General features: G+C 70.1%; 75 protein-coding genes, 3 rRNA genes and 2 pseudogenes (2 of these 80 only partly in view). 46 read left to right on the forward strand and 34 right to left on the reverse strand.

Annotated features, from left to right (window positions below; all coding sequences use genetic code 11):
• Together K2224_RS35200 and K2224_RS35205 are read left to right on the forward strand one after the other, a co-directional pair.
• A protein-coding gene (locus K2224_RS35200; protein WP_221911177.1) for an APC family permease crosses the window boundary here: on the forward strand, window positions 1-1,721 show its 3' portion. 331 nt of this gene lie to the left of the window's left edge; only the last 1,721 of its 2,052 coding nucleotides appear in the window; its start codon lies beyond the left edge, outside the window; the stop codon is at window positions 1,719-1,721.
• 122 nt (window positions 1,722-1,843) lie between these two features.
• A complete protein-coding gene (locus K2224_RS35205) occupies window positions 1,844-3,184 on the forward strand; it encodes a class I SAM-dependent RNA methyltransferase (protein WP_221911178.1) in 1,341 nt (446 codons plus the stop codon).
• 290 nt (window positions 3,185-3,474) lie between these two features.
• Here K2224_RS35205 and K2224_RS35210 read toward each other — a convergent pair whose 3' ends face one another.
• Window positions 3,475-4,677 carry an IS110 family transposase gene (locus tag K2224_RS35210; RefSeq protein ID WP_221909414.1) on the reverse strand — a complete coding sequence of 401 codons (1,203 nt, stop codon included), beginning with the start codon at window positions 4,675-4,677 and terminating at the stop codon, window positions 3,475-3,477.
• Between the two features lie 551 nt (window positions 4,678-5,228).
• A complete protein-coding gene (locus K2224_RS35215; RefSeq protein ID WP_221911179.1) occupies window positions 5,229-6,899 on the reverse strand; it encodes a TIGR04141 family sporadically distributed protein in 1,671 nt (556 codons plus the stop codon).
• A gap of 140 nt (window positions 6,900-7,039) precedes the next feature.
• Between K2224_RS35215 and K2224_RS35220 the strand changes: the two genes are divergently transcribed.
• Window positions 7,040-8,704, forward strand: coding sequence for an N-6 DNA methylase (locus tag K2224_RS35220; protein WP_221911180.1), 1,665 nt, complete (start codon window positions 7,040-7,042; stop codon window positions 8,702-8,704).
• A 152-nt stretch (window positions 8,705-8,856) separates the two neighbouring features.
• Here the strand turns inward: K2224_RS35220 and K2224_RS35225 are convergent, their stop codons facing one another.
• From K2224_RS35225 to K2224_RS35260, 8 genes are all read right to left on the reverse strand, one after another.
• Entirely contained in the window at window positions 8,857-10,986 is a 2,130-nt protein-coding gene (locus K2224_RS35225; RefSeq protein ID WP_221911181.1) for a UvrD-helicase domain-containing protein, read from the reverse strand.
• 27 nt (window positions 10,987-11,013) lie between these two features.
• On the reverse strand, window positions 11,014-12,195 hold the full coding sequence (locus K2224_RS35230; protein ID WP_221912150.1) for an McrC family protein: 1,182 nt from the start codon (window positions 12,193-12,195) through the stop codon (window positions 11,014-11,016).
• Between the two features lie 140 nt (window positions 12,196-12,335).
• Window positions 12,336-14,135, reverse strand: coding sequence for an AAA family ATPase (locus tag K2224_RS35235; RefSeq protein WP_221911182.1), 1,800 nt, complete (start codon window positions 14,133-14,135; stop codon window positions 12,336-12,338).
• A 112-nt stretch (window positions 14,136-14,247) separates the two neighbouring features.
• The gene (locus tag K2224_RS35240; RefSeq protein ID WP_221911183.1) at window positions 14,248-16,758 is read right to left on the reverse strand and encodes an Hsp70 family protein; all 2,511 of its coding nucleotides are present in this window, start codon (window positions 16,756-16,758) and stop codon (window positions 14,248-14,250) included.
• 49 nt (window positions 16,759-16,807) lie between these two features.
• Complete coding sequence (gene grpE / locus K2224_RS35245; RefSeq protein ID WP_221911184.1) at window positions 16,808-17,395, reverse strand: nucleotide exchange factor GrpE; 588 nt, start codon at window positions 17,393-17,395, stop codon at window positions 16,808-16,810.
• Entirely contained in the window at window positions 17,392-17,664 is a 273-nt protein-coding gene (locus K2224_RS35250) for a hypothetical protein (protein WP_221911185.1), read from the reverse strand. The genes grpE and K2224_RS35250 overlap by 4 nt, the downstream gene beginning before the upstream one ends.
• Complete coding sequence (locus K2224_RS35255; RefSeq protein ID WP_221911186.1) at window positions 17,661-19,856, reverse strand: hypothetical protein; 2,196 nt, start codon at window positions 19,854-19,856, stop codon at window positions 17,661-17,663. The genes K2224_RS35250 and K2224_RS35255 overlap by 4 nt, the downstream gene beginning before the upstream one ends.
• Window positions 19,857-19,926: 70 nt before the next feature.
• Complete coding sequence (locus tag K2224_RS35260) at window positions 19,927-20,373, reverse strand: ATP-binding protein (RefSeq protein WP_221911187.1); 447 nt, start codon at window positions 20,371-20,373, stop codon at window positions 19,927-19,929.
• 145 nt (window positions 20,374-20,518) lie between these two features.
• Between K2224_RS35260 and K2224_RS35265 the strand changes: the two genes are divergently transcribed.
• Window positions 20,519-21,364 carry a helix-turn-helix transcriptional regulator gene (locus K2224_RS35265; protein WP_221911188.1) on the forward strand — a complete coding sequence of 282 codons (846 nt, stop codon included), beginning with the start codon at window positions 20,519-20,521 and terminating at the stop codon, window positions 21,362-21,364.
• Entirely contained in the window at window positions 21,361-21,552 is a 192-nt protein-coding gene (locus K2224_RS35270; protein WP_221911189.1) for a DUF397 domain-containing protein, read from the forward strand. Before K2224_RS35265 ends, K2224_RS35270 begins: the two co-directional genes overlap by 4 nt.
• A gap of 58 nt (window positions 21,553-21,610) precedes the next feature.
• Here K2224_RS35270 and K2224_RS35275 read toward each other — a convergent pair whose 3' ends face one another.
• The 3 genes from K2224_RS35275 to K2224_RS35285 all read right to left on the reverse strand — a co-directional run bounded on the left by K2224_RS35275 (window position 21,611) and on the right by K2224_RS35285 (window position 35,117).
• Window positions 21,611-25,738 carry an Eco57I restriction-modification methylase domain-containing protein gene (locus K2224_RS35275; RefSeq protein WP_221911190.1) on the reverse strand — a complete coding sequence of 1,376 codons (4,128 nt, stop codon included), beginning with the start codon at window positions 25,736-25,738 and terminating at the stop codon, window positions 21,611-21,613.
• On the reverse strand, window positions 25,738-28,698 hold the full coding sequence (locus tag K2224_RS35280) for a DEAD/DEAH box helicase (RefSeq protein WP_221911191.1): 2,961 nt from the start codon (window positions 28,696-28,698) through the stop codon (window positions 25,738-25,740). Before K2224_RS35280 ends, K2224_RS35275 begins: the two co-directional genes overlap by 1 nt.
• A 92-nt stretch (window positions 28,699-28,790) precedes the next feature.
• Window positions 28,791-35,117: a protein kinase domain-containing protein gene (locus K2224_RS35285; protein WP_260693916.1), complete on the reverse strand. Its 6,327-nt coding sequence runs from the start codon at window positions 35,115-35,117 to the stop codon at window positions 28,791-28,793.
• Between the two features lie 689 nt (window positions 35,118-35,806).
• On the opposite strand from K2224_RS35285, the gene K2224_RS35290 reads away from it, so the two are divergent.
• The 6 genes from K2224_RS35290 (at window position 35,807) to rrf (ending at window position 43,167) form a co-directional block, all read left to right on the forward strand.
• A complete protein-coding gene (locus tag K2224_RS35290) occupies window positions 35,807-36,046 on the forward strand; it encodes a transposase (RefSeq protein WP_221911193.1) in 240 nt (79 codons plus the stop codon).
• Between the two features lie 160 nt (window positions 36,047-36,206).
• Window positions 36,207-36,488: a hypothetical protein gene (locus K2224_RS35295; RefSeq protein WP_221911194.1), complete on the forward strand. Its 282-nt coding sequence runs from the start codon at window positions 36,207-36,209 to the stop codon at window positions 36,486-36,488.
• A gap of 3 nt (window positions 36,489-36,491) precedes the next feature.
• Window positions 36,492-36,704, forward strand: a complete 213-nt coding sequence (locus K2224_RS35300; protein ID WP_313904837.1) for a site-specific integrase — start codon at window positions 36,492-36,494, stop codon at window positions 36,702-36,704.
• A 1,323-nt stretch (window positions 36,705-38,027) separates the two neighbouring features.
• Window positions 38,028-39,556, forward strand: a 16S ribosomal RNA gene (locus K2224_RS35305).
• A gap of 301 nt (window positions 39,557-39,857) precedes the next feature.
• Window positions 39,858-42,979: ribosomal RNA gene (locus K2224_RS35310) — 23S ribosomal RNA — on the forward strand.
• 71 nt (window positions 42,980-43,050) lie between these two features.
• Window positions 43,051-43,167: ribosomal RNA gene (gene rrf / locus K2224_RS35315) — 5S ribosomal RNA — on the forward strand.
• The 16S, 23S and 5S rRNA genes sit together here, the layout of an rRNA operon.
• A gap of 109 nt (window positions 43,168-43,276) precedes the next feature.
• On the opposite strand, the gene K2224_RS41125 is transcribed toward rrf, so the two are convergent.
• The 7 genes from K2224_RS41125 to K2224_RS35350 all read right to left on the reverse strand — a co-directional run bounded on the left by K2224_RS41125 (window position 43,277) and on the right by K2224_RS35350 (window position 53,115).
• Window positions 43,277-44,347: a hypothetical protein gene (locus tag K2224_RS41125; RefSeq protein WP_260693663.1), complete on the reverse strand. Its 1,071-nt coding sequence runs from the start codon at window positions 44,345-44,347 to the stop codon at window positions 43,277-43,279.
• A complete protein-coding gene (locus K2224_RS35325) occupies window positions 44,344-46,332 on the reverse strand; it encodes a hypothetical protein (RefSeq protein WP_221911195.1) in 1,989 nt (662 codons plus the stop codon). The genes K2224_RS41125 and K2224_RS35325 overlap by 4 nt, the downstream gene beginning before the upstream one ends.
• A complete protein-coding gene (locus tag K2224_RS35330) occupies window positions 46,329-47,084 on the reverse strand; it encodes a toll/interleukin-1 receptor domain-containing protein (protein WP_221911196.1) in 756 nt (251 codons plus the stop codon). The genes K2224_RS35325 and K2224_RS35330 overlap by 4 nt, the downstream gene beginning before the upstream one ends.
• Window positions 47,085-47,096: 12 nt before the next feature.
• The gene (locus K2224_RS35335; protein WP_221911197.1) at window positions 47,097-48,386 is read right to left on the reverse strand and encodes a helix-turn-helix domain-containing protein; all 1,290 of its coding nucleotides are present in this window, start codon (window positions 48,384-48,386) and stop codon (window positions 47,097-47,099) included.
• A 458-nt stretch (window positions 48,387-48,844) separates the two neighbouring features.
• Entirely contained in the window at window positions 48,845-49,897 is a 1,053-nt protein-coding gene (locus K2224_RS35340; protein WP_221911198.1) for a type III polyketide synthase, read from the reverse strand.
• 262 nt (window positions 49,898-50,159) lie between these two features.
• The gene (locus tag K2224_RS35345) at window positions 50,160-51,371 is read right to left on the reverse strand and encodes a cytochrome P450 (RefSeq protein ID WP_221911199.1); all 1,212 of its coding nucleotides are present in this window, start codon (window positions 51,369-51,371) and stop codon (window positions 50,160-50,162) included.
• A gap of 1,210 nt (window positions 51,372-52,581) precedes the next feature.
• A complete protein-coding gene (locus K2224_RS35350; RefSeq protein ID WP_221911200.1) occupies window positions 52,582-53,115 on the reverse strand; it encodes a hypothetical protein in 534 nt (177 codons plus the stop codon).
• Window positions 53,116-53,546: 431 nt separating this feature from the next.
• Between K2224_RS35350 and K2224_RS35355 the strand changes: the two genes are divergently transcribed.
• Window positions 53,547-53,750: a hypothetical protein gene (locus tag K2224_RS35355; RefSeq protein ID WP_221911201.1), complete on the forward strand. Its 204-nt coding sequence runs from the start codon at window positions 53,547-53,549 to the stop codon at window positions 53,748-53,750.
• 39 nt (window positions 53,751-53,789) lie between these two features.
• Here the strand turns inward: K2224_RS35355 and K2224_RS35360 are convergent, their stop codons facing one another.
• Window positions 53,790-54,416: a TetR/AcrR family transcriptional regulator gene (locus K2224_RS35360; protein ID WP_221911202.1), complete on the reverse strand. Its 627-nt coding sequence runs from the start codon at window positions 54,414-54,416 to the stop codon at window positions 53,790-53,792.
• A 152-nt stretch (window positions 54,417-54,568) separates the two neighbouring features.
• Between K2224_RS35360 and K2224_RS35365 the strand changes: the two genes are divergently transcribed.
• From K2224_RS35365 to K2224_RS35410, 10 genes and pseudogenes are all read left to right on the forward strand, one after another.
• The gene (locus tag K2224_RS35365; protein WP_221911203.1) at window positions 54,569-55,024 is read left to right on the forward strand and encodes a MarR family winged helix-turn-helix transcriptional regulator; all 456 of its coding nucleotides are present in this window, start codon (window positions 54,569-54,571) and stop codon (window positions 55,022-55,024) included.
• A complete protein-coding gene (locus tag K2224_RS35370) occupies window positions 55,021-56,040 on the forward strand; it encodes an ATP-binding cassette domain-containing protein (protein WP_221911204.1) in 1,020 nt (339 codons plus the stop codon). The genes K2224_RS35365 and K2224_RS35370 overlap by 4 nt, the downstream gene beginning before the upstream one ends.
• Window positions 56,000-56,863 (forward strand): ABC transporter permease, encoded by an 864-nt coding sequence (locus tag K2224_RS35375; protein WP_221911205.1) that lies wholly within the window; start codon window positions 56,000-56,002, stop codon window positions 56,861-56,863. Before K2224_RS35370 ends, K2224_RS35375 begins: the two co-directional genes overlap by 41 nt.
• A 737-nt stretch (window positions 56,864-57,600) precedes the next feature.
• Window positions 57,601-57,990, forward strand: a complete 390-nt coding sequence (locus K2224_RS35380; RefSeq protein ID WP_221911206.1) for a cell division protein SepF — start codon at window positions 57,601-57,603, stop codon at window positions 57,988-57,990.
• 55 nt (window positions 57,991-58,045) lie between these two features.
• Window positions 58,046-59,485 carry a biotin transporter BioY gene (locus K2224_RS35385; RefSeq protein ID WP_221911207.1) on the forward strand — a complete coding sequence of 480 codons (1,440 nt, stop codon included), beginning with the start codon at window positions 58,046-58,048 and terminating at the stop codon, window positions 59,483-59,485.
• Entirely contained in the window at window positions 59,482-59,838 is a 357-nt protein-coding gene (locus K2224_RS35390) for a nucleotide pyrophosphohydrolase (RefSeq protein ID WP_221911208.1), read from the forward strand. Before K2224_RS35385 ends, K2224_RS35390 begins: the two co-directional genes overlap by 4 nt.
• A gap of 546 nt (window positions 59,839-60,384) precedes the next feature.
• Window positions 60,385-60,840 (forward strand): DUF6099 family protein, encoded by a 456-nt coding sequence (locus tag K2224_RS35395; protein WP_221912152.1) that lies wholly within the window; start codon window positions 60,385-60,387, stop codon window positions 60,838-60,840.
• 581 nt (window positions 60,841-61,421) lie between these two features.
• On the forward strand, window positions 61,422-62,345 hold the full coding sequence (locus K2224_RS35400) for an LLM class F420-dependent oxidoreductase (RefSeq protein WP_221911209.1): 924 nt from the start codon (window positions 61,422-61,424) through the stop codon (window positions 62,343-62,345).
• A 426-nt stretch (window positions 62,346-62,771) separates the two neighbouring features.
• A pseudogene (locus K2224_RS35405) lies at window positions 62,772-64,033 on the forward strand (3' terminal RNA ribose 2'-O-methyltransferase Hen1); the annotation flags it as partial.
• A 77-nt stretch (window positions 64,034-64,110) separates the two neighbouring features.
• A pseudogene (locus K2224_RS35410) lies at window positions 64,111-66,773 on the forward strand (polynucleotide kinase-phosphatase).
• A gap of 272 nt (window positions 66,774-67,045) precedes the next feature.
• On the opposite strand, the gene K2224_RS35415 reads toward K2224_RS35410, so the two are convergent.
• A complete protein-coding gene (locus K2224_RS35415) occupies window positions 67,046-68,011 on the reverse strand; it encodes a GlxA family transcriptional regulator (protein ID WP_221911210.1) in 966 nt (321 codons plus the stop codon).
• 95 nt (window positions 68,012-68,106) lie between these two features.
• On the opposite strand from K2224_RS35415, the gene K2224_RS35420 reads away from it, so the two are divergent.
• From K2224_RS35420 to K2224_RS35445, 6 genes are all read left to right on the forward strand, one after another.
• On the forward strand, window positions 68,107-69,654 hold the full coding sequence (locus K2224_RS35420) for an MFS transporter (protein WP_260693664.1): 1,548 nt from the start codon (window positions 68,107-68,109) through the stop codon (window positions 69,652-69,654).
• Between the two features lie 76 nt (window positions 69,655-69,730).
• Window positions 69,731-70,966 (forward strand): arginine deiminase, encoded by a 1,236-nt coding sequence (locus tag K2224_RS35425; RefSeq protein WP_221911212.1) that lies wholly within the window; start codon window positions 69,731-69,733, stop codon window positions 70,964-70,966.
• A 253-nt stretch (window positions 70,967-71,219) separates the two neighbouring features.
• Window positions 71,220-72,224 carry an ornithine carbamoyltransferase gene (gene argF / locus K2224_RS35430; protein WP_221911213.1) on the forward strand — a complete coding sequence of 335 codons (1,005 nt, stop codon included), beginning with the start codon at window positions 71,220-71,222 and terminating at the stop codon, window positions 72,222-72,224.
• A 122-nt stretch (window positions 72,225-72,346) separates the two neighbouring features.
• Window positions 72,347-73,891 carry an amino acid permease gene (locus tag K2224_RS35435; protein WP_260693665.1) on the forward strand — a complete coding sequence of 515 codons (1,545 nt, stop codon included), beginning with the start codon at window positions 72,347-72,349 and terminating at the stop codon, window positions 73,889-73,891.
• Window positions 73,892-74,086: 195 nt separating this feature from the next.
• Window positions 74,087-74,914 (forward strand): enoyl-CoA hydratase family protein, encoded by an 828-nt coding sequence (locus K2224_RS35440; protein ID WP_221911214.1) that lies wholly within the window; start codon window positions 74,087-74,089, stop codon window positions 74,912-74,914.
• Window positions 74,911-77,256: a bifunctional salicylyl-CoA 5-hydroxylase/oxidoreductase gene (locus K2224_RS35445; RefSeq protein WP_260693666.1), complete on the forward strand. Its 2,346-nt coding sequence runs from the start codon at window positions 74,911-74,913 to the stop codon at window positions 77,254-77,256. The genes K2224_RS35440 and K2224_RS35445 overlap by 4 nt, the downstream gene beginning before the upstream one ends.
• A 430-nt stretch (window positions 77,257-77,686) precedes the next feature.
• Here the strand turns inward: K2224_RS35445 and K2224_RS35450 are convergent, their stop codons facing one another.
• Window positions 77,687-78,340, reverse strand: a complete 654-nt coding sequence (locus tag K2224_RS35450; RefSeq protein WP_221911215.1) for a TetR/AcrR family transcriptional regulator — start codon at window positions 78,338-78,340, stop codon at window positions 77,687-77,689.
• A 483-nt stretch (window positions 78,341-78,823) separates the two neighbouring features.
• On the opposite strand from K2224_RS35450, the gene K2224_RS35455 reads away from it, so the two are divergent.
• On the forward strand, window positions 78,824-79,606 hold the full coding sequence (locus K2224_RS35455) for an HAD family hydrolase (protein ID WP_260693667.1): 783 nt from the start codon (window positions 78,824-78,826) through the stop codon (window positions 79,604-79,606).
• A 122-nt stretch (window positions 79,607-79,728) separates the two neighbouring features.
• Here K2224_RS35455 and K2224_RS35460 read toward each other — a convergent pair whose 3' ends face one another.
• Entirely contained in the window at window positions 79,729-80,601 is an 873-nt protein-coding gene (locus tag K2224_RS35460) for a PaaX family transcriptional regulator C-terminal domain-containing protein (RefSeq protein WP_221911216.1), read from the reverse strand.
• Window positions 80,602-80,605: 4 nt separating this feature from the next.
• The gene (locus K2224_RS35465) at window positions 80,606-82,213 is read right to left on the reverse strand and encodes an AMP-binding protein (protein ID WP_221911217.1); all 1,608 of its coding nucleotides are present in this window, start codon (window positions 82,211-82,213) and stop codon (window positions 80,606-80,608) included.
• Between the two features lie 192 nt (window positions 82,214-82,405).
• Here K2224_RS35465 and K2224_RS35470 point away from each other — a divergent pair, with 192 nt between their 5' ends.
• Complete coding sequence (locus K2224_RS35470; RefSeq protein WP_221911218.1) at window positions 82,406-83,563, forward strand: acyl-CoA dehydrogenase family protein; 1,158 nt, start codon at window positions 82,406-82,408, stop codon at window positions 83,561-83,563.
• Between the two features lie 39 nt (window positions 83,564-83,602).
• On the opposite strand, the gene K2224_RS35475 is transcribed toward K2224_RS35470, so the two are convergent.
• Window positions 83,603-84,340 carry a metalloregulator ArsR/SmtB family transcription factor gene (locus K2224_RS35475; protein ID WP_221911219.1) on the reverse strand — a complete coding sequence of 246 codons (738 nt, stop codon included), beginning with the start codon at window positions 84,338-84,340 and terminating at the stop codon, window positions 83,603-83,605.
• A 307-nt stretch (window positions 84,341-84,647) separates the two neighbouring features.
• Here K2224_RS35475 and K2224_RS35480 point away from each other — a divergent pair, with 307 nt between their 5' ends.
• The gene (locus K2224_RS35480) at window positions 84,648-85,196 is read left to right on the forward strand and encodes a DoxX family protein (RefSeq protein ID WP_221911220.1); all 549 of its coding nucleotides are present in this window, start codon (window positions 84,648-84,650) and stop codon (window positions 85,194-85,196) included.
• An 81-nt stretch (window positions 85,197-85,277) separates the two neighbouring features.
• Here the strand turns inward: K2224_RS35480 and K2224_RS35485 are convergent, their stop codons facing one another.
• A complete protein-coding gene (locus K2224_RS35485) occupies window positions 85,278-86,807 on the reverse strand; it encodes a UDP-N-acetylglucosamine 1-carboxyvinyltransferase (RefSeq protein ID WP_221911221.1) in 1,530 nt (509 codons plus the stop codon).
• A 100-nt stretch (window positions 86,808-86,907) separates the two neighbouring features.
• Here K2224_RS35485 and K2224_RS35490 point away from each other — a divergent pair, with 100 nt between their 5' ends.
• The 4 genes from K2224_RS35490 (at window position 86,908) to K2224_RS41510 (ending at window position 89,139) form a co-directional block, all read left to right on the forward strand.
• The gene (locus K2224_RS35490; protein ID WP_260693668.1) at window positions 86,908-87,903 is read left to right on the forward strand and encodes a DUF1648 domain-containing protein; all 996 of its coding nucleotides are present in this window, start codon (window positions 86,908-86,910) and stop codon (window positions 87,901-87,903) included.
• 1 nt (window position 87,904) lies between these two features.
• Window positions 87,905-88,264: a GntR family transcriptional regulator gene (locus tag K2224_RS35495; protein ID WP_221911223.1), complete on the forward strand. Its 360-nt coding sequence runs from the start codon at window positions 87,905-87,907 to the stop codon at window positions 88,262-88,264.
• A 34-nt stretch (window positions 88,265-88,298) separates the two neighbouring features.
• The gene (locus K2224_RS41505) at window positions 88,299-88,805 is read left to right on the forward strand and encodes a hypothetical protein (RefSeq protein WP_313904822.1); all 507 of its coding nucleotides are present in this window, start codon (window positions 88,299-88,301) and stop codon (window positions 88,803-88,805) included.
• Window positions 88,806-88,938: 133 nt separating this feature from the next.
• Window positions 88,939-89,139 (forward strand): hypothetical protein, encoded by a 201-nt coding sequence (locus K2224_RS41510; RefSeq protein WP_313904823.1) that lies wholly within the window; start codon window positions 88,939-88,941, stop codon window positions 89,137-89,139.
• Between the two features lie 261 nt (window positions 89,140-89,400).
• On the opposite strand, the gene K2224_RS35505 is transcribed toward K2224_RS41510, so the two are convergent.
• A complete protein-coding gene (locus K2224_RS35505) occupies window positions 89,401-89,844 on the reverse strand; it encodes a hypothetical protein (RefSeq protein WP_221911224.1) in 444 nt (147 codons plus the stop codon).
• A 278-nt stretch (window positions 89,845-90,122) separates the two neighbouring features.
• Between K2224_RS35505 and acnA the strand changes: the two genes are divergently transcribed.
• A complete protein-coding gene (gene acnA, locus K2224_RS35510; protein WP_221911225.1) occupies window positions 90,123-92,837 on the forward strand; it encodes an aconitate hydratase AcnA in 2,715 nt (904 codons plus the stop codon).
• Between the two features lie 82 nt (window positions 92,838-92,919).
• On the opposite strand, the gene K2224_RS35515 is transcribed toward acnA, so the two are convergent.
• The 3 genes from K2224_RS35515 to K2224_RS35525 form a co-directional block, all read right to left on the reverse strand.
• A complete protein-coding gene (locus tag K2224_RS35515) occupies window positions 92,920-93,228 on the reverse strand; it encodes a hypothetical protein (protein ID WP_221911226.1) in 309 nt (102 codons plus the stop codon).
• Window positions 93,229-93,460: 232 nt separating this feature from the next.
• Entirely contained in the window at window positions 93,461-94,414 is a 954-nt protein-coding gene (locus K2224_RS35520) for a VCBS repeat-containing protein (protein ID WP_221911227.1), read from the reverse strand.
• Window positions 94,415-94,529: 115 nt separating this feature from the next.
• On the reverse strand, window positions 94,530-97,967 hold the full coding sequence (locus tag K2224_RS35525) for a GH92 family glycosyl hydrolase (RefSeq protein WP_221911228.1): 3,438 nt from the start codon (window positions 97,965-97,967) through the stop codon (window positions 94,530-94,532).
• 501 nt (window positions 97,968-98,468) lie between these two features.
• On the opposite strand from K2224_RS35525, the gene ngcE reads away from it, so the two are divergent.
• From ngcE to K2224_RS35570, 9 genes are all read left to right on the forward strand, one after another.
• On the forward strand, window positions 98,469-99,902 hold the full coding sequence (ngcE, locus tag K2224_RS35530; protein WP_221911229.1) for an N-acetylglucosamine/diacetylchitobiose ABC transporter substrate-binding protein: 1,434 nt from the start codon (window positions 98,469-98,471) through the stop codon (window positions 99,900-99,902).
• Between the two features lie 62 nt (window positions 99,903-99,964).
• Entirely contained in the window at window positions 99,965-100,888 is a 924-nt protein-coding gene (locus K2224_RS35535; protein ID WP_221911230.1) for a carbohydrate ABC transporter permease, read from the forward strand.
• An 11-nt stretch (window positions 100,889-100,899) separates the two neighbouring features.
• Entirely contained in the window at window positions 100,900-101,775 is an 876-nt protein-coding gene (locus tag K2224_RS35540) for a carbohydrate ABC transporter permease (protein ID WP_221911231.1), read from the forward strand.
• A gap of 246 nt (window positions 101,776-102,021) precedes the next feature.
• The gene (locus K2224_RS35545; RefSeq protein ID WP_221911232.1) at window positions 102,022-103,221 is read left to right on the forward strand and encodes an ROK family transcriptional regulator; all 1,200 of its coding nucleotides are present in this window, start codon (window positions 102,022-102,024) and stop codon (window positions 103,219-103,221) included.
• A gap of 205 nt (window positions 103,222-103,426) precedes the next feature.
• A complete protein-coding gene (locus K2224_RS35550; protein WP_221912155.1) occupies window positions 103,427-104,470 on the forward strand; it encodes a substrate-binding domain-containing protein in 1,044 nt (347 codons plus the stop codon).
• Between the two features lie 121 nt (window positions 104,471-104,591).
• Complete coding sequence (locus K2224_RS35555; protein ID WP_221912156.1) at window positions 104,592-105,395, forward strand: ATP-binding cassette domain-containing protein; 804 nt, start codon at window positions 104,592-104,594, stop codon at window positions 105,393-105,395.
• Window positions 105,388-106,674, forward strand: a complete 1,287-nt coding sequence (locus K2224_RS35560; protein ID WP_221911233.1) for a sugar ABC transporter permease — start codon at window positions 105,388-105,390, stop codon at window positions 106,672-106,674. Before K2224_RS35555 ends, K2224_RS35560 begins: the two co-directional genes overlap by 8 nt.
• A 386-nt stretch (window positions 106,675-107,060) precedes the next feature.
• The gene (gene dxs, locus K2224_RS35565; protein WP_221911234.1) at window positions 107,061-108,974 is read left to right on the forward strand and encodes a 1-deoxy-D-xylulose-5-phosphate synthase; all 1,914 of its coding nucleotides are present in this window, start codon (window positions 107,061-107,063) and stop codon (window positions 108,972-108,974) included.
• A gap of 201 nt (window positions 108,975-109,175) precedes the next feature.
• The gene (locus K2224_RS35570; RefSeq protein WP_260693669.1) at window positions 109,176-110,756 is read left to right on the forward strand and encodes an amino acid permease; all 1,581 of its coding nucleotides are present in this window, start codon (window positions 109,176-109,178) and stop codon (window positions 110,754-110,756) included.
• A gap of 39 nt (window positions 110,757-110,795) precedes the next feature.
• Here the strand turns inward: K2224_RS35570 and K2224_RS35575 are convergent, their stop codons facing one another.
• The 3 genes from K2224_RS35575 to K2224_RS35585 all read right to left on the reverse strand — a co-directional run bounded on the left by K2224_RS35575 (window position 110,796) and on the right by K2224_RS35585 (window position 114,666).
• A complete protein-coding gene (locus K2224_RS35575) occupies window positions 110,796-111,194 on the reverse strand; it encodes an NTP pyrophosphohydrolase (protein ID WP_221911235.1) in 399 nt (132 codons plus the stop codon).
• 125 nt (window positions 111,195-111,319) lie between these two features.
• Window positions 111,320-113,449, reverse strand: coding sequence for a 3-hydroxyacyl-CoA dehydrogenase NAD-binding domain-containing protein (locus tag K2224_RS35580; protein ID WP_221911236.1), 2,130 nt, complete (start codon window positions 113,447-113,449; stop codon window positions 111,320-111,322).
• A complete protein-coding gene (locus K2224_RS35585; protein ID WP_221911237.1) occupies window positions 113,446-114,666 on the reverse strand; it encodes an acetyl-CoA C-acyltransferase in 1,221 nt (406 codons plus the stop codon). Before K2224_RS35585 ends, K2224_RS35580 begins: the two co-directional genes overlap by 4 nt.
• Before the next feature lie 257 nt (window positions 114,667-114,923).
• Between K2224_RS35585 and K2224_RS35590 the strand changes: the two genes are divergently transcribed.
• On the forward strand, window positions 114,924-115,343 hold the 5' portion of the coding sequence (locus tag K2224_RS35590) for a PepSY domain-containing protein (protein ID WP_260693670.1). It continues 228 nt past the right edge of the window; 420 of the gene's 648 nt are visible here — the first part of the coding sequence; its start codon is at window positions 114,924-114,926; the stop codon falls past the right edge of the window.

Below are 115,343 nucleotides of genomic sequence, written 5' to 3' on the forward strand. Positions count from 1 at the left end.
TGACCGTCGCCAGCGCCCTGCTGGTCGACTACGTCCTGACCGTCGCGGTCTCCATCTCCTCCGGCGTGGAGAACCTCGGCTCCGCGATCCCCTTCGTCGTCGAGCACAAGACGCTCTGCGCCATCGTCATCATCGTGCTGCTGACGCTGATGAACCTGCGCGGCGTCAAGGAGTCCGGCAAGCTCTTCGCGATCCCCACCTACGTCTTCGTGGCCGGGGTCTTCATCATGATCCTGTGGGGCGCGGTCCGCGGCCTGGTCCTCGGCGACACCATGAAGGCCCCCACCGCCGGCTACACCATCCACGCCGAACAGGGCGGCCTCGCCGGCTTCGCCCTGATCTTCCTGCTGCTGCGCGCCTTCTCCTCCGGATGCGCCGCGCTCACCGGCGTCGAGGCGATCTCCAACGGCGTGCCCGCCTTCCGCAAGCCGAAGTCGAAGAACGCCGCGACCACCCTCGCCCTCATGGGCGGGCTGGCCGTCACGATGTTCTGCGGCATCATCGCGCTGGCCATGACCACCCACGTCCGGATGGCCGAGAACCCGGCCACCGACCTCCTGAACAACGGCAAGCCGCTGGGCTCCGGATACACCCAGAACCCGGTCATCTCGCAGGTCGCCGAGGCGGTCTTCGGCAAGGGCAGCTTCCTGTTCGTGGTGCTGGCCGCGGCCACCGCGCTGGTCCTCTTCCTCGCCGCCAACACCGCCTACAACGGCTTCCCGCTGCTCGGCTCGATCCTCGCCCAGGACCGCTACCTGCCGCGCCAACTGCACACCCGCGGCGACCGGCTGGCCTTCTCCAACGGCATCGTCCTGCTGGCCGGCACCGCCACCGTCCTGGTCTACCTCTACGGCGCGGACTCCACCCGCCTGATCCAGCTCTACATCGTCGGCGTCTTCGTCTCCTTCACCCTCAGCCAGATCGGCATGGTCCGGCACTGGAACCGCCATCTGCTCGCCGAGAAGGACCCGGCCAAGCGCCGCCGGATGTACCGCTCGCGCGCCATCAACGCCTTCGGTGGCTTCTTCACCGGCCTGGTCCTCGTCGTCGTCCTCCTGACGAAGTTCACCCACGGCGCCTGGGTGGCGCTCCTCGGCATGGTCATCTTCTTCGTGACCATGACCGCGATCCGCCGCCACTACGACCGGGTCGCCGACGAGATCGCCGCCCCCGACACCCCCGACGACGACGTGGTCCGCCCCTCCCGCGTCCACGCCATCGTCCTGGTCTCCAAGCTGCACAAGCCCACCCTGCGCGCCCTGAACTACGCCAAGCTGATGCGCTCGGGCACCCTCGAAGCGGTCAGCGTCGACGTCGACCAGGCCGACACCCGGGCCCTGCGCGAGGAGTGGGAGCGGCGCGGCATCGAGGTCCCGCTGAAGGTCCTCGCCTCCCCGTACCGCGAGATCACCCGGCCGATCATCGACTACGTCAAGTCGCTGCGCCGGGAGAGCCCCCGCGACGCGGTCTCCGTCTACATCCCCGAGTACGTCGTCGGCCACTGGTACGAGCACCTGCTCCACAACCAGTCCGCGCTGCGCCTCAAGGGACGACTCCTGTTCACCCCCGGCGTCATGGTCACCTCGGTGCCCTGGCAGCTGGACTCCTCCGAGGCCGCCAAGAAGCGCGCCCGCAAGCGCGCCGAGTGGAACGCCCCGGGCTCGGTCCGGCGCGGCCCGGTCGCCGCTGCGAAGAAGGAGTCCGCGGCCACCAGGAAGTGACCGCGGCCGCCGCTCGCCGCGCGGACCCGCGCACTGCGCCGCACCCCGTAAAGTGGACAGTCGGCCTTCTCCCGAAGGCCGGCCGCCACGGCCTTTCCCCCTCTACCCAGGAGCTCCCCGCCATGCAGCCGGACACGCCGCCGGAATCCAGGAAGTCGCTGGTCGGCGAGGAGTACGAGGTCGAGGTCGGCCCGGTCGCGCACGGCGGCCACTGCATCGCCCGCACCGAGGCCGGCCAGGTCCTCTTCGTCCGGCACGCGCTGCCCGGCGAACGGGTCCGCGCCCGCGTCACCGACGGCGAGGAGGGCGCCCGCTTCCTGCGCGCCGACGCCGTCGAGATCCTGGTGGCCTCGAAGGACCGGGTCGAGGCGCCCTGCCCGTTCTCCGGCCCCGGCCGGTGCGGCGGCTGCGACTGGCAGCACGCCGCGCCCGGCGCCCAGCGCCGCCTCAAGGCCGCCGTCGTCACCGAGCAGCTCTCCCGGCTGGCCGGCCTGACCCCCGACGAGGCCGGCTGGGACGGCACCGTCGAACCGGCTCCCGGCGACAAGGTCGCCAAGGGCGAGGTCCCGGCCTGGCGCACCCGCGTCCAGTACGCCGTGGACGCCGAGGGCCGCGCCGGCCTGCGCAGGCACCGCTCGCACGAGGTCGAGCCGGTCACCCACTGCATGATCGCCGCCCCCGGCATCTCCGAACTCGGCATCGAGCGGCGCACCTGGCCGCAGATCGCCACCGTCGAGGCGATCGCCGCCACCGGCTCCCACGACCGCCAGGTCGTCCTCACCCCCCGCCCCGGCGGCCGCCTACCGATCGTCGAACTCGACAAGCCGGTCTCCGTCCTCCGCATCGGCGAGAAGGACAAGGCCGTCCACCGCGTCCACGGCCGCCCCTTCGTCCGCGAACGCGCCGCCGGCCGCACCTGGCGGGTCGGCAACGGCGGCTTCTGGCAGGTCCACCCCAAGGCCGCCGACCTCCTCGTCGAGGCCGTCATGCAGGGCCTGATGCCGAAGAAGGGCGACATGGCCCTCGACCTCTACTGCGGCGTCGGCCTCTTCGCCGGCGCCCTCGCCGAGCGCGTCGGCGACAAGGGCGCCGTCCTCGGCATCGAGTCCGGCAAGCGCGCCGTCGAGGACGCCCGCCACAACCTCGACGACCTCGACCGCGTCCGCATCGAACACGGCAAGGTCGAGGCCGTCCTCCCCCGCACCGGCATCACCGACGTCGACCTCGTCGTCCTCGACCCGCCCCGCGCCGGCGCCGGCAAGGCCACCGTCCACCACCTCGCCACCCTCACCCCCCGCCGCATCGCCTACGTCGCCTGCGACCCGGCCGCCCTCGCCCGCGACCTCGCCTACTTCCGCGACGCCGGCTACACCCCCCGCCGCATGCGCGCCTTCGACCTCTTCCCGATGACCTCACACGTAGAGTGCGTGGCAATTCTTGAACCGGTCGCAAAGGGCACCTGACCTGCAGTTTCTTCGATATCTCGTAGGCTTCTAGTGGGTCGGTCGACCTGTTCTTCGAAGTGCACCATGTGGAGCGACTCACGGGCCTCGAAGTGCTCGTGGAGGGTGCCTGACCTGCTAGTTCGAGAGAAGCGCCTTTCGGGTGGTGTGGTCGTTACACGCGATATCGCCTTGCCGAAATGATGTCCTGTCGCGAATGGTGACGCTCGCTTCGCACATTCTGACGTGCTGTCAGATCGGTGGTCGCAGCGGGACTGACGTGATCGTGGGGGGTGCCCCTATGGGTTTCGTCAACCCGTGGGGGCTGGTTGGGGTTGGTAGAAGGTGCCGTCGCGGAGCATGGCGAAGAGCACGTCGGCTCGTCGTCTGGCGAGGCAGAGGAGGGCTTGGGTGTGGTGTTTTCCCTGGGCGATCTTCTTGTCGTAGTAGGCCCTGGAGACGGGGTCGGCCAGGGCGGCGAACGCGGAGAGGAAGAAGGCGCGTTTGAGCTGTTTGTTTCCTCTGCGCGATGGCTGTTCGCCGCGGATGGAGGACCCGGAACTGCGGGTTGCCGGGGCGAGGCCGGCGTAGGCGGCGAGGTGGGCGGCGCTGGGGAAGCTGCTGGCGTCGCCGATGTCGATGAGGATGCGTGCTCCGGTCCTGACGCCGATCCCCGGCATGGACGTCAGGACCTTGGAAAGAGGGTGAGCCTCCAGCAGTTCCTCGATCCTTGTGGCGAGGAGTTTGCGCTGGTCAAGTACCGACTGGAGCGAGCTGGCGAGGCTGGGGACGATCAATGCGGCCGCGGCCGTGCCTGGCACGACCACTGTCTGCTCGTCCAGGGCGGTGAAGATGTCATCGACGAGCCGTTCCGCCATCCGTGGTGCCTTTGGGCGGATCAGGTTCACCAGCCGACGCCGTCCGGCCTTGCGGACCTGGGCCGGCGAACCGCACTGGTCGAGCAGCTTGAGCACGGCTGGGTGCTGCATTCGCGGTCCCAGTACCCGTTCCAGCGACGGGTGGATCTGTGTCAGCAGTCCCCGCAGTCTGTTGCTGATGCGGGTGGCTTCGCCGGCCAGGTCGTCGTCGAAACCCACGATCATTTCCAGCTCGGCTACTGCCTCGTCGGCAAGCTCGACGGCCCGCAGAGTGTGCGGCATCGACCGGGCCGCGTCCGCGATGATGAAGGCGTCGCGGGCGTCGGTTTTGGCTTCACCGGGGTAGAGGTCGGCGATCCGCCGCATCGTCAGGCCCGGCAGGTAAGCCACGGGGCAGTCCATGTCGCGGGCCACGGCCAGCGGCAGGGCGCCGATGGAGGCGGGCTGGTCGACGACCACGAGCACGGTGCCGTGCTTGGCTTTCAGCTTGGCGAACACGTCGCGGAGCTTGGGTTCGCTGTTGGGCAGCCGCTTGTCGAAGGCCTTCCTTCCGGCCGGAGTGACGGCGGTGGCGTGGTGTTCGCTCTTGCCGACGTCCAGGCCGAGGAAGGCGCCGATCTCACTGACGTCGATCACGTGCGTCCTCTGGTCGTTCCCGCCCGGCCGTCCCACGGCACCGATCGCCACATCCACATTACGAAGAGCCTCCCGACCTGCGGACAAGCCGGTGGTCATGCCCCTAATCAGCGGTCTGTCGATGCCTCCGGAGCCGGTGACACCACCCCCCAGGCCATACGTTCGACAGGGGGAGAAAGTCATGCCAACTCCGAAGGCCGGGCGCCCCATTGCGGGGCCACCAAGAAGGTAATGGGGGGTACGGCTGAGAATGGCAGCTTGGCGGATGCAGGACTGTGGCATCGGTACTGGCTGAGATCAACAGGCAGTAAGGGCTCGCGAGTCGTGCGGCGCAGGAAGGTGCCAGGCGGGTCTGCCGCACAATCGGGTGTCATCTGAACTGGCCTGCGGGCGGGTGGGAAGGGTGTCGCTGTGCCCAAGCCTTACCCGGAAGAGTTCTGTCAGGTCGTCGTGCGGGTTGCGAGAAACCGCGATTCTGGGGTGACCGTCGAGCAGATTCGGCACAGTGCACGCCTGCCCTGGCAGACATCGGTGGACAAAAGGCGGGGACGTTATGCCGCAGTGGTCCGAGCGATGCTGGCTGCCGTCGGTACGGGAACGACCTCGATGCTCACCCCGCGTGTGGTCAGCTCCTGTGTTGTCCGGTGGAGCGTGATCTGGGAGAAGGCGAAGAGCGAGTCGGGTGTGAAGGTTGCTCCGGACTTGTGTCGGACCGCGAGGACTAGCCGACGAGGCGTGAAGTCTTCGGGCAGCCTGATTCGCCCGCCACTGTCCTGTGCGACCCGGCGTACGAACTGGCAGCGTGCCTCGGGTGAGTTGACGAGGAGCTCGACGGCGACCTGTGCCTGCCCGAGGAGGTGGCTGAAGGAGCCGGAGGAACCGGCTTGCTTGACCAGGATCAGGGTGCCGTCGGGAGTCAGCAGGTCGCAGATTTCGACCCGATCGGTGCGCTTGAGGGGGTTGTTGATGAACTCGCCGTCGAGGAACAACCATTCAGGCTGGACCTTTGCGACCGCTCGGTTGTAGGCGCGTTCGTTCACGGCTTCAGGCCAGTGCGGCAGGCCGTACACGGCGGCATCAGTGAACAACCGTCGCAGGTCGTCTCGGACGGAGTCGATGTAGCCGGCTCCGAGCTCGTACCAGTCGCCGTCCAGAAGGCAGTACGTCCGTGACCCGAGGGACAAGTCGGCCTGGATCCAGTCCAGTGTGCGGGTGGTCGCCAACGGTACGGAGGATCTGGGCGAAGGGCCGCGGTGGAGGGCCACCGTGCCGTCGCGCAGGGCGGCGAGACGGCTGCCGGGTCGGTTGATTCGGGCGCGGGTCAGGACGTAGGCAAGGTCGAAGTCGTCGGACAGATAGGCCTCGGTGGTGCCGATGCGGGTCCTGTAGACGGTGGCCTCTGCATATGTGTCGTGCAGTTCGAGGGGAACGGAGAAGGAGATACGTCCGTCAGGGGGAGCGCCGAGATTGCGGTCGAGGGAGGCGTCGAGTGCGGCGCGGGTGATGGCGTCGGTGACCGGGACGATGTGGTCGACGAACTCCAGGTCGGGGTGCGGGATGTCGTCCTGGCAGACCTGGGTGATCGTGCGCAGGTCTTCGACCAGATCTGCCGGTTCGATGCCGAGGGGAAGGCGGAGGCCGACACCACCCTGGGCGCTGTAGGCCCGGCCGGTGGCATGGCGGCTGCGGGTGAGCGGGACGTCGTCGAGATGGCCGCCGAGGTGGCGGACCACCCGTGCCTGGTCGCGGATGCCGAGCGCCGGGACCGAGGTGCCGGCGGCTACCAGGGAGATGTCAGTGCGCGGCCGGCCGAGCGCTTTGGTGACGGCGCCGCTGATGTGCCGGGGGTCGATCATGCGGATGGCGAAGGAGAGGCCGAACCGCTTGTCCTTGAGGGCGTCGGGAACCAGGCGGTAGCCGTTTCCGCAGGTCACGGCGTAGACCTGGCCGTCGACGGCCAGGAGCAGCAGGGCTCCGGTGCGGCGGACGGGTTCGAACACCGGGATTCCGGTGGTGCGGGCGTTGGGGGCGCACCAGGTGTCGGCGGCCTCCTCCTTGCCGTAGGTGAGGTAGACCGCGGGTACGCCGAGGACGTCGGGGTGGTGCAGTTCGGCTCCCAGCCGGTCGAGTTGTTCGTGGTCGAGTGCCTCGAACATCGCCTCAGGGGTCGGGGAGAGGGTGGAGAGCCGATAGACGGTGCGGACTGCTGTGTGGGTGGCCATGGGAAGTTCTCCGAGCGTCTGTGGGGCAAGAAGGCTGACGAAGCCTCGCCTGTATACGAAGAACAGTGACAGTTATCTGTGTACGTTGTCAACGCATTGCTAATATTCCCTCGCCGTACCACTGCGTGTACGGTGGGCGTATGTCGGACCAAGCTGCCCCCGCCACCGGCCCCCTCGTCACCGGATCAGAGATCGCGAGGCTGGCCGGCGTCACCCGCGCCGCCGTGTCCAACTGGCGGCGCCGCTACGGCGACTTCCCCGCCCCCTCGGGAGGCGGGGCGAGCAGCCCGCTGTTCGCGCTGGCCGAAATCCAGGCGTGGCTGGAGAAGCAGCGGAAGGGGCAAGAGGTCTCGGTCGAGGTCCAGCTCTGGCAGGAGCTGCGGGCCGCCTATGGAGAGGACATGGTCGCCGGACTCGCCGATGTGGCCGAGCTGCTATCCGAGGGGCACGGTCGAGGGCTGTCGGGGTTGCGCCTGCCGCGCGAAGCCGTGGCGCGCGTCCGTACACTTGCCGAATCCGAGCGGCCCGTTGACGTCGTGAACGCACTCACCGAACGGTTCACCGACGCCGTACGCCGCGCCGGGTCGGATCAGGTGACGTCGACCCGCCTGGCCCTCGCGGTACGCCACTTCGCGCCGCCGCTGCCCTCCGGGGCGACGGTCTTCGATCCTGCTTGTGGCATCGGTCTGCTGCTCTCCTCCGTCGCTGGGCAAACCGGGGCGCTCTGCCGCGGGCAGGAGGCCGATGCCGACTCCGCGCGGCTCGCCAGGCTCCGTGCCGCCCTGTCCTCGCTGCCCGACACCCGGATCGAGACAGGCGACTCGCTCCGCGACGACCGGTGGCCCGACCTCCGGGCCGAACTCGTGGTCTGTGATCCTCCGGTAGGCGTCACAGGATGGGGTCGCGAGGAACTCCTTCTCGATCCACGCTGGGAACTCGGTACCCCGTCCAAGGCGGAGGGCGAACTCGCCTGGCTGCAGCACGCCTACGCACACACCGTGCCGGGCGGGCACGTTGTGATCGTGCTGCCCGCCTCGGTCGCCTACCGCAAGGCCGGGCGAAGGATCAGGGCCGAGATGGTCCGCAGGGGCATCCTCACTCAGGTTGTCGCCTTGCCGCCGGGTACGGCCTCCTCGCACGCCCTCCCCGTTCACCTCTGGACTCTGCGTCGTCCCGGGCCGGCCGACGTCCCCCCGGCCACGGTGCGGATGGTGGACCTCACCGCCAACGACCCCGACGGCAGCCTCGCCCCCCGCCCCGAGCAGATCGTGGATGTCCCTCCGATCAGTCTCCTCGACGACACGGTTGACCTCACCCCGGGCAGCCACCTCCAGGCCGTGCACCGCGACTACTCCGGTGAGTTCACGGCCCTCCGTGGCGATCTGGAGGAGCAGCTGCGCCGGCTGGCCGCACTGCTGCCTCAGCTACGGCCCGGTACGGGGGCAGGCTCGCTCGACGGTGCCACGACGGGCGTCGCCGAACTCCTCCGGGCAGGCCTCGTGACCTTCGAAGGCCCGGAACCGGTCTCCATCAGCGACCAGCTCGACACCGATTACCTCCAGGGCTTCCTGCGCAGCCCGGCCAACACCCGCCGTGCCACCAGTGCCTCCGGCACCTACCGGCTGGAGGCCAAGGGCGCCAGGATTCCGCAGCTGGCCATCGAGGAACAGCGCCGATACGGTGCGGCCTTCCGGGACCTCACCGAATTCGAGGCGACGATGCGGGCTGTGTCCGAGCTCAGTCGCCGGCTCGCCGAGCTGACCCGCGACGGACTCTCCACCGGCGCTCTGGCCCCGGAGGACTGAGGACATCCGGCGGGGCGGCTCCAGGGGCGGAGCCGCCGTGGTCCCGGTGCCGGGGCAGATCTGGTGCTGCTGCAGTTCGTGGACCGGTGCTGCGGCAGCTCTCATGCCGCCGCAGTGCCGGGGCCCGCAGTCATAGAGTCACCCGTTCACACCTAGGTCGGCAGGAACTCGCTCGGACTTCCGGTCCAGCTCACGCTCAGTGCCTCGCGCGCCCTGGTGCAGGCGACGAAGAGCAGGCAGCGCTCGCGCAGGAGGTCGGCTTCGTGCTGCGGTGCGTCCGTCTCCAGCGGGGTGATCTCGCGGGCGAAGGGCACCGTTCCCTTCGTGACCCCGAGCACGGAGACCGCCCTGAACTCCAACCCCTTCATGGCGTGCATAGTGGCCAGCCGGACTCCTGGCGTCTCCGCGGCGACCTGCCCCTTCACCCGCACCACCGGAATCCCGGCTTCCTTCAGCCGGGACTCCGCCGCGTCCAGTGCCAGGTTGAACCGGGCGCACACCCCGATCTCGTGCGGTGCGAGCCCTTCGCCGATCCATGCCCGCACCCGGTCCACGAGCGCGGCGTACTCCTCCGGCTGGGTGGCGTACCAGCCGGCCTCAGGTCGGCGGCCGCGCAGCAGCGAGCGGTAGCCGGCCAGGGAGTCGGTTCCTTCGCCTTCCAGGGCGTTCACGCTGACCGGTGCGAGCAGGCGCGCCGACCAGACCAGGATCTCCTCGGTGGAGCGGTAGTTGAGACGCAGCCGGAAGCTGCGGCCGGCGGTGGCGATCCCCAGCGAGCCGAGCGACACCCGGGAGTCGTAGATCCGCTGGTGCGGGTCGCCGGTGAGGAACAGATCGTCGGGGCCGGGGGCGACGGCGGCCCGGAGCACCCGCCACTGCGCGGGGTGCAGGTCCTGCGCCTCGTCCACCACGACATGGTCGTACGGGGCCGGACCGGAGGCGAGCAGATCGGCCGCCCGGGCACAGACCCGCAGGTGAGTGGTGGCACCGCGCTCCAGCAGCAGCTTCTCGAACCGCTCGACGCCGTTCCACACGAGCCCGCGCCTGGCCGCTCCGAGGCCGGTGCCGCGTCCGCGCCGGCTCGCCGCGAGATAGCCGTCCAGATCACGGATGTCCTGGCCGAGCACCACGTGACGGTACTCCTGTGCCAGGAAGCGGGCCTGGAACGGCAGATCCAGCTGCTTGACCGCCTTCTCCCAGAGCTGCCGCTGGTCGCGGTCGCCCACTGGCTTCGGGGTGACGCCGGTGTGCTGCCGCACCACGCCGTTGGCATAGGCGTCGACGGTCGTGACATCGACCCGGGAGAGCAGGAGTTCGTCGTCTTCGAGGAGTAGACCGAGCATGCCGCGCAGTCCGGCGGCCAGCGCGTTGGTGTACGTCGTCAGCAGGACCCGGCTGTCCGGCGACCGCCTCAGCAGGTGCCGGACCCGGTGCAGCGCGGCTACCGTCTTCCCCGTCCCCGGGCCGCCGGTGACCTGCACCGGACCGCCGTACGAGGTGCGCTGGGCGACCCGCCGCTGGGAGGGGTGCAGGAAGACCCGCCAGGCCGCGAACGGTTTCGCCAGGATCTCCTCCAGCTCCTGCGGGCCGGTGACGAGACGGATCCGGGCGGTGGTGTTGCTGATGACGGTGGCCAGGTCCTCGTCCGGCTCGGGCGGTGCGTCCACCGGGCGGCGTACGGCCACCACGTCCCGGTAGACCTCCTCCGGCGAGAATCCTTCCGCGAGGTACTGGAGGACCTCCAGCTGGTCCTCGGGCAGCAGCGTCGCGAATGCCTCCAGCTGCGCCTTGTCCGCCATCGAGCGCGCCGCACGCAACACCTGGGCGTCGATGCCCAGTTCGCGAAGGACTCCGTCCGAGACGCCGGAGAACAGCAGCTTCGGCGCCTTGCGGGACGCCGTCTCGTACAGCGGTGTCAGCTCGTCCAGTGCGACCGCGTCACGTACCTCCAGGCCGCGGGTGGCGCTGTTCGTGCTGTACAGGCGTTTCGCCGCCCAGGTGTACGCGTCGTCGTGCGGTAGTACATGGACGAGGAGGAAGAGATCGCTGCCGTCGTCCGGCGCGAGGACCACACCGCGCCAGAACTCGGTGATCCGTATGGTGCGCATCCGCCGGTCACGGGCGTTCTCGACGGATTCCAGATGCAGGCCTTTGTCAGCGTTGAGCTCGGCCACGGTCAGGGCCTGGAACTTCGTCATGGCCTTGCGGACGCCGGCTCTGACCGGCTTCTCCAGGGTGTCGAATCCGTCCCAGAAGCTCTGGGCGAAGGCGAGTCGGGGCATGGGCCGCGGGCCCCCTTTCCGTGGGTGTCAGGCGGTGGGCCCGGCCAGGCGGGAGGCGAGTTCCCGGAAGGTCCGCAGCAGCGTCGCGGGTTCCGAGGTGAGGTCGAGGCTGTGCTGGAACAGCCGCAGGCCGCCGGTGCCGCGGACCTCGGTCGTCCGCTCGGGCAGGCGGCCCGCCGCGTACACCAGATGCGCCTCGCGCAGGCCGAGCACGGTGGCGTAGGCGAGCGCCTGGTACAGGTCGGCGTTCGGGTATCCGTGGGCCCGGTGGGTCTTCTCGGTCTTGTACTTGGCGTCGACGACGGCGACAGGTGTACGACCGTCTGCGCCGTACACCACCAGATCTGGCTTCATCCGGACCTGGCCGCCCGGGTCAAGAGCGTGTACGTCCTGCAGCCGCGCCGTCAGGCCGTACTCCCGGAGGGCCTCGCGCAGTGCGACCGTCACGAAGTCCTCGAAGAGCTGGTTCATGTCGAGCAGGAAGCCGTCCAGGGCGAGCGGGCCGGCCCGGTGCTCGGGCGAGGTGGAGGACAGTACGGCCTCGGCGAGCCGCAGGGCGGGCTGGTAGCGGGAGTTGAGACGGGACGGCTGCCAGTGCGGCAGGTCCTGGCCGCGGACCAGCGGACGGGCGTCCGCGAGGCGGATTCGCTGGTGGGCGAGACGGCGCCGTACTGGTCCAGGGACGGACGGCAGCCGCAGCAGCCGTTCCGCCGCGGCGCGCAGGATGCGGTTCTCGGCGGTGTCGGCGGTGTACGCGTCGTAGACGATCTCGGCGGGCGGCATGCGGCCGAAGTGGAGCCGGATCTGCTCGGCCTCCCGCAGTCGGCCCCTGACCACCAGGGCGGACTCCGCCGTCTCCCGGTAGCCCTGGAGCACCCCTTGCCGCAGCGCCGCGTCGATCTGCCGCTCCACCGCGTACGCGAGCGCGGGTACCACCTCGTCGTGCGCGCCGGTGCCGACCGTGCCCTCACGGCTGTCGCGCCAGGCGCCACCCGGGTCGAGGCTGAAGCCGAGCAGGAAGAACAGCCGCTCCACGGGTGTCTTGGGCGCGATCCGCAGGACCGTCCCGCCCGGGAGCCGGACCGCGCCGACCTGGTGGCCCGCCCGCAGCCTCCAGTGTCCGGGCCGCTCGGGGTCCGGCGCGGCGGCGTCGAGGAACCGCGCCGCGACGAGGGCCCGCCCGGTGGCCGCGTCCAGCGGTACGGACATGGCGGCGCCGTACTCCCGCAGGGTGATCTCGACCGGGACGTCGCCGCATGCTGGGCCCGCGCCGTCTGCCGCGTTGCCGTCGGTGGTCGCGGCCGGGATGTCACTGTGCGCCGGGGCGGCGCCGCCCGCGGCGTTCCCGCTCATGACCGCCGGGTCCGCTCGCGCAGCGCGTCCAGGCCGTAGCGGGCGGCGAAGTCGATGCCCTCGCCGTAGTGGTGCTCCTCAAGAAGGGGGAGGATCTTGGTGCGCCAGGTCCGGTCGAGGCCGCCCTCGCGGTAGACGCCGGGCTTCATCAGGTAGGACGGGCCGATGGCGAAGTCCGGGTCGTCGATCGCCGTGTTGAGCGCGTCGAGCAGGCGGGCCGGCTCGGGATCCTTGCCCTCGCGCTCCAGCCAGCGGGTGAGGAGGCCGGCGGTGGGCTCCACCCGGGGGGAGAGCTCCACGAAGGCGAAGCGGCGCCGCATCGCCGCGTCCACCAGTGCGATCGACCGGTCCGCGGTGTTCATGGTGCCGATCACGTACAGGTTCGGCGGCAGCCCGAAGTCGTCCCCGGAGTAAGTCAGTCGCACCGAGCGCTTGCGGTACTCCAGAAGGAAGTACAGCTCGCCGAAGACCTTCGCCAGATTGGCCCGGTTGATCTCGTCGATGATCAGGAAGTGCGGCACATGCCGGTTGCCCTCCCGGGAGGCGGTGTCGGCGAGCTCTCGCAGCGGTCCCGCCGTCAGCCGGAATGCGACCTCCCGTGTCTCGGGGTCCTCGACCGGTCGGAACCCCTCGAAGAAGTCCTCGTACGCGTACGACGGATGGAACTGGACGATCTTGACCTGCTCCGGGCCGCCGCCGAAGTACTCGGCCAGCTTCAGCGCCAGATACGTCTTTCCGGTGCCGGGCGGCCCGTAGAGGACCATCTGCCGCTCGTCGAGAAGGAGTTCACGCAGTTCGTCGAGGAAGGACCGGTCGTGGACGAGGAGCTTCCGGGCGAACTCGTCGGTGACCTCGGGGAAGGTCAGGACGCGCTGCTCGGAGGATTCCAGGAACTGCCCGGCCTGCTCCGGCGCTGTCCCCGGGCCGCCGGTGAGCGCGGTGAGCTGTTCCAGGACGGGTGTCAGGTCGACCACGTCGTGCTGGGTGGAGAGCTTCTGCTGTACCTCTTCCGGCAGCTCCTCGTACGGATGGGCGGTCTCTTGCCAGGCCACCGGGCGCCGGAGGTTCGAGAGCCCACTTGGGGAGCCAGACTGCACCAGGTCGCCGGTGATCCGCCCGAGGTGGAGCAGGCCGTCGCTGAGTGTGGCGACGGTGTCGCCGATCCGCATCTGGGTGAAGAAGGCGTGCAGTTCGTCGACGAGACCGCGCTTCTGGTGGTACGTCGCCGAGCCCTCGTATCCCTCCTCGACGAAGCGGCGCAGCACGCTCTTGGTCGGGTCGGGCTCGTCCACTTGCGGTAGGTGGGGTGCGTCGAGCGAGACGAGCCCCTCCTTCAGCCAGAGCCGGCGGACCAGGTTGTGCCCGGAGACGTTGTTCCCCCGCACCAGCCAGGCCTTCTGCGGGGCCCGCCAGCTCTGCGGCAGGAAGTCGCCCAGGCGGTGCCCGTCCTCGGCGCTGCGCCAGGTGCCGGGGCCGGTGGCTCCGTAGCCGAGGACCAGGGAGGCCGCGGCGGACGGTGAGTTGCACACGATGTCGCGGGACGCGGTCCAGGCGCCGGGGCGGGGGCCGTCGGCCAGCGTCCCGTTCTCCCGCAGTCCGGAACGGAGTCGGCGAGCGGAGTCGCTCAGCCCCGGCCAGTCCTCCGCCGACACCGCCGACCCCGCGCTCACCAGGAACTTGTGCGAGCCGTTGTCGCCGGGCTCGGTGAGCAGGAAGCCGCGGGCCTCCCCGGCGTCCTTGGGCAGGGTGATCCGGAAATCCGGGAAGCCGGGAAGACGGTCGGGGAGCTGGGGCATGGGGACCTTCCGGGGCGCGGGTGGTTCATGTGGCACGAAGTGCGTCTAGCCTATGTGTTGACGATGTCAATCGGTATGTTCGGTGTGCTGGACGCTCACGACGCCCGTTCGGCTACCGGCGCTCGGGGAACACCTGGGCGCTGTCCCGCTGCTTGCGCGCCGCCGCGGTGGGTGCCTGCGAGTGACCGGCGAGCTCGTTCAGTTTGATGTGCAGCGCGTCCTGGGCGGCGTAGTCCCCGCGAGAGGCCGCGGCGCGCAGGTCGTCCCAGGCGGCCAGGACGGGACGGCGTACGGACTCCGGGAAGCGGCCCAGCTCGGCGTCGTGGGCGGCGAGCATGGACCGCCAGACGGTGGTGTCGAGCTGCCGCCACAGGCTGCGGGCGTGCTCCGTCGCTGCCCGCATCGCGGGCAGATCCAGCCGCTCGCGTGCCGCATCCAGGGCGCGCCGTGCGTCGGCCAGCTCTTCGGCCGGCGCGCCGAGGCCCAGCTCCCGGCCCCGGCGCGCGGCGACGGACGCGTTGGCCGACCAGCCGCGGGCGTCCCGGCATGTCTCCACCATGTCGCGAGCCTCGTCGAGGAATCCGTCGAAGGACCGGCCGAGGGGTTCACCGCGGACGATCGCGGTGAGCTGTTCTGTCAGTTCGGCGAAGCGGTCGTGCTCCGTCTCTGTCAGCTCGCCGCCGAAATGGGCGACATGGGTACGGATCTCGTCGAGGAGTCGAGATGCATCGCGGCCGATGCCGTCGGCGACGGCGCTGCGGCGCAGCCGCGCGCCCAGCTCCTCGCCGTCGCCGATGCGGTAGGCGAGGTTCACGGTGCGGTTCTCGTCCAGCTGTACCCGGAGTGTGAGCCGCTCGACGCTGCCGGTGCCCCTGTCGAAGACATGCGTGTGCTCTCCGCAGAACTCGTTGCGGGCATGGGACTTCTCGTGCGGTCCTTCGACGATCCGGAAGGTCAGCGCGGTGGTGCCGTCCGGCCGGATCTGAAGGTTCTCGATGTTCCGCCAGTCGGTCGGGTACGTCGTTCCGGCGGTGAAGAGGACCGCGACGGTGCCGTCGCCGAGTGCCAGTCCCAGGTTCTGGGCGGTGACCTGCTCCGGCTGGTCGGTCTGGAACAGCGTGTCACAAGCCGAACACGCCGTCAGGCCGGTGGTGTTGACCATCTGACACCCGGGGCACTTCAGGCCGCCCGCGTCAAGCGGCTGGTCGCAGTCCTGGCACAGGGTGGCCGAGGTGGAGTTCTCCGGGCAGCCGCAGTGCGGGCACGCGGCGCGAGACGCGACGGGGGCGGCCGCCCGCAGCCCCGAGAGGCTGACAGTGCAGACCGGACAGCTCGTGGTCCCCTCGGCGGCCGGCACATGACAGCCGGGGCAGTCGACCGTCGCCGTGCCGAGCAGAGAGGTGCCGCAGTCGGGGCAGGTGCTCTCGGTGAGCGGGATTCCGGTGGTCAGGCACGGCTCGGAGGGGCAGGCGAGAGCGGACGCGAGCCCGGCCTCGATGCCGGCGCCCAGCGCGACGGCGGACATGGGGTCGATTCCGCTGTGCACCTTCTCCTCGCCGAACAGTTCGGCCAGGCGGCGGCGGACCAGCGGGATACGGGTCGAGCCGCCGACGAGCAGGACCTTGTCGACGTCCTCGGTCGTCCTGGACGCGTCGCGCAACACGCCGCGGGTGAGCTCCAGGGTGCGGTCGATCTCGGCGCCGATCAGCTCCTCGAAGTCGTCGCGGGTGACCCTTCCCGTCCAGGAGCCGCCGTTCTTTCCGAGCGGCGCGAGGATGATCTCCGCTGCGGTGACGTCCGAGAGTTCGATCTTGGTGCGTTCGGCGGCGGCGCGGATCCGTGCCGCGTCGCCGGTCCCGGAGAGGTCGCGGCCGCCGAGTCGTTTCTCGGTGAGCATCCGGCACAGCGCGGAGTCGAAGTCGGCCCCGCCGAGCGACTTGTCCCCGCCGAGCTTGTACACCCGGAAGTACCCCGACCCGATGATCAGCAGGGACACGTCGAAGGTGCCGCCGCCGAGGTCGTACACGAGCACCGAGCACATGTCGTCTTCATCCTCGACGAGGCGTTCCACCCCGAAGGCGTGGGCCGCCGCAGTCGGTTCGGGCAGGATTCGTGCGACGGCGAATCCCGCAAGCTCCCCGGCTTCCCGCACCGCCGCGTACTGCGGTTCCGTGAAGTACGCCGGGACGGTGATCACGGCTCGCGGGAAGGGTTCGCCAGCGGTGTTCTCGGCGTCCGTGCGCAGCCGCCGCAGCAGGATCGCCGAGATCTGTACGGGCGTCAGCCAGTGGGGGCCGAGCCGGATCTCGATCCCGCCGTCCGTGGACTCCCGTACCGGCGGTGCGTCCGCGGGCCGCTCGTCGAGCAGCCGCTGTACGTCGGCGTCGGCGTGACGGCGGCCGATCAGCCGCTTCACCTCGGTGATCACGGAGCCGGGTAGCTGGTCGCGCACGCCGAGCGCCTCGCTGCCCACCAGGAGGGATCCGTCGGCGCCGGTACCGACGGCGGACACCGTGGCCTGCTCACCGTGGCGGTTGGGGAGGACCACCGGAACGCCGCCGTCCATCCAGACGGTCACGGAGTTGGTGGTGCCGAGATCGATTCCGAGTGTGCGGTACGGCATGACGTGGCCTTCGGGTGGCAGGGACGGGAGGGGGCGGTGTGGAGCGGGTTCAGCGGCGGCGCTTGGAAGGTTTGCGAGGCAGCGGCTGCCGGCGCTGGGCGCGGCTGGTGCGGTGCGGCTGGTTGCGGCGCTCCCGCGTGGCCCCGCCGTCGGAGCGGCCAGCGGGTGCCGCCTGTTCAGCGGCGGGCGCGGGCCCGGGTACGGCCAGGACGACATCGGCACGGCGCAGGCAGTCGGTCCCGTGGCGGAAGCCGGTGACGGTCTCCCGCAGGACGGTTCCCTCGGGGGCGGTCGGATGCGGTTCGACGCCCGTCGCCCGTGCCTCCACCGGGTCGGGGATCTTCCCGACGAGGTCCATGGGATGTACGCCGTGGCGCGCGAGTTCGGCCCGGAGCATCCGGTGGGCGGCGTCCGTCTGCTGTTGCACGGCGGCTGCGATCTGTCCGGTTCGTCTTGCTCCGGAGCGGCCGAACTGCTCGGACCGGTGTGCCGTGTCGGCGAGGAGATCGTCGAGTGGCAGCAACGCGGTGAGGAGGTCCATCAGTTGGGCCACGGCCTCTTCGCGTTTACGGGAGAGGGCGGCGACGCGAACGCGCAGCTTGCGCAGCTCGTCGGTGCCGGGCGGGGGAGTGGTCACTTGGATGCGGGACCTTTCGGAGCGGCGGACGCCGGGAGGGGAGGAGTGAGCAGCTCGCTGACGAGGGTGTCGCCCGGGGTGCGGGCCGCGTCGTGGGCGGTCTTCAGGGCGCGCTCGCGGTCCGTGTCCCGGGCGCGGCGGGCCCGGGAGGCCGCCACGGCCACCTGCTTCGCGAGGTCCCCCTGGCCGATGCCCGGCCTGGCACGCGGAAGGAGCTCGAACAGGGTGGGGCCGAAGGAGGGCATCGGTGTGTGGGAGTGCGCGGTCACAGGGTCTCCTGGATGTACGGCGGGTCGTCCGGGTCCGGTGCTCCAGGTGAGTCGAAGAGGCCGGGGAACATCATCGGTTCGAGTGGGAGGGAGGTCTGCCAGCCGGTCTCCAACCCCAGCGCGGACGCGGTGCGTTCGTCGCGTACGGCACCGGCTCGGTCGCCGTCGGCACGGCGGGCGCGGGCGCGCCGGTGGTACGCGACGGCGACGAGCTGGTCGTACTCCGCGGAGCGGCCCGGGGTGATCAGCAGCCTGCCCTGGAGGTCGATCAGTTCGGACCAGCGTCCGGTGTCGACCAGTTCCCCGGCGAACGGTACGACGGTCTCCAGTGCCTTCCACTCCGTCTCGGCCCCGGTGAGCTGTGCGAAGGACGCGGCGGCGGAGAGCAGCAGAGGGACCTGCCGGGTGTAGTCGCCGGACTGTGCTCCGAGCTGCCGGACAGCCGTGTTGTACAGGAGGCGGGCGATGCCACAGTCGTCGCTCTGTTCTCCCCACTCGTCCTCGGAGGAGCGGACCTCCCGCAGTTGCCGCAGGACCCGACGGGCCTCGCTCTTCTTCCCGTCGAGCGTCTTCCGCACGGCCCGTTCGATCATCCGGTCGCGGTACCAGGAGTACACCTCGTGCAGATCCTCGGCCGCGTTCCCCGCACGGAACCCGCGGTGCAGAAGTTCCCCGACCCGTTGCAGGCCGGGCTGTTTGCCCCGCCTGTTTCCCGTGACCAAGGAAGCGATGTCGGCGAGATCCAGCGCGTCCAGCGCGTCCTGTGCCGCCGGATCGCCGGGGCGTACGCACACTGCCCGCTGGAAGCGGGCACGGCCCTGATTCCTGTCCTTCGTCCCCAGCGCTTCGGTGCCGCGCCGGACCAGGGCGGCTGCCAGCTCCTTGGCGAGGGCGGCGTCATCGGGAGCGAGCGCGTGCGCGGACTCCAGCCAGACGATGCGCTGGACGAGCGTGGCCCGCTGGTAGCCGTTGCCGTTCCGACCGGCGCTCAGTCCGGCTTTGCGGGCCATCTCGTGGTGGTGTCGGTCGAGTACGAAGCCGAGGCGGGCGGCCGAGGTGAGGTCGGTGAGGGTGTCCTGCCACGCGCCCTTCTCGAACTGCTCGCCGGCCCTGGCGGCCAGGGCGTCGGCGAGGTACGGCGCGCAGGCCTGGTGGGCGTCGGAGTCCGCCTGCCAGGTGGAGGGTTCGCCGTGACGGCGGGTGTACGCGGTGAGTAGGGCGCGGTGTTCACCGTATGCCTCCAGTTGCTCGGCGGCGGTGTCCACGGTGACGGGGGAGCCGGTCCAGGGCCGGCCGCCGAGCAGCAGCCCCAGGCACGGGGGAGCGGTGTCGGGGGTGGGTGATTGCCAGGTATCGGCGTCGCACCGGCAGTCGAAGCCGTCTCCGCAGCTGCCGAAGCACTCCTCCATCCGCAGGTAGGCGCGTTCACCCCGGACGAGCTCGCCGCTGTACTCGTACTCCTCGACGTTCCAGACGGTGTCCCAGCCGTCGAGGGCGTCATGGCCGTCGCGTTCGTCGACGGACCGAAACGCCGTGCGGATCCGGTCCGTCAGCGTGTCGCACGCGGAACGCCAGTCCTCGGTGCCGAGGGGAGAGCCGCGCCGGGCAGTCACCATGTCTTCGAAACCGAGCGGGTCCTCGTCGTCGAGCAGCAGGCGCCAGAGGGCGATGGCGAAGACCGCGTGAGCCGGATCGACCTTGTCGCTCCGGGCGAGCGACCGCAGCGTCCCGACCGCGAGCGCGTGCACCAGGGCGGTGCGGCGGTTCCCGGACGGGTCGGGGACGGCGTCGAGGACCTCGCCGATCGCGCCCTGGCGGGCCGCCTGCCACACCAGGCGCCACAGCGCGTGTGCCGGGCAGCAGAGGCAAGGCGTCTTGCTGGACGTGGCGTCCGGAGCGTCGAGTACGGTGCGGACGTCGCAGCCGCAGCCGAGGTCGCAGGGTTGGTCCTCGCCGCTCGCGGGCGGAGTGGTGCCGAACACCGCGAGCCAGCGATGGACCGCCTCGGGCCAGTTACCTGCGCGTTCGGCGAGCAGGGCGCGCAGTGCGTCGTAGGAGGCGCGGCCGTCCTCGGGGAGGCCGGGACGGTCTGTGGAGATCCGGTCCAGCAGGTTGAGCGTGCGCGCGAAATCACCCGTGCCGTAGGCATGTTCGGCTCGACGGAGCATGCGGGTGGCGTCGGTGGTTTTCAAGCAGGTCCCCCATGTGCACGTGGTGCACGGTTGACCTTATGTGGCGTCTGTTGGCTCGGTCAACGGGCCGTCAGATACCAGACTGGGTGGCCAGTTTCGCTCGTACGGTCTTGCCTCCCGGCAGGCGTGGCACGGTCTCCCAGTGGTCGGCGAGGAGGGCGACGAGGGCCAGGCCCCGGCTGCCGGTGGAGAGGTCGGGGTCCTCGCCGACGGTTCGGGGGAGGCGGTCGCCGCGGGCGTCGGAGACCTCGATCAGGAGGCGGCCGGGGCGGGGTAGCGGGGTGTAGGTCAGGGCGAGTTCGAAGTCGCGGCCGGGGACGCGGCCGTGCAGGACGGCGTTCGCGGCGAGTTCGGCGACGACGTGTTCGGCACGTTCTGTGATGTCCGGCGGGACGCCCCAGGTGTGGAGTTCGGTGACGGTGAAGAGTCGGGCGAGACGTGCGCCGCGACGAGTGGAGGACAGCTGTTGCCTGAACGTCCTGGTGGAAGGCGCGGGTTGGGGTGCGGTGTGGTTCATGGGGCCAGCGTGGCCCGCGCGAGGGTGGCGCGGCGAGAGGTGCACCTCGTACGGGAGGTCACCGTACGGGCACGCAGGGTGGACGGTACGAGGCGTACGCCGTCACTGTGGGTGCGTGTGATCGTGCGGGAGGAAGGGGCGGCGGATGGCCAATGTCGGAGATGGGGCCGGTGCGTTCTCGGAGGGGGAGCGGGAACCGCATCCGTCGGACAGTCTGCGGACGTTCGGGGCGGTCGTGCAGGCGCTGCGCGAACATGCGGGGCTGAGCAGGGTGGAGTTCGGGGAGCGGGTGCGGTTCTCGAAGCACACCGTTGAGTCGGTGGAGCTGGGGCGGCGGATGCCGGACGAGCTGTTCGTGGAGCGCGGGGAGGAGGCGACGGGGAACACGGGGGCGTTGCGGAGGGCGGCGCCGTATCTGTCGCGGGGGGAGGTGGGGTTGGCGGCGTGGTTCCGGGAGTGGGCGCGGCTGGAGCGGACTGCGGTGAGTCTGTGTACGTATGAGTGCAGGCTGGTGCCGGGGTTGTTGCAGTCGGAGGCGTATGCGCGGGCGGTGTTCGAGGGCACGATTCCGGTGGTGACGGACGAGCGGCTGGATGCGCTGCTGGCGGCGCGGGCGGAACGGCAGCGGATGCTGGTGGAGCGGCCGACGACGTTGTTCAGCTTCATTGTTGAGGAGCATGTGTTCCGGCGGCGGTTCGGGGATGCGGAAGCTATGTGGGGGATGCTCGATCACGTGCTGGAGCTGACGTCCCGGCGCAACGTCACGTTGCAGGTGGTTCCCTTGGACTCGGCGCTGCACGCGTGCCTGGATGGACCGGTACGACTGCTGGAGACGCCGGAGCGGCGGCGGGTCGGATACGCCGAAGGGCAGCAGAGCGGCCGACTCATCACTGACGCGAATGAGGTGAGCCTCCTCCACACACTGCGCTCGCAGGCCCTCAATCCACAGGAAACCAGGGCCCTCTTGGAGAGACTGCGAGGAGAGCGATGACGAGCGGTACGGCGGAACTGTTCTGGTTCAAGTCCAGCTACAGCGGCAGTCAGGGCGATGACTGTGTCGAGATCGCAATCGCCGAACAGGCCGTCCACATAAGGGACTCCAAGGACGTGGCGCGTCCGGCCTTCGCCGTCGGTCGCGACGGGTGGGGCCGGTTCGTGCGGTTCGCTTCAGAGCGCTGATACGTCGAGGGGCGCCGCCCGCTGCTTAGCGAGCGGCGCCCCTCGCGTTGTCCGAACGTCAGTCGTCCTGGCGGGCCGGGTGGCGTGGTCCCTGCCCCGGGGGCGGGGTGAGCGTGGACTTATACGTGCCGGATTCGCTCTCATCGAGCGGGGTCTCCAAGGTGAGGCCGGCGGCGGCCATGCGGTCGTACTCGGCGAGGATCAGGTCCTTGGTGCGGTAGGTGCCGTGTGCCGCTTCGTCCTTGCGCTTCACGATGGGGAAGGTGTCGAGGATGTACGACACATCATCACGATTGATGCCATAGAGGTGGAAGAAGAGGGCGTCGAGCTCAGCTCGGATGATGGCGCGACGGGATTCGTTCCAGCGGAAAGGGGCGCCGGTGTCGCCGAGATCCCGAGCGAAGGGGGTCATGTCCTTTGCGGTGTAGGTGAGTTCGAGCACGCGAGGGGTGACGGTAACCGAGTGGCGGGCGACCGCTTCTGGCGGGAGGGCCGGCAACTGCTTCCAGATGAAGAAGTTCATGGAGGTGCCGCCGACTTTCTGCCGACTCGCGAAGTCGTACACAAAAGAGGACAGGCAAGCGATCAACCCCGCCAGCTCTGAGGGGGAGCGGTCAGCGGTCATAAGCGGCACTTTGTTTCCGGCACTGGCTTTAGGGAAGGCAAATGAAATCGCGGTGCGTTCGTCCGTGGCGCGGCAGATATCACGCCATCCGAGGAGCCAGTCGCGAGTCCAACCGCGATTCGCCAGCCGCTGGCATACCCCATCTGCTTTGAGCTCGGCTCCGTGTTTGTCGACGGCGCCGGTTGGAATGCTCTGCTCACTGGTCCAGTATCGGGGAAGCGCCACAGTGTCAGGGGCTTGCTTCTCAGCAATCGAGAAGTCGCGAGTATCCCCCTCGTCCGTGTACGTCGCCCACCGATGGTCGTAGTGGTGCAGCATTTTCGCTTCGTACAACGGCAGCAATCGCTCCTCCCCCCGCACCAGCACATTCCCGTCGAGGCGCCAGCCGTCCGCGAGCATGGACTCCAGGGTTTCCCCGCTGGAGGTGGAGGGGCGGAAGAGGTGGGAGTCGTGGGACATGTCGAACATGCGCAGGAACGACACACCCCACGGGTTGCCGTTCGCCTTGTCCGACTCCTTGAGGAAGACCGGCACCCGGCGGTACATGCCGAGGGTGATCTCGGCGTCTCGGCGGGTACGGAAGACCGGGCAGGTTCCGGTGTTGGGGTTGAGGAGGGTGATCTCCTCGGGGGTGAGGGTGAAGACCTTATCGAGGGACTCCAGCTCCGCCGGGTCATGGGCAAAGAAGGCGAATCGGGCGGCCGGTTCACGCAGCGAACGGCCTGCGAGGGACAGCACGCAGAACTTCATACGAGAGTCGACCGCCGGGAAGAGCCCGCTGCGGTTCTCGAAGTCGAACAGTGCCGCCAATGACCCCGCCGACACCAGGTCCTTGAAGAAGTACTGCGTCCGCGCGTCCGTCGCGATCCCCGTCGGTACGATGACACCGGTACGCCCCCGACCACCGGTCAGGATGCGGTCGGCCTCGGCGAACAGCGCATATAGATTTAGGTTGCCCTGCCCCGTCAGGGGATAGCGGCCGGAGATGCGCAGGAAGTGGCTCTCGCCGTACACGCGGCGCTTGGCGGCCTCGTATTCGTTGAACAGCCCGACGGTGTCGAGGTCGTCCCCGAGTGCCTGGATCTTCTTCTTCCGGGCCGCTGTGTTGTTGGTCGCCGCGATGTCCGGCGCGCGTACCGCGAAGAACTCCGTCTCGGGGAAGTTGATGCTGTCCCACGGCGGATTCCCCACCACCGCGTCGAACCCGCCGGCCCACCCCGTCGCCGGATCGACGCCCGCTCCCGACTCCGGGACGGCGAAGACCTCCGGGAACTCCAGATGCCAGTGGAAGAACCGGTACCGCTCGCTCAGCGCGAGCACTTCCGTCAGCGTCGCATCGTTCACCCCCGCCGTGTCCCCGGCGAGCAGGCTCCGCACGACGTCGTGGGTCGGCGCCTCCGGCGCGCCCGTCTGCTTCGGCCAGACGAAGGCGGCGCACCACGCGTCCGCCGTCTCACGGTCGCGCGTGTACGCGGCGGAGTTCACGTACGCCTTGTACGCCGCCTCCTGGGCGTTGACCTCACTGAGGTCGTCGGACGGAGCGTTGGTGATGTCGCTGAGCTGGGCCGCGAGACGTGTGTTGCTCGGGACCTTGACCTCGGACTCGGCGAACAGGTCGCCCTGCCCTCCGCGTTGGGCCTTGTTGCGCTTCTTGAGCGCGGCCGCGTACTTCTTGTCGTCGCCCTCGATCGCGTCGAACGCCTCGTCAGGGACGCCGCCCGCGAGGAGCGAGGGCGTCGTGCCGAGCAGCGCGTTGCCGTGCCGGACATGCGCGTCCAGGAACCCCAGCGCCTTCCCCGGCTCCATCGCCTCCAGCCACAGCGACACCTTCGCCAGCTCGACCGCCATCTCGTTGAGGTCGACGCCGTAGATGCACCGCGCCACGACCTCCCTCAGCGCGTGCCGAACCGCGTCCACCGTCGGCTCCGGGTTGTGCTCACGCACCGCCGCGACCCGCTTGGCGATCCGCCGGGCCGAGGCGACCAGGAAGTGTCCGGAACCGCACGCCGGGTCGCACACCGTCAGACCGAGCAGTTCCGCGACGATGTCGTCCGCCGGGTCGGGGTGTCCGCCGGCCGAGGCCCGTTGCTCGCCGCGCTTGACCGCGTCGTCGATGACCGGGTCGAGGGTGGTGTCGAGGAGGCACTCGATCAGCGACGACGGGGTGTAGTAACTACCCGTCGTCTTACGGCTGTTGCCCGCCACTTCGACCAGCTCGAACGTCCGGTCCGTCGCCGAGTGCTTCGGCTCCAGTTCGAGGAGCGACTCGTACACCGAGCCGAGCTCCTCCGCGTCCAGGTGCCGGTAGTCGACGGCCCGCCAGCGCCGTGCCCCCGGGTCGTGGACCTGCGCCAGGTGGCCGACGGCCTTGAGCAGCGACTCGTTGGAGAGCTTCAACCCCTCCAGCGGTGCGTCCGCCTCCGTACGCGAGAAGAGCCCGCCGAGGCCGGGCAGACCCAGTTCGGGCCGGCCGCCCTCGGTGCCGAGCGCGTCGAGGACCAGGCGCAGCGCCTCGTACTGGTCACCGTGCGCGGTTCCCTGGCGCCGCCGGGCCCGCCTGCGCAGCCGGTCCGAGGAGAAGTACCGGGCGTACGCGTTCTTGGCGGCCTCGTCCGCCGCCGGGTCGAGCAGCGCGTCACGGTCCTCGGCGACGAAGACGAAGAGGAGCCGGTAGACGAGCCGGAGAAGCGCCTTCTGCAGCGCCTTCGGGTCGGTGGCCTCGCGCAGCCGCACGTTGTCCGGATGCCGCAGGAACCCCGTACCGAGCACGGTCAGTGCCTGCTGGACACCGAGCCGCAGCTGGTCCAAGGCGCGGGCGCCGGAGGTGACGGCCTCGGTCCGCCACTTCTCCAACCAGCACCCGGACGGCGCCGCCCCCTCCGCCACCTCGAACCGCGACGCGTGCAGCACGCAGTACAACAGCACGAACTCGCTGAACAGTTCACCGTCGAAGATCGCCTCCAGGTCGAACTCGACGTACGCGGCCGTCGCGAACGACGACGAGTCGCGAAGGAGCCGCAGCGTCCGACCGTTGGTGAGGACCGCCCACAGATGGGCCTCGGTCCGGTTGAGGCAGTCCTGGACGAGGGACTGCGGCGGCACCTGCCCGGCCGTCGGCCGCTTGTCCGGTTCCTGGTTCCAGGGGATCAGGTGGAGCAGCGCGGGCCCGTGCCGGTGCGAGATGCGGAACCGGGTGTCCGGATCGGAATCGGCGGGGATGCCCTCCGGGCCGACCTCCGTCAGCGCCCCGAAGTCCAGCTTGCGGAAGAGCTGGGAGAGCCAGTCGGAGGAGGCCCGGCCGGTCGGGTCGGCGGCGGGCGCACCGGTCTTCGGATCGGCGGGCAGCGCTGCGCGCAGTTCGCGCCAGAGCGGCTTGAGGTATTCCCAGGCGCGCTCGGCCTCGTCGCGGACGGCGACCGAGCCCGGCAGCCCGTAGTCCGCGGACTTGGTGCCCGGCAGGTTCCGTGCCTCGGCGATGCGGACGAGCATGTCGCCGGGGAGCAGTCCGCCGACGGTGGTGACGGCGGCGAAGACCGGTGCGGTGCGGGTGGCGGCGGACATCAGGCTTCGGCTCCGGTCACGAGAGGGGCGGATACGGCGGCGGGCTGCTGCGGCAGATACACGTACACACCGAGGACGTCGGCGGGCTCCTGCGGGACGACCTTCAGACCGCGGACGATCTCGGCACGGTCGCTGGTGTCGGCCTTCCGTACCCGCCGGTGCGAGGCGTCGAGGTCGGCGGCGAGCGCGACACCGTACTCGGCGATGTGGCCGGTCAGTTCGGGCAGTCCGTCCAGGGTGCGGGTGATCTGGTTGCGGGCCAGCTGCTCATGGGTGTTCGTGGCGGCCCGAGCCCCGAGGAGCGCCGCTGTCGCGTCGTCGTCGAGCCAGCGGGCCCGGGACGGCAGGCCCTCGAAGGCGAGCAGCCGGGCGTCCTCGGCGACGATCTGCCGCTCCCCGGTACGGGACGGCAGCGTCAGGTGGAAGCGGTAGCGGACCAGGAGCAGGGTGGTGCGGATGGTGACCGCGTCCGTGGTGACGACGCCGCAGCGGCGGGCTGGGCGCGGGCCCGGAGTGTTCGCGTCGAGGGCCGAGTCGAGGACGTACGAGGCGAGCGCGCCGACCGCCGGGTCGGTGCGGACCAGGGCCGCCTCGCCGCGACCGATCGCCGGGGAGGTGCGGAACGGGATCTCCCGGTCCTCCTCCACGATCCGTCCGCCGAGGACCGCCGCGAGACCGTCGCGCACACCGGCCGGCGTGCCACCGATCTGCGCGGCGAAGTCGCCGGAGCCGTCGCGGGGGTCGCGGATCTGGGCGTCAAGGTCGCGCAGCGCCTCCAGGACGAAGTCGCGGACCTCCTCGGAGCCGCCGAGCGCGGCCCGTACGGCGGTGACCTCGCGGGCCACCTCCTCCGGGTGGATAGCGCGCTGCGCGTACTTCGAACGGGAGGTCCGCTCGCGCTCGGCGGCCGAGTTCCACTCCCGTTCCATCAGGTCCAGGGACTCCTGGTGGCCGTCGAGGTCGAAGAGCCCTTCCTGGGTGCCCTGCCTGCCGTGCAGGAGCAGCCATTCGACCACCGCGTCGGTGACGCCCGAGGCCGTCTCGTCCGGGACGGAGACCGAGATGCCGAGGTCCTTCTTGATCTGCCGGTGCTTGGCGAAGAGGACTTCGAGGACCTTGCCGTCGATGCCGTTGTCCTCGCCGAACATGGTGATCACGCGGACCTGGTCGCGCTTCTGCCCGTACCGGTCGACGCGGCCCTCCCGCTGGTCGTGCCGGGTCGGGTTCCACGCCAGGTCGTAGTGGATCACCGCGTCGAAGGCGTGCTGGAGGTTGACGCCCTCGGAGAGGCAGTCGGTGGCGATCAGGACCCGGCGGACGGCCGGGTCGCCGCTGTCCTCGGCGGCCAGCTTCTCGATGCGCTCCAGGCGCTGCTGCGGGGAGAGCGTGCCGGTGACGGCGGCGATCCGCGTCTTCGGCCCCAGCTTCTTCTCCAGGTGGGTCGCCAGGTACTCGGCGGTGGGGATGTAGCGGCAGAAGACGATCGGGCTGTACCCGTCCGCGATCAGCGACTTGAGATGCGCGGTCAGCGCCTTGAGCTTGGCGTCGGGCGCCGGGCCGTACAATTCGGCCGCACGCGCCGCGAGTTCACGCAGCCGCGGGTCGCCCTGCTCGCTCTCCGCCGCGCCCGGCGCGACGTCCATGCCCTCCAGCCGGTCGCTGTCCGAGGAGTCACGGGTCAGCGGCGCACCGAGGGCGTCCGCCTCGACGGCGGTCCGGGCGGCGGCGGACTCGGAACGGGTCTCCAGGGTGCGGGCCGCGGCGGCGGGCGAGGACACCATCGACCGGAGCAGTGCGATCACCGACCACCAGGCGATGCGGGCCTCCCGCTTGCCCTGGCGACCGGCGGTCTCCACCCGGTCCGCGGCGTAGGCGATCGCGTCGTCGAGCAGTGTTCGGTAGGCGGGGGTCAGCTTGTACGGCTCGTCCTTGGTCCACCGGTCGGAGGGGAACGCGGTCCGCTCGACGAGGGAGTCGTCGGCGAGACCGTCCTCCTTGGTGAGGTACTGGCGCACGTCGGCCCGCTTACGGGCGACGAAGTGCTCGGCGAGACGGGCCCGGCCCGCCGGGCTCTCCAGGTCGACCGTGGCCAGGTCCGGCCGGACGAGACCGAGCAGGTTGCGGAACGCGGACTCCTTGCCGGAGTGCGGGGTGGCCGTGAGCAGCAGCAGATGCCGGTCCTCGTCCGCGGCTACACGCCGCAGCAGTTCGTAGCGGAGCTGACTGGTGGACGAGGAGGCCGGGCCCTGCGCGTCGTCGGCCGCGACGCACGTGTGCGCCTCGTCCACCACCACCAGGTCCGGGCAGTGCCGTACGAAGTCCTCGCGGTGCCGGGTCGACTTGATGAAGTCTGTCGAGATGATCGTGAATGGGTGCCGGTCGAAGAGCGACTGCCCCAGCTCCAGGCCGCGCTCCAGACGCGACACGGTGGAGGCGAGGACCAGCTCGGCGTCGATACCGAACTTCTCCCGCAACTCCCCCTGCCACTGCTCGGCGAGCGAGGGAGAGCAGAGCACCGCGAGGCGGCTCGCCTCGCCCTGCGCGAGGAGCTCCTTGACGATCAGGCCGGCCTCGACGGTCTTGCCGATGCCGACGTCGTCCGAGATCAGCAGCCGTACGGTGCGCTGCCGCAGCGCCATGAGCAGCGGCACCAGCTGGTAGGCGCGCGGCTCCACGGCGATCGACGCCAGCGCGCGGAAGGGCCCGGCCCCGGAACGGAAACCGATCCGCAGCGCGGTCCGCAGCAGGCCGGCCGCCCGCTGGTCACCCAGGTCGGACGGGCTCGGCGCCGCGAACTGGGCGGGCCGTACCTCCTCGAAGGCGGGAAAGACCGCCGCGACGTCGTCCTCGCCACCGCCCAGCGGGCGCAGCACCAGCATGCCGGAGGCGCTCTCGGGGAGCACGACCCATTCCCGGCCGCGGGCGTTCACCAGCGAACCGGCCGTGTACGTGGGGCTCATGGGTCTCTCGGTTCCTTCGGGGTCGGCGGGGTGGAGTGGTCGGGGTGCGACCGGGGCGGTGAGCGTAAGGATCGACGGAGAGAACGTAACGGTCAACGGGTCTGGAAATACGTCGCGTTGTCGTCCGCCACGGCGTCCCAGTCGGATCCCGCCCGGAAACGCAGCACGTCCCAGCCGGCCTCCTCCAGGCGGTAGCCGGCCTCGCGGTCCCGGGTGGAATCGGCGCCGTGGTCGGAAAGGTCGACGAAGACCGCGAGACGGGCACCGTCCATACGGAACACCAGATCCGGCTTGGCGGCGGCCTCCGGAACCAGGACGTCGACCTCGTCCGGCAGCCGGTAGCCCTTGGCCTTCAGCCAGCCGAGGAGATCACCCGAGGCGATCAGGGCTTCGAGGTCGGCCTCCAGCGGAGTGGGCGCGGCGGGGCCATCGCTGCCGTTCCGGGCGGGGCCGCCGGACCCGGCTGCGGCGGGTGCCGCCAGCCGGTGGAACTGCTCGCTCCGGGATTCGCCACGGCCCTCGCGTTCGGTCTGCGAGCTTGCGAGGAGGAGCAGCAGCGGGCGGGCCGCGTGGCGGCTCAGCAGGCGGTGGTGGGTCTGGTTGCCGTACGTCAGGAGACAGGCGTAGCAGCCGCGGGCGCACTCCTCGCCGCCCTCGGGACCGCCCAAGTCCTCGCCGGTGTCCGGGTCGAAGTGGCAGATCTCCAGGGCGGCGCGGGCCGCCTTCGCCAGCGCCCCTCGCTCCTGTCGCAGCCGGCGCAGCACACCGGCTCCGCCCTCTGCTGCCTCGGTGAAGAGCAGCCGGCGACGCGGCCCCTCGGGCGGCGGCAGGAGTTCGGCCGTCAGCTCGGAGTCCTCCAGCTCGAAGGCGGCCTCGATGCCCCGCTCCAGGGCGTACAGGACGGAGAACGCGACCGGCTCCGGCAGTGGCTCGTCCAGCGTCGCCACCAGGATGTTCCGCCGGTCCTCCACGTACGGCAGGACCCGCTTCCGGCGGCGCTTCTCGTTGCCGTCCTCGTCGACCACCGGCATCCCGGTGCCCTCCACGGCGTCCGCCGCGGCCCGGTCATTGAGCCAGCGGCCGTCGCCCAGGTCCAGCCAGTAGCCGTCCTGCACGTCCTCCTTGTCGCGGACCCGGCCCAGGTTGGTGATGCGGACCGTGGCCGAATCGCCGTAGTCGAGAGCGAGGACGGCGGCACCTTCTCCGTCCGTCACCTGTGAGGTGAGACGGCCCTTGCGGACCCCGTGGTCCTGGAAGGCGTACGAGGTCTCCAGCCGGAAACCGGCCCGGCGCCGCTCCTCCTCGTCGGAGGAGATCCGCTCGCGGGGGGTGGTGTACACGGTGTGGAGATGGATCAGGCCGGTGCGCTTTCCGGTCAGCTCCGTACGGCACATCGCGCAGCGGTCGAGGCCCGGACGGACCGGGTGGTGGTAACCGCAGGTGTCGCAGCGGCGTGCCTCCGCCGTCGCCAGATCGCCGGAGGCGTCCGGCGGCAGCTGGATCCGGGTCACCTGGTAGCGGGCGCCCTCGTGGTAGATCAGCGCACCCGGACCGAACTCGCGGATCGCCAGGAAACGCGGCCGCTGGAGATAGTCGCCGTCGGCGTTGCGCCGGTTGCCCGAACGCGGGATGTACGCGGCCAGCGGCAGGCGCGGGAAGCTGTAGCCGGGGAGGAAGCCCTCGGAGGCCAGATAGCGGTAGGGGTTGAAGTCGCTCATCACCGACTTGTTGTCGGTGGAGCGGTTGAGCAGCAGATTGGTCTGCGTCTCGGCCTGCCGGCGGCGGGTGCGGGCGCGGCCCTGCTCGCCCTGGCTGAGCGTGTGGTCCACCACCCGCTTGTTCTGCTCGTACTGGTCGAGCACGGCGGCTCGGAACAGCTCACGCCACCGGTCGAAAGACTCGTCGAACCTGTCCGCGGCCCGCTCGACACGGTCCTCGATCCACTCGTCGTACCACCAGGTCGTGTCCTGGAAGTCCGAGATCAGCGGCGCGAGCACGTTGTGCGCGGCGGCGACCGCGCGGCGCCGGGCGCCCTCGTCGAGCGACCTGTCACGGATGTGCGTGTGCAGCGGCAGCACCATCCGGGGATCGGGCCGGTCCCCGCTCTCCGGGTCGTACGCCACGTCGACGACGTCAGGTACGGCCGTACCGAGCTTCATCTCGGTCTCCGCCAGCCAGATGCTCTGGACGTGCGAGCGGACCAGGTCCTCGTTGGCGAGATCGAGGCGGGGCGGTGCGACCTGGCCGGAGACCATCGCCTCCGAGCGGCGGAAGTAGTACTGGTCGTGGCTGTTGCCCGTCGCGCAGTACGTGGTCACCAGCGCCGGCTGCCCCGAACGGCCCGCACGGCCGGAACGCTGGGCGTAGTTGGCCGGGGTCGGCGGCACGTTGCGCATCATCACCGCGTTGAGCGAGGAGATGTCGACGCCCAGCTCCATCGTCGGCGAGCAGTAGAGCAGCGGCAGTTCGGCCGTGCGGAACTCCTCCTCGCGCAGCAGCCGGTCCTCCGGCGGCACCTGTGCGGTGTGCTCGCGGGCGTAGAGCCCCGCCAGCTCGGTTGCGGCGTCGCGGTACAGATCGCGGAAGAAGGGGTTGACGCGCGGCCCCTCGCCGTGGCTGTAGGTGCGGGTCAGCGGGTCGATCGCCCCCGTCTCCCCATTTCCGGCCCGCCACACGATCGCGGCGGCCGACACCCGGTACCCGGTGCGCTTCTCCGCCACACGCCGACGGAACGCCGGCCCCGAACGCTCCGGTGCTGCCTCCACCTCGCGCACCAGGTCGGCGTCGCGGAGCACGGTGAGCAGGGTCTCGATCACCCCCTGCACATCGTCCTGCGGTGCCTCGCGCAGCGCGGGTACGTTCCGGCGCAGGTACTTGCCGAACTTCCCGCGCGGCGAGAGGAACAGAGCGGTGCGCTCCATACCGGGCTTGGAACCGTACGGGTAGGCCGTGCCGACATTCGGCTTGTCGCTTTCACTGAGGACCCAGGGGCCGGTCAGCCGCTCCTCGCTGGCGCCCTTCAGCGCGTCGAAGTCGTCCCGGAAGTACTGCACATCGATGGCCAAGCCCCGGCGCAGGAAGTCCAGGAGGGTGCGGGCGATCTCGGCACGGAGCTCCGCGTCGATCTCGCGGAGCACCGGGTGCGCCGATTCCCAGCGCTCGGCGCGGGCGGCCACCCACTCCAGGTCCTCGTAGTCGATGCGCAGCAGGCCCGTCTGCTCCAGGTTGGGCATGGTGATCCGCCAGCCGCGCTCCAGGTCGCGGTAGAGGCGGTAGCCGACGACGTCCCGGAAGGTCTTCGTCGCCCGGCGTTCCATGGACGGCGGCTGGTCGGCGACACCGGTGTACTCGCGTGGCGCGAGGCCCATCACCTCCGTCACCGCCAGAGTCAGGTCGTCGTGGCGTACCCCCTCCTCACCGGAGCGCACGACCGCCGCGTACAGCGCCCCGCGCAACTGGGTGACCTGCGCGAAGTCGTTGAAGTGGCCGGCCTGCAGCGAGGCGTCCTGACGGTTGTCGACGAAGGTGAGGAGCTTGCGGGCCTCCTTGTCCAGGCTCTTCTCGGGCACCGCGCGCAGTGACTTGAGGATGGAGGCCGAGATCAGGGAGGTGGCGGAGGAGCGGCCCTCCTGGTCGAGCGTCGCCAGCTTGGCGAAGTCACGGCCGCGGGTCTGCTCGTACGACACCTGGCAGTGCACACAGAACAGGAATGGCGCCGGGACGAACGCGGCCTCCAGGCCCTGGCCGCCCTCCACGCCTGCCGCGCTCTCCGTGCCGAGGGAGTCGACGACGATGCGCCTGGGCACCCGCTCCCGGTAGGACTTCTTCACCACCGTCAGACCGTTCGCGTCCTGCTCCAGCCAGGACTCCGGGAGCCGCCGGTCGTCCACGGCCCGCTGCGGATCGGCGGGCCAGGCGTAGTCCTCGCCCGGCACCCCGACATACAGACAGCCCTCGCCCTCGCGGCCACCGGAAGCCGAGGTGCCACGCCGTGGCTCGTAACGGAAGACGCCGTCACGGCCTTCCGTGCGCCACACCGTGAGGTACTCCTGACCGCACTCCCGGCAGAACGACAACGGGTACAGCGGCATGCCGCCGCTGCCCGGCTGCTCCAGCTGGAAGGTGCGGGTCAGCGGGCGGGTGAGCGGGTTCTCCAGGGTCGTGTACACGGTGTCGCCCTTGGAGAGGAACTGGTGCAGGCGGAAGGCGAAGAGGGGACGTTCGGTCACCGGGTGCTTGGCCTGGGAACCGGCCTCCAGGGTGGCGCGGATCGCCTCCCGGACCTGGTCGGCGGGGACCCCGGAGCCGGTGGACAGTTCCTCGGCGGCCGATTCGATGGTCTGCGGCGCGCAGCGGCGCAGCCGCCCGGTATCCGGCTCCTCCTCAAGGCCGAACTGGGACTCCACCCAGCGGGCGAGGGGGTCCCGGGTGAGTGCCTCGTACGCGCGGGGCGCCGCGGGCATCCGCAGCCGCTCGGGGGGAACGGCCGCCGGTGGCTGATCGGTGGCCCGGACCAGCGTCTCGCCGATCACCCGGGTGGGCAGCACCGTGGTGCCGAAAAGGCGGCCCGCGACCCGGGCGACCTCCCGCCGCTGGTCCTCCCAGGTGCCCTCGGTGGACATGGTCGCAGAGGTGCCGATGCACTGCAGGTTCTGTCCCGCACGGCATGCCTCGCGGACCCGGCGGATCAGCAGCGCGACGTCCGCTCCCTGCCGTCCCCGGTAGGTGTGCAGCTCGTCAAAGACGAGGAACTGCAGGCCTTCGGCGTTACGGATCAGACCGTCGCGGTCGTCCGGCCGGGTGAGCATCAGCTCCAGCATCACGTAGTTGGTGAGCAGGATGTCCGGCGGATTCCGGCGCAGCTCCTTGCGCCGCTCCTCGTCCTCCTGGCCCGTGTACCGGGCGAAGGTGACCGGCTCGCGGCCCTCCCCGAAGCCGTGCCGCAGGTACTTCTCCAACTCCTTGAGCTGGGAGTTGGCCAGCGCGTTCATCGGGTAGACGACGATCGCCCTTACCCGTCGCGGAGTTCCCGGAGCGGCCGCGTCCCGCTCCCTCAGCACCTGGTTCACGATCGGCACGATGTAGGAGAGCGACTTACCGGAACCCGTGCCGGTGGTGAGCACGTACGAGCCGCCTTCCTGGGCCGCCTCGATTGCCTCGCGCTGATGGCGGTGGAAGGTGAGCGGCCGGCCGTCCGGACGGCGGGCGTCCTCCTTCTTGCCGGTCTGGAAGATCTCGGCACAGCGGGGATGCAGCAGCCCGTCCCTGACCAGATCGGTGACCTGGCCGCCGTCGGCGAAGAACGGATTCAGCGAGAGCCAGGGGTCGGGCCACTGCGACTTCGAGGCCAGGTCGTCCTCGACGAAGTTCTCGATTCGGGCGTCACGGATGACGGTGGCGCTCCGTGTGAAGCTCTCGTACTCCTGGATCAGATTCTTGTGGATGCCGAAGACGTCCATGGTCTCCGGCAGGCGGGGCGAACGGCGCGGTACCGGGGCCGGCTTCACGGCGGCGGGCTGCGGCAGGTCGGCGCGGAGCCGGGCCACCGGGTCCATCGCCGTCCACTCCGGGGCGAGCAGGCCGACCGTCGCGTCGGGGGCGAGCGCGTGCGGGATCAGGGCCTCGCGGACCAGGGTGGCGTTCTCCGGCCGGTTCTCCGGCTCCTTCTCCAGGAGCCGGGAGATCAGGCGCACCAGGGCCTGCGGCAGATCGGGCCGGACGATGGTCAGCCGCGGCGGCGGGTCGTACTGATGCTGCACGGACAGCTCGTAGGCGGTCCGGGCGGAGAACGGGGGGCGGCCGATCAGCATCTCGTAGAGGACGCAGCCGAGCGCGTAGAGATCGGCCGCGGCGGAGACCGGCTCGGCGCGGAACTGCTCGGGCGCCATGTACCGGGCCGTGCCGACGCTCACCCCGGTGCTGGTCAGCCGTGTCTGGTCGGGGTCGTCGACGATGGAGCCCATGCCGAAGTCGAGGATCTTCACGGTGCCGTCGCGCAGCAGCATCGCGTTGGCCGGCTTCAGGTCGCGGTGGACGACGCCAGCTGTGTGCGCGGCGGCGAGGCCGGAAGCGATCTGCGCGCCGATCGCGGCGACCCAGGAAACCGGGAGCTGCGGCTCTTCGTCCATCAGCAGGCCCAGGGTGTGGCCGTCGAGCAACTCCATTGCCAGGTAGGGAAGACCGCTGCCGCCCGGTGCGTCGTCGACCCCGCCAGCGATCAGATGGGTGAGGTTGGGGTGCCCCTGGGAGAGCATGCGCATGATCTTCACCTCACGGTGGAAGCGCTGTGTCTCCTTGTTCCCCTCCGCGGCCTCGACCAGTAGGCCTGTGCGGTTGCGCAGCACCGTCTTCAGCGCCACCTCGTACTGCGTCGAACCGGGTGCGGCTTCCAGGTCCACGGCCCGGTGCACCTCTCCCATGTTTCCGCGACCCAGGTCACCGGTGATCCGGAAACGTCCACCGACCTGCTCCAGCGCCACTGCTGCTCCCCGTCACTCGCGTCGTGGTGGAAGGTAAGTATCTCGCGGGGAGTGTACACCAGGAGTAAGAGTATGGGCTGTGAAGTGCTGTTGACAATGTAAACGTGCTCTGAATGTCGACTGTGGCGATGACATAGGGGGCGGTGGTGGCGTTTCGGTCCATGACCGGCGAGGGCGCGCCAGATGGCCTGCGGGCCGTGGCGACGCTTCTGGTCGGCCTGTGGCATGCGCCGGTAGGTGGAGGGGTGCCCGAGGTGGCCCCGGGTATAGGTGGTACGACAGGCGATGGTGCATACCGAAGTCGACCCTTCAGCCTCGAAAAAGTTGCACGGCCTCATGAGGGAATGAGCGACTCTGTCTGGGGATCTTGGGGTCTCCGCTGGTGACGCGTGTTCACCGGGCACTCTTGAAGTGTTCTGCTTGTCGCTGTTCTCGTCGAGGTGCTCGATGTCCGTACGTCCCTGTTCTGCAGCGCAGATTGCGCCGATGACCGTGCGGGTGGCGCAAGCAGCCACCCCCGAGGTACGACAGCTATGTGGGTGCGCGACCGGCTTGATGGCCTGTGGCGCGATGAGGACTTCGCCGCCTGGTGTCCCCGCGGCGGGCGACCAGGGCTACCGCCCGAACAGTTGGCCACCGTCTGCGTGCTGGCGTTCCCACTGTCCGACCGGCAGGCCGCCGAGGCGGTGCGCTGCCGCCTCGACTTCAAGTACGCCCTGGCTCTGGAGCTAGACGATCCGGGCTTCCACCACAGTGTGCTGGGCGACGGCCGCGATCGGCTCGCTCAGGACGGCCATGCCGACCAGATGCTCGACCTTGCTCTGGGACGCCTGGCGGGGGCCGAGCTGGTCAAGCAGCGGGGGCGGTAGCGCACCGACTTCACCCATGTCCTGGTCGCTGACCGGGAACTGACACGCCTGGAACTGGTGCTGGAAGCGGTCCGGGCTGTATTAGGAACTCGCCGTGACTGTCACTGAGTTGCTCGAGCCGTTGGTTACGGCCGAGTGGGCCGAACCTTACGGGCGCCCGGTGAGCCTGTGTTCCCAACCCCGTCATCCGGTCTCCCGGCTCACCCAGGCCGGCGGCGACGCGCGGGCTCTGCTCGCCACGGTCGCCACCGACGCGCCCAACCGGATCGCAGTACCCGCGCTTGAGGCGCTGCGGCAGATCCTGGTGCAGCAGTTGACCGTCGCCGTCCGCGGCAGGTTGCGGCCACGCACCGGCAAGGACGGCTTCCCGCCCGGCTCTTTACAGATCCGCTCGCCCTACGACCTGGACACCTGTGCCACCTTCGATGACATGGAAGGGTAGCGACTGCTCGTTCCGCACTACACGCCGCACTCCATGCGTCACACGTGTGCTTCGTGGCTTGTCCAGAAGGGGGTGTCGCTCTACGAGGTCCAGCACCTCCTGGGCCACGAGAGCTTTCAGACCACGCAGCGCTACGCACACCGTCAGCCGGACGCGCGCAAAGCCGTCCTCGACGCCTGGCAGCGCATGGAGACCCTCTTGGCCATTGCTTCGTAGCGGAGACGCCGGCTTCGTCATGGTTGGGGGTGACGTACTGGCCGCGGTCACAGCGCTCCGTGGCCTTGATCCTTCGGCCGTCGGAGAGGGCAATGCGTGACGCTCATTTGACGCTCACGCCCCGAGAATCCACCGCTCAGATGCCAAAGAAGCCTCCTGACCTGCGGTTTCTAGACCGGCATGGATTCGTACATGTTTCCGATGACCCATCACGTGGAGTGCGTGGTGATCCTGGAGCGGGCGACAAAGAACTCCTGAACTGCGAGTTCTCTGGATTGCGGTGGTGCGGCCGGCGTGCTCGACCCGTTTCCCGGACTTCACCACGTGGAGCGAGTCGCAGGCTCACATAACGCTCGCTCGCTCGGCCGGCCGTCGAGCCCACGTCGTCGAAGCTCCTGGCCGGCGCCCGCTGTCCCGATCTCGGTGGTTGCCCATGCACGGTTGCGGCGCACGGAGGGCCGGATCGTGCTGGAGGGCGGCCATGCGGATCACGCCCAAGGCGCCGATGACGTAGAAGGCATCCGCCCGCCCGCCCGCTGGACCGAAAGACGACCCGTCGTTGGTGTGTCCGGTGGCGCCCTCGTGTGCACCGCCGTTGCGGCGGCGACGGCCTGGCGGTCCGGGTTGGCTCAGACCACCGCGGACGTGCCCCCAATTCGTGCCGCACCCATAGGATCGTGTAAGTTCTACGAGTTGCCCCGGAGCCGACAGGCCCCACGGCAGCCATCCCGCCACTTCGTGGCACGCCACTACTGCACGACCCTCACCGGGAACAATTTCGGCATGCCGAAATTCGGACCGGGACTCGATTATGAGTCACCGAGGAATTGAGCTAAAGTGGTGACCCCGACAGGGAATCAGAATCGAATTCGAATCGGAAACGGATCGAAATCGGACCTGATAGAGTCGGAAAGGCCGAAAAGCGAAAGCGAAACGGTCGCCCCGCTCCGGCAGGGGGCCAGAGACGGAAACGGATCTGGTAAGGTCGGAACCGCGAGAAAGCCGAAAGGCCGGATCGCACCGGCGGAAATCAGGGCCGAAAGGGTCTGATAGAGTCGGAGACGCAAGACCGAAGGGAAGCGCCCGGAGGAAGCCCGCGAGGGCAGGCCGAAGGAAGCGTCCGTTCCTTGAGAACTCAACAGCGTGCCAAAAGTCAACGCCAGATATGTTGATACCCCGTCTCCAACATCATGTTGGGGCGAGGTTCCTTTGAAAGTCCTTCCAAAGCTTTGGGAGGCGCACAGCGAGGACGCTGTGAACCGCGGGGATTATTCCTCCTTGTGGTTCCGCTCTCGTGGTGTTCGCCCCGATTACGGGGAAGCATTCACGGAGAGTTTGATCCTGGCTCAGGACGAACGCTGGCGGCGTGCTTAACACATGCAAGTCGAACGATGAACCGGCTTCGGTCGGGGATTAGTGGCGAACGGGTGAGTAACACGTGGGCAATCTGCCCTTCACTCTGGGACAAGCCCTGGAAACGGGGTCTAATACCGGATATGACACACGGAGGCATCTTCTGTGTGTGGAAAGCTCCGGCGGTGAAGGATGAGCCCGCGGCCTATCAGCTTGTTGGTGAGGTAATGGCTCACCAAGGCGACGACGGGTAGCCGGCCTGAGAGGGCGACCGGCCACACTGGGACTGAGACACGGCCCAGACTCCTACGGGAGGCAGCAGTGGGGAATATTGCACAATGGGCGAAAGCCTGATGCAGCGACGCCGCGTGAGGGATGACGGCCTTCGGGTTGTAAACCTCTTTCAGCAGGGAAGAAGCGAGAGTGACGGTACCTGCAGAAGAAGCGCCGGCTAACTACGTGCCAGCAGCCGCGGTAATACGTAGGGCGCGAGCGTTGTCCGGAATTATTGGGCGTAAAGAGCTCGTAGGCGGCTTGTCGCGTCGGATGTGAAAGCCCGGGGCTTAACTCCGGGTCTGCATTCGATACGGGCAGGCTAGAGTTCGGTAGGGGAGATCGGAATTCCTGGTGTAGCGGTGAAATGCGCAGATATCAGGAGGAACACCGGTGGCGAAGGCGGATCTCTGGGCCGATACTGACGCTGAGGAGCGAAAGCGTGGGGAGCGAACAGGATTAGATACCCTGGTAGTCCACGCCGTAAACGTTGGGAACTAGGTGTGGGCGACATTCCACGTCGTCCGTGCCGCAGCTAACGCATTAAGTTCCCCGCCTGGGGAGTACGGCCGCAAGGCTAAAACTCAAAGGAATTGACGGGGGCCCGCACAAGCAGCGGAGCATGTGGCTTAATTCGACGCAACGCGAAGAACCTTACCAAGGCTTGACATACACCGGAAAACTCTGGAGACAGGGTCCCCCTTGTGGTCGGTGTACAGGTGGTGCATGGCTGTCGTCAGCTCGTGTCGTGAGATGTTGGGTTAAGTCCCGCAACGAGCGCAACCCTTGTTCTGTGTTGCCAGCATGCCTTTCGGGGTGATGGGGACTCACAGGAGACTGCCGGGGTCAACTCGGAGGAAGGTGGGGACGACGTCAAGTCATCATGCCCCTTATGTCTTGGGCTGCACACGTGCTACAATGGCCGGTACAATGAGCTGCGATACCGTGAGGTGGAGCGAATCTCAAAAAGCCGGTCTCAGTTCGGATTGGGGTCTGCAACTCGACCCCATGAAGTCGGAGTTGCTAGTAATCGCAGATCAGCATTGCTGCGGTGAATACGTTCCCGGGCCTTGTACACACCGCCCGTCACGTCACGAAAGTCGGTAACACCCGAAGCCGGTGGCCCAACCCCTTGTGGGAGGGAATCGTCGAAGGTGGGACTGGCGATTGGGACGAAGTCGTAACAAGGTAGCCGTACCGGAAGGTGCGGCTGGATCACCTCCTTTCTAAGGAGCATCTAGGCAGTCGCAAGATTGTCCAGAGCCACTACGTCGGCGAATGTTCGACGGTGGTTAGCTCATGGGTGGAACGTTGACTATTCGGCCTGTTCAGGTCATGGCTCGTTAGTACTGCTTCGGCGTGGAACACGGGACTGTGGTTTGGGTTGGTCGGGCGCGCTGTTGGGTGTCTGAGGGTGCGAGCGTTGCTTGCCCTTCGAACGCCGGCCCCAGTGAACTCAGCCTTCGGGTTGGGGTGGTGGGTGGCTGGTCGTTGCTTGAGAACTGCACAGTGGACGCGAGCATCTGTGGCCAAGTTTTTAAGGGCGCACGGTGGATGCCTTGGCACCAGGAACCGATGAAGGACGTGGGAGGCCGCGATAGGCCCCGGGGAGCTGTCAACCGAGCTTTGATCCGGGGGTGTCCGAATGGGGAAACCCGGCAGTCGTCATGGGCTGTCACCCGCTGCTGAACACATAGGCAGTGTGGAGGGAACGCGGGGAAGTGAAACATCTCAGTACCCGCAGGAAGAGAAAACAACCGTGATTCCGGGAGTAGTGGCGAGCGAAACTGGATGAGGCCAAACCGTATTGGTGTGATACCCGGCAGGGGTTGCCAGTGCGGGGTTGTGGGATCTCTTTTCTGCAGTCTGCCGGCTGTGGGACGAGTCAGAAACCGTTGATGTAGGCGAAGGACATGCGAAAGGTCCGGCGCAGAGGGTAAGACCCCCGTAGCTGAAACATCAGCGGCTCGTTTGAGAGACACCCAAGTAGCACGGGGCCCGAGAAATCCCGTGTGAATCTGGCGGGACCACCCGTTAAGCCTAAATATTCCCTGGTGACCGATAGCGGATAGTACCGTGAGGGAATGGTGAAAAGTACCGCGGGAGCGGAGTGAAATAGTACCTGAAACCGTGTGCCTACAAGCCGTGGGAGCGTCGCTGGTGAGTTTTCTCATCAGTCGTGACTGCGTGCCTTTTGAAGAATGAGCCTGCGAGTTAGCGGTGTGTAGCGAGGTTAACCCGTGTGGGGAAGCCGTAGCGAAAGCGAGTCCGAAGAGGGCGTTTGAGTTGCACGCTCTAGACCCGAAGCGGAGTGATCTAGCCATGGGCAGGTTGAAGCGGAGGTAAGACTTCGTGGAGGACCGAACCCACCAGGGTTGAAAACCTGGGGGATGACCTGTGGTTAGGGGTGAAAGGCCAATCAAACTCCGTGATAGCTGGTTCTCCCCGAAATGCATTTAGGTGCAGCGTCGTGTGTTTCTTGCCGGAGGTAGAGCACTGGATAGGCGATGGGCCCTACCGGGTTACTGACCTTAGCCAAACTCCGAATGCCGGTAAGTGAGAGCGCGGCAGTGAGACTGTGGGGGATAAGCTCCATGGTCGAGAGGGAAACAGCCCAGAGCATCGACTAAGGCCCCTAAGCGTGTGCTAAGTGGGAAAGGATGTGGAGTCGCAGAGACAACCAGGAGGTTGGCTTAGAAGCAGCCACCCTTGAAAGAGTGCGTAATAGCTCACTGGTCAAGTGATTCCGCGCCGACAATGTAGCGGGGCTCAAGTACACCGCCGAAGTCGTGTCATTGCAGCATGAGGGCTAACGCCTGTTGTGATGGGTAGGGGAGCGTCGTGTGCCGGGTGAAGCAGCCGTGGAAGCGAGTTGTGGACGGTTCACGAGTGAGAATGCAGGCATGAGTAGCGATACAAGAGTGGGAAACTCTTGCGCCGATTGACTAAGGGTTCCTGGGTCAAGCTGATCTGCCCAGGGTAAGTCGGGACCTAAGGCGAGGCCGACAGGCGTAGTCGATGGACAACCGGTTGATATTCCGGTACCCGCTTTGAAGCGCCCAGTACTGAATCAGGCGATGCTAAGTCCGTGAAGCCGCCCTGATCTCTTCGGAGTTGAGGGGAGTGGTGGAGCCGACGGACCAGACTTGTAGTAGGTAAGCGATGGGGTGACGCAGGAAGGTAGTCCAGCCCGGGCGGTGGTTGTCCCGGGGTAAGGGTGTAGGCCGTGTGATAGGCAAATCCGTCGCACGTTAAGGCTGAGACCTGATGCCGAGCCGATTGTGGTGAAGTGGATGATCCTATGCTGTCGAGAAAAGCCTCTAGTGAGTTTCAAGGCGGCCCGTACCCTAAACCGACTCAGGTGGTCAGGTAGAGAATACCGAGGCGTTCGGGTGAACTATGGTTAAGGAACTCGGCAAAATGCCCCCGTAACTTCGGGAGAAGGGGGGCCATTTCTGGTGAGGGAACTTGCTTCCTGAGCTGGGGGTGGCCGCAGAGACCAGCGAGAAGCGACTGTTTACTAAAAACACAGGTCCGTGCGAAGCCGTAAGGCGATGTATACGGACTGACGCCTGCCCGGTGCTGGAACGTTAAGGGGACCGGTTAGTCAATCTTCGGGTTGGCGAAGCTGAGAACTTAAGCGCCAGTAAACGGCGGTGGTAACTATAACCATCCTAAGGTAGCGAAATTCCTTGTCGGGTAAGTTCCGACCTGCACGAATGGCGTAACGACTTCTCGACTGTCTCAACCATAGGCCCGGTGAAATTGCATTACGAGTAAAGATGCTCGTTTCGCGCAGCAGGACGGAAAGACCCCGGGACCTTTACTATAGCTTGATATTGGTGTTCGGTTCGGCTTGTGTAGGATAGGTGGGAGACTGTGAAGCGCCAACGCCAGTTGGTGTGGAGTCGTTGTTGAAATACCACTCTGGTCGTGCTGGATGTCTAACCTGGGTCCGTGATCCGGATCAGGGACAGTGTCTGGTGGGTAGTTTAACTGGGGCGGTTGCCTCCTAAAGGGTAACGGAGGCGCCCAAAGGTTCCCTCAGCCTGGTTGGTAATCAGGTGTTGAGTGTAAGTGCACAAGGGAGCTTGACTGTGAGACTGACGGGTCGAGCAGGTACGAAAGTAGGGACTAGTGATCCGGCGGTGGCTTGTGGAAGCGCCGTCGCTCAACGGATAAAAGGTACCCCGGGGATAACAGGCTGATCTTCCCCAAGAGTCCATATCGACGGGATGGTTTGGCACCTCGATGTCGGCTCGTCGCATCCTGGGGCTGGAGTCGGTCCCAAGGGTTGGGCTGTTCGCCCATTAAAGCGGTACGCGAGCTGGGTTTAGAACGTCGTGAGACAGTTCGGTCCCTATCCGCTGTGCGCGTAGGAGTCTTGAGAAGGGCTGTCCCTAGTACGAGAGGACCGGGACGGACGGACCTCTGGTGTGCCAGTTGTTCTGCCAAGGGCATGGCTGGTTGGCTACGTTCGGAAAGGATAACCGCTGAAAGCATCTAAGCGGGAAGCCTGCTTCGAGATGAGGGCTCCCTCCCACTTGATGGGGTAAGGCTCCCAGTAGACGACTGGGTTGATAGGCCAGATATGGAAGCATCGTAAGGTGTGGAGTTGACTGGTACTAATAGGCCGAGGGCTTGTCCTCAGTTGCTCGCGTCCACTGTGTTGGTTCTGAAGCCACGAACAGACCAACGGTTGTTCTGAGTTTCATAGTGTTTCGGTGGTTTTAGCGTTAGGGAAACGCCCGGTTACATTCCGAACCCGGAAGCTAAGCCTTTCAGCGCCGATGGTACTGCAGGGGGGACCCTGTGGGAGAGTAGGACGCCGCCGAACAAGTTTTGATTAAGCCTCGTTCCCCGAGTTTCGACTCGGGGAACGAGGCTTTTTTGCGTTGTGCTTCCGTGTGCTGGTACGGGCCGGAGCACCTGGCCCCCCGGGAGAACTAAGGCTCATCGGGCGCGTCGGTGGCGGGGTCGGGGCCCTCGCCATTGTCCGGAGTGAAGGTCGCCGGCGGATCGAATCGATGCAGCAGGTCTTCGGCCGTCTCATGGCGGTTCTGCTGCTTGATGACGTCGGAGATCTGTTTCGCCAGCATCGTCCGCCGAACGTCTCCCTCGGCGAAGCCCATGGCGTCGAAGAAGCCGGAGAGGTGATCTGCGGCCGTCTGCGGTCGAGGGGCGGGCATGGGGCCCTCCTCCAGGAATTCCGCGGCGGCGGGTTCGGCGGGTTGCAGCACGAGGTTCTGCAGACGCTCAGGAATGTCGGTGTCGTTGGCCGCGGATGCGAGCTGCGCCAGCAGCGCGAGGTCCGCAACCGTCTTTTCCACCTGCTCGTCGTTCTTGGCGAGCCACCAGACCACGGCGCTGCCGGTGTCCTTCAGCACGTCCTCTCCCAAGTACTGGCGCCTGCTCTGCTCGTACTTGCGCTGGTGCTCCCAGACCGCCTTTTCCTTCCGCACCTTGGCGAGTCTGTCCAAACGCTCCTGGTCCTGCTCGAGCAGGGTGAGGCTGACGTTTTCCGCCATCGCCTGGAGATGTCCCGTCGGCTCTGGCCGCATATGGCTGAGGACACCGCTGAGTTCATGCTGGACGAACGACGCCCGGCCCGGTTCCCGTTTCTCGGTGAGGGCGCGGGCGCGGTTCAGGATTGCTTCGACGGCGAGTCCCGCCGGATTGAGGACGGCGGCGTTATCGGGCGATTCGACGAGGTACCACCGGACGGTCGCCGAGAAGACGAAGTTGTAGTCGTCCCAGAGGCTGGGTAACGCCACCTGGCGGACGCGGTGTTCGGTGCGTTCCACGGGGGAGGCCGTGAGCTGTTCGGTGAAGCTGACCGGCACGGAGCCGCGGCGCAGCGAGGCGATCCGGAAGGCCGCCGCGGGAACGGCGAGCAGGCACACCGCCAGTACCGGCCACGACCATACGGGCCAGCGCTGGGCGATGCCGAGGATGGCCAGCAGCAGGCCACCCAGGACGGTGAGGAAGACGGTCGTCGTCTTTCGTGCGGTCGTCACGGTCGAGTCCCCCTGTCCGAGGCGGTCGATGGGCCGGCCGGGCCGAGGCCCTGGGCCGCGCAGATCTTGTCGAGGAGCAGTTCGGTGGTTTCGGCGGAGCGCGTGGCGTCTCCCGGAGCAGTGCGCTCGGCTGCGCGGGCGCTCGCGTACAAGGCGGCGAATACCGCGCCTCTCTCCTCGCACCGCTCGGCGGCGCCGACCAGAAGATCGAGCAGAAGCTCACCGCGGTGTCCGGTCTCGTCGGCCGCCCGGTGGAGCCAACGTTCCACGCCGGGCTGCCACGTCGCCCGCGGCAGCTCGGCCAGGACCGCATGCCAGCACGCGGTCAGGGCGAGCTGCACGCCGGATTCCTCCACCAGCGCGCGTGCGGCGTCGGTGGAGTCGGTCAGCAGCACCGGATCGCAGACGCGCAGGAAGATGCCGAGGACGGGCGGCGCGAGGTCGGATCGTGCGAGGCGGTCGAGCAGCCTCCGGTGCAGCCGGCGGCTGCCGGCCACCAGGTCGCGGAGCGCTTGCCCGGCGCGTGTGGTGTGGCGCTCGCGCCGGGCCAGATGGTACAGCCTGAGCAGGGCCTGGTCGGGATGGCTGACCGCGAGGACGTCGACGCAGACCTGGACGAGTACCTGCGCGAACTCTCCCCTGAGGCGCCGGTAGGCGCACCACTGGTAGATCCGCTCGCGGAAGAGTCGGCCGTGATCCGGATCGTTGAGACCACAGGTGAGCGCCTGGACAGCGGCCTCGAGCCGCGCCCGGCTCGCCGTCGCGGTACTCCACCCTTCGGCGAGTGACGCCAGGCCGTCCCCGCTCCCGGTGCGCAGGTATTGGCCGGCTATGCGCGTCACCAGTTCGTCGCGGACGACAGGGGTGAGGTGCGGGTCGGGCACGTCCACCACGCTCGTGGCCCAGGTGCCGAGGTGGGCTCGTAGATCAGGCATGTGGTCCCAGAAATGTGCGCGGACTGCGGAGTCGTGGTCCAGCTCCGTGAACCGCACGTGCCCGCCCGGCCCGGCCTCGGCGGAGATTTCCGCGAGGCGCTGGGCGAGGTCCTTGTGCTCGAGCAGCGGCGGGCCTTCCGGCGGAGAGCCGAGCGTGCGCAACAGGAGCCGGGTCGCGCAGTGGATGACGTCGGCGTGGGCACCATGGAGCATGGCGAGGGTGACCAGCAGTGCCCGCTGGGGAGCCCCGGGCAGGTCGGCGACTTGCGTTGCGACCTCCTTCCGCCGGTCGTTGCGTGCTTTTCGGGCCCTCGCGCACCACTGCGCGAACCCTTCGTCCGGTGGAGCCGCCTCGCGGGCGCGGCGCACGAGGTCGGCGAAGCCCGCGATCTCCCGCATCGGCCTTTCCGAGTCCAGGAATTCGGTGACGGTGACGTCGCGTTGCATGTGGTGCTCGTACGGAATGCCGTGGACGCGGAGGTGCCGCCAGAAGACGCGTTTGCCCGAGGGGCGCTGGATTTCGACGCGGTAGTGCTCGAGGTCGGCGTCGAGGGGGCCGTGGTGCGGCATGACCACCACTAGGTGCGCGTGCTGTTCATGGACGGCCTTGCGGAGAGTGGAGAGGCCCGTCCGTGCCGCGGACCACCGGGCGTCGTCGGCAGCGGAGAGATCGAGGAGCAGCTGGTCACCGTGCTCGACCAGAGCCGGCTCCCGAAGGGGCAGCTCGTCCTCCTCGTCCGGCAGCAGCTCGTGGAAGGCTCCGTGGTCCTGGTGGTACTCGTACAGGAGCACGCGGGCCGCGGCTGTTCGACCGCTGCCCGGGGGGCCGTCCAGAATGACGGTACCGGTGTCGGCGAGAACGGAGCGGGCCCTGCCCATGTTGGAAGGTGCGACCAACATGCGTCGCAACCAGTTGAGTTGGTCCTCGGCGATGCGGCGGAAGGACGGCTTGTCCGAGTCCTGTAACTGGGCGCCGATGTAGATGTGGCCGGAGCCTGTGTGGGTGAACCCCTGTGGGTTCTCGACGCGTGTGCTGCTGTACTGGTTCACCGGCCGCCGTCCTCGCGGGGATCCGGCGCACGGAACTGATGCTGGACGCCGCCGTGGTTGTCTCCCTCGAAGTACGTCATCCCGTGGCCCGAGAAGTGCCGGCCGCCCGAGTCATGACGGGAGTTCTGGTAGATGTCGCCGTGTCCGGTGTGGACGGGCCCGTGGGAGTCCTTGACCACGGTGCCGCCGACGTCTCCGGTGAAGTCGCGGCCCTGTACGACTGTTCCGCCGACGTCCCCGATCGAGTTCGTCACGGCTTCCGACTCGGGCGACGCGCCATCGGTCCGGGTCAGGTCGCGCAGGCCGGGGACCATCTCGGCCACCAGATCGCCGATGCGCCGGAGACCCGTCTCGACGTCGTGGGTGTCGAAGGGAACGGATTGGAGGTCGGCGAGCAGAGCAATTTCGGGCGGTAGGTCCGCCCGGCTCAGCCGGTTCGTCTTCCGGCCGTCCAATACGGGAACGACCGGAAGCCCACAGGCGAACGCCTCCTCGATCTCCTTGCGCACCCAGTCCTCCGGGTCATGCAGCCGGTGCTGGAAGTTCGTCCAGTCCGGCCCCACGACGGCCAGGAAGAGGGAGCTGCGTCGAAGTGCGGTCAGCAGGCTCTCGGGGTAGGCCGCCCCAGGGGCGATGGACTTCGACGCACGGAAGATGGATTTCCGACCGAAGCGACGTGACAACTCCTGATCGATCAGCGCGGCGGTCTTCTCCCCGTCGCCGGTGCGGTAGTTGAGGAAAACCTCGTCCATGGGAACTCTCCCTCAGGAAGTGGGCAAGCGTGACAACGTGCCGAGCCGTGGGCCGAGGCGGCGCACCGCCGGGTGGTCCGCGTGGCGGGCCAGAACCCTGGCCAGGCGTCGGAGGTCGGTTGTGACGGTGGCTGAACGCACCGCGGCCACGCCGTCGAGCAGCGAAGCCGTCAGCACACAGGCATGGTCGATCTCGCCGGCGGTGGCATGGGCGAGCGCACGGCGCACGCCGTACCGCACCCGCGTGCGCACGGCGTCCGGGGCGACCAGGCCGAGTTGCCGGTCCAACTCCTCGCTCGCCCGCTGTGGTCGGCCGAGATCGACCAGGCACCAGCCGGTGACCATGCCGACCGAGTCCGGGAGGTGCATGGTGCCTATCACCGGTTCGCCGGAACCGTCCTCTTGACGGGCGAGGAGGTCACGAGCGCGGTCCAGAGCGCGCAGACAGGCATCGAGGTCGCCCGCGAGCGCATGGCCCTGAGCCTCGCGTTGCGCGGCCAGTCCGCGGATCCGCGGTGGCAGCGAGCCGTTCTGAGCGCGACGGGCCAGCGCCACCGTCTGCCCGGCGTCCTCCCGGTAGAGCGTGACCAGGGCTCGGCGGACCAGCGCGTAGCCGGCCAGTGCCTGGTCGCCGCCGGCTGCCGCGAGATCCACCGCGCGCTGCGTCCACCACAGTGCCGCCCGGTCGTCCCCGGTCTCCTGTACCAGCCAGCCGACGTACTCGGCATACCGGGAACCGAGTGCCAGGAGCTGCCGACGGGTGCCGGTGTCGGCCTGGGCCGACAGTTCCCGCAGGGTGTGTGTCTGGGCGATCAGGACGGGCAGGAGCAGACCCGGTTCCACGGTCTGGCCGAGTCTCCGATAGTGCGCGAACAGCGAGCGGGACGCTTCGAGCATGCCGGCTCCCGCAGCCGGGGCAACGGGTCCCGTGCCGTTCGACCGCCATGTCATCAGCGAAGCGAGGCCGGCACCCATCACCTCCCGCCGCCCGATGGGCTGGAACCGGTTCGGGCCGTCCGGCGACAACTGCATGATCCATTCCTCCTCTCCGAGTTGCCCCGGCCCGGGCCGGGCAGGTGCGTCGGCAGGGGCCTTCACGGCCAGCGCGATCAGTGCCCCGTCGGCACCGAGGACGGCATCGCACAGCCGGACGAGGTCGCCGCTGGGCGACTTGATACCTCGCTCGACTTTGCTCAACTGCGCTTTGCTGTAATGCACGGCGCCGGACAGGGCCGTGAGGCTCAGCCCCGCTTCCAGACGCCGTTTTCTCAGTTCCTCGCCGAACTCGACGGACGACGGCACAAAAACCCCCAAAGCTCGTCTGCCCGGGCGAGTTGACGCCGCACCAAGAGAGTGCGGCACCCCGCCCCGAACGGACAAGGCGATCGATGCTGTTTCCCGTTTCCTTCTCCGGCGCCGCGGCACGGCATTCGCGGAGGCCGGAAAGTGCACCGGCCACAGCCCCGGACAAGCCGTGCCGTATGGGCGATTCTTTGCAACTGCGGACTGCTGGGCGAAGGTCGCCATCGGTCGGGTGCGGCAGCCTTCGGCGGCTGCGGCGCGTCAGCCCGGTCGCTCGATCGCCGTTCTCGGGTCGGCATGGCCGGCTTGCCTGCCCGGCGGCCCGATCGGCCGGTTCCGGCGCTTTGTCCGGGGCGGTGGCGCGACGTCCCGCTTCATGCGCAGTTGCATGTGCGCGCACGCCTGACGGGCCGTCCGGAGACGGCCCGTCAGGTACTGCTGCTCCCGCTCCTCCTCCGTCAGTTGGCCGACGACCACGTCCCCAGTGCCATTTCGGCGGTGATGCCGGGGCCGAAGCCGGCCAGCAGGCCGCGCTGTCCTTCCTCGGCCGACGCCTCGTCGAACATGCGGGCCAGGGCGTCGAGCACCACCGCGCTGGCGATGTTGCCGTACTCGGTCAGCGTCGCCCGGCTGAACCGGAACGCCTCGTGAGGTACGCCCAGGAAGCGACTGAGGTCGTCGAGGATGCGCGGGCCGCCCGCGTGGACGATGTAGAAGTCCAGGTTGCCGGCGTCCCATTGGTGCTCTTCCGCGAGGGAGCGGAGCGCCGGTGCGAGCGGCTCCATCGTGCCCGGGACCCGCTTGTCGAGCTGGAAGTGGAATCCCGTGGAACGCACCGCGTAGGAGATCCAGTCCTCCGTGTGCGGTATCAGGTACGAGGCGTTGCGCTCCAGATGGACGCCCCTGCCGCCCTTGCCGCGCATCACGGCCGCCGCCACCGCGTCCCCGAACAGGCCGTTGGACAGCAGCGATCCGACTCCCACGTCCTCGGGCTGGTAGCACAGCGAGCAGAACTCGCAGGCGACGATGAGGACGTTGGCGTCCGGGTATGCCTGGCAGAAGTCATGCGCGCGATTGATCGCGGCACCGCCCGCGGCGCACCCGAGTTGGGCTATCGGAACCTGCCGGGTGTCCGACCGGAACCCCATGTGGTTGATGAGCCACGCCGTCAGCGACGGCATCATGAAGCCGGTGCACGACACGTAGATGATCAGGTCGATCTCGCGTGGCTCCAGCTCCGCCTCGTCGAGGGCCTTGCGCACCACGTCGGGGACGCGTGCCTTGGACTCCTCTTCGTAGATAGCGCTGCGGGCGTCGAACCCCGGGTGTTCCAGCACCTTGTCGATCGGCTGGATCAGATGCCGTCGTACGACGCCCGTATGCTCGATCAGTCGCAGCACGAGATTCAGCTGTGCGTGGTCGGCGTGCAGCTGTCGTGCCAGTTCGAGGGTGTCGTCCCTGGTGATGATGTATTCAGGGACCGCGATTGCCGGCTTGCACAAAACGGCCATCGATGCACTCCTTGCAGACTGTGGTCCGCTCAGTGCTGAATTCGCTCTGCATTTCGCGTCGTTGCTCTTCCGTTGTCGACCGGTGGAATCTCCGGCGATTCCGTCGGTCTGATGACACACAGACCCTGGAAGGACGCGAGCGGGCCATCCGTCGAAGAATGAACTCTCCCCGTGCAGATGGGTCGTTATTAGACCGTACGCCAGGGGAGTGAGTTCCGCATTCCGCCGGTCGGGGCCGCGGATTCACCGCGGCCCCGCGGACTCACCACACCACCGGCAGAGCCACCGGGTAACGCCAGATCGCTGTCGTGTTCCAACGAACTTCCTCGGCCGGCTTCGCCAGCCTCAGTTCGGGGAACCGCTTGAGCAGGGTGCTGAGCGCCACCTGCATCTCCGTGAGGGCCAGAGGTGCGCCCAGGCAGTGGTGCGCGCCCCAGCCGAACGTCATGTGGCCCGTGGGCTCACGCGTGAGGTCCAGCTCGTCCGGCCGCTCGAACTTCCGGCTGTCCCGGTTGGCCGTCAGATACGAGACGTGCACGATGTCACCGGCTCGGATCGTCACCCCGCTCAGCTCGACGTCCTCCAGCGCGACGCGTGGGATGCCGACTCCCTTGCGGAACGGGATGAACCGCAGCATCTCCTCCATCGCCTGTGGCAGCGCCTCGGGGTTCTCGCGCAGCATCGCCAGGTCCTTGGGCCGGGTCAGCAGCGTGTACGAGAGGTTGCCGATCTCGTAGGTGGTGGTGTCCTGGCCGGTGATGAGGAGCACCATCGCCATGACGGTCAACTCCTTCGCGTCCAGGACCTCGTCCCCGACGCGGGCCGTGGCCAGCGCGCTGATCAGGTCGTCGCCCGGGTCCCGCCGGCGCCGTGCGGTCAGCTCTGCGAAGTACTCCCGCATCTCGGCCTTGGCGCGGATGGCGTTTTCCTTGTTGTCGAGGCTGACGTTCATCATCGTCCGGGCGTGGCCGCGCAGCTGCGCGCGCTCGTCCTCCGGGATGTCCAGCACCTCGCAGATGGTCGTGAGCGGTAGCGGCGACGCGAGGTTCTCCATGAGGTCGCCGGGCGCCCCGTCCTCCAGCATCCGGTCCAGCAACTCGTCCACGACGTGCTGCGTACGGGCCCGCATGCGCTCGACCTGCTTCGGGGCGAACGCCTTGGACACCAGGCTCCGCAGCCGGCTGCTCGCGGGCGGGTCCATGACGTTGATCGCCTCGTCCTGAACGATCGGTTCCGGCGTCATCCGCGGAAAGTCCCGCCCGACGATCGCGTGCCGGCTGAACCGCCGGTCGGTCGTCACCGTTCGCACGTCGTCGTACCGCGTGACCAGCCACGCCCAGCCCTCTCCATAGGGCAGCCGAATACGTGCGACCGGTTCTTCGGTCATGATTTGCCTGAGCGTCGGATCGAACTCCAGCGCCTCGGCGTAATCGAATGGGCAGTTCCAGACGGTGCTGTCGGTTTCCTGTGCCATTCCGAACTCCCGGAGTGAGAAGGACGGGGTGGGTGGGGGTGGGGGATGGGTGGGGGTGTTTTTCGTTGGAGAGTTGAATTGCTGCGAGCGCTGAGCGAATTGCCGCCCGCGGACGCGGGCGGCCGGTAGACACGCATGCCCTCGCTATTCGGCCAGAAAGGCGCTATTCATCCCGGTTATCGTACGCAGCCGATTGCCGCAGCGCGCTCACCATCCGCGTTCGGAACCGGCGACTGCGATCCTCCTCGGCCCTGCTTTGCCGGTTACTTACCGGGCGCTGTACGGCCGGCTGGCGGCGAGAGGGTCGCTACGCCGAATGGGTGAGGGATGGGGGTTGGTTCGTCGTGGGTGGGCTGTGGGTGGAGTGCCGAACGGTGCTGTCCCGATCTGTGGAGCACTCGAATTTCTGGAGTTCTCGCCTGGTCGTTGTCTGAATAAGGTGACCCGCCCGGGCCGGGCTCGCTCCGGAGACGGAGTGGAGCGCGATGACCCGGTCGCGGAGCGTTTCCGGTGGCTGGCGACCTCCGGGGTGGCGGTTGAGCGTGATGAGCCGGCCGGGCTCACGGGAGGTGCGCGGGAGGGGCGATTCACGATGGCTTGGTCGGCGACCGCCGGATGCGGCCTGTAGTCCGCGCCGGCGTCGGCCTCGGCCTCGGGCTCGTCCAGGATCTACTCAACGCTGTCACCGCGGGCGCCCCTCCGTTGCCCGGATCTGCTGGCAGGGCTCGCCGATGCGCACGCATGGGGGCCGACAAGGTGACGGCGGCAGTGGCGGACGGTCACCGGACATCCGGCGTCTCAGGTGTTGCCGGGCGCCGATGGTCGAGCGCCTTTGGGCCGCCCGCCGCTGGGCCGTCCGCCTGGAGGAGCTGCGGCCCGTCCGCGGCGATATTCAGGAGCAGACGGCCGAGTCACGAGAGGTCGCGGCGCCCAAGCTGGTAGCCATTGCACCCGTACTGCACTCGATCTCCGCCGTGCTCCGACTGGGTGCGGACGGTTCCGTGCGTCGGGAGCCGCCGAGCACAGGGTGGCGGCGCCTCGCATCACTGGCGCTCGCCGCCGCGTTCGAGGACCAACAGGCCAAGACCCGGCCGCGCCGGCGCTGCCTCAAGACCTATGCGTGCGTACCGGGCACGCGGGCGGGCCCAGAGCGCCTGACCTCAGGCAGGGACGGGATACGTGCAAGTCCCGTGGTCCGCCCGTATAACGCTCACTCCATCTGGTGTGCGTCCCGGGCCGTGTCCACGAACTGCTCCAGCCTCTTCCAGAAAGTGTTGTAGGCGGCGTTGAACTGCTCCTGGCAGTCCGTGCCATCGGCCAGGCCCGCCCTCAGGGCCTCGTAGAAGGGGCCAGTCGCCTTCTGCAGGGCGAGCGCCGAGGCTGCGGCTGAGGGTGGGCCTTCCAACTCCACGACCCGCGCGCAGCGGCGGATCTTCGCGTACTCCGCCACCTCTCGGTCGAGCAGCCCATCGAGCCTGGCGGTCCGTGTGTCCGACGCCGACTCCCGTAGCTCTGCGGAGATCTCCCAGTACAACTCCCCAATGCGGTGGGTCTGTTCGATCAGATCGAGATAGGCGGCGCGCCTGCTCTCCCGCAGCCGTTCCGCGCGTTGCGACCGTGCTGCCGTCTCGGCCTGGATCTTGGCGGCCTGCGTACTGCCTCGACTGGTCACCCAGCTGGCCAGTACCGCCGTGCCACCGGTCAGCGCCGCGATTGCCAGAGTCCACACCGTACTGTCGCCCACGCGGCGCCACGATACCCATCGCGTGCCCCACGGTCGGCCGCGCCGGCGACCTCGGCACCGCCCCGTACACCATCAGGTCCCCCGTCATCGTGCGTCCCCCCATCTCCTCGGTTTCTGGTGCCTGTATGTGCGCTTCTGCTTGCCCGGCTCCTCGGACTGCCGTTACCGGCCCCTTGGGCCTCCTTCTCTTCTTGTTTTCCCTGCCTGGCCGCCGCCTTTCGCTTCCTGACTGAACTGTCCCCGCGTCCGCCCGCGTCCACCCCCTCACCAACCCTGATCCGTCCCTGAGTCGCCCCTGCCTCGAACCCGAACGTCATCCCCGACGACGCCCCCGACCCGTACCCGACGCCATCCCGTGTCCCCCAGGCACTCACCCGAACTCCCAGCCAGAGAACGGTGTGTGGCGCCCGGACAGTCCGTGGAGTCCCGCCATGGCAGCGCTGAGCGATGTGGCAACCGGCGCCACCACCGGCACCTACGCCGCAGAGATGATCGAGAACATGGTGGAGAACCGCCCGTATCTCGTGATCGCTTCCGGCGTTGCCTTCGCCCGTTCTTCGCTCGCTGTGATCGGGGCCGCGGTGGACTGGCCGGAACGGGATAGGCGGGGCTCCTGTGACGTCAGTCGACGGTGAGGCTGCCGCCGGCCGCAGCTTGAGTGCCTCCAGCGCCTGCTACGTCGGCAGCGCAGTCTCCGGCCCTCGTGGCCGGCCCATCGGCCCCTTGCGGAAGACGCTCAGCGCCTGGTCCACGGCCTCGGTCAGGTACTCCCGGTCCGCCGCCTTCTCCATCACCCGCAAACCCTGGGTGAAGGTGACGAGAAACCGCGCCACACGCTTCACATCCGTGCCGGGTGCGAGCTCCCCGTTGGCGCGGGCCTGCAGCAGCAGGGCGGAGTAGGCGTCCTCCATCCCCCGGAGCGCGGCGCGCAGCCGCGTGGTGGCCTCGGGGTCGCCGGGAACGCGTTCCATCAGCCCATGGGTGACCAGGCAGCCGTTGCGCTCCGAATCCGTCAGCGCGGCGTCCACATAAGACAGCAGGAAGGCTCGAAGCGCGGGCAGCGCCGGACCGCCACCGGCCAGCTCGGTCTCCGCCTTGGCCCTCTCGTCCGCGCCGTAGCGCTCCAGGGCCTTCAAATAGAGGTCGTGCTTGGAGCCAAAAGCAGCGTACATACTGGAGCGGTTGATCCCCAGCGCGTCCACGAGGTCCTGTACGGACGTGCCCTCGTACCCCCGGCGACGGAACGTCTCCATCGCCGCCCGGAGCGCCGTCTCCGGATCGAACTCCTTGGGCCTGGCCATGGAGCGCCATGCTACCCGCCCGTCTGCGCAGCACTCCGTGGCCGGACTGTCGGCCCGGCCGTGGGTCCGTCCCTCGGAGCCGCCCGATTCCTCACCCTGCCTTTACCTTTCGCCGCCCTGCCATGCCTCTCACTCAGAGCTAAAGTCGATATATGGCCAATCGGGACTTCCCCGACGAGCTGGCCGACGTACTAGCCGGTATCCAGCGGCTGATTCGCCGGCGGCTCCGCCCCGGCCTGCCGTCCCCTCGCCTGCGCGGTGCGGAGGTCGAACTGCTGCGGCTGGTCGCCGCGCGGCCCGGCATCCGTGTCTCCGCCGCCGCGCGAGAGCTCTACCTGGCGGGCAACTCGGTCTCCACCCTGGTCAACCGGCTCAGCCGGGCCGGTTACCTGTCCCGGGAGATCGACCCCGCCGACCGACGTTCCGCCCAGCTCTTCCCCACTCAGGAGGCCCGGACCCGGCTGCACCACTGGGAGACGCGCCGCAGCGCCCTCGTACGCCAAGAGGTCGCATGCCTCTCGGAGGCCGAACGGACAGCCTTGGAAGCCGCCCTTCCGGCGCTGCGCCGGCTCGCCCACAACCTGCACCAGCAGACGGAGGGACCATGACCAGCGAAGACCCAGGCCGACCGGTACCGGTGACCACCCCCGGTGAGTCCCTGCATGCCGCTGCCGCACCGACCAACGGCACGGTGGACCCGGCACCGGAGCGAGCCCCTGCACCGGGCGGCCCGCCGGCTTCCGGCCCGACTCCAGGGTCTGATGCCCTCACCTGCCATGCCCTTCGCTACGCCTTCGGCGACACCCGGGCGGTCGACGGAGTGGACCTGGCCGTCCGCCCCGGCGAGGTCTTCGGCCTGCTCGGGCCCAACGGCGCGGGCAAGACCACCGCCATCCGCTGCATCACCACCCTCCTGCCCGTCCCCACGGGCATGGTCCGAGTCTTCGGCCATGACGCTGCGCGAGAACAGATGGCCGTCCGGCGACTCCTCGGCTATGTGCCGCAGCAACTGTCCGCCGACGCCGGCCTGACCGGCCGGGAGAACGTCGCGCTCTTCGCCAGGGTCTTCGACGTCCCCCGCCGCGAGCGCGCCGCCCGCGTCACCCAGGCACTGCAGGCCGTCGGCCTCACGGATGCCGCCAACCGACTCGCCAACACGTACTCCGGCGGCATGATCCGCCGCCTCGAACTCGCCCAGGCCCTGGTCAGCGCGCCCCGCCTGCTGATGCTCGACGAACCGACCATCGGCCTCGACCCGATTGCCCGCACCACGGTCTGGGAGCACATCAACACCGTCCGCGCCGCCACCGGCATGACCGTCCTCGTCACCACCCACTACATGGACGAGGCGGAGCAGTACTGCGACCGCGTCGCCCTGATGCACCGCGGCCGGATACGCGCGCTCGGTACGCCCGGCGAACTTCGCTCGGCCCTGCGCGCCCGTCGCGCACACGCCGCGCGCACCACGACGACCGCGTCCACGGCCCTCACTTCTCCGTCGCCCGACACGGAGCCGACGCTGGAGGACGTCTTCCGGGACGTCGCCGGCACCGGCCTCGACGAGCAGTCAGGAGGCTTCCGCGATGTCCGAAGCACCCGCCGCACCGCAGCCCGGGTCGGTTGAGAACGCCGCTGCCGCCCACCACTTGGACCTGCTGCTCAGCCCACCGCGCGCCCGCACCGGCTGGCGGGTGCTGCCCGCCAGAGTCGTCGCGATGTGCGTGGTCGAGCTGCAGAAACTCCGCCATGACCGCACCGAGCTCTACACCCGCGCCGTCCAACCCGCCCTCTGGCTGGTGGTCTTCGGTGAGACCTTCACCCGTATCAAGGCCATTCCCACTGGTGGTACCCCCTATATCGACTATCTGGCGCCCGGAATCATCGCCCAGTCCGCCATGTTCATCGCGATCTTCTACGGCATCATGATCATCTGGGAGCGGGACGCCGGGATCCTCACCAAACTGCTGGTCACCCCAACCCCACGGTCCGCCCTGATCGCCGGCAAGGCGTTCGCGGCCGGCGTCAAGGCGCTGCTCCAAGCCGTGGTGGTGATCGTCATCGCCGCCCTGCTCGGTGTGGCCATGACCTGGAATCCATTGCGCCTGCTGGGCGTGGCCGTCGCCGTGGTCCTCGGCTCCGCTTTCTTCTCCTGTCTGTCGATCTCGATCGCCGGCATCGTGCTGACCCGTGACCGCCTCATGGGCATCGGCCAGGCCATCACCATGCCGCTCTTCTTCGCCTCCAACGCCCTCTACCCCGTGGCCGTGATGCCCGGCTGGCTACAGGCCATCAGCAAGATCAACCCCCTCAGCTATCAAGTCGACGCCCTCCGCGGACTGCTCCTGGGCACCGCCTCACACCTGGCCCTCGACTTCCTCGTCCTCACCGCCGCCGCGGTCGCCGGTATCACCGTCGCCTCCTCACTCCTCGGTCGACTGGCCCGCTGAACCCGCCGACCGCAACGCCCCTTCGAACGATCTGACACACCGCGCGCGGACGACCTGACGCACCTCGCGCCCGGCGGATCCGAGTTCGCCTGCAGCCACCCTCGACGGGCACTCTCCGCACTCATGCACCCACCGTACGAGACCGCACTGACAATGCCTCCGACCAGCGGAAACGCCTGAACTGCCGCCTCGGTCGCGGTGTTCACGCCGAGCGAGGGGCGGTATCGAGGGCTGCTGCGTCGGCCCGTCGACGCGATGGTGGGACGGGTGCGTGCGCCACGCGCCTCATGCCCGCGCCGGCGCACGGGACTTGCCGCTTCTCGGGTGGGCGGGGCGTGGGCCTCCCGGCTCTGCCGTCCCTCGGCGCAGCCCGCGGCCGTGACAAACGCCACGTCATCCGTCATGACAGTGCGCGCTGCGTATCCGTCCGTGGGCCAGGAGCAGCTCACGAGCGGACGGCGTCGCCGGCTCGCCCGAAGGTGAACCCCCGTCAGGCAGTTGGCCATAGCGGCCCGGGAGTCCGGTCGCGCCTTCGCCGCAAGAGAGGATGAACAGGCATACAGAAACTCGACCGGGTGGATCTGTCCAGGTGTCTGCACTGGTCAGAGCTATGAGGCAGGATGGGAGCGGCTGCGGCGCCGCGGGTGTCGCAGTCGGCGAGGTTTGTGGGTTTATCTCTAGAATCGTGCGATGCATATACCGCAGAAAGCCAGCGCTCCTCTGGGTGAGGTGATTCGGTGAACGGCCCCGATGCCACCGACGAGCAGTGGGAAGGGCTCGCCGAAGTAGTACCGCTACGCGGCGGCAGAGAATGGCCCTCCTGGCCCGACCACCGCGCGCTCCCCGACGACGAACCGACGGAGGAGACACGGCGGTTCATCGTCATCCGCGTCCAAACTTTCGGGGACGCCCGGGAAGTGGCCGAGTACCTCATGGCGCAGCTGCCGGTCCTGCTGGACCTCAGTAGCGCGGACACCGATGTCGCCAAGCGCATCCTGGACTTCGCCAGCGGCGTCGTCTTCGGCCTCGGCAGCGGCATGCATCGCGTGGACACCAATGTGTTCCTGCTGGCGCCGGTCGGCACCGAGGTTGCGGAGCCGGCGGCGGGCGCCGTCCCCCGTTCGTAGGAAGAGCGGTTGGGCGTAACGGTTCTCCGTGTGCGCGACTGCATAGCGTCCCCACATGGATACCGGCAGTGTGCGTCCGGCCGTCATCGAATTACGGCTGTCCGCCTTCAAGACCCATCGCGGCGTCAACTTGCCGCTCGGCCCGTTGACGCTGCTCAGCGGTGACAGCGGAAGCGGCAAGTCCAGTGTGTTGCAGGCGTACGAGATCCTTGCCCGGCTCGGCAGCGGGGACTCTCTGGAGCGAGCCGTGGGGGTGGTGGCGGGTGGGGCCTCCGCCTGCGTACCGGCCGATGCGCGCCCGGATGAGCAGGGGCGGCGCGGCTTCCGCATCGGCTGTACGGTCGACGGCCCGGTTGGTCCCGTCGACCTCGATCTCGCAGTACAGGCCGAACCCGAACTCCGCATCGTCGGTGAGCGGTTGACGGGATGCGGGGAGACGCTGCTCACCACCGCTCTCACCGATCCCACCCGATCCGCTGTCCAGGCCGCCTGGCACACCGCGGGAGCCACCCCGGTGACCCGTGCGCCACTGCCCGACGACCGGTTGGCCACCTCCCTCCTCCCGTTGCGGGTCGCGGGCAAGACGGAGGGGCAGCGCCTTGTCCTGGCCGCCGCGGAACAAGTCGTGGTCGCGCTGCGTTCAGCCTTTGTGTGCGATCCCCGGCCGGAGGTCATGCGGGGACAGGCGGCGGGTGGCGCCGGGGGCGACGACAGCACGGCGGGCGGCGCGTCCGGTGGAGGCGCGGGGCGTGGCAACGGTGCGCGTGGTGGCGGCCGAGGCGGCGGTTCGGGCCGCTCGGGGAAGGGCGGGGGAGCTGCGGGGGCCGGCAGGGCGACCGGTACGCGCGGACGCAAGAGCGTCCGGAACGGGGGTGAGGCCAGCGGTTGGGGCCAGGACGACGAACGCGACGAGGGGCGACTGAGGTCGTCCTGCGACAACCTTTCCGCTGTGCTGGAGCGCACCAGCCGCGAATGCTCCCGACGGCACGCCGTCCTGGTGGCAGCCGTCCGGGAGGCGTGCGCCGGGCCTGTCGAGGGTCTGCGTGCGGTTCCCCGGCAGCCGGATGCGGCGACAGCAGGGGAGGCCATGGACGGAGGCGGAGGCGGAGGCGTCGGTGGCGCGGTGCCGGACGGTCGGGCGACGTCGGGCCCGCAGGCCCCGCGAACGGTTCTCGACCGCGGCTCCATGGGCGAGATGCCCGTCGAACTGCTCGGCGACGGTGAGCTGCGGTTCCTCGCGCTGGCGCTGGTGCTCCTGACCGGGCCCGGTGTGCTCGCCATGGACCCGGCCGGGGAGATTCCGTCGGCGTTGCAGCAGATGACGGTGATGGCGGACGGCATGGACCGCTGTATGGACGGCCGTCAGGCCCGGGAACTGGTCTCGCTGGCCGTACGGATGGCCGAACGCGGACATGTCCGGCTGCTGGGCACCGTGCGGGACCCGTCGGTCGCCGAGGGGCTGCCCGACGTACAGGTGCTACACCTAGGGGTATGAGTGAGGATCTTCATGCCCTGCAGCGACGCCTGGCCGACTTCGCGGCTGCCCGCGACTGGCAGCAGTACCACACCCCCAAGAACCTGGCCGCGGCGCTGAGTGTCGAGGCCGCGGAACTGGTCGAGATCTTCCAGTGGTTGACCCCGGAGGAGTCGGCCAAGGTGATGGCCGACCCCAAGTCGGCCGGCCGGGTGGAGGACGAGGTCGCGGACGTTCTGGCGTATCTGCTCCAGTTCTGCCAGGCACTGGGGATCGACCCGCTCGGCGCGCTCGCCGCGAAGATCGAGCGCAACGAGTCGAGGTTCCCGGCGGTCCGGCAGGCGCCGCCGGACCGGCCGCGGGACGGCGAGTGACGGTCGGGCAGGGAGCGCCGGGCGTCGTCCGGGGGACTGAAGCCGGTGGGGCGGAGGTGGGAGCCTTCGCCCCACCGGCCTTTTCGTGTCGGGCCGAGGGGGCGCGTTCCGGTGGCTGCTGTGCGCCGGCTCGGGCGTCGACTCGGCCATGGCTGTGGCTGTCGTTGTCGGCGCCGTTCTCGATGTCACTGTCACCGCCGTTGCGCGGGGGGCGGAGTGGTGCATGCGGCTTGAGCGGTGTGCCGAATGACGGGGATCGCAGTGATTGGTGTGTCGAAAGAGCCTTGAGCGCCGTATGTGGTGCCATTCATGCTAGGTGGCGGCTGGGGGTGCAGTGACGCATGAGGGAACCATGAGGGCCGGAAGTGCTGCCGCGACCGTTCCGAATCCGCCTCTTGTCACTCTGTGGAGTCATGGATCTTTCCACAGCGCCTTGGTTGTCCACAGATTTGCGAATTCCTCTGGCGTTTTTGGCTGTTGACCCTCACTCTGGGTAGTGGAAGGAGAGCGGGGTGAGCGCGTATGACGAAGGAAGGAGGGATACAGATGGACGCGGTGCGGATCATCGTGGACGGTCGGCGCGGTCTGGCGCAGGCGAACACGGTTCACGACGTGCTCGTCGAGGCGTGGCAGGCGCAGGCCCTGGCGGAGGCGATAGGCAGTCATCTCGCGATATTCGGTCCGTACGAAGTGCGGTCCAGAGCCCGAGGGTTGGGCGACACGAGCGGGCGGTTCAGCGGGGGACTGCTGTGCTCGACAGCGACCACCGGCGGACTGCGGGCGGCTCAACTGACCGAGATACGTGATGTCAAGGCGGCTTTAATCGGCCTGTGCCAGCTGCTCCGAGATGTGTGTGAGGCACTGGTGGGAGTGGTGATCTCGGCCGAAGAGGAGGGGATGTACTGGACCTGCGTGGAGGCGATGGACACCGCGGACGAGTCCAGGGACCACGTCGTCGGAATACTGGAGAAACTGGAGGTACGCGACCGGCACCTTGCCTGACGGAGGGCGGGCCGCCACCCGACCTGCCCTCTGTCACCCTCGTCGGCCCGGCTGCCACCCCATGCCGGCCGATCATCTCAACCGGCTTGCTCGGGCAGAGGCACGCCACCACTTGTGCCCCTGGCCCGTCATGCTCAGGGCTGGTACCCGTCTGTGCCGCTTCCGCCCGTAGTTCCTCTTCTTCCTTCCTCGCTTCGTTCGTCTTCGGCACCGTTTCCTCGGCTCGCCGGTGAGCGGTTGACGTGTGTCCCCGCAGTCGTCCACACGCGAGAAGCCTGGCCGCCAGGCCCCGGTCGGCGCCATGGGCTCAGCCACTTGCCTGCTCTGGCCGAGCGCACGCGCTCGCTTCCCCCGCCCCCTGACGGCGCCCCGCCGCTCCGACTACACACCTCCCGTACGAGAGGCACTGCCAGCACGATGCAGTCCGAGCGTGACGTCCCCCAGCGCTACGCACCCAGCACCACGCATCCCGCGGCGACATGGTTCGCGCGCAACGTACGACGCATATGCCGGAACGAGAACGCCCCGTGTGGCGGCAGGCCCCGGCGATTGATTCGCCCGGGGCCGTGCAGGATGGAGGTATGGATCTACGCATCTTCACCGAGCCCCAGCAAGGGGCTTCCTACGACACCCTTCTGAAGGTCGCCAAGGCCACCGAGGATCTCAGGTTCGACGCCTTCTTCCGCTCCGATCACTACCTGCGGATGGGGAACGCCGACGGGCTGCCCGGACCGACGGATGCCTGGATCACGCTGGCCGGCCTGGCCCGCGAGACCGAGCGCATCCGCCTCGGCACCCTCATGACGGCCGGCACCTTCCGTCTGCCGGGCGTGCTGGCCATCCAGGTCGCCCAGGTAGACCAGATGTCCGGCGGGCGGGTCGAACTCGGCCTCGGCGCAGGGTGGTTCGAGGAGGAGCACAAGGCGTACGGCATTCCGTTCCCCAAGGAGAAGTTCGCGCGCCTGGAGGAGCAGCTGGCGATCGTCACCGGCCTGTGGGCCACGGAGGTGGGAAAGGAGTTCTCATACGACGGGAGGTACTACCAGCTGGAGAAGTCGCCCGCACTGCCCAAGCCCGCCCAGGGCAAGGTTCCGGTGCTGATCGGGGGACACGGTGCGACGCGCACTCCGCAGCTGGCGGCGCGGTACGCCGATGAGTTCAACATTCCCTTCGCCTCGCTCGAAGACAGTGAGCGCCAGTTCGGACGGGTGCGGGCGGCCGCCGAAGCCGCTGGGCGCAAGGGTGGCGACCTGGTGTACTCCAACGCGTTGGTCGCCTGTGTGGGCAGGACCGATGCCGAGGTGGCGCGGCGGGCCGCGGCCATCGGTCGCGAGGTGGACGAACTCAAGGCCAACGGCCTGGCGGGCTCGCCGGCGGAGGTCGTGGACAAGCTCGGCCGGTACTCCGCCATCGGCTCGTCCCGGGCCTACCTGCAGATTCTGGATCTCGAAGATCTGGATCACCTGGAGTTGATCTCGGCACAGGTCCAGTCGCAGCTGGGTTGAGTTGTTCCCAGCGGGGCTGCGATTGGCTGAGCTGGGCTAAGCCAGGTTGAGCCGGGTCGAACCAGGTTGGGCCAGATCGAGCTGGGCTGGCTGGGCCGGGATTGCGGGGGAGTTGGCGGGTGAGGCCGTCCTCGGCGTCGGGGTTGTTGCGGCGTCGGGGGCCCGTGATCCGTCCGGCCGGGGCCCGGTGCGGGGAGTGGGCCCAGGCCGTGGACGAGGGAGGGGGTGCGGGGCGCCTCTCCGGGTTGTGCTGTCGGGGTGTCGGGGGCGCGGGGCTCGGGGTGCGCCGGGCCCTGGGGCGGGGTGCTTCGGGTTCCGGAGTAGGGGGCGCCCCGGCGCCCGCGGGGCGCGGCGCTGGGCTCCCGGGGTGGGGTGCATCGGGATTCTGCGTTGGGTGTAGCGGGATTCCGGGCTGGAGCCGGGTGGGGTGGTGCGGGGCTGGTGGAGCGGCTGTTCGGGACGTTGGGCTGGTCGGTGCCGGCGGAGCCGCTGCCGTTGGACGAGACCTTTCCCGAGTGGGGCGACTCGCGTCATGTGCGGCTCGTCCTGGAGGGGGAGTGCGAACTCTCCCGCGCGCTACGGCACTTGTATGTGCTGCTGCCGGTCCTGGACGACGCCAGGCACTACTGGGTGACGCCCGACGAGGTCGACAAGCTGTTGCGCGCCGGCGAGGGCTGGTCGGAGCATCCCCCCGAGCAGCGGCTCATCGTCGGCCGCTGTCTCGCCCGCCGCTGGTCGCCCGCCCGTGAGGCGATGGCGCGGCCGGAACTGGAGCGGCTCGCCGACGTGGACGACGCGATCGTCGAGGAGATCGACAACGCGGTGGACGAGGAGGCCGGCACCGAGGAGAGGCCGCTCCCGCTCGCCGTGCGGCGGCGCGAGGCGATTCCCGACGTGCTGCGCTCGTCCGGAGCCGCCACGGTCCTCGATCTGGGCTGTGGAAAGGGGGAGTTGGTCGGCGCGCTCCTTGAGGAGGGGCAGTTCACGGAGTCCGTCGGTATGGACGTGTCGATGCGGACGCTCCATGAGGCCGGGAGCCGGCTGCGCCTCGACCGGATGCCCGAGCGCCAGTCGCGGCGCGTACGGCTCGTCCAGGGTCGCTGGCGTACACGGACGACCGGCTCAAGGGGCTCGACGCGGCGGCGCTCAGCGAGGTCGTCGGGCATGTCGATCCGGAGCGGTTGCCGGCGCTGGAGTAAGCGGTGTTCGGGGCGGCCAGGCCGCGGACGGTCGTGGTGACCACCCCGAACGTCGAGTACCACGTGCGCCGGAAATCGTTGCCCGCCGGGCGGGTGCGGCACCCGGACCATCGGTTCGAGTGGACGCGGGAGGAGTTCCGGCGCTGGGCGGCGGAGGCCGCGGCGCGGTACGGCTATGCGGTGTGGTTCGGCCCGGTGGGGCCGGAGGACCCGGAGGTCGGGCCGCCCACCCAGCTCGCGTGCTTCACCCGGGAGGGGAGTGGCGACGGTGATGACAGTGGCGGTGGACGTGGTGGTGATGCCGGCCGCGGTGCCGATGGCGGTACCGGTGCCCGTAGTGCCGATGGTGCCAGGGGCGGAGAGCGAGAGAAGGGTGTAAACGGTAATAAAGGTGTGAGCGGTGGTAGTGGTGCGAGGGTGAGCGCGAGTGGCAGTGGAGGGCCCGGGAGCGGCCGGGCGCGCGGCAGGAGGGGGAGGCGGCATGAGTGACGTGAGCAGTGGGCCTCCGTCCCGGCCCGAGGGGCTGTCTGGCCAGGGGTGTCCGGTGAGCGGGTGTCTGGCGAGGGGTGTCCTCCGTGGCCCGCCGGACGGAGTGTTCGCTGGCTGTGCCCGATCTGTCGCTGGTGGTACTGATCCGAGCGACCGGTTCCGGTAAGTCGACGTTCGCCGCCCGGCATTTCAAGCCGACCGAAGTGATCTCGTCGGACTTCTGCCGGGGGCTGGTCGGTGACGACGAGAACGATCAGTCCGCCAGCGGGGACGCGTTCGAGGGCTGCCGCGCCGCGTCATCCAGCGGCACCGGCGCGAACTGCGGCGTTCGCTGGGCTGGTTGGAGCGCGAGGGCTTCCGCAAGGTGCACGTCCTGTGCGGTGAGCGGGAGATCGAGGCCGCGGAGATCGTCCGGGAGCGGCGGGCCGACGACCTGCGGCACCTCGCCGGGCCGTTCGACATCATCGGCGACATCCACGGGTGCCGCTCCGAGCTGGAGACGCTGCTCGGCCGGCTCGGCTACGAGTTGACACGCGACGGGCAGGGGCGGGCCGTGGACGCGGAGCACCCCGCGGGCCGTACGGCGGTGTTCGTCGGCGACCTCGTCGACCGGGGGCCGGACAGCCCCGGTGTGCTGCGGTTGGTGACGGGAATGGTGGCATCCGGTCACGGATTGTGTGTGTCCGGGAATCATGAGAGCAAGCTCGGACGTTATCTCGATGGTCGGGCTGTTCGGCACACGCACGGACTCGCCGAGACCGTCGAGCAGTTGGGGAGGGAGGACGAGACGTTCCGCGCTGAGGTCGCGGAGTTCATTCGGGGACTGGCCGGTCACTACGTCCTGGACGGGGGTGGATTGGTGGTGTGTCATGCCGGGCTGCCGGAGAAGTACCACGGCCGTACGTCGGGCCGGGTGCGGTCGTTCGCGCTGTACGGCGACACGACGGGCGAGACCGACGAGTTCGGCCTGCCCGTGCGGTATCCGTGGGCGGAGGAGTACCGCGGCCGCGCCGCCGTCGTCTACGGCCACACGCCCACCCCGCGTGCCGGCTGGCTCAACAACACCATCTGCCTGGACACCGGATGTGTCTTCGGCGGGAAGCTGACCGCGCTGCGCTGGCCGGAGCGCGAGCTGGTGGACGTTGCGTCGGAGCGCGTCTGGTACGAGCCCGCCAGGCCGCTGGCCGCGGAGGCGCCGGGCGGGGCGGCCGGCCGGCCGCTGGATCTGGGCGATGTGGCCGGCCGGCGGGCCGTGGAGACCCGCCACATGGGCCGCCTCGCCGTCGGGGAGGAGAACGCCGCGGCCGCTCTGGAGGCGATGAGCCGCTTCGCGACGGACCCGCGGCTGCTGCCATATCTGCCACCGACCATGGCGCCCTGCCCGACCGCTCCGGAGGGCGAGGCCGACGCTCGCGGCGAGGGCTTCCTGGAGCATCCGCGGGAGGCGTTCGCCGAGTACCGTGCGGCCGGCGTCCGGGAAGTGGTGTGCGAGGAGAAGCACATGGGTTCCCGGGCGGTGGTGCTGGTCTGCCGGGACGAGGCGGTGGCCCGGGAGCGGTTCGGGGTGGCGGACGCGGGGGTGTCGGGTGCCCTGTACACCCGCACCGGACGGCCGTTCTTCGACGATCGGGAGACGACGGAGCGGATACTGCGGCGGGTCCGTGACTGTGTGGGCCGGGCCGGGCTCTGGGCGGAGCTGGACACCGGCTGGCTGTTGCTGGACGCCGAGTTGATGCCGTGGTCGCTCAGGGCGACGGAGTTGCTGCGTACGCGGTACGCGGCGGTCGGTGCGGCGTCCCGGGCGGTGTTCCCGGGGATGCTGGGCGCGCTGGAGGCGGCGGCCGCCCGCGGGGTGGAGGTGGCCGAACTGCTCGAACGGCAGCTGGGCCGGGCGGCCGACGCCGCGGCGTTCACCGAGGCGTATCGGCGCTGCTGCCGGCGGATGGGGGAGCCGGTGCCGTCCGAGGAGCCGGTGTCGTCCGGGGACGTCGGTCCGGATGGCCGACCTGGTGACCGTCCGGGTGAGACGTCCTGGTCCGGGCGTGGTGGGTTGGCCGGGATGCGGCTCGCGCCGTTCCAGATACTCGCCGTCGAGGGCCGTAGCCTGGCCGGTCTGCCGCATACCGAGCAACTGGCCCTGATCGACCGGCTGATAGCGGCCGAGCAGGTGCCCGCGGTGGTGGAGGGCGGGGCGGCGGATCGCCGTGCTGCCGAGGTATCGGAAGCGTCTGGGACGTCCACGGTGGCCGAGGCGCCCGAGGCGAAAGCCGACTCCGCGGGTGGGGTGTCCGCGGCCGTGCCTGTCGTGTCTGCTGCCGAGCGAATACGGTTGCTGGCGCCGACGCGGCGGCTGGTCGTCGACACCGGGGACGAGGCTTCGGTTGCGGCCGGTGCGGCGTGGTGGCTGGATCTCACCGCCGACGGTGGTGAGGGCATGGTCGTCAAGCCGCTCCGGGCACTGGTCCGGCAGCCGGACGGTCGGCTCGTCCAGCCGGGCCTCAAGTGCCGTGGCCGGGAGTACCTGCGGATCGTCCACGGCCCGGAGTACACCCGTCCGGAGAACCTGCGGCGGCTGCGCGTCCGCCACCTCGGTCACAAGCGTTCGCTGGCCCTGCGCGCGTACGCGCTCGGGCTGGAGGCGCTCGACCGGCTGGCGGCGGGCGAACCGCTCCGGCGGGTGCACGAGGCCGTCTTCGCGGTGCTCGCGCTGGAGTCGGAGCCGGTGGATCCGCGGCTGTAGGGCGTGTCGTCAAACTCCCGCCTCCCTCGGGACGCCTGGCACGCGCTCCCCCACGCCTTGAGGGCGCGGGGGACCCTCATCCTGCGCTGTCGGGCTCATCCCGGTACGCCCAGTACCGGGATGACCCTCCGCCTTGAGATCGCACGCACCAGACGCAGCGAGGCCCGCCCTCCGGGCGGACGACGGGAGTTTGACGACACGCCCCAGCGGTGGGGCGCAGCGGAACGCGAGCGTGGCCCGCGCCGTGGGTCCAGGCGGCGCGGGCGGTGGCTTCAGGCCACCCGTGCCGCTCGGTATGTGCGTCGGTAGTCGACCGGGGGTACGCCCATCGCGCGGGTGAAGTGGCGGCGGAGGTTTGCGGCCGTCCCCAGGCCGGCGATCTCCGCCACCCGGTCCATGGACAGGTCCGTGCTCTCCAGCAACTCCCGGGCCCGGGCGATCCGTTGGGACTGGAGCCACTGCATCGGCGTGGTGCCGGTCGCGGCGTGGAAGCGCCGTACGAGGGTGCGTGGGCTGGTGTGCGCGTGCCGGGCGAGGTCGGCGACGGTCAGCGGCTCGCGGAGCCGTTCGGTGGCCCAGTGCAGGACGGGAGCGAGGGAGTCGTCGCGTCGCTCCGGCAGCGGCGTCTCGATGTACTGTGCCTGGCCGCCGGGGCGGTGCGCGGGCGCGACCAGTTGCCTGGCGAGGGAGTTGGCGACCTCCGTGCCGAAGTCCTCGCGGATGAGGTGCAGGCAGACGTCGATGGAGGCGGTGGCGCCCGCGCCGGTGAGCACGTCGCCGTGGTCGACGTAGAGCACCGCCGGGTCCACGCTCACCGCCGGATAGCGCTCGGCGAGCAGTGCCGCGTACATCCAGTGCGTGGCGGCGGTCCGGCCGTCGAGCAGTCCGGCCGCGGCGAGGGTGAAGGCGCCCGAGCAGAACGAGACCACGCGTGCGCCGCGGCGGTGGGCCTCGCGCAGGGCGTCGACGAGTTCGTCCGGCGGGTCGCCGTGGACGTCCGCGGACGCCGGCACGATGACCGTGTCGGCGGAGACCAACTCCGCGACGCCGTAAGGGGTCCGGGTGCTGAACCACGCGCCGGCGAGGTTCGTCTCGCCCTCCCGGCCGCCGACCGCGCACACCCGGAGGTCGTACCAGTCCGGAGGTGGCCGGAGCCGGTCGAAGCCGAAGACGTGGCAGGGCACGGCGAGTTCGAAGAACGGCATGCCGGCGGTGACGGCGATCGCGAGCGATGGCATGGCGCGAGTGTCGCAGAACGGGTGGCAGAAATGTAGCGGGTGGTGGCAGTACTGCCACTCGTGGCAGGGGAGCGTTCGGCCGATGCTTGATCGGCATGACCACTCCTCATCTGGGCGGCCGGGGGACGGGCATGCCCGCGGGCGCGGGCCCTGCTCCCCACCTCACCGAAACCGACACCGACGTCAACACCGGCACCGGCACCGGCACGGACACCACAAGCGCCACCGTGATCACGAGCAGCACCGCCGCCACGAGCACCACCGCCGGCGAAGCCCCCGACCCCCGTCGCTGGCTGATCCTGGCGATCGCCTCCGCTGCGCAGTTCCTGGCCGTACTCGACCTGATCGCGGTCACCATCGCCTTCCCGGCGATCGGCCAGGACTTCGCGCCGGCGCCGGCCTCCGCGCTCTCCTGGGTGCTCAACGGCTACACCGTCGTGCTGGCCGCGCTCCTGGTGCCGGCCGGTCGGCTGGCCGACGAGGCCGGACGGCGGCGCTGCTTCCTGATCGGCATGGTGCTGTTCGGCCTGGCCTCGGCGGCCTGCGGCGCGGCCCCCACGCTGGCGCTGCTGATCGTCGCGCGGGTGGTGCAGGGCGCGGCCGCCGCGGTCCTGATCCCCACCTCGCTGTCCCTCGCGCTGCCCGCCTTCCCGGCCCGCGAGCGGGCCACCGCGGTCGGTGTGTGGACGGCGGTCAGCGCGGTGGCGGCGAGTTCCGGGCCGGTGCTCGGCGGGCTGCTCGCCGCGGTCGACTGGCGGCTGATCTTCCTGATCAACGTCCCCGTGGTGCTGCTCGCGGTCGGCGCGGGCGGCCGGCTGCTGCCCCGGTCGGTGCGCGGGCCGCGGCAGGCGCTCGACCTGCCGGGGACGGCGCTGGTGCTGGTGTGCGTCGGCGCGTTGGTCACCGCGTTCGTCGAGGCCCCGGAGTGGGGGTACACCACTCCGGCCACGCTCGCCGTCCTGGCCGCCGGCGTCCTGGCGGGTGTACTGGGCGTCCGCCACGTCCGGCGGGCCGAACAGCCCGTCGTGCACCCGGTGCTCTTCCGTACACCCGGCTTCACCCCGGCCACCCTGGGGCTGTTGAGCTACTTCGTCGCCTACGGGGCGATGATGCTCGCCGCGAGCCTGCTGTTCACCGACGTCTGGCACTACCCGGTGCGGACGGCGGGGCTGGCGATGGCGCCCTGGCCGCTGACCGTGCTGGTGGTCTCGGTGGTCTCCGGCCGGATCGTCGGGGCGATCGGCGGCCGGATGACGGCGGTGGTCGGTGCGCTGTGCTTCGTGGCGGCGGCGCTGTGGTGGATCGTGCTGGCCGGCGACGGGAGCGGGGGGACGCACTACGCGGTGCGGTTCCTGCCCGGTCTGGTCCTCGCCGGGTGCGGCACCGGGCTCTACCAGCCGGTGATGTTCGCCGCCGCGGGATCGCTGCCGAGCAGTCAACTCTCCCTCGGATCCGGCGTGCTGATGGTGTCGCGGCAGGCCGGTACCGCGCTCGGCGTGGCCGTCCTGGTCGCCACCATGGGCGGCCGGCAGCAGCCGGATCTGGGGGCGCTGCGCGGTGGCTGGATCATCGCGGCGGTGACCTCGGCGGTCGCGGTGGCGGCGGCGCTGACCCTGCGGCGGAGCGGGGAGGGGCGGGGGTAGACCGGGCCGACACCCGCACGCCCCGACATCCTCCCGACTCCCGACGTCCGGCCGTCGGAGCCGACAAGATGGGGAGATGGGATTCCATGTCGACTCAGAGGCCGGGCGGTTGCGCCGGGTGATCCTGCACCGCCCCGATCTGGAACTGAAGCGGCTCACCCCGTCCAACAAGGACACCTTGCTCTTCGACGACGTGCTGTGGGTGCGGCGGGCCCGGGCCGAGCACGACGGGTTCGCGGACGTGCTCCGCGACCGGGGCGTCGAAGTGCACCTCTTCGGGGATCTGCTCGCCGAGAGCCTGCAGATCCCCGAGGCCCGCACGCTGGTCCTGGACCGGGTCTTCGACGAGAAGGAGTACGGGCCGCTGGCGACCGACCACCTCCGGGCGGCGTTCGACGAGCTGCCGGTGCCCGAACTCGTCGAGGCGCTGGTCGGCGGGATGACCAAGCGCGAGTTCCTGGAACGTCATCCCGAACCCACCTCGGTCCGCTTCCACGTGATGGACCTCGACGACTTCCTGCTGGGACCGCTGCCCAACCACCTCTTCACCCGCGACACCTCCGCCTGGGTCTACGACGGGGTGTCGATCAACTCGATGCGCTGGCCCGCCCGGCAGCGCGAGACCGTGCACTACGAGGCCATCTACCACCACCATCCGCTCTTCCGTGACGAGTCCTTCCACGTCTGGTCGGACGGCCAGGCGGACTTCCCCTCGACGATCGAGGGCGGCGACGTCCTCGTCCTGGGCAACGGCGCGGTGCTGATCGGCATGAGCGAACGCACCACGCCACAGGCGGTGGAACTCCTGGCCCGCGGGCTGTTCGCGGCGGGATCCGCACGGACGATCGTGGCGCTGGACATGCCCAAGCGGCGGGCGTTCATGCACCTGGACACCGTGATGACCATGATCGACGGGGACACCTTCACCCAGTACGAGGGCCTGGGCATGCTTCGCTCGTACACCATCGAACCGGGTGCCGGCGCGCAGGACCTCAAGGTCACCGACCATCCGCCGGAGCACATGCACCGCGCCATAGCGTCCGCCCTCGGCCTCGCCGACATCCGGGTGCTCACCGCGACCCAGGACGTGCACTCGGCAGAGCGCGAGCAGTGGGACGACGGCTGCAACGTGCTGGCGGTGGAGCCGGGCGTGGTGGTCGCCTACGAGCGCAACGTCACCACCAACACCTTTCTGCGCAAGCGCGGCATCGAGGTGATCACGATCCCCGGGAGCGAACTGGGGCGCGGGCGCGGCGGGCCGCGCTGTATGAGCTGCCCGGTGACGAGGGACGCGGTGCCGGGCGTGGGGTGATCCGGGGCGGCGTGGGAGGGGACGGGAGGGGCGGCGCGCCGCCGGTAGGGTCCACCCGGGAGACCCGTATAGAGATGCGTTAACTCGTATATAATTCCACAGTGGGGGCCGAGCGGAGCCCAAGCGCACGACACCCACCGACTCATCGGCCACCGCTCACCGACCACACCACCTCACCATCCCCTCGCCCCACCGATTCACCCGCCCCCTCCATCACCCCCGCCCCACCCCGCCGCGAACGAGGAGCCCACCCATGGCGATAGACCTCACGGGTCGCCACTTCCTCAAGGAGCTGGACTTCAGCGCCGAGGAGTTCCGCCGACTGATCGATCTGGCCGCCGAGCTGAAAGCGGCCAAGCGCGCCGGTACCGAGGTCCGCCGCCTGAACGGCCGCAACATCGCCCTGATCTTCGAGAAGACCTCGACCCGGACGCGCTGCTCCTTCGAGGTCGCCGCCGCGGACCAGGGCGCCTCGACGACCTACCTCGACCCGTCCGGCTCGCAGATCGGGCACAAGGAGTCGGTCAGGGACACCGCCCGCGTCCTCGGCCGGATGTTCGACGCCATCGAGTTCCGCGGCAGCCGCCAGGCAGACGTCGAGGAACTCGCGGCGCACGCCGGGGTGCCCGTCTACAACGGGCTCACCGACGACTGGCACCCGACCCAGATGCTCGCCGACGTCCTGACCATGATCGAGCACGGCGGCGGCCGCCCCCTGACGGAGACCGCCTTCGCCTACCTCGGCGACGCCCGCAACAACATGGGCAACTCCTACCTCGTCACCGGCGCGCTGCTCGGCATGGACGTACGGATCGTGGCGCCCCGGCAGCTGTGGCCCGAGGAGTCCGTCATCGCCCGGGCGCGGGCGCTCGCGGAGACCAGCGGGGCCCGCGTCACCCTCACCGAGGAGGTCGCCGAGGGCGTCCTGGGCGCCGACTTCGTCGCCACCGACGTCTGGGTCTCCATGGGTGAGCCCAAGGAGGTCTGGGACGAACGGATCGCGCTGCTCGCCCCGTACGCGGTCACGACGGACGTGCTGCGCGCGACCGGCAGGTCCGGCGTGAAGTTCCTGCACTGCCTGCCCGCCTACCACGACCTCGGCACCGCGGTCGGCCGGGAGATCCACGCCCGGCACGGTCTGACCTCGCTGGAGGTCACCGACGAGGTCTTCGAGTCCGCGCACTCGGTGGTCTTCGACGAGGCGGAGAACCGGATGCACACCATCAAGGCGGTGATGGTGGCGACGCTGGGCCGATAGCTTCGGCCGGCCCGGATACCATCGAGCCGCACACGGGGCCCGGACCCATCGGTCCGGGCCCCGCTCCGCGCCCGGCCCACCCGCGCCGCCGCGCCTCGCACCACCAGAGAGAGAACCGCCCCATGCCCCGCCCAGGCGCGTCCGGACTGCGCATCAAGTCCCCCGACCTGCTCATCGCCGAATCCGGAGCGGATCTCCACGGCCACGGCCTGCGGCGCAGCATGGGTCTCTTCCAGCTCATCTGCTTCGGCGTCGGCGCCATCGTCGGCACCGGCATCTTCGTCGGCCTCTCCGACACCGTCGCCCAGGCCGGCCCCGCGGTCGTCGTCTCCTTCGTACTGGCGGCCGTCACCTGCGTCCTCACCGCCTTCTCCTTCGCCGAGCTGGGCGGCGCGATCCCGGTCTCCGGCAGCTCGTACTCCTACGCCTACGCCACCCTCGGCGAGCGCACCGCCTTCCTCGTCGGTTGGTGCCTGCTGCTCGAATACGGCGTCTCGGTCTCGGCGGTCGCCGTCGGCTGGGGCCAGTACCTCAACCAGCTGCTCGGCAGCCTCACCGGCTGGCAGCTGCCCGCCGCGCTCGCCAACCCGCCCGGCGCGGGCGGTGTCGTCAACCTCCCGGCCGTGGTCGTGGTGGTGCTGGCCGCGGTGCTGCTGGTCCGCGGGGTCCGGGAGAGCGCCCGGGCCACCGCCGCGATGGCGCTGCTCAAGCTGGCGGTGCTGGTGCTCTTCTGCGTGATCGGCTTCGGCGCGTTCCGCAGCGGAAACCTCTCCCCGTTCGCCCCGGAGGGCCTGGCCGGGATCACCTCCGGCGCCTCCGTCGCGTTCTTCTCGTACATCGGCTTCGACTCGATCACCACCGCCGGCGAGGAGGCCCGGAACCCGCGCCGGGACGTCCCCGTCGCGATCATGGTCTGCATCGGGGTGGTCACCGTCCTGTACTGCCTGGTCGCGCTGGCCGCCATCGGTGCGCTCTCGGCCGACCAGGTCGCGGGCCGCCCCGCCGCGCTGTCGCTGATCGTCGACCGGGTCACCCACTCCGGCATCGGCGGCACGGTGATCGCCTTCGGCGCGGTCGTCGCCATCGCCTCCGTCGTCCTGGCCGTGATGTACGGCCAGACCCGCATCCTGATGTCGATGGCGCGGGACGGCCTGGTCCCGGGGGTCTTCGCGCGGATCTCGCCCCGGACCGCCACGCCCGTCGCCAACACCTGGATCGTCGCCGCCGTCTTCGCCGTCCCGGCCGCGGTCGTCCCGCTGGACATGGTGATGAACCTCAGCAGCGTCGGCACCCTTGCCGTCATGGCGGTGGTCAACGTCAGCGTGCTGGTGCTGCGCCGCACCCGGCCCGCCCTGCCGCGCCGCTTCCGCGTCCCGCTCTTCCCGCTCAGCCCCCTGCTCGGCGTCGCCTTCTGCGGCTACCTCGTCTACGGCACCGGCCCGGCCGTCTGGCTCCAGTTCGCCGGCTTCCTCGCCGTCGGCCTGGTGCTCTACGCGGTCTACGGACGCCGGCATTCGCGCCTCGGGGACGGGGACGGGGACAAGGCCGAGATCGCGGCAGGAGTCGGGACCGCCGCCGAACCCGCAGTAGTCGCCGACACCACCGATGGCACCGGCCACCACGGCACGGCAGCGTCCTCCGCCGGCACGGCAACCGGGGCTCCCTGACCGTCCGCGCCCCCGGCCCCCCGGACGACCGCGCCCGACGCGCAGCCCGCCCCCACCCGCCCGAATATCGCGCCCTCATGACGACGGTCACAAACGAGTGATAGCTTCGAAGGGCATTTCGCGCGTCCCGCACCGCCACCGCATCCGCGGCCACCGCACGCACCAGCCGTCCGGCTGAAGGGGGCAGGCAGACCGATGAGCCCGTTCGCAGGATCCGCCCGCAGCACCGGCGCATGGCAGCACATCCGGGTCACCAGAGAGGACGGCGTCGCCACCGTCACGCTCGCCCGCCCCGAGAAGCTCAACGCGCTCACCTTCGAGTCCTACGCCGACCTCCGCGACCTGCTCGCCGAACTCTCCCGGGAGCGCTCCGTCCGCGCCCTGGTCCTGGCCGGCGAGGGCCGCGGCTTCTGCTCCGGCGGTGACGTCGAGGAGATCATCGGTGTCACCCTCGGCATGGACACCGCCCAGCTCCTGGACTTCAACCGGATGACCGGGCAGGTCGTCCGGGCCATCCGGGAGTGCCCGTTCCCGGTCGTCGCGGCCGTCCACGGCGTGGCCGCCGGCGCCGGCGCGGTGCTCGCCCTGGCCGCCGACTTCCGGGTCGCCGACCCCTCCGCCCGCTTCGCCTTCCTCTTCACCCGGGTCGGCCTTTCCGGCGGCGACATGGGTGCGGCCTACCTGCTGCCCCGCGTCATCGGCCTCGGCCACGCCACCCGGGTGCTGATGCTCGGCGACCCGGTCCGCGCCCCCGAGGCCGAACGACTCGGCCTGATCAGCGAGTTGGCCGAGGAAGGGCGCGCCGACGAGCGGGCCGCCGCCCTCGCCCGCCGGCTCGCCGACGGCCCGGCCCTGGCCCACGCCCAGACCAAGGCACTGCTCACCGCCGAACTCGACATGCCGCTGGCCGCCGCCGTCGAACTCGACGCCAACACCCAGGCACTGCTGATGAACAGCGCCGACTACGCCGAGTTCCACGCCGCCTTCACGGCGAAGCGGCCGCCCGAGTGGCAGGGCAGGTGAGCGCGCCCGTGGGCCAGGAGCCGCGGCCCCTGAAGGTCGCCGTCCTCGGCGGCGGCCCCGGCGGGCTCTACGCCGCGGCCCTCCTCAAACGCCTCGACCCGGAGCGCGAGATCACCGTCTGGGAGCGCAACGCCCCCGACGACACCTTCGGCTTCGGTGTCGTCCTCTCCGACCAGACCCTCGGCGGCATCGAGCACGCCGACCCGGTCGTCTACGGCGCGCTGCAGGCGGAGTTCGTGCGCTGGGACGACATCGACATCGTGCACCGCGGCCGCACCCTCACCTCCGGCGGCCACGGCTTCGCCGCCCTCGGCCGCCGCCGGCTGCTGGCCGTCCTCCACGACCGCTGCCGCGCGCTGGGCGTCCGGCTGCTCTTCCGCACCGAGGCCCCGCCGGCCGCCGAACTCGCCCGCGACCACGACCTGGTGATCGCCGCCGACGGCGTGCACAGCACCACCCGCACCGCCCACGCCGACGTCTTCCGCCCGCGGCTGACCACCCACCGCTGCCGCTACATCTGGCTCTCCGCCGACTTCGCCCTGGACGCCTTCCGCTTCGAGATCGCCGACACCGGCCACGGAATCGCCCAACTCCACGCCTACCCCTATGCCCGCCCGTCGCCCGCCCGGCCCGATGGACCCGGCGCCGACGCGGACGCCGGCGCCAGCACCGTCATCGTCGAGATGCGCGAGGAGGTCTGGCGCGCCAACGGCCTGGACGCCCTCGACGAGACCGCCTCGGCCGCCTGGTGCGCCGGGCTCTTCGCCGGCACCCTGCGCGGCCGCCCGCTGCGCACCAACAACTCCAGCTGGATCGCCTTCCGCACGGTCGTCAACGAGCGCTGGTCGCACGGCCGGATCGTGCTGCTCGGCGACGCCGCGCACACCGCCCACTTCTCCATCGGCTCCGGCACCAAACTCGCGGTCGAGGACGCCCTCGCCCTCGCCGCCTGCCTCCGCGAACAGCCCACCGTCCCGGGCGCCCTCACCGCCTACGAGGCCGAGCGCCGCCCCGTCGTGGCCTCCACCCAGCGCGCCGCCCGCGCCAGCCTCGCATGGTTCGAGGACCTGGCCACCTACACCGGCCAGCCGCCGCACCAGTTCGCCTTCAACCTGCTCACCCGCAGCCGCCGCGTCACCCACGGCAATCTGCGGCTGCGCGATGCGGAGTTCACCGACGCGGTGGCCGCCGAGGCCCGCGTCCCCGCCGGGACGCCGCCGATGTTCACCCCCTTCCGGCTGCGCGGACTGACCCTGCGCAACCGGGTCGTGGTCTCCCCGATGGACATGTACTCCGCCGTCGACGGCACCCCCGGCGACTTCCACCTCGTCCACCTCGGCTCGCGCGCGCTCGGCGGCGCCGGCCTGGTGATGACCGAGATGGTCTGCGTCAGCCCCGAGGGGCGGATCACCCCGGCCTGCAGCGGCCTGTACGCGCCCGAGCACGAACGGGCCTGGCGCCGCGTCGCCGACTTCGTCCACGCCCAGGCGCCCGGCACCGCCCTCGGCGTCCAGCTCGGCCACTCCGGCCGCAAGGGCTCCACCCGGCGCATGTGGGAGGGCATCGACCAGCCGCTCCCGGACGGCAACTGGCCGCTTGTCGCCCCCTCCGCCCTGCCGTACCGCCCGGGCGTCAACCAGACCCCGCAGGCCCTGACGGCCACCGAACTGGCCGCCGTGCGCGAGCAGTTCGCCGCCTCGGCCGCCTCCGCCGCCCGCGCCGGCTTCGACCTCCTCGAACTCCACTGCGCGCACGGCTATCTGCTCTCCGGCTTCCTCTCCCCGCTCACCAACCACCGCACCGACGCCTACGGCGGTTCCCTCGCCGGCCGGCTCCGCTTCCCCCTCGAAGTCTTCGACGCGGTCCGCGAACAATGGCCGGCGGACCGCCCGATGACCGTCCGGATCTCCGCCACCGACTGGGCGGACGGGGGCACCACCCCCGACGACGCGGTGGCCATCGCGGCCGCCTTCGCCGAGCACGGCGCCGACGCCATCGACGTCTCCACCGGCCAGGTCGTGCCCCACGAGCGCCCCGACTTCGGCCGCTCCTACCAGACCCCGTTCGCCGACCGGATCCGCAACACCCTCGGCATGCCGGTCATCGCCGTCGGCGCCATCTCCTCCTGGGACGACGTCAACTCCCTGATCCTGGCCGGCCGCGCCGACCTGTGCGCCCTGGCCCGCCCTCACCTCTACGACCCGCACTGGACCCTGCACGCCGCCGCCGAACAGGGCTACACCGGCCCGGGTGCCTCCTGGCCGCTCCCCTACCAGGCGGGCAGCCGCATCCCGCCCACCGGCCGCACCGACGCCCCGAAACCCCGCCTCACCCTGAACTGACGGACACCGCTGCCCGCGCCCTCCGGATCTCAAGCGCATCTCAAGCGCATCGCGAGTGGCTCGCAGAAGGGTCGCAGACGGAGCGCAAGGAAGCCGACTGCGTGGTCGGCCGGAGCCGGCAACAGTGGTCAACAGCGGCCGGGGCGGCGGCCGTCGAGGAGCCCGCGCGCGGCGACGCGGAGCCGGGCCGGGCCCCGTCGGAGGTTCGGCGGCCTCCGCGGCTCCCGCGGTCGGTTTCCGTACGGCGATACAGCGCGGCCGGACTGGAGTGAGCAGCCGGCGGACGCGGGCCGTCGAGATGCTCCTGGACGGCGCCCGGGACGCCATGTCGAGCCGATACAGGGGGAGTTGCGCGGGCGGTACGGGATCCGGACCGGGATACGGGGCGGGGGTGCGGACCGCCCTGAAGCCGTGCGGCTGCGCGAGGTGGTCAGCCGGCCGGGACCTGGGCCGGTGCCGGGATCCCGGCGGTCGCGACGCGGTCCGACGTGGCCGGCAGCAGTCCCCACAGTCCGGTGACCGCCTCCGTGTCCCACCACGTCCGGTCGCTGCCGCCCAGGTGCAGCAGGCCCACCACGACCGACGTCAGCAGCTGGGCGGTGCGGCGGGGTTCGGCGTCCGAGGGGTGCGGGTCGGGGAGGCCGCCGCCGACACCGACCGGTGCGCCCGTGCCGCAGGTCACCGCCTTGTCGAGGAAGAGCGTGTACCAGCGCTGCTCCAGGGCGTGGATGTCCAGACCGGGCGCGGTCTCCGGGCGCAGCCGCAGTCCGGCGCGCAGCACCGCGTCCGACTGCACCCGGCCGAACAGCTCGACGGCGAAGTCGCGGACGGCGACGGTCAGCGGCTCGGGGGAGCGCAGGAAGCCCTCCTCGATGTCGTTGAGGGAGGCCAGGGCGGCGTCCCGTACCGCGAGGGTCAGGTCGTCCTTGGACGTGAAGTGGAAGTAGAGGGCGCCCTTGCTGAGCCGGGCCCGCCGGCTGATCTCGACCATGCCCGCGGCGGGCACTCCCTTTTCCAGGAAGGTCTCTGCGGCCGAGCGGATGAGCGCCTGACGGCTCTGGATGGCGCGATGCTGCGTGGGCACGGTGTCCGTCCCGTCTCTCGTACGACTGCAACGTCTTTGCAGTCTACAGAGAAAACCAACCATGCGGTTCGCTATGGTGAAGGGAAATGGCCGGATCCACCCTGCCCTGTCGGGAAGTGATCGCTCGTTCAACGGACCGGATCCGACCGCCGGGTGGGCGCCTGGGGCGGATGGGGTCTGGCCTCAAGGGGGCACGTCGTCGAGCGTCAGAGAGGGGCTAAGGCGCATTGACAAACAGCGCAGGCGGTTTTTAAATCTCCGAAGGCGGTAAACGGGACGATCCCTTCCGATGCCGCCGCCCCGACGGTCGCGTACCGCCCTTGGACAGCGGTGCCCCACGGCGAGACCGCCTCTGCCGCCACAGTCGTCGACCACAGGCCCGCCCGACCAGCTGAGCCCGTCCAGTCACCCGAGCCCCGCACCCATCGGAACCCGGAAAGGTCCCCATCCATGCGCGTATCAATGGAAGTCGGCGAACGTCCTGTGAGAGGCGCGCGGAGCGCCGGCGGTGAGGCGCTCAGGGCCGCCGTCTTCGACCTGGACGGCACCCTCGCCAACACCCTGCCCGCGATCAGCAAACTGCTGATCAAGGTGGCCAAGGAGCAGGGCTGTTCGGTGACCGCGCGGCAGGCGGCCGCTGCCATCGGCAAGCCCCCGGCCGCCGCGTTCGGACGCCTGCTGGGCCGGCCCGAGGACGACGGCCGGGTGCAGGCCGCGATCTCCCGCTACCGTGAGCTGTTCTCCTACGAGGTCCTGTGCCAGGGGCCGCAGTTGCTCTATCCCGGAGTGACGGCCGGGCTGTCCGCGCTGCGCGCACACGGCGTCGAACTCGCCGTCGCCACCTCCAAGACCACCCGCGCCGCCGAGTCCCTGCTCGACGTGATGGGCATCCGCGACCTGGTCGGCCCGGTCATCGGCCAGGACATGGTCCGGCGCGGCAAGCCGCACCCGGAGATGGTGCTGCGCGCGGCCGGCCGGCTGGGGGTCCCGGCCTGGCAGAGCGCCTACGTCGGGGACACCGTGGGGGACATGCGGATGGCGGTGACCGCGCGCATGGAACCGGTCGCGGTCACCTACGGCAGCGGCACCTTCGGCGAACTCGCCGCGGTGGCCGGGACGCGGATGTGCAGCTCCTTCAAGGACGTGGTGTCGGTGATCGCCGCCGCCCGGCCGCGGCCGTCGACGGCCGCCGGGCCGGTCGTCCGGCAGCGCCGGGCCGCCGCCGTCCCGGTGGGCGCGCAGCAGCGGCGGCGCCGCCTGCCGTAGGCACGGGGAGGGCCCGCGGCCCAGGGGGAACACCGGGGCCACGGGCCGGAGGCGATGGTGCGGGACGTACGAGGACACGGCGGGGCCGCCCGCCCGGTGGACCAGGCCGGGAGCGGGGCGGGTCAGCCGGTGTCCTGGGTGCGGTGCGGCCCGGCCATCGCCTCGTGTGCGTAGCGGGCGCCGGCGTCCCGCAGTCGGGAGTGCAGCCGGGCGAACACCTCGGCCGCGCGGCCGCCGGGCCAGCCCGCCGGCAGCAGGTGCGGGGGCAGGCCGGGATCGGCGTACGGCAGGCGCCGCCAGGCGTCCAGGGCGAGCAGATAGTCGTGGTAGGCGGCCTCGGGGGGCAGCGTGCGGCGCCGGGTCCAGCGGGCCAGGACCGGTTCGTGTACGGACAGGAAGGCGCGGTGTCGGGCGGCCAGCGCGTCCAGGTCCCACCAGCGCGCCACGGCCTGCGCGGTGGGCGTGAAACCGGCGTGGTCGCCCGTGAACAGGTCCACATAGTCGGCCAGTTGCAGCCGTTCCAGGGTGTGCCGGGTCTCCTCGTAGAGGTGCGCGGGGGCGATCCACACTCCGGGGGCCGCGGTGCCGAAGCCCAGCCGGGCCAGCCGGGAGCGCAGCAGATGGCGCTTGTGCCGCTCCTCCTCGGGGACGGAGAAGACGGCCAGTACCCATCCCTGCGGTGGGCCGGCGGGCCGGCCGAATATCCTGCGGTCGCCGTCGGCCAGCAGTTGGCGGCCCGCGTCGGAGAGCCCGTACGCCGCGGCGCCGGCGGGGGTGCGCTCCGGGACCAGCAGTCCGCGGCGCTTGAGCCGGGAGACCGCCGAGCGCACCGACGGCGGATCCACGCCGAGCACGCCGAGCAGCCGGATCAGCGCGGCCACCGGCACCGGGCCGGGCGGCCGCCCGCCGGAGGTCTCCGCTCCGCCGCGTCCGTAGGCCCCGTACAGGGTGACGATCAGGGACCGCGGGGTGGCCTGGGCATGCTCGTCGTTCACCGGTTCACTCTAGATGCCGCTCGCGCAGCCGGAAGCGCTGGAGCTTGCCGGTCGGGGTGCGCGGCAGCGCGGTGTGGAGGACCACTTCGCGCGGGCACTTGTAGGGCGCGATACGGGACTTGACGAAGGCGCGCAGCGCCGCGACGGTCCCCTCGCCGGGCGGTACGCCGTCGCGCAGCACCACATGGGCGACGACGATCTCGCCGCGGTCCGCGTCGGGCCGGCCGACCACCGCCGCCTCGGCGACGTCGGGGTGCCGCAGCAGGGCGTCCTCCACCTCGGGGCCGGCGATGTTGTACCCGGCCGAGATGATCATGTCGTCCGCGCGGGCCACATAGCGGAAGTAGCCGTCCCGGTCCCGGACATAGGTGTCGCCGGTGAGGTTCCAGCCGTCGCGGACGTAGCCGGTCTGCCGGTCGTCGGCGAGGTAGCGGCAGCCGGTCGGGCCGCGGACCGCGAGCAGCCCCGGCGTGCCGTCCGGCACCGGGCGGCCGTCCGGGCCGACCACCCGCGCCTCGTAGCCGGGCACCGGCAGTCCCGTCGTTCCGGGCCGTATGGCGTCATCGGCGGCGGACAGGAAGATGTGCAGCAGTTCGGTGGCGCCTATCCCGTTGATGATCCGCAGTCCGGTCGCCTCGTACCAGGAACGCCAGGTGGCGGCGGGCAGGTTCTCGCCGGCCGAGACACAGCGGCGCAGCGAGGACAGGTCGTGGCCGTCGAGTTCGGCCAGCATCGCCCGGTAGGCGGTCGGCGCGGTGAACAGCACGGAGATCCGGTGGGCCGCGACGTCGCGGAGCAGTCGCCGGGGCCCGCCCCAGTCGGCCAGGTACGCCGAGGCCCCGGCCCGCAGCGGGAAGACCACCAGTCCGCCAAGCCCGAAGGTGAAGCCGAGCGGCGGGCTGCCGGCGAACACGTCGTCCGGGCGCGGTCGCAGCACCTGCGCCGAGAAGGTGTCCGCGACGGCCAGCACATCGCGGTGGAAGTGCAGGCACCCCTTGGGGCGGCCGGTGGTGCCCGAGGTGAAGGCGACCAGCGCGACGTCGTCGGCGGCGGTCGGCACCGCCGGGTACGGTGCGCCGCCGGGCCGCGCGCGGCGCACCAGGTCGTCCGGGCCGTCACCGCCGTACGTCGTGATCCGCAGCTCCGGGACCCCGGCGCGGACCAGGTCGCCGACCGCTCCGGCCTCGCACAGCGCGTGCCGGACCCGGGCGATCCGGCAGATCGTGGCGAGTTCGTCCGGCCGGTGCGCCGCCAGGACCGTCACCGCCACCGCGCCGGCCTTCATGACGGCGAGCCAGCAGGCCGCCAGCCAGGGCGTGGTGGGGCCGCGCAGCAGGACGCGGTTGCCCGGCACGACGCCCAGCGGGCCGGTCAGGAGATGCGCGATGGCGTCGACCCGCGTCCGCAGTTCCTCGTAGGACCACACCTCGCCGTGGGCGTCGCGGACCGCGGGCCGGTCCCCGCCCAGCCGGGCGATGGTCGCGTCGAGGAGCTCCGCGCCGCAGTTCAACCGGTCGGGATAGCCCAGGTCGGTGAGGTGCGGCCACTGCTCGGGCGGCGGCAGCCGGTCGCGGGTGAAGGTGTCGGTGTGGGCCGAGGACCGTAGCTCCATGCGGGGTGCGCCCCCTTGCGCCGGGTGGCCGCCGGGCGGCCGGGGAGGGGTGGAGGTGTGGGGGAGGGGACCGGGAGGACTGCCGTACGGATGCTCGTCAGCGTAACGTCTTCGTGACGGCAGTCAACAGACCGCGATAACAGGTCGCCGGGCCGTCGCCGCGTCCGGTACCGCTACCAGGGGAGTCGCCTCGTGACCGCATTCGCACTGGGACCGGAGCAACAGGAGTGGTGCGCCCGGCTGCGCGCCCGCACGGCCGAACGGCTGCGCCCCCTGGCGGAGAAGGGGGAACCGGGCCGGGTCAACCGCCCGCTGGTCGCCGCCCTCGGCGAACTCGGCCTGCTGGACCGGCTCTTCCCCGACGGCGGCAGCCCGCGGGCGCTGGACCTGTGCCTGCTGCGGGAGTCGCTGGCCCAGGAGTGCACGGAGGCGGAGACCGCCCTGGCGCTCCAGGGACTGGGGGCCGGCCCGATCGTCCAGTCCGGGACGGACGCCCAACGGGCCCGCTGGCTGCCGGAGGTGACGGCCGGCCGGGCGGTCGCGGCCTTCGCGCTGAGCGAGCCGGGCGCCGGCTCGGACGCCGCGGCACTCGCCCTGGCCGCCGCACCCGACGGCCCCGGCCGCTGGCGGCTGTCCGGTGAGAAGTGCTGGATCTCCAACGCCCCCGAGGCCGACTTCGCCACCGTCTTCGCCCGCACCGGCGGCGCCGGCGGGGCCCGCGGCATCACCGCCTTCCTCGTCCCCGCCGATCGCCCGGGGCTGTCCGGCGAACCGCTGGACATGCTCAGCCCGCACCCCATCGGCACCCTGGTCTTCGACGGCACGCCGGTGACCGCCGACGACGTGCTCGGGGAGGTCGGTGGCGGCTTCGGCGTGGCGATGCGCACGCTGAACCTCTTCCGGCCCAGCGTCGGCGCGTTCGCGGTCGGCATGGCGCAGGCAGCGCTGGACGCCGCGCTGGCGCACGCCGGCACCCGTACCGCGTTCGGCGGGCCGCTCAAGGACCTCCAGTCCGTCGGCCACCGGCTCGCCGAGATGGCCACCCGTATCGAGGCCGCCCGGCTCCTGGTGTACGCGGCCGCGGCCGCCTACGACCGCGGCGCCCCGGACATCGCCCGCCGCGCGGCGATGGCCAAGCTCCTGGCCACGGAGACCGCGCAGGACGTCGTCGACGCCGCCGTCCAGATCCACGGCGCCCGCGCCCTGTGCCGCGGCCACCTCCTGGAGCACCTCTACCGCGAGGTCCGCGCCCCGCGCATCTACGAGGGCGCCACGGAGGTCCAACGGTCCCTGATCGCGAAGGAGTTGTACCGCGAGGCGGGGCGCCGGCCGGCCGGGGCCGGCGGCTGACCGGCGCCGCGCGGGCCGCCGCCGCGGCGGGCCGCGGAGTCACCGCTCGCCGGCGTCGTCGTCCTCCGGGGGCGGGCCCGCCACGTCGTCACCGCGCAGTTCGACGCAGCACGAGCCGGGCCGCGGCGCCTGCACCGCCCGGGTCCGGTCGCTGCCCAGGCCGCGCAGATAGCCGGCCAGGAACGCCTGGTTGACGGCGCAGACGAGCTCCGGGGCCTTGGCGGCCAGCGGATGGAACGGGCAGTTGCACAGGCGCAGCACGGTGGGGGCGGTGCGCTCCGGCTCGAACCCGAACGCGTCCAGCCTCTCCGCGGCCAGGCTCAGTCCGCGCTCGGCCCCCAGTCGCCCGGGGCGCATCCGCGCACGGTCGGCCGCCCCCAGCGCCGTGCCGTGCTCGCGGGCGACCCGGAGTGCGGCCTCGCGGGCCGATTCGCCGTCCGCCGCGGTGGTGACGGCCTCGGCGAGGAAGCCGGCCAGGATCTCGTGGCGGCGCTCGGGGATGCTCACCGCGATGGCCTCGGCCACCAGCTCGTACACCTTCGGCCGGCGGCCGACCTTGTGGATGCCGGCGGCGGACTCGTAGTGGGTGTGCAGCAGCCCCGCCGCCACCAGCTTGTCGAGGTGGAAGGCGGCAAGCTTGCGGGAGATCCCCAGGCTGTCGGCGACCTCCTCGCGGGTGACCGGCCGCCGCGCCCGCCGCGCGAACTGGAACATGCGGCGGCGGAGGTCGTCACCGAGGACGGCCAGCGAGGTCAGCGACGCGCCATCCAGTCCCACACCGTCACTGTAGTGCGCCTATCACCAATTTTCTTGAGCCAAATACGTACTTCCACGTATCAATCCCATTTTGCTTGACCCTACCGAACAATAAGTCCAACAATGATGGGAGAAACAGCCGACGGTGGGTCCGGTCGGCGCCCCGCCGCCCTCGCCGTCACCACCACGTACGCGTGCCGCTGACCGTCATCGCGCAGGTGCCGGCAGCTGCCCGGGGTGCCGCGCAGCCGTCCCGACGGCAGCCGGACGGTCCTTGCGGCGACCCACCGCTATCCGTCTTCCGTTCCCCTCCCCTCCGGAGCACGAGATGAGGACCGCCGACCAGCCGTCCCCGCCCGCGGAGCGCATGGCGCAGTACCCCGCCGGACACCGGTCCTCCGCCGGCGACTGGGGGCTTCTGCTTCTCCGACTCACCTTCGGCCTGCTCATGGCCGGGCACGGAGCCCAGAAGCTCTTCGGGATCTTCGGCGGCCGTGGCCTGGCGGCCACCGGCCGGGGCTTCGAGGCCCTCGGCTACCACCCGGGCAAGGTCTTCGCCGTGATCTGCGGCCTCTCCGAGGCCCTCGGCGGCCTGGGCCTGGCGCTGGGGTTCCTCACCCCGCTCGCCGCGGCCGCAATCGTCGGCGTCATGATCAACGCCATGGCCACGGTCACCGGCGCCCACGGGCTGTGGACGACCCAGGGCGGCGTGGAGGACGGCCTCGGCGTCACCGTCGCCGCCCTCGCCGTCGCCGCCCTCGGCCCGGGCCGCCTCGCCGTCGACCGCTTCTTCCCCTGGGGCAGGGGCGGCTGGCTCCCCCTCGCCGTCGCCCTGGGCCTCGGCGGCACCGGAGCCGCGATCACCCTGACCCTCTGACGTCGGCCCCACGCCCCTGCACCCGCTCCGGCATCACCTGCCACGGCCCGGAGCGGGCGCGACGGCGCCCGCTCCCCTTCCTCAGATGTCCCGGAAGGTTTCGATCTGGGCGCCGATCGAGTTCAGGCGTTCGGCGAGGTCCTCGTAGCCGCGGTTGATGACGTAGACGTTGCGCAGGACCGAGGTTCCCTCGGCGGCCATCATGGCCAGCAGGACGACGACGGCGGGGCGGAGTGCCGGGGGGCACATCATTTCCGCGGAGCGCCAGCGGGTGGGGCCGTCGACCAGGACGCGGTGCGGGTCCAGGAGTTTGACCTGGGCGCCGAGCCGGGTGAGGTCGGTGAGGTAGATGGCGCGGTTGTCGTAGACCCAGTCGTGGATGAGGGTCTGGCCCTGGGCGGTGGCCGCGATGGCCGCGAAGAACGGGACGTTGTCGATGTTGAGGCCTGGGAAGGGCATCGGGTGGATCTTGTCGATCGGGGCCTGGAGCTTGGAGGGACGGACCGTCAGGTCGATCAGGCGGGTACGGCCGTTGTCGGCGCGGTACTCCGTGCTGCGCTCGTGGTCCAGGCCCATCTCCTCCAGGACGGCCAGCTCGATCTCCAGGAACTCCACCGGGACCCGACGGATCGTCAGTTCCGACTCGGTGACGACGGCCGCCGCCAGCAGGCTCATCGCCTCGACCGGGTCCTCGGACGGCGCGAAGTCCACATCACGGTCGATCTTGGCGATGCCGTGGACAGTGAGGGTGGTGGTGCCGATGCCGTCGACCCGGACGCCCAGCTCCTCCAGGAAGAAGCAGAGGTCCTGGACCATGTAGTTGGAGGAGGCGTTGCGGATGACCGTGATGCCGTCGTGCCGCGCGGCGGCCAGCAGTGCGTTCTCGGTGACGGTGTCGCCGCGTTCGGTCAGGACGATGGCGCGCTTGGGGGCGACGGTGCGGTCGACCTCCGCGAGGTAGGTGCCGTCGGTCGCGGTGACCTCCAGACCGAAGTGCCGCAGAGCCGTCATGTGGGGCGTGACGGTCCGGGTGCCGAGGTCGCAGCCGCCCGCGTAGGGCAGCTTGAAGTGGTCCATCCGGTGCAGCAGCGGGCCGAGGAACATGATGACGCTGCGGGTGCGGCGGGCCGCCTCCATGTCCATGGCGTCCAGGTCGAGTTGGGCCGGCGGCACGATCTCCAGGTCGTTGCCGTCGTTGATCCAGCGGGTGCGGACGCCGATGCTGCCCAGCACCTCCAGGATGCGGTAGACCTCCTCAATACGGGCCACCCGCCGCAGAGTTGTGCGGCCCGCGTTGAGCAGCGTCGCGCACAGCAGCGCGACGCAGGCGTTCTTGCTCGTCTTGACGTCGATGCTGCCGGACAGCCGGCGGCCGCCGACGACCCGCAGATGCATCGGTCCGGCGTATCCGAGCGAGACGATTTCGCTGTCCAGGGCTTCGCCGATGCGGGCGATCATCTCAAGGCTGATGTTCTGGTTGCCGCGTTCGATGCGATTGACCGCACTCTGGCTGGTGCCGAGCGCCTCGGCGAGCTGCGTCTGTGTCCAGCCACGGTGTTGCCTGGCGTCACGGATGAGCCTGCCGATGCGTACGAGGTAGTCGTCTGCCATGGGGTGACCGTATCTCAGATATGAGATTGATGCGTGATCGCGAGGTCCTCTCGGGGTTGTTCTAGTACTGTACGAACAACTGGAGGTCGCCATGGTCGTCATGAAGCAATCCGGGGTGTCCGCCCCACCCGCCGGCACCCGCCGGCGGGGCTGGCTCGCCGCCGCGCCGTTCATCGTCGTCACCCTCGCCCTCGGCGCGCTCTACGCGTGCGTCGCCGGCCGGCTGCCCGACCGGCTCGCCACCGGCTTCGGCCTCGACGGCCGGCCCGACGGCTACTCCTCGCCGCAGACGTTCCTCGTGATGTGCCTGGCGGTCCTGTTGGGGCTCGGCGCCGGCATCGGTCTGTTGGTCCGGCGCGGGGTGCCCGCGGGGCGCGGGCGGATACTCGTCGGGACGGGCTGGTTCACCGCCGTCGTCCTCGGCGTTCCGTCGGCCGTGATCCTGCTCGGGAACGCCGGGAACGCCGGTGACGCCGGTCCGGGTGCGGTACGGCTCCCGGCCTGGGTGATGGCGGTCACGCTGGGGGCGGGGGCCGTGGCCGGCGTCCTGGCCGGGCTGTTGGCCGGTCCCGACGTCCCGGCGCCCCGCCCCGCAGCGGGTACCGCGGACCGCCTCGACCTGCCCGCCGGTGTCCGGGCCGGCTGGTCACGCACCGTCAGCTCGCTGCCGATGGCCCTCCTGGGCGGCCTGCTGGTGGGCGTCGGAATCCTCCAGGCCGCGCTCGGCAGCCCGCTCGGCGGTGCGGTGATGGGCGCGGGCGGCGTGACGGTCGTGGGCTGTTGCTCCGCACGGGTGACCGTCGACCGGCGCGGGCTGACCGTCCAGCCGACCCTGCTGCCGTTCGCGCGGCGCCGGATACCGCTCGACAGGACGGCGGAGGCGACCAGCCGCTCGATCGCGGCGCTCTCCGAGTACGGTGGCTGGGGGTACCGCATCCGGCCCGGCGGCAGCGGCCTGCTGCTCCGCTCGGGAGAGGGCGTGGTGCTCCGCCTCACCAACGGCCGGGAGTTCGTGGTGACGATCGACGACGCCGCCACCGCCGCCGCCCTGCTCAACACCTACCTCGACCGCCGGCGCTCCGGAGAAGGAGGCTGACGTGCTGTTCCGTGTCGACCCCGGTTCGTCCGTCCCGCTCGGCGACCAGATCGCCGCCTCGGTCCGCGGCGCCATCGCCGACGGCTCGGTCCGCGCCGGGGAGCGCCTCCCCGCCGCCCGCGCGCTGGCCGCCTCCCTCGGCGTCAACGTCCACACCGTGCTGCGCGGCTACCAGCGGCTGAAGGAGGAGGGGCTGATCGAACTCCGCCGCGGCCGCGGCGCGGTGGTCACCGGAGCCGCCTCCCCGGCCCGCGCCCGTCTCGGCGAGACCGCCGAGCGGTTGATCGCCGAGGCGCGCCACCTGGGCCTGACCGACGAGGAGATCGTGCGGGTGGTACGGCTCGGGCTGGACGGCGGATGAGCCGGGCCCGGGCGGGCGGTCGGCGCCGGCGCGGATGGGGCACGGGAGCGGGGACGGGGGTTCGGGCGGGCCGCTGCGGTGGCCGGGGCGGGAGGCGGCGCTGCGGACACCGATCGGCGGGCACCGGCCGGAGCCGCCGCCGGCCACCGCCGCCCGGCTCGGCGCCTTCCTGACGGGCCTTCGGGAGCGGGTGCCGCTGCGGGCGCTCTGGGCGCACGGCTCGCTGGCCGGCGGCGACCATCAGGAGGGCCGCGGCGACCCCGACCTGGTCGCGGTCCTCGACCGCCCCGCCGCCGCGGAGGAGGAGCGCGGCCTGACGGAGCTCCACCGGCGGCTCGCCGCCACCGGTGGTCCGCCGGCCCGGGCGCTGCACTGCGGCTACCCGGACGCCACCGCGCCGGACGACCCCGAGCACCCCCATCTCGCCTGGGCGCACGGGGAGTTGACGCACCGCCCGCTCACCCCGTCACCCGCCGCGAACCCCACACCTTCGGCCTGGTCCTGTACGGCGACGGCCCCGCCGCGCTCGTGCCCCCGGTGACCGACGCCCGGCTGACCGCCTTCGCCCTCGCCGACCTGCGCGGATTCTGGCGGCCCGCGCTGGCCCGCCCCGAGTACTGGCTGCGGGACGTCTGGGTGGACCCCTCGGGCTGCTGACCCTGGCCCGGGCCACGGTGCCCCTGCGGGACGGCACCCTCGTCAGCAAGCGCCGGGCCTTGGCCGTCCTGCCCGGCACCCCGCCGCCGTCGCCGGACCGCACGGCCGGGGCGCCGGAGGCCCACCGCGCGGACTGGCCGCTCCGGCGCGCCGAGCTGCCCCGCGCCTTCCTCGGCCCGGCGATCGACCGGACGCTTGCCGCGTACGGGAGCGACTGAGCCCGGACGCCTCCCGGGCCGGGCGGCCGGGACGCAGCGCAGTGGCCGTCCCGTCTCACGGAACCTTGACCGATCTCACTGAACTTTGATGGGGTCCGCAGCTGGTCAGGGAGGTCTGGGCGCCGAGGTACCGCATCGGCAGGCAGTGGTAAGGGTGGTAAGGACGGCGTGCTGATCATGGATGTCATCGTGGAGCGGGGGCTTGCCGGCCACAGCGCCGCCGTCTCGAACACGGTGGAAGCGCTCGCCGGTGGCGGCAACTCAGGCTGGGCCTGGGGGCGGGAGCTCGTCGGCGAAGGGGGCGACCGGGCTCGGCCAGGTGAAGGTGAAGCGGTGGGAGGGCCTTTCGTACGTGACCGAGGCACCGCAGGGGGCGAGCCCGAAGCGACGGTGGATCCAGCCGTCGAGGGCGAGGGCACCGACCTCTGCGCGGTAGTCGGCGCCGGGGTACGTGAACGCCTCGACGTCGAGGACCAGAGCCTGGCCGTCGACCAGCTGCTTGGCGTGCAGGGAAGCCCCGAAGGCAAGCCAGGCCGCCTCCAGCCAGTACGGGGTTCGGTCCGCGGGCAGCCGCAGGTAAAGGGAGCGGTAGATGAGGAGGGCGGGTGGGGGTGGAGGTACGTCCGTCCGGTATGCGTCGGCGCACAGGTTGGCGGCCAGGCCCACGCCGGCGTGGAGGTAGCGGTAGCGGAAGGTCTCGTACATGTCACACATCCTTCGCTACGGACCCGCTTCGGAATTCGGCGCCGCCAACCAACTGCGGACCCGATCAAAGTTCAGTGAGACGGGACAGTGGCCGTCGGGGCATGACCCGGCAGCAGCGATGTATTAGAGTTATCTCGACATCGAGATATCTGCCGGAAGGCGTACCGCTGCCGTAACTAGTTAGGCGCACCTAACTTAGGTTCACCTTAGCGGATCGGCGAGGAACCTGTGACGGCAGGATTGCGGTGGTACGCGCGAAATCATTGAAGGAGACTGTCGTGTCGGCGAACAGCTTCGACGCCCGTAGCACGCTGCAGGTGGGCGACGAGTCGTACGAGATCTTCAGGCTGGACAAGGTGGAGGGCTCGGCCCGTCTGCCCTACAGCCTCAAGGTGCTGCTGGAGAATCTGCTCCGCACCGAGGACGGCGCGAACATCACCGCCGACCACATCCGTGCCCTCGGCAACTGGGACTCCCAGGCGCAGCCCTCGCAGGAGATCCAGTTCACGCCGGCCCGCGTGATCATGCAGGACTTCACCGGCGTCCCGTGCGTCGTGGACCTGGCGACCATGCGCGAGGCCGTGAAGGAGCTGGGCGGCGACCCGGCGAAGATCAACCCGCTGGCGCCGGCCGAGCTGGTCATCGACCACTCCGTCATCGCCGACAAGTTCGGCACCAAGGACGCGTTCGGCCAGAACGTGGAGCTGGAGTACGGTCGCAACCGCGAGCGCTACCAGTTCCTGCGCTGGGGCCAGACCGCCTTCGACGAGTTCAAGGTCGTCCCGCCGGGCACCGGCATCGTCCACCAGGTCAACATCGAGCACCTGGCCCGCACGGTCATGGTCCGCAACGGCCAGGCCTACCCCGACACCCTCGTCGGCACCGACTCGCACACCACCATGGTCAACGGCCTGGGCGTGCTGGGCTGGGGCGTCGGCGGCATCGAGGCCGAGGCCGCGATGCTCGGCCAGCCGGTCTCCATGCTCATCCCGCGCGTCGTCGGCTTCAAGCTGACCGGTGAGCTCAAGCCGGGCACCACCGCCACCGACCTCGTGCTGACCATCACCGAGATGCTGCGCAAGCACGGTGTCGTCGGCAAGTTCGTCGAGTTCTACGGCGAGGGCGTCGCCGCCACCTCGCTCGCCAACCGCGCCACCATCGGCAACATGTCGCCGGAGTTCGGCTCCACCGCCGCGATCTTCCCGATCGACGACGAGACGCTGAACTACCTGAAGCTGACCGGCCGCAGCGAGCAGCAGGTCGCGCTGGTCGAGGCGTACGCCAAGCAGCAGGGCCTCTGGCTGGACCCGGCCGCCGAGCCGGACTTCTCCGAGAAGCTGGAGCTGGACCTCTCCACCGTCGTCCCGTCCATCGCCGGCCCGAAGCGCCCGCAGGACCGCATCGTCCTCGCCAACGCCGCCGAGCAGTTCAAGCTGGACGTCCGCAACTACGTGGACAGCGTGGACGAGGCCGGCGTGGAGTCCTTCCCGGCCTCCGACGCCCCGGCCGTCCACAACGGCGTGCCGTCCAACCCGGTCACCGTGACCGCCCCCGACGGCTCGACCTACGAGCTGGACCACGGCGCCGTCACCGTCGCCGCGATCACCTCCTGCACCAACACCTCGAACCCGTACGTCATGGTCGCCGCCGCCCTGGTGGCCAAGAAGGCGGTCGAGAAGGGACTGACCCGCAAGCCGTGGGTCAAGACCACGCTCGCCCCGGGCTCCAAGGTCGTCACCGACTACTTCGACAAGGCGGGCCTGACCCCCTACCTCGACAAGGTCGGCTTCAACCTCGTCGGCTACGGCTGCACCACCTGCATCGGCAACTCCGGCCCGCTGCCGGAGGAGGTCTCCAAGGCCGTCAACGACCACGACCTCGCCGTCACCTCGGTGCTCTCCGGCAACCGCAACTTCGAGGGCCGGATCAACCCCGACGTCAAGATGAACTACCTGGCGTCCCCGCCGCTGGTCGTCGCCTACGCGATCGCCGGCTCCATGAAGGTGGACATCACCACCGAGGCCCTGGGCATCGACCAGGACGGCAACCCGGTCTTCCTCAAGGACATCTGGCCGACCGAGGCCGAGGTCAACGACGTGGTCGCGAACGCGATCGGCGAGGACATGTTCAACAAGTCCTACGCCGACGTCTTCGCGGGCGACGCCCAGTGGCAGGCGCTGCCGATCCCGACCGGCAACACCTTCGAGTGGGACGCCGAGTCCACCTACGTCCGCAAGCCCCCGTACTTCGAGGGCATGCAGATGGAGCCGGAGCCGGTCCAGGACATCGCCGGTGCCCGCGTGCTGGCCAAGCTGGGCGACTCGGTCACCACCGACCACATCTCCCCGGCCGGCGCGATCAAGGCCGACACCCCGGCCGGCAAGTACCTCACGGAGCACGGCGTCGAGCGCCGCGACTTCAACAGCTACGGCTCCCGCCGCGGCAACCACGAGGTCATGATCCGCGGCACGTTCGCCAACATCCGCCTGCGCAACCAGATCGCGCCGGGCACCGAGGGCGGCTACACCCGCGACTTCACCCAGGCGGACGCGCCGGTGTCGTTCATCTACGACGCCTCGCGCAACTACATCGAGCAGGGCATCCCGCTGGTCGTCCTGGCCGGCAAGGAGTACGGCTCCGGCTCGTCCCGCGACTGGGCGGCCAAGGGCACCGCGCTGCTGGGCGTCAAGGCCGTCATCGCCGAGTCCTACGAGCGCATCCACCGCTCCAACCTCATCGGCATGGGCGTCCTGCCGCTGCAGTTCCCGGAGGGTGCCAGCGCCGAGGCCCTCGGCCTGACCGGCGAGGAGACCTTCTCCTTCACCGGCGTCGAGGAGCTCAACAACGGCACCACCCCGCGCACGGTGAAGGTCACCACCGACACCGGTGTCGAGTTCGACGCGGTGGTCCGCATCGACACCCCCGGTGAGGCGGACTACTACCGCAACGGCGGCATCATGCAGTACGTGCTCCGGAGCCTGATCCGCAAGTAACCGGCAGGCGTCACGGACGACATGCCACGAGGGCCGCACTCCCCGGAAGGGGGGTGCGGCCCTCGCGCCGTGCGGCGAACGGCTAGGACAACAGCTTGGTGTAGATGTTCCAGCCGGTGCCGATCCGGACGCCGTCCGGGGCGGCGGCGTTGCCGAAGTACAGGTCGCCGCCGGGGGGCCAGAGCCAGACCCCGTCGGCGATGCCGTCGCCGTCGTTGTCCACCGCCTGCTGTTCGGCGCGGACGCCGCCGTCGTCGTCGACCTTCTGGCGGGCGGTGAACTTGCCGGAGCCGTCGACGTCGTGGACGTAGGTGGCACCGGAGGACTCCACCCCGAAGAGGGTGAAGACCGGGTTGGCCGCGTCCGGCGGTCGAGCCGGCGCCGGTGGCACCGTTGCTGATCGCCTTCGGGGCCTGGGCGGGTGCCTGGTAGTTCTCCGTGGAGGGGATCGAAGGAGGTCCGGCACGACGACGGCGCGCCCCCGATGGGAGCGCGCCGAAGCCGTCCGGAGCTCAGCACCCCGTCACGGGTTCTTCATCTGTCGACTGCCTTGGCGACACCGCGAACGGCTCTCCGTCCGCCGGTACAACCTTTTCCGCGCAGACGATTGGGAGGAGCGTGGCTCAGAACATCAGGCGGTAGGCGTTGTAACCCCAGCCGATCTTGACGGGCTTGGCGTACGGGGCGCGGGCGTTGCCGGTGCCCTTGTAGAGGTACAGGTCGCCGTTGGTGGCGCGGGCGAGCAGGTCGGCGTAGCCGTCCCGGTTCACATCGCCGGTGGAGAACAGGTAGTTGTACGTGTTCCAGCCGGCGCCGATCTTCTTGCGCGGCTTGAACGGGGCCTTGTAGCTGCCCGTGCCCTCGTAGAGCCACAGCACGCCGGAGGCGTCGCGGGCGACGATGTCGGGCTTGCCGTCACCGGTCAGATCGCCCTGGCCGGCTATCTGGGTGTACGCACCCCAGCCGGCGCCGATCTTGATGCGCGGGTCCACCTTGCCGTCGGGGTGGGCGAGGTAGACGTACATCACGCCCGACTTGTCGACGGCCATGATGTCGGATTCCTTGGCGCCGCCGAGGTTGCCGGGGGACAGGACCTTGTCGTAGATGTTCCAGCCGCCGCCGATCCTGCGGGCGTCCGAGGCGAAGTCGGTGTAGCCCAGTTCACCGTCGAAGGTCCAGAAGTACATTCCCTCCTCGTAGCCGTCCTTGTTGTGGTCGACCCGCTGGGCGGCCTTGAAGGCGTCCCAGTCGGCCCCCCTGAACATGCGCTCGTCGAAGCCGCTGCCGTTCGAATCCTGCATGTACAGGAAACCGTCGCGCTCCACGCCCGTGAGGGGGAAGAACGGGGCGTTCACTTCGCCCGGGGCGGAGTACATGCGGCTCTTGGGAGCCTTCGGCGCCTCGGGGGCGGTCGACTTCAGCTTGCCGAAGTCGGCGTTCTTCAGGGACGCCGGAAGGGGCGCCGGACTGTCGGCGACGGCGGTTCCCGCGGTGGTGCCCAGCAGGGTCGCTGCGAGCGCTGCGGTCGCGAGCCGGGTGAGCGCGCGGCCACGCTTACGGCGGGGAAGGAAACCCACGTAAATCTCCACTTGTTTGGACATGTGTGACGTCATGTTCCATGACAGGGCATGACGCTGTATTTGCCCAATCTTTGCACAGGATGTTTGTCTGTCAAAGGGGATATTGCACCCCTCAGGGCTTCACCGCCCCAACCAATCCCTGCTGCCCCAGCAGTTCGGTCTCGGACAGGGTGGTTGGTTCGGGAAAGGTGAGGCGGTAGTGGCGGTGGGTGCTGGGGGTGGGGAGGGTGAAGGGGCGGGTTTGGTGGGCCCAGGGGAAGCGTTGGTTGCTTCTGTGGTCCAGCGTGGTCCAGTGGGTGCCGTCGTCGGAGGCTTCCAGGGTCCATGCCCGTGGTGCGTCCGCGGCGGTGGCGGAGGTGAGGGTGTAGGAGGAGACGGTGGCGCCGGCGGGGACGGTGAAGGTGGCGCGGGTGACCGTGGCGGACGTGGCGGAGGTGTTGTCGGTGAGCGGGCCGCCGTCGGGGATCGTCAGGTCGGAGGGCGGGGCGGGCACCGTGTCGCCCTTGGTGAGCGAGGTGGGTCCGGCGTCCGGGCCGGTGGCCCAGCGGGAGGGGCGCGGGCCCATGGCGAAGTCCAGGGTGCCGCCGCGGGCGAGCAGGGAGTGCGGCAGGGCGGTGGAGTTCCAGGGTCTGCCGTTGACCCGGAGGCTCTGGACGTAGACGTTCCGGGCGCTGTTGCGGGGCGCGTCGACGACCAGGTCGCGGCCGTTCTCCAGATGGATCGTGGCCTTGGTGAACAGCGGTGAGCCCACCGCGTACTCGCCCTGGCCCATCACCAGCGGATGGAAGCCCAGCGCGCCGAAGACGTACCACGCGGACATCTCGCCGTTGTCCTCGTCGCCGGGGTAGCCCTGGCCGATCTCGCTGCCGAGGTAGAGCCGGGAGAGCACCTCGCGGACCTTGGCCTGGGTCTTGTACGGCTGTCCGGCCGCGTCGTAGAGGTAGGCGATGTGGTGCGAGGGCTGGTTGCTGTGCCCGTACATCCCCATCCGGACGTCGCGGGCCTCGGTCATCTCGTGGATGACGTCGCCGTAGGACCCGGCGAACCGCTTCGCGGCGGTCTCCGGCGTGCCGAAGTAGGCGTCCAGCTTCTTCGCCAGGCCGGCCCGGCCGCCGTAGAGGTCGGCCAGCCCGCGGGTGTCCTGCGGGGCGGCGAAGGCGAAGGTCCAGGCGTTGGTCTCGGTGTAGTCGTTGCCCCAGACCCGGGGGTCGAAGCGGTCCGGCGGCAGTCGCCAGCCGCCCCGGGCGTCCCGGCCCTGGAAGAAGCCGACGCGGTCGTCGAAGAGCCGCACGTAGTTCCGGGCCCGGCCCAGGAAGTACGCCGACTCCTCCTTGTAGCGGGGGTTGTGGGTCCTGGCGTACAGGGCCTGTCCCATCCGCGCGATGCCGAAGTCGTTGAGGTAGCCCTCCAGCGCCCAGGACGCACCCTCGCGGGTGTCGGTGCTGGTGTAGCCGAGGAACGGCGCGGTGGTCATGCCCTTGCGGCCGACGCCGGCGGCGGGCGGGGCGACGGTGGCGTTCTTCACGGCCGCGTCGTAGGCCGCGGCGGCGTCGAACCGTACGCCCTTGACGTAGGCGTCGGCGAACGCGACGTCGGAGCTGGTCCCGGTCATCAGGTCCGCGTAACCGGGCGAGGACCAGCGGGAGATCCAGCCGCCGTCCTTGTACTGCTGGACGAACCCGTCGGCCATCCGGCCGGCCCGGCCGGGGGTGAGCAGCGTGTAGGCGGGCCAGGTGGTGCGATAGGTGTCCCAGAAGCCGTTGTTGACGTACACCGCACCGTCGACGATCTCGGCGCCGGTGTGCGTGGGGGTGTCCGGACCGGCCGGCGGGGAGAAGGGGCTGGCGTAACGGAGCCGCGAACCGACCTGCTCCGAACCGGAGTTGGGGTAGAGGTAGAGCCGGTAGAGACTGGAGTACAGGGTGGTCAGCTGGTCCCGGGTGGCGCCCTGCACCTCGACGCGGCCCAGCAGGGCGTCCCACTGGGCGCGGGCGCGGTCCCGGACGGTGGCGAAGGAGGTGCCGTCGGGGATCTCCCGGGCGAGGTTGGCCTTCGCCTGGTCGACGCCGATCAGCGAGGTGGCCAGCCGCAGCGTCACGGTGCGGTCCGCGCCCGGCCGCAGCTTCAGATAGCCGGTGACGTCCTTGCCCCCTCCTCCCGCCAACCGCCCGCTCGCGGTGACCGGCGCGTCCACCACGCCGTAGACGAACAGCCGGGTGGCGCCGGCCGACAGGCCGCTGCGCACGTCGGAGTAGCCGGAGACGACGCCGTGTGCGGCGTCCAGGGACAGGCCGCCCTTGTCGCTGACGTTGTCGAAGACCAGGTCGGCGTCGGCGCCGGGGAAGGTGAACCGCATCATCGCCGCGTGGTCGGTCGGTGCGATCTCGGTCCGCAGGCCGTTGTCGAAGGTCACCGCGTAGCGGTACGGCCGGGCGGACTCGTGCTCGTGGTGGAAGGGCAGCGCGCGGCCGGTGCGCGAGGCGTCCGGGGTGCCGGCCGCAGTGGACGGCATCACCTGGAAGGTCTGCCGGTCGCCCATCCAGGGACTCGGCTCGTGACTGGCGCCGAACGCCTGGAGGGTGGGGAGGTTGTCGGCGTTGTTCCGCCGCGCGTACTCGTAGAGCCAGTCGGTGGAGCCGGCGTTGGTCACCGGCGTCCAGAAGGTGAAGCCGTTGGGCACCGCGGTCGCGGGGAAGGTGTTGCCGCGCGAGAAGTCACCGCTGGAGAGGGTGCCGCGGGTGGTGACCGCGTAGTCGGAGAGGTGGGCGGCCGGCTTCTCCGGGGCCTTGGGGCCGATCGCGAGGTCGTCGAGCCAGCCGCGGAAGGCGGGCGCGGTGCGCGGGGCCCGCGGCGCGTCGTAGGCGAGCAGGATGCGCGCGACGGTCTTCCCGGCGGCGACCGCGCCGATCCGGGACTCCCGGTGGTTCCACTGGTTGACGTAGAGCGTCTTGGCGGCGGCCTGGCCCTGCGGGGTCAGCGGCGCGCCGTACTGGTCGGTCGCGGCCAACTCGCTCAGGTAGGTGCCGTCGGTGAAGGCCAGGTCGACCGCGACATGGGTGGCGGGGTAGTCGAGGTCGGTCTTCGCCATCTCCGGGAAGAGCATGTAGGAGAGCGTGGTGGCGGGGGTGACGGGGAGGTGCACCGCGAACAGCTTGTTGTACGAGTAGGCCCGGCCCGCGGCGGTGTGGGTGCCGGCGTAGCGCAGCGCGTGGCCGCCGGTGAATCCGGCGTGCGGCTTGGCGGTGGGGGAGTCGGCGGGGCCGGTGCCGGGCGCGGTGTTCATCCCGGGCGCGCCGGGTGCGGTCTCCGGGGCGACGCCGGAGGTCCTCGGGCGGCCGTCCGGGCCGGTCTCGACGGTGTCGGTCCAGTCCGGCGCCGGCTGGCCCGGTTCGAAGGAGGAGCGGAACTCCGTTGCGCTGTGCGGTGACCGGGGCGCGGCGTGGGCGGCGCCGGTCGCGGTAGGGGCGGTGACGACGAGCAGGGCGGCCGCCGCGAGGACGGCGGGGCGGGCGAGCGCCCGCAGGGGACTGTGCCGGTGTCTGTGCCGCACGCGAGCCCTCTCAACGAGATTGACATCGTTGTCAGTTGCGTAGTGCAGAGACAAGTAAGGTGCGCGCGGGGGCGGGTGTCAAGGGTGTGTGGGGCGGGCATCGACCGTGTCGCGACCGCCGGCGCCGCCGGGGCGTCCGGCACCGCCCCGGCGGGCCGCCCACCCTCCGCCGGAACCCCTTGCGGGGATGCCCGGGGCACATACCGGGGAGGTCTCAACTAGGGAAAGACTCCCGACCAACCCGGTGTCCGATCTTGCCGGTTCGGCCGGAAGTGGACTATACCTATCGGCGTCCGAAACCGGCCGTACACCAGATCCAGGGCCGGAATCCGGGGGGAAAGCGGGGCGGACGAATTCCTCGCGCGTCCCCGGGGCCTGATCCGCCGGACAAGCCCTGGCTCGCCCGGTGCACATCCCGTACCACTCAGCTTCACCTGACCTGCGGTGCCGGGGTGGCTCCGGTACACCGCCGTAAGTCCTGAAGAAGGCGAGGACTTGAGCATGGGATCCACCTCAGAAGTAGGCCGCCGCGATCTGGTCAAGCGGGCCGCGGCCCTGGGAATTCTCGCGGTACCGGCGATGGGTGCCCTCACCTCCTGCGCCACCGGGGGCGGCGGCGGCTCGGACGACGGCATCAAGAACAAGGGCGCGACCTCCGCGAAGAATCCGCTCGGCGTGAAGAACGGGGCGCCGCTGGAGACCTTCATCTTCAAGGGCGGTCTGGGCGACCAGTACGCCAAGGACGCCGAGGCCGACTACGGCAAGACCTACGGCGTCACCGTCAAGCACACCGGCACCCAGCAGATCGGCCCCAAACTCCAGCCGCGCTTCGCCGGTGGCAATCCGCCCGACCTCATCGACAACTCCGGCGCCGACCACCTGGATATGAACAAGCTGTCCGCACAGGGGCAGTTGCAGGATCTCACCGCGCTCCTCGACGCCCCGTCGCTGGACGACCCGAAGAAGAAGGTCCGGGACACGCTCTATCCGAGCACCATCGAAAAGGGCAGGCACAAGGACGCCTTCGATGTCTTCTACTACGCCTTCACGGTGTACGGAACCTGGTATTCCAGCAAGCTCCTGAAGGACAAGGGCTGGGCGTACCCCACCTCGTTCGACGAGATGACCAGCCTCTGCGCCGAGATCAAGAAGGCCGGGATCGCCCCCTGGACGTATCCGGGGAAGTACCCGTACTACGTCCACTTCAATGTGTTCGCGCAGATCGCCAAGATCGGCGGTCTGGACAAGTGGATCGCCATCGACAACCTCGAACCCCACGCCTGGACCTCCAACGACGCGGTCAAGCAGGTCATCGGGCACTACGAGGAACTGGCCGCCAAGGGCTACTTCCTCCAGGGCAGTCAGGGTCTGACGCACATTCAGGCGCAGACCGCCTGGACCCGCGGCAAGGCCGCCTTCATCCCCAACGGCTCTTGGGTGGAGAACGAGGCCGCGCCCACCACCCCCGCCGACTTCGGCATGGCCGTCGGGCCGCTCTTCGACGGTGGCAGCGGCGACCGGATGCCGCACGGCACCCTGCGCGCCGAGCCCAGTGAGCCGTTCATCGTCGCCAAGGGCGGAAAGAACCCCGTCGGCGGCATGGAACTGCTGCGCATCCTGCTTTCCAGGAAGCACGCCCAGAATTTCGCCACCAAGGTCAAGTCGCTGACGAGCGTCCAGGGCGCGACCGACGGAATGCAGCTCTCGCCCGGTCTGGCGTCCGCGGCGAAGGCCGTCAAGGAGGGCGGAAAGAACCTCCTGATGATCCAGCTTCAGGAGTGGTATCCGAAGCTGACCGACGAAAAGCTCGGCGGCCTCACCAGCCAGCTGCTCACCGGCGAACTCAAGGCCGCCGAATGGATCAGGAAGGCCCAGCAGTACGCCGACGAGGTCGCCAAGGACAGCTCCGTCGCCAAGTTCCACCGCGCTTCCTGACCGGTCCGCCGACCGGGGTTCCGTCCACGTACCACCGCTGACGAGGGAGGGCCGGGAAGCACATGCGACACGGCAAGTACCGATTCATCGCGGGGTTCCTGGCCCTGCCGCTGCTGATCTACGGCATCTTCGTGCTCTCGCCGTTCGTCCAGGCGTTCCAGATCTCCACCACGGAATGGAGCGGACTGCGCGGCACCGCCAAGAGCGTCGGCCTGGCCAACTACGGAAAACTGCTGCACAGCGACGAATTCTGGAACGCGCTCAAACACAACGTCGTCATGCTGGTGCTGGTGCCGATCGCCACCCTGGCGCTGGGGCTGTTCTTCGCGTTCATGCTGAACGTGGGTGGCCGGGCCCGCCGGGGCGCGGTCATCACCGGCGTCCGCGGCGCGAAGTTCTACAAATTCGTCTACTTCTTCCCGCAGGTCATCTCGATCACCATCATCTCGGTGATCTGGTTCAACATCTACAATCCCGATCCGCACGACGGCATGCTCAACTCGCTGCTGGGCGCGGTCGGTCTGGATTCGCTCCAGAGCGCCTGGCTGGGGGAGGGCCGCCTGGCACTGGCCTGCATCATGGTCGTGATGGTGTGGGCCAACGTCGGCTTCTACGTCGTGCTGTTCTCCGCCGCCATGGCCTCCATTCCGCGGGACATCTACGAGGCCGCGCTGCTGGACGGCGCCGGCCGCTCGCACACCTTCTTCCGGATCACCCTGCCGCTGCTGTGGGACACCGTGCAGACGGGCTGGGTCTACATGGGCATCATCGCGATGGACGCGTTCGCGCTGGTGCAGATCATGTCGGTCAACATGGGCGGCCCGGACGGCGCGACCGACGTCGTCCCGCTCCGCCTCTACCAAACCGCCTTCCGCGACAGTCAGTTCGGCTACGCGGCGGCGATGGGCGTCGCCATGCTCGTCGTCACGCTGCTGTTCGCCGTCCTCACGATGCGCTTCGCGCGCCGTGAGCGGATCGAGTACTAGGGGCAGGGCGCATGACGAGACGAACCACCACGGCACGGCCGCGCCGGAACTCCGAGGGCGGCACGCTCAACGTCTTCTCGCACGGCATCCTCTTCGTGTGGGGCCTGATGGTGGGCCTGCCGCTGCTGTGGGTGCTGTGGAGCTCCTTCAAGAGCAGCGGCGACATCCTCACCACGCCGTGGTCCCTGCCGGGCCGGCTCCACTTCGAGAACTGGGTCAACGCCTGGGAGAAGGCCGACATCGGCCGGATGTTCCTCAACACCCTGATCGTGGTGGGCGGTTCGCTCACCGGGACGATGGTGCTGGGCTCCATGGCGGGCTACGTCCTGGCCCGCTTCACCTTCCCCGGCAACCGCCTCATCTACTACCTCTTCGTCGCCGGCATGTCCTTCCCGGTCTTCATGCTGGTGATCCCGCTCTTCTTCGTGCTGCGGGACTTCCCCGGCGTCCCGCTGCTGGCGACGTACCAGGGCCTGATCCTCGTCTACATCGCCTACTCGCTGCCGTTCACCGTCTTCTTCATGACGGCGTTCTTCCGCACCCTGCCGACCTCGGTGGCGGAGGCGGCGATGATCGACGGCGCCTCGCACGCCCGGACGTTCTTCCAGGTCATGCTGCCGATGGCCAAACCCGGCCTGATCAGCGTCGGCATCTTCAACTTCCTGGGGCAGTGGAACCAGTACCTGCTGCCGATGGTCCTCAACCAGGACGAGAGCAAGTACGTGCTCACCCAGGGCCTGGCCAACCTCGCGCTCCAGCAGGGCTACCAGGGCGACTGGGGCGGGCTGATGGCCGGCATGATGATCGCGATGCTGCCGGTCCTGGTGGTGTACGTCGTCTTCCAGCGGCAGGTGCAGGCCGGGCTGACGGCCGGCGCGCTGAAGTAGCGCCGGTCGCCTCGTCGGGGCGGTTCCGTACGGCAGCACCGGAACCGCCCTTTCCGCATGCCCTGCCGCACCGTTGCCGTCCGCCTCCGCTCGGTGTCCGCCCGGGCTCAACGCCTTGACGAGACTTCCCCGCTGGAGTTCTGCTTAGAGTTCACATGTTGAATTCGGTTGCCGTCCCCCGACGACGTGGGTGCGGCCGGCGGGCAGTCGTCGCACTGTCCGCCAGAGGCGGGAGTGGATGAGTCGATGGAGACTCCGGGGTCGCAGTCCTCGCTGCACCGGGCCAATCTGGAGCGGGTCGTCCGGGCGGTGCGCATGGCGGGCTCGCTCACCCAGGCGGAGATCGCCCGGAGCACGGGGCTGTCCGCGGCCACCGTCTCCAACATCGTTCGCGAGTTGAAGGACGGCGGCACCGTCCAGGTGACGCCCACCTCCGCGGGCGGCCGCCGGGCGCGCAGCGTCTCGCTCTCCGGCGACGCCGGCATCGTGGTGGGCATCGACTTCGGCCACTCACATCTGCGGGTGGCGGTCGGCAACCTCGCGCACGAGGTGCTCGCCGAGGAGGCCGAGCCGATCGACGTGGACGCCTCGGCGGCCGAGGGCCTCTCCCGGGCCGAGCAGCTGGTCGGCCGGCTGATCGAGCGGACCGGGGTCAGCCCCGGCAAGATCATCGGCGTCGGGCTGGGCGTCCCCGGCCCCATCGACGTCGAGTCCGGCACCCTCGGTTCGACCGCGATCCTGCCGGGCTGGGCCGGCACCAAGCCCGGCGAGGAGCTGTCCGGGCGGCTCGGTGTCCCGGTCTACGTCGACAACGACGCCAACCTCGGCGCGCTCGGCGAACTGGTGTGGGGCGGCGGCCGCGGCGCGGCGGACCTGGCGTACATCAAGGTGGCCAGCGGCGTCGGCGCCGGACTGGTGATCAGCGGCCAGATCTACCGCGGCCCGGGCGGCACGGCCGGCGAGATCGGGCACATCACCCTGGACGAGTCCGGCCCGGTCTGCCGCTGCGGCAACCGCGGCTGCCTGGAGACCTTCACCGCCGCCCGCTACGTCCTCCCGCTGCTCCAGCCCGGCCACGGCCCCGACCTGACCATGGCCCGGGTCGTCGAGCTGGCCCGCGAGGGCGACCCCGGATGCCGCCGGGTGATCGCGGACGTGGGCCGCCACATCGGCAGCGGCGTGGCGAATCTGTGCAATCTGCTCAACCCCAGCCGGGTGGTGCTCGGCGGCGATCTCGCCGAGGCCGGCGAACTGGTCCTCGGCCCGATCCGGGAGTCGGTGTCGCGGTACGCGATCCCCAGCGCCGCACGGCAGTTGGGCATCGTGCCGGGCACTCTCGGCGGCCGCGCCGAGGTGCTGGGCGCACTGGCCCTGGTCCTGAGCGAGATGGGCGATTCGACCCTGCTCGACGGCGCCCGCGAGGCCGACGCACCCGCGCCCGTATGACCTCGTGAAAGCGCTTTAAGTTCACTCCCCTAACGCATGGCACCGTTGTCATCTCGTTAAGGATTTACTCCTTGACGGTCGGCTGGCGGCCGAGTTGACTTCCAGCCACCTCGGCCGCAACGACGCGGCCACGTCAGGGAGGCACCCCATGAAGTGCACGCACGTGTGGACGCGCCGCGTCGTCATAGCCACCGCCGCCGTCTCGATGGCGCTCTCCGTCGCCGCCTGCGGCAAGGCCGGCGACGGCGGCAAGGGCGGCGGGGACGGCAAGACCATCGGTCTGCTCCTGCCGGAGAACAAGACGACCCGCTACGAGACCTTCGACCGCCCGCTGATCACCAAGAAGATCCAGGCGCTGTGCCCGGACTGCAAGGTCAAGTACAACAACGCCGACCAGGACACCCAGGAGCAGAAGAAGCAGTTCGACGCGCTGATCACCCAGGGCGTCAAGGTGATCGTGCTGGACCCGGTCGACTACAAGGCCACCAGATCCTGGGTGAACCAGGCCGCCAAGCAGGGCGTCGAGGTCGTCGCCTACGACCGCCTGGCCGAGGGGAAGATCTCCGCCTACGTCTCCTACGACAACGAGAAGATCGGCCGCCTCCAGGGCGAGGCGCTGGTCAAGGCGATGGGGGCCGGCGCCAAGGACGACGACGTCGTCATGATCAACGGTTCGCCGACCGACCCCAACGCGCCGTTCTTCAAGAAGGGCGCCCACAGTGTCCTCGACAAGCAGGTCAAGAAGGTCGTCTACGAGCAGGACATCCCCGACTGGTCGTCGGACGAGGCCAACAAGAAGATGAACGCGGCCATCGACGCCCTCGGCAAGGACGGCATCCAGGGCGTCTACTCCGCCAACGACGGCATGGCCGGCGGCATCATCACCGCCCTCAAGCAGCGCGGCATGAACGTCCCCGTCGGCGGCCAGGACTCCGAACTCGCGGGCCTGCAGCGGGTCCTCAAGGGCGACCAGGCGTTCACCATCTACAAGCAGATCCAGCCGCAGGCCGACACCACCGCCGAGATCGCGGTCCGGCTGCTCAAGGGCGAGAAGATCGACTCCCTGGCGCCCACCAAGGTCGACAGCCTCAGCGGCGAGGTCAAGGGCATCCCTGCCAAGCTCTACGACGCCCAGGTCGTGACCAAGGACAACATCGCGGACACGATCATCAAGGACAAGGTCTACCAGGCGAGCCAGATCTGCACCGCCGACGTCAAGGCGGCCTGCGCGGCGGCGGGCATCAAGTAGCGCGGGCGGCCGGCCCGCCCGGCCCGCTCCCGCCACCCCGGCCCGGCAGCCGGCCGGCGCCGGGGTCCGCCCCCTTCGCACTCGCACCACCACTCCCGCCGCAGCGACGGCGGTGAAGGAGCTGATTCACGTGTCCGCTACGCCCGTGCTGGCGTTGCGCGGCGTCTCCAAGCGGTTCGGCGCCGTCCAGGCGCTCACCGACGTCACACTGGAGATCCGCGCCGGTGAGGTGGTCGCCCTGGTCGGCGACAACGGCGCCGGAAAGTCCACCCTCGTCAAGACCATCTCGGGCGTCCACCCGGTCGACGACGGTGTCATCGAATGGGAGGGCGCGCCGGTCCGCATCGCCAGGCCGCACGACGCCCAGGAACTCGGTGTCGCCACCGTCTACCAGGACCTCGCCCTCTGCGACAACCTCGACGTCGTCGCCAACCTCTACCTCGGCAGCGAGCTCGCCACCTCCGGTGTCCTCGACGAGATCGCCATGGAGAAGCGGGCCAAGGAACTCCTGGACACCCTGTCCATCCGGATCCCCAGCGTCCGGATCCCGGTCGCCGCGCTCTCCGGCGGCCAGCGGCAGGTCGTCGCCATCGCCCGCGCACTGATCGGCGAGCCCAGGGTCGTCATCCTGGACGAGCCGACCGCCGCGCTGGGCGTCGAGCAGACCGCACAGGTCCTCGACCTCGTCGAGCGGCTCCGCGAGCGCGCCCTCGGCGTCATCCTGATCAGCCACAACATGGCCGACGTGCTGGCCGTCGCGGACCGGGTCGCGGTGCTGCGGCTGGGCCGCAACAACGGTGTCTTCGACGTCGCGGACACCTCCCACGAAGAGATCATCGCCGCCATCACCGGTGCCGACGACAACGCGGTCACCCGCCGTACGGCCCGCACCACCCAGCTGAAGAAGGAGGCGGGCGATGAGTGAGCAGCAGACCGAGCAGCAGACCGCCGAGGCCACGCCGGGGACACCGCAGCCGACCGCCGTCGACCCCCGGCTGCTGGTCAGGGAGAAAGGTTTCGCCGGCTACTTCGGGGAGTTCGTGCGCCGGATCCGCGGCGGTGAGCTGGGATCCCTGCCGGTCGTCGTCGGCCTGATCGTCATCGCCGTCGTCTTCCAGTGCGAGAACAGCAGCTTCCTGTCCGCGGGCAGCCTCGCCAACATCGGCGTCTACACCTCCGGCCTGGGCATCATGGCCGTCGGCATCGTCTTCGTCCTGCTGCTCGGCGAGATCGACCTCTCCGTCGGGTCGGTCGCCGGCGTGGGCGCGGCGGTCTGGGCGGTGCTGAGCGTCACCCACGGCGTCAACGACTGGCTCGCGGTCCTGATCGCGATCGCCGCCGGGGCCGTCATCGGTGTCCTGCACGGCTTCTTCTTCGCCAAGGTCGGGGTGCCCGCGTTCGTCGTCACCCTGGCCGGGTTCCTCGGCTGGAGCGGTCTGCAGATCTGGATGATGGGCAAGGAAGGCTCCATCAACACGCCCAGCGGCAGCCTGGTCGAGGACCTCACCGGCTACTACTTCGACGACAAGGCCGCCGCCTACGGCCTGGCGCTGGTAGCGGTCCTCGCGTACGCCGGCTCGCTGCTGCTGGACACCCGGCGCCGCCGGTCCGCGGGCCTGCCGTTCCGGCCGCTCGGCGAGGTGCTGTTGCGCACCGGTGTGGTGGCGGTGATCGCCTTCGCCGTCGCCTACGTCCTCAACGAGCCGTCCGGCGCCCGCGGCCTGCCGCTGGCCCTGGTGCTCTTCCTCGCCGTCCTGGTCGTCGCGGACTTCGTGGTGCGCCGCACCCGCTACGGCCGGCAGATCTTCGCGGTCGGCGGCAACGCCGAGGCGGCCCGCCGGGCCGGCATCAACGTCAACCGGGTCCGGATCACCGTCTTCGCGATCTCCGGGATGCTGGCCGCCTTCGGCGGTCTCTTCATCGCCAGCCTCTCCGGCGGCGCCACCAAGAACCTCGGCGCGGGCAACACGCTGATGAACGTCATCGCCGCGGCGGTCATCGGCGGCACCAGCCTCTTCGGCGGCCGCGGCAAGATCTGGTCCGCACTGCTGGGCATGCTGGTCATCCAGTCGATCCAGCAGGGCCTGAACCTGCTCGGCATGGCCAGCGAGATCCAGTACATGATCACCGGCGCGGTGCTGCTGGCCGCCGTGGTGATCGACTCGGTGTCGCGGCGGACCCAGAAGACCGCGGGGCGCACGTGACCGCGGGTGGTCGGGTGTCTGCGGCAGCGCCTCTGGCGCACGTGACCGCGGGTGGTCGGGTGTCTGCGGCAGCGCCTCGGGGTGTGACGGCGGCCACGCCGGACCCCGGGGCCACATCGGGCCGCACCCTCTCCAGGTGCCCGTGAGCCGCGAAATGTCGTAGGACTGCAACAGTCTCCGTATCACGGTGCAAACCGGCCCCCACCGGACGTCTTCCGGTGGGGGCCGGACCGTGCCCCAGGTGCCGCCACGACCGCCCGCAACGGCGTTCGAGGGGGCCTTCACCCGAGTGACATGCATCGCGAGGCCCGGCCGCGCCGGCGGCGGGCGCGACATTAGACTCATCTGATCGGCAAGCTCGACCTACGGCAGCAAGGAGGCATGGGGTGGCATTGCTGACCCGTATCAAGGGGCCGCGCGACCTGGACCGGCTTACCCCGGAGCAGCTCACACAGCTGGCGGGGGAGATCCGTGGTTTCCTCGTCGACGCGGTCTCCAAGACCGGCGGACACCTCGGCCCGAACCTCGGCGTGGTCGAACTGACCATCGCCCTGCACCGCGTCTTCCATTCCCCCAAGGACAAGGTCCTGTGGGACACCGGACACCAGTCCTACGTCCACAAGCTGCTGACCGGCCGCCAGGACTTCTCCGCGCTCAAGGCCAAGGGCGGCCTCTCCGGCTACCCCTCCCGCGCCGAGTCCGCGCACGACGTCATCGAGAACAGCCACGCCTCCACCGTCCTGGGCTGGGCCGAGGGCATCGCCAAGGCCAACGAGGTCCGCGGCCGGGACGACCGCGTGGTGGCCGTCATCGGTGACGGCGCCCTCACCGGCGGCATGGCCTGGGAGGCGCTCAACAACATCGCCGCCGCCAAGGACCGCCCGCTGGTCATCGTCGTCAACGACAACGAGCGCTCCTACGCGCCGACCATCGGCGGTCTGGCCAACCACCTCGCCACCCTGCGCACCACCGACGGTTACGAGCGCTTCCTGGCCCGCGGCAAGGACATCCTGGAGCGCACCCCGGTCGTCGGCAAGCCGCTCTACGAGACCCTGCACGGCGCCAAGAAGGGCCTGAAGGACTTCATCGCGCCGCAGGGCATGTTCGAGGACCTGGGCCTGAAGTACGTCGGCCCGATCGACGGCCACGACATCGAGGCGCTGGAGTCCGCGCTGGCCCGCGCCAAGCGCTTCGGCGGCCCGGTCATCGTCCACTGCCTCACCGAGAAGGGCCGCGGCTACCAGCCCGCCCTCCAGGACGAGGCCGACCGCTTCCACGCCGTCGGCAAGATCCACCCCGACACCGGCCTGCCGATCTCCTCCGGCGGCAAGGACTGGACCGGCGTCTTCGGCGACGAGATGGTCGCGCTGGGCCGGGAGCGCCCGGACATCGTCGCCATCACGGCGGCCATGCTCCAGCCGGTCGGCCTGGAGAAGTTCGCCAAGGCGTTCCCGGACCGGGTCTACGACGTCGGCATCGCCGAGCAGCACGCCGCGGTCTCCGCCGCCGGCATGGCCACCGCCGGACTCCACCCGGTCTTCGCGGTCTACGCCACCTTCCTCAACCGCGCCTTCGACCAGGTCCTGATGGACGTCGCGCTGCACAGGTGCGGCGTCACCTTCGTCCTGGACCGGGCCGGCGTCACCGGCACCGACGGCGCCTCGCACAACGGCATGTGGGACATGTCGATCCTCCAGGTCGTCCCCGGCCTGCGGCTCGCCGCGCCGCGCGACGCCGAGCAGGTGCGCGCCCAGCTGCGGGAGGCCGTCGAGGTCGACGACGCGCCGACCGTGGTGCGCTACTCCAAGGGCGCGGTGGGCCCGGCGGTCGAGGCGGTCGGCCGGGTCGGCGGCATGGACGTGCTGCGCGCCGCCGGCACCGACGTGCGGCCCGACGTCCTGCTGGTGTCGGTCGGCGCGCTCGCCCCGATGTGCCTGGAGGTCGCCGACCTCCTCGACAAGCAGGGCATCTCCACCACGGTCGTCGACCCCCGCTGGGTCAAGCCGGTCGACGAGGCGCTGCCGGGCCTGGCCGCCGAGCACCGGGTCGTGGTCACCGTCGAGGACAACATCCGTACCGGCGGCGTCGGTTCGGCCGTCGCCCAGGCGCTCCGGGACGCCGGTGTGGACGTCCCGCTGCGCGACTTCGGCATCCCCGAGCGGTTCCTGGACCACGCCTCCCGCAAGGAGGTCATGGCCGAGATCGGGCTGACCGCGCCGGACATCGCCCGCCAGGTGACCGGCCTGGTCGCCAAGATGGACAACCGCGCCCCCGAGCCCGCCGAGGTGGCCGGCGACTGACCGCGGCCCGCACCGCCCGCCCGATGGGCCGGCCGGACGTCCCCACGGACGTCCGGCCGGCCCATCGGCGTCCGGGGCGATGCCCCACCCATCGGGTGAATCCCCGCCCCCCGAGGGCCCGCCGACGGCGCCCCCTTCCCGACATTGCGGAGACTCGGTCAGTTCAGCGCAGTCGCGAGGTCGTCAGGCGGAGGTTCGCCCATGAGCACACAGCACGGACCACAGGGACACGGGCCGCAGGGGAACGGGCCGGGACACGGGCCCGGGGAGGGGACGCGCCGCGACCGGGGCGTCCTGCGGACGAAGAGCATCGAGCAGTCCATCCGGGACACCGAGGAACCGGAGCACGCCCTCAAGAAGTCCCTCTCGGCGCTGGACCTGACCGTCTTCGGCGTCGGTGTGGTGATCGGCACCGGCATCTTCGTGCTCACCGGGAAGATCGCCAAGGAGCAGGCGGGACCCGCCGTCGCGATCTCCTTCGTCGTCGCCGGTGTGGTCTGCGCGCTGGCGGCGCTGTGCTACGCGGAGTTCGCCTCCACCGTGCCGGTCGCCGGCTCCGCCTACACCTTCTCGTACGCCTCGCTGGGCGAGCTGCCCGCCTGGATCATCGGCTGGGACCTCATCCTGGAGCTGGCCCTGGGGTGCGCGGTGGTCTCCGTCGGCTGGTCCGGCTATGTCCGCTCGCTGCTGGACACCGGGGGGCTGCGCCTGCCGGCGGCGCTGTCCGGCAGCCACGAGGGGCGGTTCGGGTTCGACCTGCTCGCCTGCGTCCTGGTCCTGGTCCTCACCGCCGTCCTGGTGCTCGGCATGAAGCTCTCCTCCCGGGTGACGACGGTGGTCGTGGGCGTCAAGGTCGCGGTCGTGCTGCTGGTCGTCATCGCCGGCGCGTTCTTCGTCTCCGGCGCCAACTACGACCCGTTCATCCCGCCCACCCGGCCCAGTGCGGCCGGCGGTGGGCTGGCCGCGCCGCTCTCCCAGCTGATGTTCGGCTTCGCCCCGTCCAACTTCGGCGTGATGGGCATCTTCGCGGCCGCCGCGGTGGTCTTCTTCGCCTTCATCGGCTTCGACATCGTGGCCACCGCGGCCGAGGAGACCCGTGTCCCGCAGCGCGACGTGCCGCGCGGCATCCTCGGCTCGCTGGCCATCTGCACCCTGCTCTACGTCGCCGTGTCGGTGGTCGTCACCGGCATGGAGAAATACAGCATGCTCTCCGTCGACGCCCCGCTGGCCGACGCCTTCAAGCACGTCGGGTACCCCTTCTACGCGGGCCTGATCAGCTTCGGCGCGGCGGTCGGCCTGACCTCGGTGTGCATGATCCTGCTGCTCGGCCAGAGCCGGGTGTTCTTCGCGATGAGCCGGGACGGGCTGCTGCCGCAGGTCTTCTCCCGTGTGCACCCCAAGTTCGGCACCCCGCACCGCTCGACCGTCGTGCTGGGCGTCGTCGTCGCGGTGGTCTCCGGCTTCACCTCCATCGACGTGCTGGCCGAACTCGTCAACATCGGCACGCTCTTCGCCTTCGTCGTGGTGGCCGTCGGCGTCGTCCTGCTCCGCCGCTCCCGCCCCGACCTGCCGCGCGCCTTCCGCACCCCGTTCGTCCCGTACGTCCCGCTGCTGTCGGTGCTGGCGTCGCTCTGGCTGATGCTCAACCTGCCCGCCGAGACCTGGATCCGCTTCGCGATCTGGATGGCGCTCGGCGTCGTCCTCTACTTCGTCTACGGCCGTTCGCACAGCCGCCTGGGCCTCCGGCAGCGGCAGCGGGCCGCGGCCGGGGCCCGGCCGTAGGCCGGACGGCCGCGCGGCGGCACGCGCCGCTCTCGCGGGCTACGACGCCCCGCCGCGCCCCGTTCCACCCCACACCGCCCGGGGTCCCGTCACGCGGGCGCCCAGCGCCTGTACGCGCTCCCGCAGCCCGCGGTCCGCGGTGACCACCAGGCAGTCCCGCCCGGCGCCCTCGTGGGCCACCAGCTCCACGATCGCGTCGTCGCCGCTGCCGTACGCCGACACCACCCGCACGCCCGGTACGGACGTCACCCCGCGCGCCGCGCCCTCCACCACCAGCACCAGCTCCAACGGCGGTTCGACCAGCCCCGGCAGCCCGGAGTCGGCACGACCGGGCAGCGCGTCCCGCAGCCGCTCGGCCGCCCCGCGCCGGTCCCGCCACCAGCCGTCCGGCACCGAGCCGACGACGTTCGCGGCATCGACGATGACCAAGGAATCCATGCCGCCAGCCTGCCACGGGCGGCACCGCCGGCGGACGCGTCCGCCCACGCGAAAGACGCGCGGACCGGCTCCACCGAGCCGGTCCGCGCGTCGACGCCCGCGGTGCGGAGGTCCGTTGCGCCCCCTTACGCGGGAACGCTCGCGATCCCCCGCGCCAGGAACTTCTTGCCGGTCACCCGCTCGGAGACGCCCTCGCGGTCCAGGTACGGCGTGATGCCGCCCAGGTGGAAGGGCCAGCCGGCGCCGGTGATCAGGCACAGGTCGATGTCCTGCGCCTCGGCGACCACGCCCTCGTCCAGCATCAGGCCGATCTCCTGCGCCACGGCGTCCAGCACCCGGTCGCGCACCTGCTCCTCGGTCAGCACGGAGTCGCCCTGCTTCAGGAGCGCGGCGACCTCCGGGTCCAGCTCCGGCGCGCCGGAGTCGTAGACGTAGAAGCCGCGCTTGCCGGCCTCGACGACCGCCTTGAGGTTGGGGGAGACCGTGAAGCGCTCCGGGAAGGCGCCGTGCAGCGTCTCGGAGACGTGCAGGCCGATCGCCGGGCCGACCAGCTCCAGCAGGACCAGCGGCGACATCGGCAGGCCGAGCGGCTCGACCGCCTTCTCGGCGACGGCGACCGGGGTGCCCTCGTCGATGACGTTCTGGATCTCGCCCATGAAGCGGGTCAGGATGCGGTTGACGACGAACGCCGGGGCGTCCTTCACCAGCACGGCCGTCTTCTTCAGCGACTTGGCGACCGCGAAGGCGGTGGCCAGCGACGCGTCGTCAGTCTTCTCGGCCCGGACGATCTCCAGCAGCGGCAGGATCGCGACCGGGTTGAAGAAGTGGAAGCCCACGACCCGCTCGGGGTGCTTGAGCTTCGACGCCATCTCCGTGACCGAGAGGGACGAGGTGTTGGTGGCGAGCACGGCGTGCTCCGGCACCACGGCCTCGACCTCGGCGAACACCTGCTGCTTGACGCCCATCTCCTCGAAGACGGCCTCGATGACGAAGTCCGCGTCGCCGAAGGCGGCGGCCTTGTCGAGATGGCCGGAGACCAGGCCCTTGAGGCGGTTCGCCTTGTCCTGGTTGACCCGGCCCTTGAGCAGCAGCTTGTCGATCTCGCCGTGGACGTACGCCACGCCCTTGTCGATGCGGGCCTGGTCGATGTCGGTGAGGACGACCGGGACCTCCAGGCGGCGGGCGAACAGCAGCGCCAGCTGGGAGGCCATCAGACCGGCGCCGACCACGCCCACCTTGGTGACGGGGCGGGCCAGCGACTTGTCCGGCGCGCCGGCCGGGCGCTTGGCGCGCTTCTGCACCAGGTTGAACGCGTAGATGCCGGAGCGCAGTTCGCCGCCCATGATGAGGTCGGCCAGCGCCTGGTCCTCGGCGTCGAAGCCCTGCCGCAGGTCGCCGTTCTTGGCGGCCGCGATGATGTCCAGCGCGCGGTAGGCGGCCGGGGCCGCGCCGTGCACCTTGCCGTCCGCGATCGCCCTGCCGCGCTGCACGGCGGTGTCCCACGCCTCGCCGCGGTCGACCTCGGGCCGGCTGACCTCGGTCCCACCCGTCAGCACCGACGCGGTCCAGTCCAGCGACCGCTCCAGGAAGTCCGCGCCCTCGAAGAGCGCGTCCGCGATGCCGAGCTCGAAGACCTGCTTGCCCTTGAGCTGCTTGTTCTGGTTGAGCGAGTTCTCGATGATCACCGAGATCGCCTTGTCCGCGCCGATGAGGTTCGGCAGCAGCGTGCAGCCGCCCCAGCCGGGGACCAGACCGAGGAAGACCTCGGGCAGAGAGAAGGCCGGCAGCGCCTTGGAGACGGTGCGGTAGGTGCAGTGCAGACCGACCTCGACACCGCCGCCCATCGCCGCGCCGTTGTAGTACGCGAAGGTCGGCACGGCCAGCGTCGCCAGCCGCTTGAAGACGTCGTGGCCGCCCTTGCCGATGGCCAGCGCGTCCTCGTGGCGCTTGAGCAGTTCGACGCCCTTGAGGTCGGCGCCCACGGCGAAGATGAACGGCTTGCCGGTGATGCCGACGCCGACGATCGCGCCGTCCGCGGCCTCCTTCTCGACCTGGTCGAGGGCGACGTTGAGGTTCGCCAGCGACTGCGGGCCGAAGGTGGTCGGCTTGGTGTGGTCCAGGCCGTTGTCCAGCGTGATGAGCGCGAACCGGCCCGCGCCCTTGGGGAGGTCGAGATGGCGCACGTGCGCCTGCGTCACGACCTCGTCCGGGAACAGCTCGGCCGCACCCTTCAACAGCTCAGCGGTGGTGGTCACTTGCCTGCCCCCTTGTGGTGCGGGTTCTCCCAGATAACGGTGCCGCCCATGCCGAAGCCGACGCACATGGTGGTGATGCCGTAGCGGACCTCCGGCTGCTCCTCGAACTGCCGCGCCAGCTGCGTCATCAGACGCACACCGGACGACGCCAGCGGGTGGCCGAAGGCGATCGCGCCGCCGTACTGGTTGACGCGCGGGTCGTCGTCGGCGATGCCGTAGTGGTCGAGCAGCGAGAGCACCTGGACGGCGAACGCCTCGTTGATCTCGAACAGGCCGATGTCGTCGATCGTCAGACCGGCCTTGGCCAGCGCCTTCTGGGTCGCCGGAACCGGGCCGATACCCATGACCTCGGGCTCCACACCCGCGAAGGCGTAGTCGACGAGGCGCATCTTGACCGGCAGCCCCAGCTCGCGCGCCACGTCCTCGGCGGCGATCAGCGAGGCGGTGGCGCCGTCGTTGAGGCCGGCGGCGTTGCCCGCGGTCACCCGGCCGTGCGGGCGGAACGGGGTCTTCAGGCCGGCCAGGTTCTCCAGCGTGGTGCCCGGGCGCATCGGCTCGTCGGCGGTGGCCAGGCCCCAACCGGTCTCGCCGGCCTCGGCGTTGGTGCGGCGCACCGAGATCGGCACCAGGTCCTGCTGGATCTTGCCGTTGGCGTACGCCTTCGCGGCCTTCTCCTGGCTGCGCACCGCGTACTCGTCGGCGCGCTGCTTGGTGATGTGCGGCAGCCGGTCGTGGAGGTTCTCCGCGGTCATGCCCATGAAGAGCGCGGACTGGTCGACCAGCTTCTCCGACACGAAGCGCGGGTTGGGGTCCACGCCCTCGCCCATCGGGTGCCGGCCCATGTGCTCGACACCGCCGGCCACCGCGAGGTCGTACGCGCCGAAGGCCACCCCGCCGGCGACGCTGGTCACCGCGGTCATCGCACCGGCGCACATCCGGTCCACGGAGAAGCCGGGCACGGACTGCGGCAGCCCTGCCAGGATGGCGGCGGTACGGCCCAGGGTCAGGCCCTGGTCGCCGATCTGGGTGGTGGCGGCGAGGGCGACCTCGTCGATACGGGCCGGGTCCAGATCCGGGTTGCGGCGCAGCAGCTCCCGGATGCACTTGACGACCAGGTCGTCGGCGCGGGTCTCGTGGTAAATGCCCTTCGGGCCCGCCTTGCCGAACGGGGTGCGGACGCCGTCGACGAAGACGACGTCCCTAGCGGTACGAGGCACGTTGGCTCTCCTCCAGGTGCGGGATGGCACTGCTGCGGGGCGCCCCGGGGGCGCGTCCCACCGACATGCTACTTACGAGTAACCACCCTGCCCACCCCCACCGCCCGGAGCGGTGAAGGTCACACCGCGCCGGCGGACGGGCCGGACGGGGGTGTGCGCCCGGCGGGCGGGTGCGGTCGCGCGGCGGCGGACCGGAAACGCCCGGATCCCGCCGGGTCCTGACGCAAACCCGACCCTCTCCCACTTAAAGTGATCACATGACTACACAGAGGAGTGCGGTGCTCTGCACCGTCGTCGCCCTGGGCGGCGCCCTGCTCGCGGGCTGCGGAAACGACCACGCCACCGGGACCGGTGCCGCCGGCCACGAGCGGGCGGTCCCCGCCTCGGCCCCCGCGGCCTCGCCCGGCACCAGGCTCACCGCGGACCAGGCCGAACGGAAGGCGCTGATCCCCGCCGCCAAGGTCGACTACGAGCGGGCGCTGCGCGCCGCCGTCGCCGAGGTGCGGGCCGCGAAGCCGGTCGCGGCCGAGCTCAAGGGCACGCCGAAGAGCCCGTATTGGCGGACGCAGGTCGCCACCTCCGGAGGGACGGTCCGTGTGGTCCACGTCGATGCGGTCAGCGGCAAGGCCGAGCCGCCGCGCACCGACTCCGCCGACGCCGGCGACCGGAAGAAGCTG

The sequence above is a fragment of the Streptomyces sp. BHT-5-2 genome (genome assembly GCF_019774615.1).
Lineage (GTDB): Bacteria > Actinomycetota > Actinomycetes > Streptomycetales > Streptomycetaceae > Streptomyces.

Excerpts from the sequence above, each read along its gene's own strand:
- K2224_RS35420 (WP_260693664.1), top strand. The coding sequence starts at position 68,107 with ATGACCACTCCTCATCTGGGCGGCCGGGGGACGGGCATGCCCGCGGGC.
- K2224_RS35215 (WP_221911179.1), bottom strand. The coding sequence starts at position 6,899 with ATGGCCACCCACACAGCAGTCCGCACCGTCTATCGGCTCTCCACCCTC.
- K2224_RS35205 (WP_221911178.1), top strand. The coding sequence starts at position 1,844 with ATGCAGCCGGACACGCCGCCGGAATCCAGGAAGTCGCTGGTCGGCGAG.
- K2224_RS41505 (WP_313904822.1), top strand. The coding sequence starts at position 88,299 with ATGGGGCACGGGAGCGGGGACGGGGGTTCGGGCGGGCCGCTGCGGTGG.
- K2224_RS35220 (WP_221911180.1), top strand. The coding sequence starts at position 7,040 with ATGTCGGACCAAGCTGCCCCCGCCACCGGCCCCCTCGTCACCGGATCA.
- K2224_RS35235 (WP_221911182.1), bottom strand. The coding sequence starts at position 14,135 with ATGCCCCAGCTCCCCGACCGTCTTCCCGGCTTCCCGGATTTCCGGATC.
- K2224_RS35265 (WP_221911188.1), top strand. The coding sequence starts at position 20,519 with ATGGCCAATGTCGGAGATGGGGCCGGTGCGTTCTCGGAGGGGGAGCGG.
- K2224_RS35440 (WP_221911214.1), top strand. The coding sequence starts at position 74,087 with ATGAGCCCGTTCGCAGGATCCGCCCGCAGCACCGGCGCATGGCAGCAC.
- K2224_RS35570 (WP_260693669.1), top strand. The coding sequence starts at position 109,176 with ATGAGCACACAGCACGGACCACAGGGACACGGGCCGCAGGGGAACGGG.
- K2224_RS35375 (WP_221911205.1), top strand. The coding sequence starts at position 56,000 with ATGTCCGAAGCACCCGCCGCACCGCAGCCCGGGTCGGTTGAGAACGCC.
- K2224_RS35415 (WP_221911210.1), bottom strand. The coding sequence starts at position 68,011 with ATGCCATCGCTCGCGATCGCCGTCACCGCCGGCATGCCGTTCTTCGAA.
- K2224_RS35270 (WP_221911189.1), top strand. The coding sequence starts at position 21,361 with ATGACGAGCGGTACGGCGGAACTGTTCTGGTTCAAGTCCAGCTACAGC.
- K2224_RS35370 (WP_221911204.1), top strand. The coding sequence starts at position 55,021 with ATGACCAGCGAAGACCCAGGCCGACCGGTACCGGTGACCACCCCCGGT.
- K2224_RS35400 (WP_221911209.1), top strand. The coding sequence starts at position 61,422 with ATGGATCTACGCATCTTCACCGAGCCCCAGCAAGGGGCTTCCTACGAC.
- K2224_RS35340 (WP_221911198.1), bottom strand. The coding sequence starts at position 49,897 with ATGGCCGTTTTGTGCAAGCCGGCAATCGCGGTCCCTGAATACATCATC.
- K2224_RS35240 (WP_221911183.1), bottom strand. The coding sequence starts at position 16,758 with ATGCCGTACCGCACACTCGGAATCGATCTCGGCACCACCAACTCCGTG.
- K2224_RS35540 (WP_221911231.1), top strand. The coding sequence starts at position 100,900 with ATGACGAGACGAACCACCACGGCACGGCCGCGCCGGAACTCCGAGGGC.
- K2224_RS35435 (WP_260693665.1), top strand. The coding sequence starts at position 72,347 with ATGCCCCGCCCAGGCGCGTCCGGACTGCGCATCAAGTCCCCCGACCTG.
- K2224_RS35285 (WP_260693916.1), bottom strand. The coding sequence starts at position 35,117 with ATGGGAGAGGTGCACCGGGCCGTGGACCTGGAAGCCGCACCCGGTTCG.
- K2224_RS35260 (WP_221911187.1), bottom strand. The coding sequence starts at position 20,373 with ATGAACCACACCGCACCCCAACCCGCGCCTTCCACCAGGACGTTCAGG.
- K2224_RS35490 (WP_260693668.1), top strand. The coding sequence starts at position 86,908 with ATGAAGCAATCCGGGGTGTCCGCCCCACCCGCCGGCACCCGCCGGCGG.
- K2224_RS35560 (WP_221911233.1), top strand. The coding sequence starts at position 105,388 with ATGAGTGAGCAGCAGACCGAGCAGCAGACCGCCGAGGCCACGCCGGGG.
- K2224_RS35360 (WP_221911202.1), bottom strand. The coding sequence starts at position 54,416 with ATGGCCAGGCCCAAGGAGTTCGATCCGGAGACGGCGCTCCGGGCGGCG.
- K2224_RS35505 (WP_221911224.1), bottom strand. The coding sequence starts at position 89,844 with ATGTACGAGACCTTCCGCTACCGCTACCTCCACGCCGGCGTGGGCCTG.
- K2224_RS35390 (WP_221911208.1), top strand. The coding sequence starts at position 59,482 with ATGAGTGAGGATCTTCATGCCCTGCAGCGACGCCTGGCCGACTTCGCG.
- K2224_RS35395 (WP_221912152.1), top strand. The coding sequence starts at position 60,385 with ATGGACGCGGTGCGGATCATCGTGGACGGTCGGCGCGGTCTGGCGCAG.
- K2224_RS35485 (WP_221911221.1), bottom strand. The coding sequence starts at position 86,807 with ATGGCAGACGACTACCTCGTACGCATCGGCAGGCTCATCCGTGACGCC.
- K2224_RS35225 (WP_221911181.1), bottom strand. The coding sequence starts at position 10,986 with ATGCCCCGACTCGCCTTCGCCCAGAGCTTCTGGGACGGATTCGACACC.
- K2224_RS35355 (WP_221911201.1), top strand. The coding sequence starts at position 53,547 with ATGGCAGCGCTGAGCGATGTGGCAACCGGCGCCACCACCGGCACCTAC.
- K2224_RS35385 (WP_221911207.1), top strand. The coding sequence starts at position 58,046 with ATGGATACCGGCAGTGTGCGTCCGGCCGTCATCGAATTACGGCTGTCC.
- K2224_RS35545 (WP_221911232.1), top strand. The coding sequence starts at position 102,022 with ATGGAGACTCCGGGGTCGCAGTCCTCGCTGCACCGGGCCAATCTGGAG.
- K2224_RS35275 (WP_221911190.1), bottom strand. The coding sequence starts at position 25,738 with ATGTCCGCCGCCACCCGCACCGCACCGGTCTTCGCCGCCGTCACCACC.
- K2224_RS35425 (WP_221911212.1), top strand. The coding sequence starts at position 69,731 with ATGGGATTCCATGTCGACTCAGAGGCCGGGCGGTTGCGCCGGGTGATC.
- K2224_RS35480 (WP_221911220.1), top strand. The coding sequence starts at position 84,648 with ATGAGGACCGCCGACCAGCCGTCCCCGCCCGCGGAGCGCATGGCGCAG.
- K2224_RS35550 (WP_221912155.1), top strand. The coding sequence starts at position 103,427 with ATGGCGCTCTCCGTCGCCGCCTGCGGCAAGGCCGGCGACGGCGGCAAG.
- ngcE (WP_221911229.1), top strand. The coding sequence starts at position 98,469 with ATGGGATCCACCTCAGAAGTAGGCCGCCGCGATCTGGTCAAGCGGGCC.
- K2224_RS35465 (WP_221911217.1), bottom strand. The coding sequence starts at position 82,213 with ATGGAGCTACGGTCCTCGGCCCACACCGACACCTTCACCCGCGACCGG.
- K2224_RS35365 (WP_221911203.1), top strand. The coding sequence starts at position 54,569 with ATGGCCAATCGGGACTTCCCCGACGAGCTGGCCGACGTACTAGCCGGT.
- K2224_RS35535 (WP_221911230.1), top strand. The coding sequence starts at position 99,965 with ATGCGACACGGCAAGTACCGATTCATCGCGGGGTTCCTGGCCCTGCCG.
- argF (WP_221911213.1), top strand. The coding sequence starts at position 71,220 with ATGGCGATAGACCTCACGGGTCGCCACTTCCTCAAGGAGCTGGACTTC.
- K2224_RS35345 (WP_221911199.1), bottom strand. The coding sequence starts at position 51,371 with ATGGCACAGGAAACCGACAGCACCGTCTGGAACTGCCCATTCGATTAC.
- K2224_RS35330 (WP_221911196.1), bottom strand. The coding sequence starts at position 47,084 with ATGGACGAGGTTTTCCTCAACTACCGCACCGGCGACGGGGAGAAGACC.
- K2224_RS35575 (WP_221911235.1), bottom strand. The coding sequence starts at position 111,194 with ATGGATTCCTTGGTCATCGTCGATGCCGCGAACGTCGTCGGCTCGGTG.
- K2224_RS35280 (WP_221911191.1), bottom strand. The coding sequence starts at position 28,698 with ATGAGCCCCACGTACACGGCCGGTTCGCTGGTGAACGCCCGCGGCCGG.
- K2224_RS35230 (WP_221912150.1), bottom strand. The coding sequence starts at position 12,195 with ATGTCCGTACCGCTGGACGCGGCCACCGGGCGGGCCCTCGTCGCGGCG.